The 115,343-nt window shown below is 47.7% G+C and carries 86 protein-coding genes, 34 tRNA genes, 6 rRNA genes and 1 pseudogene (2 of these 127 only partly in view); 100 read left to right on the plus strand and 27 right to left on the minus strand.

Translation table 11 applies throughout. From position 1 onward, the window contains the following. The 3 genes in view from MHH25_RS01305 to MHH25_RS01315 are tightly spaced (at most 33 nt apart) and all read right to left on the minus strand, a layout consistent with a single transcriptional unit that may run on beyond the window. Positions 1-77, minus strand: the 5' portion of a protein-coding gene (locus MHH25_RS01305; RefSeq protein WP_340018926.1) for a VanZ family protein. It extends 505 nt beyond the left edge of the window; 77 of the gene's 582 nt are visible here — the first part of the coding sequence; the start codon lies at positions 75-77; the stop codon falls past the left edge of the window. Between the two features lie 33 nt (positions 78-110). Next, positions 111-1,235 carry a DUF4179 domain-containing protein gene (locus tag MHH25_RS01310; RefSeq protein WP_340018927.1) on the minus strand — a complete coding sequence of 375 codons (1,125 nt, stop codon included), beginning with the start codon at positions 1,233-1,235 and terminating at the stop codon, positions 111-113. Next, a complete protein-coding gene (locus MHH25_RS01315) occupies positions 1,219-1,755 on the minus strand; it encodes a sigma-70 family RNA polymerase sigma factor (protein ID WP_124118256.1) in 537 nt (178 codons plus the stop codon). Before MHH25_RS01315 ends, MHH25_RS01310 begins: the two co-directional genes overlap by 17 nt. A 329-nt stretch (positions 1,756-2,084) precedes the next feature. On the opposite strand from MHH25_RS01315, the gene MHH25_RS01320 reads away from it, so the two are divergent. The 4 genes from MHH25_RS01320 to MHH25_RS01335 all read left to right on the plus strand — a co-directional run bounded on the left by MHH25_RS01320 (position 2,085) and on the right by MHH25_RS01335 (position 7,500). Then, positions 2,085-2,930, plus strand: coding sequence for a PRD domain-containing protein (locus MHH25_RS01320; RefSeq protein ID WP_235200849.1), 846 nt, complete (start codon positions 2,085-2,087; stop codon positions 2,928-2,930). A gap of 138 nt (positions 2,931-3,068) precedes the next feature. Then, entirely contained in the window at positions 3,069-4,997 is a 1,929-nt protein-coding gene (locus tag MHH25_RS01325) for a beta-glucoside-specific PTS transporter subunit IIABC (protein ID WP_340018928.1), read from the plus strand. Positions 4,998-5,076: 79 nt separating this feature from the next. Then, the gene (locus MHH25_RS01330) at positions 5,077-6,534 is read left to right on the plus strand and encodes a family 1 glycosylhydrolase (RefSeq protein ID WP_340018929.1); all 1,458 of its coding nucleotides are present in this window, start codon (positions 5,077-5,079) and stop codon (positions 6,532-6,534) included. A 6-nt stretch (positions 6,535-6,540) separates the two neighbouring features. Next, positions 6,541-7,500 carry a 2-keto-3-deoxygluconate permease gene (locus MHH25_RS01335; RefSeq protein ID WP_036616387.1) on the plus strand — a complete coding sequence of 320 codons (960 nt, stop codon included), beginning with the start codon at positions 6,541-6,543 and terminating at the stop codon, positions 7,498-7,500. Between the two features lie 104 nt (positions 7,501-7,604). On the opposite strand, the gene MHH25_RS01340 is transcribed toward MHH25_RS01335, so the two are convergent. Next, the gene (locus tag MHH25_RS01340; RefSeq protein WP_127546516.1) at positions 7,605-8,288 is read right to left on the minus strand and encodes a type 1 glutamine amidotransferase domain-containing protein; all 684 of its coding nucleotides are present in this window, start codon (positions 8,286-8,288) and stop codon (positions 7,605-7,607) included. Positions 8,289-8,672: 384 nt separating this feature from the next. On the opposite strand from MHH25_RS01340, the gene MHH25_RS01345 reads away from it, so the two are divergent. Next, positions 8,673-9,137 carry a hypothetical protein gene (locus MHH25_RS01345; RefSeq protein ID WP_340018930.1) on the plus strand — a complete coding sequence of 155 codons (465 nt, stop codon included), beginning with the start codon at positions 8,673-8,675 and terminating at the stop codon, positions 9,135-9,137. Between the two features lie 115 nt (positions 9,138-9,252). Here the strand turns inward: MHH25_RS01345 and MHH25_RS01350 are convergent, their stop codons facing one another. Continuing rightward, the gene (locus MHH25_RS01350) at positions 9,253-12,273 is read right to left on the minus strand and encodes a DEAD/DEAH box helicase (RefSeq protein WP_340020433.1); all 3,021 of its coding nucleotides are present in this window, start codon (positions 12,271-12,273) and stop codon (positions 9,253-9,255) included. A gap of 5 nt (positions 12,274-12,278) precedes the next feature. Continuing rightward, positions 12,279-14,057, minus strand: coding sequence for a hypothetical protein (locus MHH25_RS01355; RefSeq protein ID WP_340018931.1), 1,779 nt, complete (start codon positions 14,055-14,057; stop codon positions 12,279-12,281). 280 nt (positions 14,058-14,337) lie between these two features. Between MHH25_RS01355 and MHH25_RS01360 the strand changes: the two genes are divergently transcribed. Continuing rightward, a complete protein-coding gene (locus MHH25_RS01360) occupies positions 14,338-15,156 on the plus strand; it encodes an endonuclease/exonuclease/phosphatase family protein (RefSeq protein WP_211083739.1) in 819 nt (272 codons plus the stop codon). A gap of 162 nt (positions 15,157-15,318) precedes the next feature. Here MHH25_RS01360 and MHH25_RS01365 read toward each other — a convergent pair whose 3' ends face one another. Further along, entirely contained in the window at positions 15,319-16,146 is an 828-nt protein-coding gene (locus tag MHH25_RS01365) for a methyl-accepting chemotaxis protein (protein WP_017691152.1), read from the minus strand. Between the two features lie 563 nt (positions 16,147-16,709). On the opposite strand from MHH25_RS01365, the gene MHH25_RS01370 reads away from it, so the two are divergent. The 36 genes from MHH25_RS01370 to MHH25_RS01545 all read left to right on the plus strand — a co-directional run bounded on the left by MHH25_RS01370 (position 16,710) and on the right by MHH25_RS01545 (position 44,067). After that, positions 16,710-18,953 carry a glycoside hydrolase family 88 protein gene (locus MHH25_RS01370; RefSeq protein ID WP_340018932.1) on the plus strand — a complete coding sequence of 748 codons (2,244 nt, stop codon included), beginning with the start codon at positions 16,710-16,712 and terminating at the stop codon, positions 18,951-18,953. 262 nt (positions 18,954-19,215) lie between these two features. Beyond that, positions 19,216-20,556, plus strand: a complete 1,341-nt coding sequence (locus MHH25_RS01375; RefSeq protein WP_315371281.1) for an ABC transporter substrate-binding protein — start codon at positions 19,216-19,218, stop codon at positions 20,554-20,556. A gap of 47 nt (positions 20,557-20,603) precedes the next feature. After that, positions 20,604-21,554: a sugar ABC transporter permease gene (locus MHH25_RS01380; protein ID WP_036616398.1), complete on the plus strand. Its 951-nt coding sequence runs from the start codon at positions 20,604-20,606 to the stop codon at positions 21,552-21,554. Continuing rightward, on the plus strand, positions 21,551-22,399 hold the full coding sequence (locus MHH25_RS01385) for a carbohydrate ABC transporter permease (protein WP_100526499.1): 849 nt from the start codon (positions 21,551-21,553) through the stop codon (positions 22,397-22,399). Before MHH25_RS01380 ends, MHH25_RS01385 begins: the two co-directional genes overlap by 4 nt. A gap of 28 nt (positions 22,400-22,427) precedes the next feature. Next, on the plus strand, positions 22,428-24,296 hold the full coding sequence (locus tag MHH25_RS01390; RefSeq protein WP_340018933.1) for a sensor histidine kinase: 1,869 nt from the start codon (positions 22,428-22,430) through the stop codon (positions 24,294-24,296). Next, positions 24,293-25,897, plus strand: coding sequence for a response regulator (locus tag MHH25_RS01395; protein ID WP_340018934.1), 1,605 nt, complete (start codon positions 24,293-24,295; stop codon positions 25,895-25,897). The genes MHH25_RS01390 and MHH25_RS01395 overlap by 4 nt, the downstream gene beginning before the upstream one ends. A 51-nt stretch (positions 25,898-25,948) precedes the next feature. Then, complete coding sequence (locus MHH25_RS01400) at positions 25,949-26,494, plus strand: GNAT family N-acetyltransferase (RefSeq protein WP_340018935.1); 546 nt, start codon at positions 25,949-25,951, stop codon at positions 26,492-26,494. Positions 26,495-27,014: 520 nt separating this feature from the next. Beyond that, positions 27,015-28,567 (plus strand): 16S ribosomal RNA (locus tag MHH25_RS01405). A 308-nt stretch (positions 28,568-28,875) separates the two neighbouring features. Further along, positions 28,876-31,801 (plus strand): 23S ribosomal RNA (locus MHH25_RS01410). An 80-nt stretch (positions 31,802-31,881) separates the two neighbouring features. Beyond that, a 5S ribosomal RNA gene (gene rrf / locus MHH25_RS01415) occupies positions 31,882-31,998 on the plus strand. The 16S, 23S and 5S rRNA genes sit together here with 17 tRNA genes alongside, the layout of an rRNA operon. 38 nt (positions 31,999-32,036) lie before the next feature. Further along, positions 32,037-32,110, plus strand: a tRNA-Ile gene (locus MHH25_RS01420). Between the two features lie 33 nt (positions 32,111-32,143). Then, positions 32,144-32,219 (plus strand) — tRNA-Ala (locus tag MHH25_RS01425). 1 nt (position 32,220) lies between these two features. Beyond that, positions 32,221-32,296: transfer RNA gene (locus MHH25_RS01430), tRNA-Asn, on the plus strand. A 4-nt stretch (positions 32,297-32,300) separates the two neighbouring features. After that, a tRNA-Glu gene (locus MHH25_RS01435) sits at positions 32,301-32,372 on the plus strand. 6 nt (positions 32,373-32,378) lie between these two features. Then, positions 32,379-32,454: transfer RNA gene (locus tag MHH25_RS01440), tRNA-Val, on the plus strand. Positions 32,455-32,470: 16 nt separating this feature from the next. After that, a tRNA-Met gene (locus MHH25_RS01445) sits at positions 32,471-32,544 on the plus strand. A 27-nt stretch (positions 32,545-32,571) separates the two neighbouring features. Further along, a tRNA-Asp gene (locus tag MHH25_RS01450) sits at positions 32,572-32,649 on the plus strand. 17 nt (positions 32,650-32,666) lie between these two features. After that, positions 32,667-32,742: transfer RNA gene (locus tag MHH25_RS01455), tRNA-Phe, on the plus strand. A 20-nt stretch (positions 32,743-32,762) separates the two neighbouring features. Beyond that, positions 32,763-32,838, plus strand: a tRNA-Thr gene (locus MHH25_RS01460). A 9-nt stretch (positions 32,839-32,847) separates the two neighbouring features. Continuing rightward, positions 32,848-32,933: transfer RNA gene (locus MHH25_RS01465), tRNA-Tyr, on the plus strand. A 10-nt stretch (positions 32,934-32,943) separates the two neighbouring features. Next, positions 32,944-33,019 (plus strand) — tRNA-Lys (locus tag MHH25_RS01470). 6 nt (positions 33,020-33,025) lie between these two features. After that, positions 33,026-33,106: transfer RNA gene (locus MHH25_RS01475), tRNA-Leu, on the plus strand. A 10-nt stretch (positions 33,107-33,116) separates the two neighbouring features. Then, positions 33,117-33,191, plus strand: a tRNA-Gly gene (locus tag MHH25_RS01480). A gap of 7 nt (positions 33,192-33,198) precedes the next feature. After that, positions 33,199-33,275, plus strand: a tRNA-Arg gene (locus MHH25_RS01485). A gap of 17 nt (positions 33,276-33,292) precedes the next feature. Next, positions 33,293-33,371: transfer RNA gene (locus MHH25_RS01490), tRNA-Leu, on the plus strand. 7 nt (positions 33,372-33,378) lie between these two features. Continuing rightward, a tRNA-Pro gene (locus MHH25_RS01495) sits at positions 33,379-33,452 on the plus strand. Between the two features lie 10 nt (positions 33,453-33,462). Further along, a tRNA-Gly gene (locus MHH25_RS01500) sits at positions 33,463-33,533 on the plus strand. A gap of 378 nt (positions 33,534-33,911) precedes the next feature. Then, positions 33,912-35,777 carry a 3D-(3,5/4)-trihydroxycyclohexane-1,2-dione acylhydrolase (decyclizing) gene (gene iolD, locus MHH25_RS01505; protein WP_340018937.1) on the plus strand — a complete coding sequence of 622 codons (1,866 nt, stop codon included), beginning with the start codon at positions 33,912-33,914 and terminating at the stop codon, positions 35,775-35,777. A 53-nt stretch (positions 35,778-35,830) separates the two neighbouring features. After that, on the plus strand, positions 35,831-36,733 hold the full coding sequence (iolE, locus tag MHH25_RS01510) for a myo-inosose-2 dehydratase (protein ID WP_127551649.1): 903 nt from the start codon (positions 35,831-35,833) through the stop codon (positions 36,731-36,733). A 199-nt stretch (positions 36,734-36,932) separates the two neighbouring features. Then, on the plus strand, positions 36,933-37,943 hold the full coding sequence (iolC, locus tag MHH25_RS01515) for a 5-dehydro-2-deoxygluconokinase (protein WP_340018939.1): 1,011 nt from the start codon (positions 36,933-36,935) through the stop codon (positions 37,941-37,943). 98 nt (positions 37,944-38,041) lie between these two features. Continuing rightward, the gene (locus MHH25_RS01520) at positions 38,042-39,517 is read left to right on the plus strand and encodes a CoA-acylating methylmalonate-semialdehyde dehydrogenase (RefSeq protein ID WP_244661184.1); all 1,476 of its coding nucleotides are present in this window, start codon (positions 38,042-38,044) and stop codon (positions 39,515-39,517) included. 69 nt (positions 39,518-39,586) lie between these two features. Further along, complete coding sequence (gene iolG, locus MHH25_RS01525) at positions 39,587-40,639, plus strand: inositol 2-dehydrogenase (RefSeq protein WP_340018940.1); 1,053 nt, start codon at positions 39,587-39,589, stop codon at positions 40,637-40,639. 108 nt (positions 40,640-40,747) lie between these two features. Further along, complete coding sequence (iolB, locus tag MHH25_RS01530; RefSeq protein WP_340018941.1) at positions 40,748-41,554, plus strand: 5-deoxy-glucuronate isomerase; 807 nt, start codon at positions 40,748-40,750, stop codon at positions 41,552-41,554. A 129-nt stretch (positions 41,555-41,683) separates the two neighbouring features. Next, a complete protein-coding gene (locus MHH25_RS01535; RefSeq protein ID WP_036671938.1) occupies positions 41,684-42,691 on the plus strand; it encodes a LacI family DNA-binding transcriptional regulator in 1,008 nt (335 codons plus the stop codon). 342 nt (positions 42,692-43,033) lie between these two features. Continuing rightward, a complete protein-coding gene (locus MHH25_RS01540) occupies positions 43,034-43,561 on the plus strand; it encodes a hypothetical protein (protein ID WP_340018942.1) in 528 nt (175 codons plus the stop codon). Then, entirely contained in the window at positions 43,558-44,067 is a 510-nt protein-coding gene (locus MHH25_RS01545) for a GNAT family N-acetyltransferase (protein ID WP_051449808.1), read from the plus strand. Before MHH25_RS01540 ends, MHH25_RS01545 begins: the two co-directional genes overlap by 4 nt. A 148-nt stretch (positions 44,068-44,215) precedes the next feature. Here the strand turns inward: MHH25_RS01545 and MHH25_RS01550 are convergent, their stop codons facing one another. From MHH25_RS01550 to MHH25_RS01560, 3 genes are all read right to left on the minus strand, one after another. After that, positions 44,216-44,575, minus strand: a complete 360-nt coding sequence (locus MHH25_RS01550; RefSeq protein WP_036607981.1) for a hypothetical protein — start codon at positions 44,573-44,575, stop codon at positions 44,216-44,218. 261 nt (positions 44,576-44,836) lie between these two features. After that, positions 44,837-45,676 (minus strand): DUF4261 domain-containing protein, encoded by an 840-nt coding sequence (locus tag MHH25_RS01555; protein ID WP_340018945.1) that lies wholly within the window; start codon positions 45,674-45,676, stop codon positions 44,837-44,839. A gap of 76 nt (positions 45,677-45,752) precedes the next feature. Further along, positions 45,753-46,109, minus strand: coding sequence for a DUF1304 domain-containing protein (locus MHH25_RS01560; protein ID WP_036608019.1), 357 nt, complete (start codon positions 46,107-46,109; stop codon positions 45,753-45,755). Positions 46,110-46,375: 266 nt separating this feature from the next. On the opposite strand from MHH25_RS01560, the gene MHH25_RS01565 reads away from it, so the two are divergent. Next, positions 46,376-46,909, plus strand: a complete 534-nt coding sequence (locus MHH25_RS01565) for an MOSC domain-containing protein (RefSeq protein ID WP_340018947.1) — start codon at positions 46,376-46,378, stop codon at positions 46,907-46,909. A 94-nt stretch (positions 46,910-47,003) separates the two neighbouring features. On the opposite strand, the pseudogene MHH25_RS01570 reads toward MHH25_RS01565, so the two are convergent. Then, positions 47,004-47,189 (minus strand): annotated as a pseudogene (locus tag MHH25_RS01570) (WecB/TagA/CpsF family glycosyltransferase); the annotation flags it as partial. Positions 47,190-47,508: 319 nt separating this feature from the next. Between MHH25_RS01570 and MHH25_RS01575 the strand changes: the two are divergent. From MHH25_RS01575 to MHH25_RS01585, 3 genes are all read left to right on the plus strand, one after another. Continuing rightward, positions 47,509-48,261, plus strand: a complete 753-nt coding sequence (locus tag MHH25_RS01575; RefSeq protein ID WP_340018948.1) for a hypothetical protein — start codon at positions 47,509-47,511, stop codon at positions 48,259-48,261. A 478-nt stretch (positions 48,262-48,739) separates the two neighbouring features. Beyond that, the gene (locus MHH25_RS01580) at positions 48,740-49,189 is read left to right on the plus strand and encodes an SRPBCC family protein (protein ID WP_017691129.1); all 450 of its coding nucleotides are present in this window, start codon (positions 48,740-48,742) and stop codon (positions 49,187-49,189) included. Positions 49,190-49,366: 177 nt separating this feature from the next. After that, positions 49,367-50,896: a PAS domain-containing protein gene (locus tag MHH25_RS01585; protein ID WP_340018950.1), complete on the plus strand. Its 1,530-nt coding sequence runs from the start codon at positions 49,367-49,369 to the stop codon at positions 50,894-50,896. Positions 50,897-51,036: 140 nt separating this feature from the next. Here MHH25_RS01585 and pyk read toward each other — a convergent pair whose 3' ends face one another. After that, complete coding sequence (gene pyk / locus MHH25_RS01590) at positions 51,037-52,452, minus strand: pyruvate kinase (protein WP_074093123.1); 1,416 nt, start codon at positions 52,450-52,452, stop codon at positions 51,037-51,039. A 112-nt stretch (positions 52,453-52,564) separates the two neighbouring features. Between pyk and MHH25_RS01595 the strand changes: the two genes are divergently transcribed. Next, positions 52,565-53,344 (plus strand): AraC family transcriptional regulator, encoded by a 780-nt coding sequence (locus MHH25_RS01595; RefSeq protein ID WP_036607966.1) that lies wholly within the window; start codon positions 52,565-52,567, stop codon positions 53,342-53,344. A 134-nt stretch (positions 53,345-53,478) separates the two neighbouring features. Here MHH25_RS01595 and MHH25_RS01600 read toward each other — a convergent pair whose 3' ends face one another. Beyond that, entirely contained in the window at positions 53,479-54,150 is a 672-nt protein-coding gene (locus tag MHH25_RS01600) for a phosphatase PAP2 family protein (RefSeq protein ID WP_051447060.1), read from the minus strand. Positions 54,151-54,453: 303 nt separating this feature from the next. Between MHH25_RS01600 and MHH25_RS01605 the strand changes: the two genes are divergently transcribed. The 4 genes from MHH25_RS01605 to MHH25_RS01620 all read left to right on the plus strand — a co-directional run bounded on the left by MHH25_RS01605 (position 54,454) and on the right by MHH25_RS01620 (position 56,641). Beyond that, positions 54,454-55,242, plus strand: coding sequence for a CPBP family intramembrane glutamic endopeptidase (locus MHH25_RS01605; protein ID WP_340018951.1), 789 nt, complete (start codon positions 54,454-54,456; stop codon positions 55,240-55,242). A gap of 150 nt (positions 55,243-55,392) precedes the next feature. Further along, positions 55,393-55,629, plus strand: coding sequence for a hypothetical protein (locus MHH25_RS01610; RefSeq protein WP_340018952.1), 237 nt, complete (start codon positions 55,393-55,395; stop codon positions 55,627-55,629). Positions 55,630-56,024: 395 nt separating this feature from the next. Next, entirely contained in the window at positions 56,025-56,225 is a 201-nt protein-coding gene (locus MHH25_RS01615) for a cold-shock protein (protein WP_017691122.1), read from the plus strand. Between the two features lie 188 nt (positions 56,226-56,413). Next, the gene (locus tag MHH25_RS01620) at positions 56,414-56,641 is read left to right on the plus strand and encodes a cold-shock protein (protein WP_017691121.1); all 228 of its coding nucleotides are present in this window, start codon (positions 56,414-56,416) and stop codon (positions 56,639-56,641) included. A 246-nt stretch (positions 56,642-56,887) separates the two neighbouring features. Here MHH25_RS01620 and MHH25_RS01625 read toward each other — a convergent pair whose 3' ends face one another. After that, on the minus strand, positions 56,888-57,235 hold the full coding sequence (locus MHH25_RS01625; protein ID WP_074093127.1) for a hypothetical protein: 348 nt from the start codon (positions 57,233-57,235) through the stop codon (positions 56,888-56,890). Positions 57,236-57,399: 164 nt separating this feature from the next. On the opposite strand from MHH25_RS01625, the gene MHH25_RS01630 reads away from it, so the two are divergent. Next, positions 57,400-58,134, plus strand: a complete 735-nt coding sequence (locus MHH25_RS01630; protein WP_340018953.1) for a class I SAM-dependent methyltransferase — start codon at positions 57,400-57,402, stop codon at positions 58,132-58,134. A 58-nt stretch (positions 58,135-58,192) separates the two neighbouring features. Here MHH25_RS01630 and MHH25_RS01635 read toward each other — a convergent pair whose 3' ends face one another. Next, positions 58,193-58,837, minus strand: coding sequence for a GntR family transcriptional regulator (locus MHH25_RS01635; RefSeq protein ID WP_036671927.1), 645 nt, complete (start codon positions 58,835-58,837; stop codon positions 58,193-58,195). Positions 58,838-59,159: 322 nt separating this feature from the next. On the opposite strand from MHH25_RS01635, the gene MHH25_RS01640 reads away from it, so the two are divergent. The 25 genes from MHH25_RS01640 to MHH25_RS01760 all read left to right on the plus strand — a co-directional run bounded on the left by MHH25_RS01640 (position 59,160) and on the right by MHH25_RS01760 (position 71,025). Beyond that, positions 59,160-59,981, plus strand: a complete 822-nt coding sequence (locus MHH25_RS01640) for a transporter substrate-binding domain-containing protein (RefSeq protein WP_340018954.1) — start codon at positions 59,160-59,162, stop codon at positions 59,979-59,981. 23 nt (positions 59,982-60,004) lie between these two features. Next, positions 60,005-60,661: an amino acid ABC transporter permease gene (locus MHH25_RS01645; protein WP_036671925.1), complete on the plus strand. Its 657-nt coding sequence runs from the start codon at positions 60,005-60,007 to the stop codon at positions 60,659-60,661. A 141-nt stretch (positions 60,662-60,802) separates the two neighbouring features. Beyond that, complete coding sequence (locus tag MHH25_RS01650; RefSeq protein ID WP_340018955.1) at positions 60,803-62,023, plus strand: ornithine--oxo-acid transaminase; 1,221 nt, start codon at positions 60,803-60,805, stop codon at positions 62,021-62,023. Then, positions 62,013-62,978 carry an arginase gene (gene rocF / locus MHH25_RS01655; RefSeq protein WP_340018956.1) on the plus strand — a complete coding sequence of 322 codons (966 nt, stop codon included), beginning with the start codon at positions 62,013-62,015 and terminating at the stop codon, positions 62,976-62,978. The genes MHH25_RS01650 and rocF overlap by 11 nt, the downstream gene beginning before the upstream one ends. 614 nt (positions 62,979-63,592) lie before the next feature. Further along, positions 63,593-65,145, plus strand: a 16S ribosomal RNA gene (locus MHH25_RS01660). Between the two features lie 308 nt (positions 65,146-65,453). Then, positions 65,454-68,379 (plus strand): 23S ribosomal RNA (locus MHH25_RS01665). An 82-nt stretch (positions 68,380-68,461) separates the two neighbouring features. After that, positions 68,462-68,578: ribosomal RNA gene (gene rrf / locus MHH25_RS01670) — 5S ribosomal RNA — on the plus strand. Between the two features lie 59 nt (positions 68,579-68,637). After that, a tRNA-Ile gene (locus MHH25_RS01675) sits at positions 68,638-68,711 on the plus strand. A gap of 34 nt (positions 68,712-68,745) precedes the next feature. Next, positions 68,746-68,821: transfer RNA gene (locus MHH25_RS01680), tRNA-Ala, on the plus strand. Between the two features lies 1 nt (position 68,822). Then, positions 68,823-68,898, plus strand: a tRNA-Asn gene (locus MHH25_RS01685). Between the two features lie 3 nt (positions 68,899-68,901). Then, positions 68,902-68,993, plus strand: a tRNA-Ser gene (locus tag MHH25_RS01690). A 15-nt stretch (positions 68,994-69,008) separates the two neighbouring features. Next, positions 69,009-69,080 (plus strand) — tRNA-Glu (locus MHH25_RS01695). A gap of 6 nt (positions 69,081-69,086) precedes the next feature. After that, positions 69,087-69,162: transfer RNA gene (locus MHH25_RS01700), tRNA-Val, on the plus strand. Positions 69,163-69,178: 16 nt separating this feature from the next. Then, positions 69,179-69,252 (plus strand) — tRNA-Met (locus MHH25_RS01705). 27 nt (positions 69,253-69,279) lie between these two features. After that, positions 69,280-69,357: transfer RNA gene (locus tag MHH25_RS01710), tRNA-Asp, on the plus strand. A 23-nt stretch (positions 69,358-69,380) separates the two neighbouring features. Continuing rightward, positions 69,381-69,456 (plus strand) — tRNA-Thr (locus MHH25_RS01715). Between the two features lie 97 nt (positions 69,457-69,553). Beyond that, a tRNA-His gene (locus MHH25_RS01720) sits at positions 69,554-69,629 on the plus strand. A gap of 11 nt (positions 69,630-69,640) precedes the next feature. After that, positions 69,641-69,715 (plus strand) — tRNA-Gln (locus MHH25_RS01725). A gap of 9 nt (positions 69,716-69,724) precedes the next feature. Beyond that, positions 69,725-69,800, plus strand: a tRNA-Lys gene (locus MHH25_RS01730). 9 nt (positions 69,801-69,809) lie between these two features. After that, a tRNA-Leu gene (locus MHH25_RS01735) sits at positions 69,810-69,896 on the plus strand. Between the two features lie 8 nt (positions 69,897-69,904). Then, positions 69,905-69,979 (plus strand) — tRNA-Gly (locus MHH25_RS01740). A gap of 6 nt (positions 69,980-69,985) precedes the next feature. Then, positions 69,986-70,062 (plus strand) — tRNA-Arg (locus MHH25_RS01745). Positions 70,063-70,078: 16 nt separating this feature from the next. Beyond that, positions 70,079-70,152: transfer RNA gene (locus MHH25_RS01750), tRNA-Pro, on the plus strand. 12 nt (positions 70,153-70,164) lie between these two features. Further along, positions 70,165-70,235: transfer RNA gene (locus MHH25_RS01755), tRNA-Gly, on the plus strand. A 184-nt stretch (positions 70,236-70,419) separates the two neighbouring features. Next, complete coding sequence (locus tag MHH25_RS01760) at positions 70,420-71,025, plus strand: short chain dehydrogenase (protein WP_036672991.1); 606 nt, start codon at positions 70,420-70,422, stop codon at positions 71,023-71,025. A 223-nt stretch (positions 71,026-71,248) separates the two neighbouring features. Here MHH25_RS01760 and MHH25_RS01765 read toward each other — a convergent pair whose 3' ends face one another. The 4 genes from MHH25_RS01765 to MHH25_RS01780 form a co-directional block, all read right to left on the minus strand. Continuing rightward, entirely contained in the window at positions 71,249-72,298 is a 1,050-nt protein-coding gene (locus tag MHH25_RS01765; RefSeq protein WP_340018957.1) for an ABC transporter substrate-binding protein, read from the minus strand. A gap of 94 nt (positions 72,299-72,392) precedes the next feature. Continuing rightward, positions 72,393-74,075, minus strand: a complete 1,683-nt coding sequence (locus MHH25_RS01770; RefSeq protein WP_340018958.1) for an AraC family transcriptional regulator — start codon at positions 74,073-74,075, stop codon at positions 72,393-72,395. A 372-nt stretch (positions 74,076-74,447) separates the two neighbouring features. Then, positions 74,448-75,308, minus strand: a complete 861-nt coding sequence (locus tag MHH25_RS01775) for a hypothetical protein (RefSeq protein WP_036616478.1) — start codon at positions 75,306-75,308, stop codon at positions 74,448-74,450. 147 nt (positions 75,309-75,455) lie between these two features. Further along, on the minus strand, positions 75,456-76,364 hold the full coding sequence (locus MHH25_RS01780; protein ID WP_076253950.1) for a LysR family transcriptional regulator: 909 nt from the start codon (positions 76,362-76,364) through the stop codon (positions 75,456-75,458). 368 nt (positions 76,365-76,732) lie between these two features. Between MHH25_RS01780 and MHH25_RS01785 the strand changes: the two genes are divergently transcribed. The 4 genes from MHH25_RS01785 to MHH25_RS01800 all read left to right on the plus strand — a co-directional run bounded on the left by MHH25_RS01785 (position 76,733) and on the right by MHH25_RS01800 (position 82,266). Further along, a complete protein-coding gene (locus MHH25_RS01785; RefSeq protein WP_047840482.1) occupies positions 76,733-77,749 on the plus strand; it encodes an ABC transporter ATP-binding protein in 1,017 nt (338 codons plus the stop codon). A 70-nt stretch (positions 77,750-77,819) separates the two neighbouring features. After that, entirely contained in the window at positions 77,820-78,893 is a 1,074-nt protein-coding gene (locus tag MHH25_RS01790) for an ABC transporter substrate-binding protein (protein WP_036673000.1), read from the plus strand. 116 nt (positions 78,894-79,009) lie between these two features. Beyond that, complete coding sequence (locus MHH25_RS01795) at positions 79,010-80,680, plus strand: iron ABC transporter permease (RefSeq protein WP_340020434.1); 1,671 nt, start codon at positions 79,010-79,012, stop codon at positions 80,678-80,680. Beyond that, entirely contained in the window at positions 80,677-82,266 is a 1,590-nt protein-coding gene (locus MHH25_RS01800; RefSeq protein ID WP_340018959.1) for an MBL fold metallo-hydrolase, read from the plus strand. The genes MHH25_RS01795 and MHH25_RS01800 overlap by 4 nt, the downstream gene beginning before the upstream one ends. Before the next feature lie 76 nt (positions 82,267-82,342). Here the strand turns inward: MHH25_RS01800 and MHH25_RS01805 are convergent, their stop codons facing one another. Together MHH25_RS01805 and MHH25_RS01810 are read right to left on the minus strand one after the other, a co-directional pair. Next, positions 82,343-82,903, minus strand: coding sequence for a GerMN domain-containing protein (locus tag MHH25_RS01805; RefSeq protein ID WP_340018961.1), 561 nt, complete (start codon positions 82,901-82,903; stop codon positions 82,343-82,345). A gap of 34 nt (positions 82,904-82,937) precedes the next feature. Next, positions 82,938-84,350, minus strand: a complete 1,413-nt coding sequence (locus MHH25_RS01810; RefSeq protein ID WP_340018962.1) for an N-acetylmuramoyl-L-alanine amidase family protein — start codon at positions 84,348-84,350, stop codon at positions 82,938-82,940. A 282-nt stretch (positions 84,351-84,632) separates the two neighbouring features. On the opposite strand from MHH25_RS01810, the gene MHH25_RS01815 reads away from it, so the two are divergent. Together MHH25_RS01815 and MHH25_RS01820 are read left to right on the plus strand one after the other, a co-directional pair. Continuing rightward, on the plus strand, positions 84,633-85,862 hold the full coding sequence (locus MHH25_RS01815) for an anhydro-N-acetylmuramic acid kinase (RefSeq protein WP_340018963.1): 1,230 nt from the start codon (positions 84,633-84,635) through the stop codon (positions 85,860-85,862). Positions 85,863-85,987: 125 nt separating this feature from the next. After that, a complete protein-coding gene (locus MHH25_RS01820) occupies positions 85,988-86,827 on the plus strand; it encodes a MurR/RpiR family transcriptional regulator (RefSeq protein ID WP_036616797.1) in 840 nt (279 codons plus the stop codon). Positions 86,828-86,975: 148 nt separating this feature from the next. Here the strand turns inward: MHH25_RS01820 and murQ are convergent, their stop codons facing one another. Then, positions 86,976-87,881 (minus strand): N-acetylmuramic acid 6-phosphate etherase, encoded by a 906-nt coding sequence (gene murQ, locus MHH25_RS01825; protein ID WP_036673004.1) that lies wholly within the window; start codon positions 87,879-87,881, stop codon positions 86,976-86,978. A 22-nt stretch (positions 87,882-87,903) separates the two neighbouring features. Continuing rightward, a complete protein-coding gene (locus MHH25_RS01830) occupies positions 87,904-88,866 on the minus strand; it encodes a BadF/BadG/BcrA/BcrD ATPase family protein (RefSeq protein WP_340018964.1) in 963 nt (320 codons plus the stop codon). Positions 88,867-89,222: 356 nt separating this feature from the next. Between MHH25_RS01830 and MHH25_RS01835 the strand changes: the two genes are divergently transcribed. The 7 genes from MHH25_RS01835 to nagZ all read left to right on the plus strand — a co-directional run bounded on the left by MHH25_RS01835 (position 89,223) and on the right by nagZ (position 97,544). Next, positions 89,223-90,575, plus strand: coding sequence for an extracellular solute-binding protein (locus MHH25_RS01835; protein ID WP_076329881.1), 1,353 nt, complete (start codon positions 89,223-89,225; stop codon positions 90,573-90,575). A gap of 55 nt (positions 90,576-90,630) precedes the next feature. Next, entirely contained in the window at positions 90,631-91,554 is a 924-nt protein-coding gene (locus MHH25_RS01840) for a sugar ABC transporter permease (protein ID WP_036616502.1), read from the plus strand. A 64-nt stretch (positions 91,555-91,618) separates the two neighbouring features. After that, positions 91,619-92,452 carry a carbohydrate ABC transporter permease gene (locus MHH25_RS01845; RefSeq protein ID WP_017691096.1) on the plus strand — a complete coding sequence of 278 codons (834 nt, stop codon included), beginning with the start codon at positions 91,619-91,621 and terminating at the stop codon, positions 92,450-92,452. Between the two features lie 271 nt (positions 92,453-92,723). Further along, a complete protein-coding gene (gene ugpC / locus MHH25_RS01850; RefSeq protein WP_076253940.1) occupies positions 92,724-93,833 on the plus strand; it encodes a sn-glycerol-3-phosphate ABC transporter ATP-binding protein UgpC in 1,110 nt (369 codons plus the stop codon). Between the two features lie 48 nt (positions 93,834-93,881). Beyond that, the gene (locus tag MHH25_RS01855; protein ID WP_340018966.1) at positions 93,882-94,592 is read left to right on the plus strand and encodes a hypothetical protein; all 711 of its coding nucleotides are present in this window, start codon (positions 93,882-93,884) and stop codon (positions 94,590-94,592) included. Further along, positions 94,592-95,788 carry a DUF1343 domain-containing protein gene (locus MHH25_RS01860; RefSeq protein WP_340018968.1) on the plus strand — a complete coding sequence of 399 codons (1,197 nt, stop codon included), beginning with the start codon at positions 94,592-94,594 and terminating at the stop codon, positions 95,786-95,788. Before MHH25_RS01855 ends, MHH25_RS01860 begins: the two co-directional genes overlap by 1 nt. Positions 95,789-95,819: 31 nt before the next feature. Then, on the plus strand, positions 95,820-97,544 hold the full coding sequence (gene nagZ / locus MHH25_RS01865) for a beta-N-acetylhexosaminidase (RefSeq protein WP_340018969.1): 1,725 nt from the start codon (positions 95,820-95,822) through the stop codon (positions 97,542-97,544). Positions 97,545-97,705: 161 nt separating this feature from the next. On the opposite strand, the gene MHH25_RS01870 is transcribed toward nagZ, so the two are convergent. Next, positions 97,706-99,106, minus strand: a complete 1,401-nt coding sequence (locus MHH25_RS01870; protein ID WP_340018971.1) for a serine hydrolase — start codon at positions 99,104-99,106, stop codon at positions 97,706-97,708. A 267-nt stretch (positions 99,107-99,373) separates the two neighbouring features. Between MHH25_RS01870 and MHH25_RS01875 the strand changes: the two genes are divergently transcribed. From MHH25_RS01875 to MHH25_RS01885, 3 genes are all read left to right on the plus strand, one after another. Continuing rightward, positions 99,374-101,347 carry a methyl-accepting chemotaxis protein gene (locus tag MHH25_RS01875; protein WP_340018973.1) on the plus strand — a complete coding sequence of 658 codons (1,974 nt, stop codon included), beginning with the start codon at positions 99,374-99,376 and terminating at the stop codon, positions 101,345-101,347. 217 nt (positions 101,348-101,564) lie between these two features. Beyond that, positions 101,565-102,758, plus strand: coding sequence for a DUF2087 domain-containing protein (locus MHH25_RS01880; RefSeq protein ID WP_340018974.1), 1,194 nt, complete (start codon positions 101,565-101,567; stop codon positions 102,756-102,758). Positions 102,759-102,856: 98 nt separating this feature from the next. Next, positions 102,857-103,030 carry a hypothetical protein gene (locus MHH25_RS01885; RefSeq protein ID WP_176873052.1) on the plus strand — a complete coding sequence of 58 codons (174 nt, stop codon included), beginning with the start codon at positions 102,857-102,859 and terminating at the stop codon, positions 103,028-103,030. Between the two features lie 188 nt (positions 103,031-103,218). On the opposite strand, the gene MHH25_RS01890 is transcribed toward MHH25_RS01885, so the two are convergent. After that, entirely contained in the window at positions 103,219-104,715 is a 1,497-nt protein-coding gene (locus tag MHH25_RS01890) for a monooxygenase (RefSeq protein ID WP_340018976.1), read from the minus strand. 24 nt (positions 104,716-104,739) lie between these two features. Then, on the minus strand, positions 104,740-105,141 hold the full coding sequence (locus MHH25_RS01895) for a RidA family protein (protein WP_091038044.1): 402 nt from the start codon (positions 105,139-105,141) through the stop codon (positions 104,740-104,742). A 287-nt stretch (positions 105,142-105,428) separates the two neighbouring features. Between MHH25_RS01895 and MHH25_RS01900 the strand changes: the two genes are divergently transcribed. Then, a complete protein-coding gene (locus tag MHH25_RS01900; protein ID WP_235193904.1) occupies positions 105,429-105,908 on the plus strand; it encodes a MarR family transcriptional regulator in 480 nt (159 codons plus the stop codon). A 475-nt stretch (positions 105,909-106,383) separates the two neighbouring features. Here MHH25_RS01900 and MHH25_RS01905 read toward each other — a convergent pair whose 3' ends face one another. Then, complete coding sequence (locus tag MHH25_RS01905; protein ID WP_036673048.1) at positions 106,384-108,384, minus strand: methyl-accepting chemotaxis protein; 2,001 nt, start codon at positions 108,382-108,384, stop codon at positions 106,384-106,386. A 446-nt stretch (positions 108,385-108,830) separates the two neighbouring features. On the opposite strand from MHH25_RS01905, the gene MHH25_RS01910 reads away from it, so the two are divergent. The 6 genes from MHH25_RS01910 to MHH25_RS01935 form a co-directional block, all read left to right on the plus strand. Next, complete coding sequence (locus MHH25_RS01910) at positions 108,831-109,535, plus strand: AzlC family ABC transporter permease (RefSeq protein ID WP_036673217.1); 705 nt, start codon at positions 108,831-108,833, stop codon at positions 109,533-109,535. Then, positions 109,526-109,855: an AzlD domain-containing protein gene (locus tag MHH25_RS01915; RefSeq protein ID WP_036616530.1), complete on the plus strand. Its 330-nt coding sequence runs from the start codon at positions 109,526-109,528 to the stop codon at positions 109,853-109,855. Before MHH25_RS01910 ends, MHH25_RS01915 begins: the two co-directional genes overlap by 10 nt. A 133-nt stretch (positions 109,856-109,988) precedes the next feature. Next, complete coding sequence (locus tag MHH25_RS01920; protein WP_047840427.1) at positions 109,989-110,645, plus strand: SGNH/GDSL hydrolase family protein; 657 nt, start codon at positions 109,989-109,991, stop codon at positions 110,643-110,645. A gap of 300 nt (positions 110,646-110,945) precedes the next feature. Continuing rightward, positions 110,946-112,937, plus strand: a complete 1,992-nt coding sequence (locus MHH25_RS01925; protein WP_340018979.1) for a heparinase II/III family protein — start codon at positions 110,946-110,948, stop codon at positions 112,935-112,937. Beyond that, positions 112,930-114,882: a glycosyl hydrolase gene (locus MHH25_RS01930; protein ID WP_340018980.1), complete on the plus strand. Its 1,953-nt coding sequence runs from the start codon at positions 112,930-112,932 to the stop codon at positions 114,880-114,882. Before MHH25_RS01925 ends, MHH25_RS01930 begins: the two co-directional genes overlap by 8 nt. Before the next feature lie 201 nt (positions 114,883-115,083). Next, on the plus strand, positions 115,084-115,343 hold the beginning of the coding sequence (locus MHH25_RS01935) for a glycoside hydrolase family 88 protein (protein ID WP_017691075.1). It continues 877 nt past the right edge of the window; 260 of the gene's 1,137 nt are visible here — the first part of the coding sequence; the start codon lies at positions 115,084-115,086; its stop codon lies off the right edge, out of view.

Genomic DNA, 115,343 nt, shown 5'->3' on the forward strand with positions numbered 1-115,343 from the left:
AGCATGAGGGCGAGCAGGACCAGAACGAATAACGGACCAAGTACGATGAGAGATGAGATTGAATATTGGATGGACATGGAATGGCTCCTTCACAAGGAAATGAGATCAGGCTATTGAAGCTGAATCTTCATTTCCATTCCCTTGATGAATTGATTATCTTTAACCTCTTCAGCGAAGTCATCCTTGATCTCAAAAGGTTTCACTATCAGGTATTTCACATCTTTGGAAGTCGTAGCATACATGCGCTCGGATGTTATTTGGTTTCCCTCATAGATGCCCTCGCCGCTAAGTGAGGTCAGTTGCCGCCCTTGATCATCATAGACCGCAAATCCGATGTGACTCAGCTGTTCCTGCTCTTTTGACGTAAGAGTATTCTTATCATTCAAACTGATAACAGTAGTTAGGCGAGTGGTGACAGGGGTAACCTCAGCTTCCGTAACAGCGGCCGTATACAGATCGTTGGTCATGGCTGTGTTAGGCAGAACCCGATGAATGTTATCTGTTGATTTGGTAAATGGAACCGTCAGCTCGAACTCATGATCAATACCCTGCAATGTCAATTGAACTTTGGCGTCAAACTGATCCGGCCAATGTGCCGTTCCCTGATCGGAGGAAATGACCTGCTCAAAGAGCAGTGTATCTGGCTGCGTTTCTCCTACCGAACTATAGAACAGTCCACTATTCGGACGGGTCCCGTCGACTTTGAAAAAGACATTCTCAATTCCGCTGCTCAGTTTCACGATGTCCTTGCCATTGTCATATTCGCCATGATTCAGATTAGGCGCAGTGAAATGAACCAGAAACGCAGCACGTGTACCATCATATACCGCTTCAAGCACTTCGAGTTTCACATCCTGGTAAGCGACCTTGCTGTTAACAGGGGTAGTCAAGCCTTCGTTGCCCGCCGTTCGCAGACCCATATCAGCTTCTATCGAGCTGAAGAGGCTGCCCACGAGTGGAATATTGCGCAAGGAGGCAGCCATGGCCGGTGATACAAAGCCGGATGCAAATACGGTCACGCCCAACACTCCGGCTGCGATCGTCGCAGCTGCAGCCTTGTGCCATCGCTTGTTCCGGCGACTGGAGCGCAAAGTCTGTTCCGTTTTCAATGTGTCTGGCGACACCGGCAGAGATTCCAGTGTGGCATCAATCCGGTTACGAACGAGTTCAGACATCAGGGGACGCTCCTTCGCTTGGTTCTTTAATTCCTGATCGATATTAAACGGGTTTGACATGTAAGTTTACCTCCCGAAAATTTTTGAATTTCTGATATAACTCCTGCCTTGCCCGAGTAAGTCTCATTTTCACTGCACTTTCGGAAATATTGAGAGCATCGGCGACTTGACGCAGGGACAGGTCCTCAAAATAATGCAAAACGACAACAATTCGTTTCGATTCCTCCAGACGGTCTACCGCTTCTCGCATATCGACCTCATCGTAGGGACTGGAATGCTCCCGCTTTTCTGAAGGTACTTCCGCATAAGCGGTGGAGAGAGAGCGGCGGGACAGCATCGTGTTACATTCATTGATGAGGATGCGAAACAGCCAGGTTTTGAAATACCGGGGTTCCCGGAGTGTATGCACCGATTTGTATGCGTTCAGGATTGTCTCCTGAATGGCATCGGCCACGTCCTCCTCTTTTCGCAGCATGGATTTTGCCGTATTGTACAAAGAGTTTTCAATGTCTCGAATAAGCCGGATAAAGGCTTCACGATCTCCTTGGATGGCCTGGTTAACGAGATCGGTTGAACCCATGGATAACAGCTCCTTTCGTATTGGAGGGATGAAGCCAGCACTTGGCTGGTTTTTATATGAATTAGACTGGCGAGTAGGGCATATGGTCACATTTACTTTTTATAGTTTTAAAAAAGGGCGTTGTTATATCTGACGTATCGGGTCTCTGCGTTCCCTTCAATGATAAGAGAGGTTGATTTTTCCCTAAGATTGGATGATTGACTTTTTCGAAAACAGCACTATAATAAACTTATATTCATAACACGGACTGTTACTGGGGAAACCAGGCATGACCGAATTCGATTGCTTTACTGTAATCGCTTTCGGTCTTTTTTTATTTTTGTTGGGGGGTGAGAACATTGAAGGTTATCAAGAAAGTAAACAATAACGTAGCCATCGCTATTAATGAACATAACGAAGAGGTTTTTGTCGTAGGTAAAGGGGTCGGATTTCTGAAAACGCCCTATGAGCTGACGGAGACGGACTTGGTGGAAAAAATATTTGTAGCACCAAAGAACATCCGTATGTATGACCTGCTGAACAGTATTCCGATTGAGGATATTTATCTCGCGGAGGAAGTCATCAAGCTGGGCAGTCAGATCCTGAATAAAACATTTAACCCGAATCTGCTTCTCACCCTGTCCGACCATATCAGTTTTGCTTTAACCCGAACCAGAGAAGGTATCCGTATCAAAAATCCGCTGGAATGGGAAGTGCGGACACTCTATCCGGACGAGACCCGGGTGGGGGAGGCTGCGCTGAAGCTGATTCAGGAAAAAACGGATATCGCTCTGCCAACAGCCGAAACAACACTGATTGCTCTGCATTTTGTTAATGCACAGGTGGGCTCTGGAGAGATGACGGATACCACGAAGGTAACCACAGTTACGGGCGAGATCCTGTCCGTGATCAAATATGCGCTCAAAATTGACTTTCAGGAGGATTCCATCCATTTCATGCGTTTTGCCACACATATCCGGTATTTCATTCTGAGGCAGATGAGCGGTAAGTCGCTCAAGGATGAGAATGAATCGCTTTTCCTGATGGTGAAGGAGAAGTTTCCGAAAGAACTGGCTTGTGTGGAGAAGATTGCTGACTTCCTGAAAAATAATTACGGCTGGACCTGTTCGGATGATGAAAAATTATATTTGATCTTGCATATTCAACGATTGATCTCAAATGAACCAACGGAATGAACTAGTGAAGGAACTAACCGAATAATCCATATTGGACTGTTACTGATTCGATCAGGCATGACCAAGCGTAGGGAATGACGATTCCCCGGCTTGGTCATTTTTTATATATCCAATTTATTCATGTAGAGGAGAAGGGTCATGAACAACAAAGACTTGGCTAAAAACGTACTTGATCTCGTTGGCGGCGAGCAAAATATATCGGGTCTGACACACTGTGCAACCCGTTTGAGATTCGTATTAAAGGATGATAACAAAGCAGACCTCAAGGCGCTGGATCAGCTCGAAGGCGTGCTCAAGGCACAAAATTCCGGTGGACAGGTTCAGGTTGTTATCGGTGCTAAAGTAGACGCGGTATACAGTGAAGTGAAGAATCTAACTTCTGACAAGATTGGCGAGCTTACAGAGTCTACAGACAGTGGGCCGAAAAAGAGACGTAACCCCGTCAATGTAGTGCTTGAAACCATCGCAGGTATATTCACGCCTGTTCTGCCAGCACTTGTTGGTTGCGGGATGATCAAATGTCTGGCTACCGTTATAACTGCAATGGGTTACCTGGAAGGCTCCGGCTTCCTGACGATCATTAACATGATCGGGGATTGTATTTTCTACTTCATGCCATTCTTCCTGGCTGTTAGTGCAGCAAATCGTTTCAAAACCAATCCCTATTTGGCGGTAGCTCTTGCTGCGGGGCTGATGCACCCAACCATTTTGAACGCTGCGGCTCAGATTGCTGAGACGGGTGTAAACAGTATTGATTTTCTCGGCATGCCGATTCTGTTGATGAAATATTCCTCTTCCGTCATTCCAATCATTTTGGCGGTATGGATTATGAGTTATGTGTATCCGATCGTCAATCGAGTGATTCCCAAGTTTCTACAGGTCCTGCTTACCCCAATGATTGTTTTGTTCATTATGATTCCAGTGGAACTGATCGTGCTTGGCCCAGTAGGATCATATATCGGTGACTGGTTGACCAACGGCATTAACTCATTGTTCTCAACCGCAGGTGTTCTTGCAGGTGCGATTCTTGGATTTTTCAAACCGATCATGGTCATGTTTGGTATGCACTATGCCATCATGCCGATTCAGGTTCAACAAGTGGCTACCCTGGGTGCAACCGTGCTGTTACCAACGGCACTGGCAGCGAATTTGGCTCAGGCTGGAGCAGCCTTCGGTGTGTTTGTCCTAACGAAGAGTAAAACGATGAAATCAGCGGCTGCTTCGAGTGGATTCACCGCTTTGTTCGGGATTACCGAGCCAGCGATCTATGGTGTAACGCTAAAATACAAACGTCCGTTTTTCGCAGGTTGTCTGGCAGGAGGATTAGTTGGTGGATTCTACAGCTTGGTGCATACAACAGCGAATGCAATTTCACTTCCAGGTGTATTGGCAATTGGCACGTATTCCTCTGATCGTTACATGTATGTCGTTATTGGTTGTATTGCCGCAGTTGTACTCGGGTTTGTGTTCACGCTGTTGGCTGGCATCAAGGAAGATACAGATGGAAATAAATCGCAGCAACAAGCTACGAATAAAGTAAATAGCAATCAAACAGCCGTTGCCACAGAGGCAACTACAGCGTCCGTATCATCACTGACATCCACGTCTTCTGACATGCTTATCGTTAGTCCAATGACAGGGGAGATCAAACCGATCTCTGAAGTGGAGGATCAAGCGTTTGCCCAAGAATTGATGGGTAAAGGCATTGCAATCGTTCCGACAGATGGCAAGGTATATGCTCCATTTGACGGGGTAGTCGAAGCGCTTTATCGCACCAAACATGCTATCGGATTGAAAGCTGCGAATGGTGTCGAGATCCTGATTCATATCGGAGTGGATACCGTCAGTCTGAAAGGGAAATATTTTAACGCCCATATCGAACAGGGACAGACAATCACGGCTGGGGATTTATTAGTGGAGTTTGATCCAGAAGGCATTACGTCAGCAGGATATAACACGATTACATCGATTGTGGTAACCAACATGCAACAGTACGGAGATGTGCTGACTACAGCGACCAGCGGCCCGATCCGGGAGAGTGAACCTTTGATCAAGCTGATTCCGTAAGAACTGCTCATCTTTTCATTAAGCTACAAGTTACAAGCTAGATGGTCTTAATAACACGTAATAACAGGAGGAAACTAAAATGACGAAATCCAATTTTCCAAAAGATTTTTTATGGGGCGGTGCACTGTCTGCCTGTCAGGCCGAGGGAGCTTATAATGTGGACGGCAAGAGTCTGACCATCCCTGAAGTTATGAAATTTAACGAGAAGAACGACCGCAAAGTGACCAAGCAGATCAGAGTGAATTGGGAGATGATTGAAGAGGCCAGGAATGACCCGGATACAGTTAAATATCCCAAGCGCCGGGGAATTGATTTTTATCATTCTTTCCGTGAGGATATCGCCTTGTTTGCCGAGATGGGATTCAAAGTATTCCGTTATTCGATTTCATGGGCCAGAGTATTTCCAGGTGGCGACGATGCCGCTCCGAACGAAAAGGCACTAGAGTTCTATGATCAGGTTATTGATGAATGTCTTAAACACGGTATGGAGCCCCTGATCACCATCAGTCACTTTGATACGCCAATTGTACTGATGGACAAGTTCGGAGGATGGTATAACCGCAAGCTGATCGATCTGTATGTGAACTATTGTGATGTGCTGTTTAATCGCTACAAGGGCAAAGTGAAATATTGGGTGACATTCAACGAGATCAATATGAGCGTGAAAGCATCGGCCAAAACGCTGGGAATCATTGATTATGATGCTCCAAATTATGAAGAAATGCTGTTCCAGGGGCTGCATCATCAATTTGTAGCTGCGTCCAGAGCAACCAAGATGGCACATGAGATTGATCCGAATAACCAGATCGGAAGTATGGTGGCTTATTTTACAACGTATCCTTACACTTGCAAGCCGGAGGACGCACTCCAGATGCAACAGGATGATCAGATGAAAAATCAGTTCTATCTCGATGTGCTCAATAAAGGCGAGTACCCTTACTATAGTAAAACGTATTTCAAAAACAAGGAGATCCAGCTGAATATCGAGGACGGCGATCTGGATAGCATTAGTGCACACACGGCTGATTTCGTGGGGATGTCGTATTACAACTCGATGATTTCCAGCAGTGATACGGAGCAGCTCGAACTAACGGCAGGTAATGTACACAGCGTATATAAAAACCCGCATCTGCCCGCTAACGAGTGGGGGTGGCAGATTGATCCGATTGGCCTGCGGTATACGCTTAATCTCGTCTATGATCGGTATCAAAAACCTGTCTTCATTCTGGAGAATAGCTCAGGTTTCTACGATAAACTGAATGAAGACGGAACGATCAACGATCCTTACCGGATTGATTTCCTAAGCAAACATATCGAACAGATGGGACTCGCCATTGCTGATGGGGTCGAGGTGTTGGGATACACGATGTGGGGACCAATCGACATGATCAGTTCAGGGACCTCCGAGATGAGCAAACGGTACGGATTTATCTACGTCGATCAGGACGACTACGGCAATGGTACGCTGAAAAGATATCGTAAGGATTCCTTCTTCTGGTATCAGAATGTGATCCGTACCAACGGAGCAGAACTGTAACACACCATGAACATTTTGGGTCGTATCAAAAAAATACCCGGCGGCTTGCTGATTGTTCCTATGCTGGCTGCCGCGGTCATCAACACGGTGTTTCCATCATTTTTTCAGATCGGAGATCCAACAACAGCGCTATTCACATCGAAAGGTACCATGGTGCTGATCGGTATGATTTTACTGATATCAGGAACACAGCTTAACTTGTCACAGCTTCTGGTGACTTTGAAGAGAGCAGGAGTGCTCTGTATCTCCCGTATCCTCATCAGCTGCCTGTTCGGATGGGCGTTTGTACACTTTTTTGGCATAAGTGGGGTCGGAGGAGTTTCTGCGGTAGCTTTCATTGCCGTTCTGACCAGTTGTAATCCGGGATTATATCTGGCCTTGATGAACACATATGGAGATGATGTGGATCGTGCTGCGTTTGGCATTCTGAATCTGATCGCCGTACCGGTTATTCCGGTTATGATATTGAATTCGGCAAGTGGCGTCGGTATCGATTATCTCAGTGTACTTGCTACGCTAGTACCTTTCTTGATCGGGATACTACTTGGTAACCTGGATAGCAACATACAAAAGATGTTTGCTCCGGGAACACTGATTCTGCTACCTTTTCTAGGTACAAGCTTTGGGTCCAATATTGATCTGCGTATTGCATTTCAGTCCAGTCTGTCCGGCTTGCTGGTCACAGTGTTATTTTTGCTGATCTGCATGTTGCCGCTCATTGGAATCGATCGCACGATATTAAGACGGCCCGGTTACGCAGCGGCTGCGACATGTTCGGTTGCTGGATTATCCATGGTGGTGCCTTCGATGGCTGCCGGGTTCAATCCGGCGTATGCACCATATGTAGACACAGCTATCGCTCAGATTGCGTTTGCCGTGATCCTGACGTCGGTGACCGTGCCTTACATCGTGAAGCGTTTGGCTGGAGGAACAGCAACGGAAGCTTCTGCTTCGACAAATCACTAGAAAAAAACAGCATGTGTTCTGTCAGATTATGACGGATCACGTGCTGTTTTGCTTTGTACATCTATATGATCTCCTGGGGGAGGAGAGGGATCGATCGGTTTATTTTACAGACCCAGCAGTTGTTTAACACTTTCAGCTACAGCTTTGCTCGATTGCGGATTCTGTCCTGTGACCACGCGGCCATCTGTTGTGACATAGGAACTGAAGGCAGCAGCTTTATCATATTGTGCAGCGCGTTCTCTCAACGCATCTTCCAGCAGGAAAGGAACATACTCGGTTTGTTGAGCCAATGTTTCTTCTTCATTCGTGAAGCCGGAAACGGTTTTGTCGTTGATCAAAAGCAGGCCGTTGGACAGCTTCACATTCAACAGGGCTGTAACCCCGTGGCACACGCCGGATACAACGCCACCTTTTTCATAGATATCACGAGAAAGCTCTTGAAGTTCGGCATTGTCCGGGAAATCCCACATTGTACCGTGACCTCCTGTGAAGTAGATTGCATCGTAGTCACTCGCGTTTACTTCGCTAGGTTTCAACGTATTTTTCAATTGGTTCATGAACATTTCGTTCTCGAAATAGGCTTTGGTGCTCTCATCCAGAGAGTCGCCCAGACTTTTCGGATCAAGAGGTACGTTCCCGCCTTTAGGGCTAACCAGATCGATCTGAACATTGTCATTATGGTCAAACTCTTCAATAAAATGAGTTGCTTCGCTCAGCCACAAGCCAGTAGGCTCGTCCTTTGTTGCGTACTTATCTACATTTGTTAGAACAACCAGTATCTTTTTCATATTAAAACCTCCCGTAAAATATATAACATAAATTTATAATAAATATCACAAAATTAAATTGTGTAAAATATATTATTAAATATAACATAACCATTTTCTAAAGTAAAATCATGAACGTATCGTCGATCTCCAATGTGACTTTTCAAGCGTAGGAGTAAAGAACAATCTAGTCGTAGTAAATATGCCTGTAAGAATACACTTTTACTTATTATGCCCAGCTTAATTTACTCAAATTGTAAGCGGAGGTAGGCGTGTGTAAGGGGAAACGAAATTAATTCAAATTTGAAGTTAATTTGATTGTACAACTAGTTCTTTTGATTTAGAATGGCGGAAGATGCCAACAAAAAACTGGTACAAATTACATATATACTTGGAGGAACATTCATGAAACGTTCAGGCAAATTTTTCGCTTCAACAGTGGTTGCTGCTGTTGCTGCAGTATCCATCGTCTCTTCAGCTTCAGCGAGCACAGTTTCAGTCTCCAACATCTCTGGCGTAACACCTATCAACATTAGCAGTATGGATATCGAAACGGCTTTGATGATGGTTCAGAGCGAACGCGCCAAATTGCTGGATGCGCAATTGCAAACGCAAATCCAGGAAGTACAGAACCGTAATCAACAGATCGCGGAGTTGAACTCTCAATTGCAGGTAGCCCAGCAAAACGGGGATGAAGCAGCTGTTCAAAAGCTGAAAGGCCAAATTGATGCAGCAGGCAATTCCCAACAGATGGACATGCTTCGTCTGCAGTCCATGTCCAACAAGCGCAATGAAGCGTTTGATGTCATGACAAACTTTGTTAAAAAAATGCAGGATTCAAGATCTTCCATCATCGGTAACATGCGTTAAGAACGGATGATTAACTGCTGCAACAATACAAAAAGAGCGAAGTCGGAATTCAAATTCCGAAACTTCGCTCTTTTTGTGTTTCTCTTTTTTTATGATATATACCATCTAATCCAAGTTAGCCCGACCAGTCACGACGCCGAGTGAACAGATCCTGCAACTCGTCCGTCGACAATTCGGTAATCCAGTTCTCAGAGCTTGTGATGATGTTATCGCTGAGCTGCTGTTTGCTCTCCAACATCTCGTCGATCCGCTCCTCCAATGTGCCAAGAGAGATGAACTTATGCACCTGAACATCTTTGGTCTGACCCATCCGGTAAGCCCGGTCGGTGGCTTGATTCTCAACAGCAGGGTTCCACCAGCGGTCAAAATGGAACACATGATTGGCTGCGGTCAGATTCAACCCCACACCGCCTGCCTTGATGGACAGAATGAAGACGGACGGTTGCTTATCCTCAGACAATGTACGGGATTGGAATTCCTCAATCATACGATCTCGTGCCGTTTTGGAGGTACCCCCGTGCAGATACAGCACAGGCTCCTGCAACTCCTGACGCAGTACCTGTTGCAGCATCTGTCCCATACCGATATATTGGGTGAAAATCAGGCATCGCTCGCCCTCGTCCCGTAATTCGCGGACAAGTTCCATCAGTCGTTCCAGTTTTGCGGAGCGACTAATCAGCATCGCCATATCTTGCGGACTGTACAAGTCATAAGCAGATGTTAATGCGCTGTCTTCAGGCAGTTCCTCAGGCAAAGCCTCTTTGGTCAACAGCAGAGGGTGGTCACACAGTTGCTTGAGCTGGGTTAACGCCGATAGAATGGCACCTTTGCGCTTGATGCCTTCCAGCTCTTTCATTTTATCCATCAGGGCCTGCACGGACTGGTCATACAATGCACTTTGTTCGCCCGTAAGGTGAATGTAAGTCTTCATCTCATTTTTGTCCGGCAGATCAAGCTGGATATTGGGATCTTTTTTCTTACGGCGTAGCATGAATGGTTTCACCAATTGCTGCAGATCCTGCATACGCTGCTCATCTTTATCTTTTTCAATGGCACTGATGAAGCGAGTCTGGAATGCCCGGGCGTTGCCCAGATATCCTGGATTGATAAAGTCATAGATCGACCACAGCTCGGACAACCTATTCTCAATCGGCGTACCTGTCATGGCAATGCGGTGTTTCGCAGGGAAGCTGCGGACAGCCAGCGACTGTTTGGTCTGAGCATTCTTGATATTCTGTGCTTCATCGAGACAGATGCATGACCACGTATAGGTTTGTAACATCTCCTGATCCAGTGTAGCCGTAGCAAAGGACGTGATAATAATATCCACCTGCTCGGTCTGCTCCCGGAATTCTTCTCCACTTAATCGGCGTGCGCCATAATGCAGACTGACATTAATGGAGGGTGCGAAGCGGCTAATTTCCTTTTGCCAGTTGCCCAGTACGGAGGTTGGGCAGATCAGAAGAACCGGGGCTTGTCCCGGCTTACGTGGTTCATGATCCTTGATGTGTAACAGATACGTGATGAACTGAATGGTTTTCCCGAGACCCATATCATCGGCAAGACATGCCCCAAGGCCAAATCTGCGCAGGAAACCAAGCCATGCAAAACCTTCCTTCTGATACGATCGCAGCTCGGCATGAAGCCCTGTCGGAATGGGCAGGGAAGGTGCGCCGCCTTGTCCGCCCCCGAGTTGTGCAATAACCCGGTTCAGGTGCTCATTCAGTTCTACTTCCAGCCGAATGTTCTGATCATCCTGTGGTGGCTGCTCTTCCTCGGTTTGTTGTCCTTCCTTCCATTTCTGGTTGCGATATTCCCGTTGCTCATTGTGCAGCAGATGCAGGTGCAGAATATCCTGGAATGAGAGTCCCTGTTCCCGATCTACACCGCCCATGGCACGACGTATCTGTTCCAGCAGGTCGGGGTCGAGAGGAACCCATTCTCCACGGAAGCGAACCAGTCGTTCATTACGGGCAACAAGGTCGGCGAATTCATCTTCGCTGAGATCCGTGTCACCAATCGCAATTCGCCAGTCAAAATGAATAATCGAGTCCAGTCCAAAGAACGACTGTCCCCGTTCACTGCCTTCCTCCGGCTGTACCTTAGCACGCAGCTTTGGTTTCTTCTTACGGGCTGCTTCCCACCAACCAGGCAGCAGAACTTGCCAGCCCGCTGCGAGTAACCGCCCGCTATCCTGCGTCAGGAACTGCCAGGCTTCCTGATCTCCCAAAGGATCACTCAGCACATCCCGCCTACCACTAATGGAGCTTCCAAGACGCGGCAGATGTGCACGCAGCTGATCCAGCCATCCGGCCGAGCGATCCAGAATGAACGGTGTCCATACCTCTGGCCATTCCCCTTCAAGTCTGCCCCGTGAATCCAGCATGACGGGCACCAATACAGCGGCATCCAGCTTGTTCTGCAACACCAATCGCAGCCGCCAAGATGGCTCATCCTCGTCCGGCTCCTGCAATTGCAGCATGGGTCTGAATGGTGCGGCATCTGCTTTCCAGCCAATGGATACGAGCCAGGACTGAGCATCCATCCCGGCTGTCTTGGGTAGAGTGCCACGCTCTGGGAACAACTGCGGGAATTCACGCCGCAGATCCGTTGCAGCTTCTTCCGAACTGTACCAGCGCTGGAATACAAAGGCGGAATAGGCCGCCCCAAGTCCTTCGGCATAACTCTCGTCCGTTTGCTGAATCGCTTTGGTAAGCGATGCCCGATCCTGCTTTTTCAAGCTATCCGGGTCCCAGGTCCACTGAAGCTGTCCTGCACGGTATGCCTCGAAGCTAGGTACGTATTTTCGTTTCTCTATGGAGGATGCCAGTGCTGGAGCTAGTCGAATCAGATGTTCCGCTTGCTCGTCCCACTTCCATTCAATATGAAGCAGCGTATGCATCTCGGCAAAAAAGGGAATCACTTCTTCCGCAGGCAGAACAACCAGCTCAATCTCCTCAATCTGCCGAACTTCCAGTTCGGTCCCGTAGAAGGAAGGCGCATGCCAAGCGAACAATCGCTGCTTAAGCGACTGTCCCGGTACAAAGTGGTGTGTGTTGAGTGCTCCGTAAAACAAAGCATCGCCATATCCGGTTAAAGCGACGTGAACCTCAATCGTTTCAGTGTAAGGATGAATTAAGCTCATGAGATCAGTTTACCTTTCCGAAGCTCTTCCTGCAGGGCGCGCAGCCGACTGTTACGAACGGCGAGTGTGGTGATGAATTGCTCCCAGTGCGCTTCTTGCTTCATTTTTTTATAGATTTTGGACAGACGTTTCAACAGCTTCACCGCTGCTTTGTATCCGTCCCTGTTTTTGTGTCCGATATAACGCTCCACTGCCTGATGATAGAAGGGAAGCAGCAGCTCAGGTGCATCTTTTTCGATTGGTTGCAACATCGCTACGCGGAATTCGAGAGGTTCCGTTCCCGTACTCAGCTGAAAATCAATCCATCTGCGCCACTGTCCACGCGAATGCATAGCATCCTCGTAGGCGGGGCGGGAGTGGGGAAGCATACTGACAAGCGTGTCCCACATACGGTTCTCTGCATCGGGCAGATGTTGAATGGCCGTATCCCATAGATGCATGTAATCATTCAAAGGTGTATTACGCCGATTCGCCAGAAGGGGGCCAAGTTGTACCAACCAATCCCCAAGTCGCTTCCATTCAGCCGAATCTGCGAGTACATGGAGAAAATGCAACAGTTGTTCTGGCGGGAAGCCGTAGGCCGAGCTTCCATGGATGAGTCGCTGCCATGCCTGATCATCTTGCCCCAGATGGAAGTGCATCCAGCTCTGCGCGAGTATGAGTGGTAAAGGCAGTGTTACGGCTTTGCCTGGTCTATCACTACTACTTCCATTATTTTGAGCGCTACCCAAGACACTCCCACCTGACTGGGAAGGTGACGAAGCGGCGGTTATATTGCGTTCTATATCATCTAAGATGGCCTGTTCCGACACTAACATGTCCCGCGACCCTTGCAGCTCAGGTACGATCCAGTTCAACCACAGTTGTCGATAGATCGGAGTGAAGAACATCATGCTGGCTGTCTCAGGCATCATCTGTTTACGTAAATAAGCTGAGGTTTCAGACAGTCTGTTCCAAAGTTGTTCAAGCTTGTTTCCCTTTAGACCTGACAGGTCTAGTGGATGGTTAAAGATCCGTTCAATGTCTTTCTGAAGTGCATCCACCGCGAGCTGGGCAGGGTAGCTCAAGTACACGGGGGTATGAGTGATTGAATTACGAGCCGGCGGCACGCAGAATCGGATGAGGTGCAACTGCACATGTAGTTCAAAAAGTTGGTCCATTGCAGCGGACAGCCTTGGTTTAATGGCATACAGCTCGTCCGTTGCTTCCTGTACGTAGGATGTGCTTGCTGTGCCAGTACCCAGCCGTCTCAGACAGGAGTGGAATAGTTCGTGCCATTCCGAGATTTCGAGATCAGCAAGCTCTGTTGCACGTTCCTTGATCTGGCTGTATTGGTTGTCCGGAATGTCCATATCCTGTTGTTCATCGGCATCTGCATAGCTGGATATTCCTGCGGACATGGTCCCGACGGGTTTGGTCGTTTGTTTGAGTGCAGTACTGGAGTGCGCATTCACAATCGCATGCACAGGTCGCTCCAGTTGCTCGGCATAACTCATTAATACAGCCGTCATATGTTTGCATACGGAACTCACCGGGCAGGTACAATGACTTGTAGTCAGGAATTGCATGCTTAGTGTGACCTCGTACTCTTCCGATCCTTGTACAACGGCCGAGATCCCTGGTTGTTCGGAATAGGTTAATGGTCCGACACGTTTCTGTTTATAATATTGGAATCCGCGCATGATCGTCAGGTTATTAAAATGCTCTGCAACCTGCCTGATCAACTGTTGCCACTGCGCATCATCCATCCTCATGTTATTCGGTATGTTCATCATTCCATCTCCTGGGGTAAACATAGGTTCAGTAATCACCACGTCTATGACGTGATGTTGTAAATTTGTTGTATCCATCATATCAGTTATGAGCCAATCCGTGCATGGGTTATGAAGAATTTGAAGTTATTTTAGACCAACTGGAATCAGGATGAACACGTCGGTTCTGCTGGCGGACGGAATGCATGATTGCACCATATTGTGTATGCTTATGGTATGTATTCCTTTCAGGAACGATGCAGGCCGGGGAAACGGCCATATTACACACAACAGGAGAGAGCATATGAAAATACTTACGTTAAACACACACGCTTGGGCGGAAGAGGATCAACTGAACAAGATCAGTCAGCTGGCTGATTTTATTAATACACATCAATTTGATGTGATCTCCATGCAGGAGGTCAACCAATCGATGCAGGAAGTCGCGCTTTCTGAAGAAGAACTGAAGATGTATTATGCTACTGAATCCGATGCTGTGATTAAAAAAGACAACTATGCCTACGTCCTGCTTCAGCAGCTGACAGAGCAATATTACTGGACGTGGATTCCGGCTCATGTCGGGTTTCAAAAATACGATGAAGGACTGGCGATCCTTAGCCGGACGCCAATTAAGCAGGCTTTTGGGGAATACGTGTCCCACATGCGGGATTATAACAACTATCGTACACGCAAAATTGTGGGAATCCAGACGGTCGTCCAAGGTGAAGCAACCTGGTTTGTGAATGGACACTATAACTGGTGGGATGATGCGCAGGAACCTTTCAAGGGACAGTGGGAGTTGACGGAGAGCAAGCTTGCCCCCTACATGGACCAGCCGTTATATATAATGGGTGATTTCAATAATGTCGCGGAAGTGCGTGGTGAAGGCTATGATTATATGATGAGCAAAGGCTGGAATGACCTGTACACCACAGCATTGCAAAAGGATGAAGGAGCAACCGTGGTGAAGGCCATTGCCGGCTGGGCAGATAACAAACGCGATCTTCGGATCGACTATATTTTCTCCAATCGTCCGATTCAGGCTAAATCTTCTACCGTGGTCTTGAATGGTAAAAACGGACCGGTCGTGTCTGACCATTTTGGCGTCGCTGTAGAGATATAACAGCCGTGTGAGCATAAACCGTAAAGGTGATATCACCGCAAGTACGAAACAAAGCCTCCGCTGACTTCCTGTAAAGGGAAGTGGCCGGAGGCTTTTCACATTATAAATCATTTGTTATGTACATTTCATATCGTTTGTTCTTTCTGTTGTGGAACTCTATTGTTATTCGAGCGCCAGCATCTGATGTACGAACTTTTTCAGATTCGCGCTTGTCTCACTAAGCTGTTCGATACTTTCCATGAACTCGGTAACAAGCTTGGCCTGATCCACTGTTGCGGTTGTAATCTGACCGATCTCCTGCTCCATATGTTTCATGGAATCTTGCACGCTGCCTAGGGACGATTCGATATCAGCTGCTGCTTGTTTCGTATGATCCGACAGTTTACGTACTTCACTGGCCACCACACCGAATCCGGCCCCCTGATCGCCCACACGGGCTGCCTCTATCATGGCGTTTAGTCCAAGCAGATTGGTTTGTTCCGATACTTCACGAATGACGTTTGTTACTTTACTTACACTGACCGAGTTCTCTGAAGCTTTTTTGGAATTGCGCAGAATCTCTTCCGATGTCGCGGAGAGTTCCTCGGAATGTGCCGCAATCTGCTGAATGCCGCCGACGAGCGCATTAATGGTTGTTTCGTTTTCACGGATCAGCGTTTCCAGTGTCATGTGACTATCCAGTGCGTAGTTCACACCCAATATACCCACGACCTGATCGTTCTCTTTAATAGGGATTAGAATGGCATCAAAAGGTCTGCCCTGCAGATCACCAGGCATGCGTGCCACGGTACGGGAATCTCTGTTAGTCAGCATTTTGAAATGTTTATAATCATCATGCAGCTCATCCCCAACCTTCACGCCAATCTCCAGACTTTTTGCTTCGGAAAAATACAATACTTTCTCATGATCATTAATGGATATGGATATGTCGTCACGGAACATTTGGCTAACAAAAGGCATAGCATTTACCAGAGATTCAAGAGTATTCAATGTGCATCTTTCCTTCCCGATACAAAAAGTGGAATTTTTCAATCTATATAAGTTGAACTAAAGATATATTCACACGTACACTCCGATGACAGAATAACCTTCCAATCGCTGTTATCCCCAGATTTTTTTGATTCCCTTTTCTCAAGGGAAAAATCCGGTGATAAAGGCGAACGCTTCGCTTTTTCAGTTTTTTTCTGTCCTCTACGTTTCTGTGTAAATGATTAGTTCAACATATATAGTTTCTATATCGGTAACATTTTCCGTTTTTTTGAATTAATGTCCCAATGAAGGTGTAATTGGCGAAGTAAAAACCGAATTTTCTGATTTTTTGAAAGCGTAATTAAAAATCTGTAGCCACCACCGAACATGTCAGTTATACTGGGATTATTATTCGGCTATTCAGAAGATAACCAAGGGACATACCTATTTCCCGGTAAGGGGATTACCCACCTAGGTTAAGCGCTATACTTTATTACTGCATATTAGTTTAGTGCTCTAGTGTGGACGGTATGAATGCTATGATATAAGACTTTATTTCAACAGAAGAAGGATGTGTGCCATCGATGACGACCTATTTCAGTGAACCGCAGAGCATGTATTACCGATTTGGAGAAGATCAGGATCAGGTGTTGAAGGTACTGGCCGAGAGGTATATTGGAGCCAATGCGCAGGCTGATTTTGTATATCGGGTATTCCAGAAGTCTGGTATTTTGCAAAATGAAAAAGGGCTTTATGATCTGAATTTAGGTAAACGCTTTCCTGATGCGCCTAAAGACCATATATCCTACGCAGCTGCATTGGTTTGGGGGGACGAGGACCGGAATCTGGACGTGTTGGTCCGCTGTTATGGGCCTGTTCGTTTCTATTTCAATGAGCAGTTGGTCTATCGCTCTACCGTAATGGATGAGATTAGTCCAGACGCAACGGTGAAGCTCAGCATCGATATCAAGCCTGGTTGGAACACCATTTGGCTGGAGATGAAAAACACCCCTGCCGGATTTGGCTGCCAATTTGGGTCAGATGAAGGAAAAGTGCGAATTTTGAATGTATATGCTCCATTTCAGGAGAGACAGGGGCAAGCGGGGTGGGTGTTCTCCCAACCGAACCCAGCCACGAGTAAACAACCGGACCTGCTTGGAAAAGAATCAGACGTCAGCTTGAACTGGCTGCCTGAGACAGGCTGGTCTGATGAAGATAAAACCAAGCCAGCTTTCGAGCGAATATACGGAAATCTTGCTGGTAAGCATGCTTATGCTTGGACCCACCTGAACAATAACGATTCAACCGGGAATGCAGTGCGATTGTCAGGTCAATCTTCCGGTTCTCTAAGTATATGGATTAGCGGCAAGCCTGTGGCGCAAGTGAAGGAAGCGGGCCCGTTCGAGGTGGATGTACCAGCTTCTTTTGGGCGGAGTGACCTGCTTGTCCGAAGTGAATATGACGATACGGCTGGACCTTGGCATTTTAATTTGAACGCAACCGTGTCGGGTAAGCCGCTCTCACTGGAACTTCCTCAGCGTGTGCACGGAGCTAATGGAGAGTCTTGGTTATATGTTGGACCTTTTGAGTCGGAGGTTGAACCGGACTTGGCGGATCTGACTCGAACGGACCGAGTGTATCAAACGGGTCTAGAACAGACGTATTGGCGCTTAGATCGACCGGATGCTTGGATCAGACCTTATTATGAGAACGCGATGTTAAGCAACAAATGGACAGTGGGCAGTGTGACCAATTATGGTCGCTGGGATTATCCATTGGGTGTCACTGTATATGGTCTACTACGGACGGGGCGTTATTTGCAAAGACCGGACATTACACGTTATGCGGCTGAGCATGTGCAGGCATGTACCCAGATGTATGAATACTCCTTATGGGATCGGGAGCAGTATGGTTTCCCGGCAGTCAATCAACAATTGGTCATGCTGAAAATGCTGGATAACTGTGGTTCTTTTGGTTCGGCCATGCTAGAAGCGTATTCAGAGTGTCATGAACCAACGTTTCTTCCGATTGCTGAACGGATTGCAGATTTCATGCTTTCCCGCCTGGAACGGCAGGAGGATGGTGCATTTTATCGCACATGTGTAGGGGAGTATGCCGAGAATACCATGTGGGCAGATGACCTCTATATGAGCACGCCGTTTCTCGTTCGTTATGCACGGGTGACAGGCAACTCAGCCGCATTGGATGAAGCCGCCAGACAATTTTCACTGTATCGGAAGTATCTGTTTATGCCTGAGTTCAAGATCATGTCCCATGTGTATGATTTCAAATACGGACAGGCAACGCAGATTCCATGGGGACGGGGAAATGGCTGGACACTGTTTTCCTTGACAGAGGTATTGGAAGCTTTGCCAACAGAGCATCCCGAGCGCCCAGCCTTAATAGATTTCTTCAATGAGCTGTGTGAGGGGTACGCAGCGCTTCAAGGGGAAAGTGGGTTGTGGCATCAGGTGTTGAATGTTCCGCAGACGTATGAAGAAGCCTCCTGCACGGCGATGTTTGCCTATGGTTTTGCGAGAGGTGTACGCTTTGGCTGGTTCAAAGACCCTGAAGTTTACGTCACAGCTGCCGAGCGGGCTTGGAAGGGACTTATCTGCAAAGCCATTGATCGTCAAGGGAGTGTGCATGGCGTGTGTAGCGGATCACGATATGCGTTTACGGCAGAGTATTATGATCAGGACTTGCGTACCGTTACCAATGACAATCACGGAATAGGCATTATGATGCTGGCAGGAACTGAAGTAGCAAAAATGAAGAAACATCTGGCTGAACACAGGGTGTCTTCACCTGCCGTCTCACATTCCTGACAGACCGCCGAGGTCTGATTTTCATACTATCGTTTCTATACAACAGTCTTCTGCTCCACGTAATACGGTTGTATATCCGTAATCATATTTGAGACGGGATCATCACCGCCGGGAATATCATTCCTGGTGGTTTTTGATTCCTGTAACTCCTTACTTTTTTGACAGGAAAGCTTACTTTTGTTTATGTCATGTACAGTAATAGACCGATACAATAGGTTTTGTAAGCGATTCCATAAATGCAAAAAGGGGAGGAAATTCATTTATGATGATTACAAAAAAGTGGGTAACCCTGTTCTGTCTGTCCCTGTTATTGTTCGCTACAGCCTGTTCTGGAGGGGCCGCCGATACATCTTCTTCTTCTGGGGAAGCAAGTGGAAGTGAAGGAGATTCATCAGGCAAGATTGAACTGCGCATGACCTGGTGGGGATCACAGACCAGACATGATCTGACGACCAAAGTGATCCAATTGTTTGAAGAGAAACATCCGGGAATCACCATTAAACCTGAATATTCCGGTTGGGACGGTTACTTTGACAAGTTGACTACACAGGTAGCCGGTTCAAATGCACCAGATATCATCCAGATGGATTACGCCTTTTTGACTGACTTTGCCCGGCGTGGTGCCTTGCTTGACCTGACTCCGTTTGCAGAGAGCAAAGAGCTGCGGACAGAGGATCATGATCAGAGCATGATTACAGCCGGTTCGATTGACGATAAATTATATGCAATTACCCTCGGAGTTAACGCACCAGGTGTCATCTATGACGCCACCGTATTTCAGGAATTAGGTATAGAAGAACCACAAGAGAGCTGGACATGGAAGGATTTTGGGGATATTGCAACCAAGATCGCCGCAGCCAAAGGTGAGGGGTTCTATGGATCGGCAGACATTTCCGGTACAACGAACATGTTTGAAGTGTTTATTCGGCAATCCGGGAAAGGATTGTTCGACGGTGGCACAATGACAGCTACCAGCGAGGAGCTTCAACAATGGTTCGATATGTGGAGCGCACTACGCGAGAATGGTGGAGTGACTACAGCGGAGATAACGGCATCCACAACCAATGCGCTGGAGACACGACCGATCTCACTGGGCACAGCCGCCATGGACTTTGCATGGTCCAATCAATTGCTGACATTCCAGCAGGTGAACAAAAACCAGGATCATAAGCTTGGCATACAAGTGCTTCCGCATGGTGTAGGTGAAAAGCAAATCGGTGAATATCTGAAACCAGGCCAGTTCCTCTCCGGTTATGGTAAAACCAAACATCCAAAGGAAGTTGCCATGTTCATTGATTTCATGGTCAATGATCCAGAAGCAACCGCTATTCTTGGTTCTGAACGTGGGGTGCCGGTCAATTCCAGCATTCGTGAACAGATGCAGCCTACGCTGCCGGAAGCGGAGCAAACCATTTTCCAATTTATCGATACTGTATCGAAGAACTCCAGCGAGATTGACCCGCCATACCCGCAAGGATTTGCTGAAGTGGACACAAGTTTCAAGAGCGCAAGCGAGCAGATCGCCTTCGGTCAAGGTAATACTCCAGATGTCATTGCCCAGTTTATTGAAGGAGCCAAGGCTACGCTTGGATCGAGTCAATAATGATTGAAACTGTCTCACACTTCTAATTCTGCGGGGAGGTTGCGAAGATGACGACATCACAGGTCAGTCAAGCCCGAATCGAGCGTGTAACTACCCGGCGGGTAAAACGGAGATATGCGCATAATGGAGCCGCACTTCTGTTTCTCGCCCCATGGCTTGTCGGATTGTTATTCCTTACCCTAGGTCCAATGTTGGTATCGTTATACATCTCGTTCACCGATTACAGTATCCTGGCCGCCCCTTCCTGGGTCGGTCTGGATAACTACACCACGATGTTTACATCGGATAAACTGTTCACCCAGTCGCTCAAAGTCACCTTCACGTATGTCGCTGTATCCGTACCGGTAAAATTGATTTTCGCGCTGCTTGTAGCGATGTTGCTCAACAAAGGGATTCGAGGGCTCGGTATTTACCGGACGGTGTATTACATCCCGACATTGCTTGGAGGTAGCGTGGCGATTGCGATGTTGTGGCGTAAAATGCTGGGTGGGGACGGGCTACTCAATAGTGTGCTTGCCATGGTAGGCATTAAAGCGCCCGATTGGGTAGCGAATCCGAAGTATGCTCTGTACTCCATCGTGCTGTTATCCGTGTGGCAGTTCGGATCGTCGATGATTATTTTCCTGGCAGGCCTGAAGCAGATTCCACCCGAGTATGATGAAGCCTCAGCGGTAGATGGTGCAGGTCCTCTGCGGAGATTCTTCTATATAACGTTGCCGATTCTGTCACCCGTTATCTTCTTCAATCTTGTCATGCAGCTGATTACATCCTTTCAATCGTTCACGCAGGCTTTTGTTATCAGTAATGGTAGCGGAGGGCCAGTGAACTCAACCTTAATGTACTCTCTGTATCTGTACAAAAAAGGATTTTCATTCTTTCAGATGGGCTATGCTTCTGCGATGGCCTGGGTGCTGGTCATCCTGATTGGCGTATTTACATTGCTCGTATTCCGCAGTAGCAAGCTGTGGGTGCACTATGAGGATGGTGGGAAATCATGATTGGACAACGGAACTCTACAGCATGGGTCGTCAGCAAACATGTGTTGATCTCAGGCATCGCCTTTGTCATGCTCTACCCGATCCTCTGGATGCTGGGCAGCTCATTCAAACCGGGACATATGATCTTTACAGAGACCTGGTTTTGGCCACAGGAATGGAATTGGCAAAATTACATGAATGGCTGGTCGGGAATTCAGGGCAACCCGTTCGCCCGCTTTCTGACCAACTCTGTCATCCTGTCGCTTGGCGCCGTGCTGGGCAATGTCATCTCCTGCTCTATGGCTGCATATGCCTTCGCCCGACTAAATTTTCGTTTCAAAGCCATCTGTTTCGGACTGATGCTTATGACGATCATGCTGCCCCATCATGTGACGCTGATCCCGCAGTATATTCTCTTCAACCACCTGGAGTGGGTGAATACGTATCTGCCGCTTGTGGTGCCAAAATGGCTGGCGACCGACGCCTTCTTCATTTTTCTCATGGTGCAGTTCTTCCGGGGATTGCCCAAAGAGCTGGATGAGGCAGCAACCATTGATGGATGCGGTCCTGTGAAAATTTACACCAAAATCATCATTCCGCTTGCTTTTCCAGCACTGGTTACTACGATGATCTTTACGTTCTTGTGGACATGGGACGACTTCTTCAGTCAGTTGATCTACCTGAGTGACGTTAGCAAATACACCGTGCCGCTAGGTCTGCGCCTGTTCCTTGATTCCAGCTCTCAATCCGATTGGGGCCCGATGTTTGCCATGTCGGTGTTGTCGCTGGTGCCATGTTTTATCGTATTTATCGTGTGTCAAAAGTACTTCGTGGAAGGAATCGCGACCTCTGGGCTCAAAGGGTAATTCCAAGACGAAACGAGTTGATTTTTCCATGAGGAAAGGAAGATGGTCTTCATTTATTAATCAAAAGCTGCAACAAAGCAAGCTCTCCACGTTGATGGTGACTTGCTTTATTGCGTTTAATCTCCTGCTCGTCTCGGTTGTGGTCTGGCTGGCATATCAGTCTTTCTCAGCAGTCACCTTTGCCGAGATTAGCAAAGCACGCCTGGCTCTTCTGAACGAAAGCACACGTCGGGGATTTGATTTCATCACAGGGGTAACCGGAACTTCCTATGCTTTGGCAAGCAATCGGGAACTGTCCAGTCTGCTCGAAACGGCTGATACGGGCAGGCTTGCACAGATTCACCAGCGGAGAGAGGTCTCTCGAATTCTAGATCATACCATGGTCGTGAGTGAAGGCATCACTTCCATCGAACTGTATACGGATGCCTTTAATGAAGTGACAGTGACTATGGCTGATCGCATATTTCCGGTGAACACCATCGCACACGACTCTTGGTTTGCTACGCTGGAAAAGGCTGATGCGGCTTGGGTTCCGCTGCGTGAGAACGAATCTGGCCAATCCCTGGTCGGATACGCCCAACGGATTTTCGACAGTCGTGGCGGGACGGTTGCCTATGTGCTCATTCGACTGAGTAGAGCCGACATCGTACGCAGGTTTGCTGATGTACCCATGGTGCTTGATGGAAAAGTCCTGTTGGTAGATACGGCTGGTAATGTCGTAATGCAGATGGGGAGAGTTGATCCAACAGGGGAGAATGAACGAGCGGATCGAAGAAATGAAGCGAGTACAGTACAGGAAACGGGGGAAGCTGTAAATTCATCTTCTTCTATTATAGATAGTGCATGGATTCAGGAACATGTCCAGCATGGTGCAGACGGGTACGAAGTAGTTTCCGGCCAACCCGGAGGTGCTCAATTGGTGCTGTACTCCAGGCCAGCTATGCTTCAGTGGCGCCTCGTACAGACTATTCCGGTATATACACTGTTATCTCCGCTCAGACAAGCGGGCTGGCAGATCCTCGGCATCGCCGTGCTGGGACTATTATGCTCAGCTGTGCTGGCGTACCTGTTTGTAAGGCAGATCATCCGACCTTTGCGACAATTAATCAAGCGAATGAGACAACTGGAGAAAGGGGACTTCGATACCCGGGTCCAACTTTCGTTTACGGAGGAATATGCCCACTTGGCTTATGGCTTCAATCACATGGCTTCACAGCTCACGATGCTGATGGAACAGGTGAAGGATGAGAGCCGGGCTAAGCGTGAAGCCCAGACGGGCTTGCTTGAGGCCCAGATCAAACCCCATTTTCTATACAACACCCTCGACATGATCCACTGGCGCGCACTTGATTACGAAGCCAAGGATATCAGTCGCATGATTGTACAACTCAGTAAGCTGTTACGGATCGGACTGAGTGGAGGGAGACTGTTTATACGGGTTCGTGATGAGTTGGAACATGCCCGTTGCTACGTTAACATCCAGTCAGAGCGGCTACCGTTCTCCATTCAATATCAGGAGCAGATCGATCCGCATATTCGCGGTTGTTACATTCCCAAGATCATTTTGCAGCCCTTCATCGAAAATGCCGTTATGCACGGGCACCCTGAAGAAGGCACACTTCGAATTCAGGTGCATATGCACGAAGTGGTTGGCCCGCATGAGGATATCGTCATTCGTATCACGGATAATGGGCGGGGGTTGCCGGAGGGGTGGAAACTCGAAGAGACGTGTGGCATCGGCGTACGGAATGTACATCAGCGCATCCAGCTTTATTGTGGGAAGAGGTATGGTGTTCAACTGAGCGATAGAGAGTCAGGTGGAGTGGAAGTGACCATTACGCTGCCGCGTATTGAGACCGACGAGCAATTAAATCTATGGCTGGACGGTGAAAAATGATGAAGACCATTATGCTTGTTGATGACGATCCTCATATTGTAAAGGCATTAACAGATCATATCGATTGGCCTTCTCTGGGCCTCAGCATTGCAGGCACTGCTTCCAATGGCTTGGATGCGCTGGAGCTGTTTCACCGCATGCATCCAGATGTCGTTATGACTGACGTATATCTACCGGGGATGACCGGGCTTGAGATCACACAGACGTTGCGACGTGATCATCCCCACTTGCCGATCATCATTCTTAGTGGATATGACGAATTCGAGAACGCCCGGGCAGCCATGCGCTGGGGGGTGAATCACTTTTTGCTGAAGCCGGCAGAGGTTGAGGAGATTGAGTCTGTGCTGCGTGAGGTGTTACTGGAACAAGATGTGCGAGAGCGACATGAGCGACTGGAGCAGACGTACAAGCAGGAGGTCGGACGGGTACTTCCGTATTTGCGCAAACAATTTCTTCACGAACTGCTGACTACGCGATATCGGGCAGACGAGCTTCCCAAAGAACGCATGGACTATATAGGCATTCATATGTCCTCCCAGACACGCGCCATTAGTCTGCAACTGAATCGCCCCGTATTTTTGACACGAATGAAAGAACGGGATTGGCAACTTCTCCGCTATGGGGCGGCCGATATTATTCAGGAGACGGTGAAGGAGCAAGCGGCGCGCATGAATGGTCAGGTAGAGATTGTTGATTATTCGGATCAGGTATTTGTGTTGCTTCTATTAGGAGATAAAGATCATCTGGAAGAATGCCTGCCATTGGTGGAGAGGATGATCGATCAGATCTTTACGTATCTGAAAATTGAAGTGAGTGCTGGAATCGGAAGATCCAAGAGTCACCCATGTGAGGTGATAGATTCCTATCTCGAGAGCAGGGAAGCGGTGGAAAAAGCAGAGTTTCAAGGTGGAAGTCGTATCTACCACTATGAAACATCAGAGGAAACAGAACCAAGTGTGACCGATTATTCATTATTGCTTCGTCAATGGAACGAGGCTTGGGCGGATATTCGACCTGACTTGGCGGAAGAGGTATGGCATCATATTTGCCTTTTGCTGAAAGAGGGGAAATGTGTTGGGATACAGGATGTACAGGTTGTGGCGGTCAGTCTGTTTGACACGTTGATGCATAGCTGGAACCGACTTCATCCTATGTTAGCGCCGCCGTTGGCGATGAGTGATTTTTTGCGTGAAATTCAATCGAAATATGCTTTGCATGATCTGGTAAACTGGATGGATCGTATTATCTGCGACTGGCTGGAACAGATACGTAAGGAGATGGGCGAGAAGAAAAGCAATAAACTTATCGAGCAGGTGAAACAGTATGTAGAGCTTCATTACGCCGAAGAGATTAGTTTTGAAGCGATCGCCAAGGGGCTGTTTGTACATCCGAAGTATCTGAGTCAACTGTTCAAAAGGGTGACCGGTGAGAATTTCGTGAGTTATTTGAACGGGTACCGGATTCAGAGGGCGTTGGAACTGTTGCAGTCGGGACATTACATGGTATATGAGGTGAGCGAGATGACGGGGTTCCGTAATGCAACGTATTTTAGCCAGGTGTTCAAAATGCTTACGGGCAAGAGTCCGTCTGAGGTGGGGTAGAGCGATACAGGTATAGTAATTAAATAAAGTGGAAGAGGAGGTATGGTTCTTATGATGATCGATCAGCAGGAATATTACATTAAAGGCTTATCTTACTCCATTAGATCGGCAGAGGAAAAGGATGCTGAGGCCTTGTCTTCACTACGTGTACAAATCGATGGGGAAACCGAGAACATGGATCGTGAAGAGGGCGAGGCGTATATCGACGCAGCCGGGTTTAGGCGGATCATCCATTTGGACACTGAGAAGTCACGGAATCTGTTCCTTGTTGCTGTAGTAGCGGGTGAGATTGTGGGATACTCCCGATGTGAAGGTACAGAGCTGAAGCGCTTTTGCCATAAAGTTGAGTTCGGCGTGTGTGTATCCAGAGAGTTCTGGGGGCATGGGATTGGCAAGAACTTGTTAGAGAAGTCGATAGAATGGGCAGACCAGACTGGTGTAGAGAAGATGACGTTGAACGTGCTGGCATCCAATGAAAAGGCAATCAAGTTATACCAAAAGAGTGGCTTCGAGATCGAAGGTATTTTGAAAAAGGATCGTAGACACACGGATGGACAGTATCACAACACGATAGTGATGGGCATGTTCAGAGACTAATAGTATAAAAAGTGAAAAGCAGTAATGATGTTGAATGGGTCTATTCACAACCTATTATTGAGATAGATTAGACCGGTGAGTGTATATAGGATATAGTAAGAGGATATTGCCATTGGAAAAAGAGATTATGAAGAGATTGAATCAAATATATAATAAGTTTTCAGATGGGATATTTTACAAGTAGTAATTGTGTTGTGTATATGATATATTCTATTTCCGGCCAAAAAAACACGAGAAACAAAGTGCCGCAGGCAAAACAAATAAGCTTCGAAAGAAACTTGAAAAAAAGAGCTTGCTAAGTTGGTTCGGAAGTGTTATGATATAAAAGTTGCTGAGGAGAACGACGCTCGGTGACGAAAACAAGTTTGATCTTTGAAAACTGAACAACGAGTGAGTAAACATTCTGCTTGCAGAATGAACGCGAAAGTTTGAGACAAGCCTTGGCTTGGATCGACTGGAGCACAAATGAGATTTTTAATCTCGTCAGATTCAAAATGAGCTTATCGCTCTTTTCAATACTTTATTGGAGAGTTTGATCCTGGCTCAGGACGAACGCTGGCGGCATGCCTAATACATGCAAGTCGAGCGGAGTTGATAGGAAGCTTGCTTCCTTGATACTTAGCGGCGGACGGGTGAGTAACACGTAGGCAACCTGCCCTCAAGTTTGGGACAACTACCGGAAACGGTAGCTAATACCGAATAATTGTTTTCTTCGCCTGAAGGAAACTGGAAAGACGGAGCAATCTGTCACTTGGGGATGGGCCTGCGGCGCATTAGCTAGTTGGTGAGGTAACGGCTCACCAAGGCGACGATGCGTAGCCGACCTGAGAGGGTGATCGGCCACACTGGGACTGAGACACGGCCCAGACTCCTACGGGAGGCAGCAGTAGGGAATCTTCCGCAATGGGCGAAAGCCTGACGGAGCAATGCCGCGTGAGTGATGAAGGTTTTCGGATCGTAAAGCTCTGTTGCCAGGGAAGAACGCTTGGGAGAGTAACTGCTCTCAAGGTGACGGTACCTGAGAAGAAAGCCCCGGCTAACTACGTGCCAGCAGCCGCGGTAATACGTAGGGGGCAAGCGTTGTCCGGAATTATTGGGCGTAAAGCGCGCGCAGGCGGTCATTTAAGTCTGGTGTTTAATCCCGGGGCTCAACCCCGGATCGCACTGGAAACTGGGTGACTTGAGTGCAGAAGAGGAGAGTGGAATTCCACGTGTAGCGGTGAAATGCGTAGATATGTGGAGGAACACCAGTGGCGAAGGCGACTCTCTGGGCTGTAACTGACGCTGAGGCGCGAAAGCGTGGGGAGCAAACAGGATTAGATACCCTGGTAGTCCACGCCGTAAACGATGAGTGCTAGGTGTTAGGGGTTTCGATACCCTTGGTGCCGAAGTTAACACATTAAGCACTCCGCCTGGGGAGTACGGTCGCAAGACTGAAACTCAAAGGAATTGACGGGGACCCGCACAAGCAGTGGAGTATGTGGTTTAATTCGAAGCAACGCGAAGAACCTTACCAGGTCTTGACATCTGAATGACCGGTGCAGAGATGTACCTTTTCTTCGGAACATTCAAGACAGGTGGTGCATGGTTGTCGTCAGCTCGTGTCGTGAGATGTTGGGTTAAGTCCCGCAACGAGCGCAACCCTTATATTTAGTTGCCAGCACTTCGGGTGGGCACTCTAGATAGACTGCCGGTGACAAACCGGAGGAAGGTGGGGATGACGTCAAATCATCATGCCCCTTATGACCTGGGCTACACACGTACTACAATGGCCGGTACAACGGGCTGCGAAATCGCGAGATGGAGCCAATCCCAACAAAGCCGGTCTCAGTTCGGATTGCAGGCTGCAACTCGCCTGCATGAAGTCGGAATTGCTAGTAATCGCGGATCAGCATGCCGCGGTGAATACGTTCCCGGGTCTTGTACACACCGCCCGTCACACCACGAGAGTTTATAACACCCGAAGTCGGTGGGGTAACCGCAAGGAGCCAGCCGCCGAAGGTGGGATAGATGATTGGGGTGAAGTCGTAACAAGGTAGCCGTATCGGAAGGTGCGGCTGGATCACCTCCTTTCTATGGAGAATCGTTTCCTGCAACGGAAACATTCAAATATGCAGCTTAGCTGCAAAACACTCACTCGTTGTTCGGTTTTGAGAGCTCAAACTCTCAAAACAGCTTGCTTTTGCATGGAGCTTGTTCTTTGAAAACTAGATATCGAAACGAAACAAACGCGAATTAGAACATTCCTTTTTAGCTGAACTTGTGTTAAAACAAGTTTCAATAAAAACGGTAGATTGCACGTACGATGGTATCGAATGGGAGCGAATTTTGGCTTTGCGCAAGCAAAACAAGGGAAGCGAGCAGTCGAAACCGGAGCACGAGGTTAAGCTACTAAGAGCACACGGAGGATGCCTAGGCGCTAGGAGCCGATGAAGGACGTGGCGAACAACGAAACTGCCTCGGGGAGCTGTAAGCAAGCTTTGATCCGGGGGTGTCCGAATGGGGAAACCCAGCTGGGGTAATTTCCAGTTACTCACAACTGAATACATAGGTTGTGTAGAGGCATACCAGGGGAACTGAAACATCTAAGTACCCTGAGGAAGAGAAAACAATAGTGATTCCGTCAGTAGCGGCGAGCGAACGCGGAGAAGCCCAAACCAGAGAGCTTGCTCTTTGGGGTTGTGGGACGTCTCACATGGAGTTACAAAGGAACCGGTTAAGCGAAGAGGTCTGGAAAGGCCCGCCAAAGAAGGTAAAAGCCCTGTAGTTGAAAGTCTGTTCCCTCCGAGACGGATCCCGAGTAGTGCGGGGCACGTGAAACCCCGTATGAATCCGGCAGGACCATCTGCCAAGGCTAAATACTTCCTAGCGACCGATAGTGAAGCAGTACCGTGAGGGAAAGGTGAAAAGCACCCCGGAAGGGGAGTGAAATAGAACCTGAAACCGTGTGCTTACAAAAAGTCAGAGCCCGTTTTAGGGGTGATGGCGTGCCTTTTGTAGAATGAACCGGCGAGTTACGTTCCCGTGCAAGGTTAAGGTGAAGAGCCGGAGCCGCAGCGAAAGCGAGTCTGAATAGGGCGATGTAGTACGTGGACGTAGACCCGAAACCGGGTGATCTACCCCTGTCCAGGGTGAAGGTGCGGTAACACGCACTGGAGGCCCGAACCCACGCATGTTGAAAAATGCGGGGATGAGGTGGGGGTAGCGGAGAAATTCCAATCGAACTCGGAGATAGCTGGTTCTCCCCGAAATAGCTTTAGGGCTAGCCTCGGAAAACAGAGTCGTGGAGGTAGAGCACTGATTGGGTGCGGGGCCCGCAAGGGTTACCAAGCTCAGTCAAACTCCGAATGCCATAGACTTACTTCCGGGAGTCAGACAGTGAGTGCTAAGATCCATTGTCAAAAGGGAAACAGCCCAGACCATCAGCTAAGGTCCCCAAGTGTGTGTTAAGTGGGAAAGGATGTGGAGTTGCACAGACAACCAGGATGTTGGCTTAGAAGCAGCCACCATTGAAAGAGTGCGTAATAGCTCACTGGTCGAGTGACTCTGCGCCGAAAATGTAACGGGGCTAAACACACCACCGAAGCTATGGCTTGATGCTTTGCATCAGGGGTAGGGGAGCGTTGTATAAGGGTTGAAGGTGTACCGTAAGGAGCGCTGGACATTATACAAGTGAGAATGCCGGTATGAGTAACGAAAAGATCAGTGAGAATCTGATCCGCCGAAAGCCTAAGGGTTCCTGAGGAAGGCTCGTCCGCTCAGGGTAAGTCGGGACCTAAGGCGAGGCCGAAAGGCGTAGTCGAAGGACAACAGGTCGAAATTCCTGTACCACCGTAAGCCGTTATGAGCAATGGGGGGACGCAGTAGGGTAGTGACGCGGACTGATGGATGTCCGTCTAAGCAGTAAGGCTGATGTGTAGGCAAATCCGCACATTGTAAGGCTGAGCTGTGATGGGGAGCGAAAATTATAGTAGCGAAGGTCATGATCTCACACTGCCAAGAAAAGCCTCTAGCCAGGTGATGGTGCCCGTACCGCAAACCGACACAGGTAGGCGAGAAGAGTATTCTAAGGCGCGCGGAAGAACTCTCGTTAAGGAACTCGGCAAAATGACCCCGTAACTTCGGGAGAAGGGGTGCCCCGGTAGTGTGAATAGCACGAGGGGGCCGCAGTGAAAAGGCCCAAGCGACTGTTTAGCAAAAACACAGGTCTGTGCGAAGCCGTAAGGCGAAGTATACGGGCTGACGCCTGCCCGGTGCTGGAAGGTTAAGGGGAGTGGTTAGGAGCAATCCGAAGCTGTGAACCGAAGCCCCAGTAAACGGCGGCCGTAACTATAACGGTCCTAAGGTAGCGAAATTCCTTGTCAGGTAAATTCTGACCCGCACGAATGGCGTAACGACTTGGGCGCTGTCTCAACGAGAGATCCGGTGAAATTTTAATACCTGTGAAGATGCAGGTTACCCGCGACAAGACGGAAAGACCCCATGGAGCTTTACTGCAGCTTGATATTGAATTTGGGTACGATCTGTACAGGATAGGTGGGAGCCTTTGAAGCATGAGCGCCAGCTTGTGTGGAGGCAACGTTGGGATACCACCCTGATCGTATCTAGGTTCTAACCTAGTACCGTAATCCGGTGCGGGGACAGTGTCAGGTGGGCAGTTTGACTGGGGCGGTCGCCTCCTAAAGAGTAACGGAGGCGCCCAAAGGTTCCCTCAGAATGGTTGGAAATCATTCGAAGAGTGCAAAGGCATAAGGGAGCTTGACTGCGAGACCTACAAGTCGAGCAGGGACGAAAGTCGGGCTTAGTGATCCGGTGGTACCGCATGGAAGGGCCATCGCTCAACGGATAAAAGCTACCCTGGGGATAACAGGCTTATCTCCCCCAAGAGTCCACATCGACGGGGAGGTTTGGCACCTCGATGTCGGCTCATCGCATCCTGGGGCTGAAGTAGGTCCCAAGGGTTGGGCTGTTCGCCCATTAAAGCGGTACGCGAGCTGGGTTCAGAACGTCGTGAGACAGTTCGGTCCCTATCTGTCGTGGGCGTAGGAAATTTGAGAGGAGCTGTCCTTAGTACGAGAGGACCGGGATGGACGTACCGCTGGTGTACCAGTTGTTCCGCCAGGAGCACCGCTGGGTAGCTATGTACGGACGGGATAAACGCTGAAAGCATCTAAGCGTGAAGCCCCCCTCAAGATGAGATTTCCCAGTATGTAAGACCCCTTGAAGACGACGAGGTAGATAGGCTGGGGGTGGAAGTGCAGCAATGCATGGAGCTGACCAGTACTAATCGGTCGAGGGCTTATCCAATAGCAAGTTGTAATTCGCGTGTTTCGTTTCGAATCTAGTTTTCAGAGAACAACAACTCTGAATGTAAGCTAAGCTATGCGTTTGGTGGCGATGGCGGAGGGGTTCCACACGTACCCATCCCGAACACGACCGTTAAGCCCTCTAGCGCCGATGGTACTTGGACCGCAGGGTCCTGGGAGAGTAGGACGCCGCCAAGCGAAACCCCATTGGGGTATTTTTTTTCGAAAATTGATAAGGGCCCTTAGCTCAGTTGGTTAGAGCGCACCTCTGATAAGGGTGAGGCCGGTGGTTCGAGTCCACCAGGGCCCATAGCAAGACCACAACAAGAAATACAAAGTGTATGGGGCCATAGCTCAGCTGGGAGAGCGCCTGCCTTGCAAGCAGGAGGTCAGCGGTTCGATCCCGCTTGGCTCCACCATTCCCTGATAGCTCAGTTGGTAGAGCACTCGACTGTTAATCGAGTTGTCACAGGTTCGAGCCCTGTTCGGGGAGCCAGTAAGGCCCGTTGGTCAAGGGGTTAAGACACCTCCCTTTCACGGAGGTAACAGGGGTTCGAATCCCCTACGGGTCATAATATGGAGGCTTAGCTCAGCTGGGAGAGCATCTGCCTTACAAGCAGAGGGTCGGGGGTTCGATCCCCTCAGCCTCCACCATATAACTTTATAACGACGCGGGGTGGAGCAGCCCGGTAGCTCGTCGGGCTCATAACCCGAAGGCCGCAGGTTCAAATCCTGCCCCCGCAATTATACTTTCCTTTGAGAAAGTGATCTGGAACCGTGGTGTAGTTGGCCTAACATGCCTGCCTGTCACGCAGGAGATCGCGGGTTCGAATCCCGTCGGTTCCGCCATTTTTTTAATCTAGTAAGGCTCGGTAGCTCAGTCGGTAGAGCAGAGGACTGAAAATCCTCGTGTCGGCGGTTCGATTCCGTCCCGAGCCACCATTTATAACACCATGTAATACGCCGGTGTAGCTCAACTGGTAGAGCAACTGACTTGTAATCAGTAGGTTGGGGGTTCAAGTCCTCTCGCCGGCACCATGTAATCCTGGAGGATTAGCGAAGCGGCCAAACGCATCAGACTGTAAATCTGCTCCCGTACGGGTTCGGTGGTTCGAATCCATCATCCTCCACCAGTTTTTCTATGAGTCATTAGCTCAGTTGGTAGAGCACCTGACTTTTAATCAGGGTGTCGAAGGTTCGAGCCCTTCATGACTCACCATTATATGCGCGTGTGGCGGAATTGGCAGACGCACTAGACTTAGGATCTAGCGTCTTTGACGTGGGGGTTCAAGTCCCTCCACGCGCATCCTTTATTTGCGGAAGTGGCTCAGCGGTAGAGCATCGCCTTGCCAAGGCGAGGGTCGCGGGTTCGATTCCCGTCTTCCGCTCCAATATTTTGCGCCCTTAGCTCAGCTGGATAGAGCGTTTGACTACGAATCAAAAGGCCGGGAGTTCGAATCTCTCAGGGCGCGCCATTATAACTTCATATTTTGCCGGCGTGGCGGAATGGCAGACGCGCTCGACTCAAAATCGAGTGGGAAACCGTGGAGGTTCGAGTCCTCTCGCCGGTATAGATAACGGGATGTAGCTCAGCTTGGTAGAGCACCTGGTTTGGGACCAGGGGGTCGCATGTTCAAATCGTGTCATCCCGATTGTTGTTATGCGGGTGTAGTTCAATGGTAGAACTTTAGCCTTCCAAGCTAATAGCGTGGGTTCGATTCCCATCACCCGCTTTATATTGAAAAGAAAGAGATGGTACTCACCGTCTCTTTCTTTTTTTGCATTCACAGGCATATTGATCATAATTGTATGCAAAGATCACGGATTATATGGCTTTAGCGTGTATCCCATCCTCACGATATATTCCCTTCTCTTTTAAGTCTGTCCTTAGTCATTGTGGAGGTGTTCAAATAGAGAAGGTCTAACACATGTTCGAACACAAGAATATCTTTTCTTTATCACAATTTATAAGAACGCTTACAAAAATAGCTTGCGTAAATCATTAACCTGTAATACCATATCAATTAAGCGCTTAACCTTTAGGGGTAAGGCGCTTAAACTTAACGTAGATTAAGCGCTTAACCCGTAAAGGAAAGGACGGCGATCAATTCATGAATACAATTCGACTAACGATGGCTCAGGCACTGCTTCGATACCTGGATCAGCAATATATCTCGGTTGACGGGGTGGAAACCAAGTTTGTTAAGGGAATCATCGGTATTTTTGGACATGGCAATGTAACAGGCATTGGAGAAGCGCTGGAGCGCAGTCCGGGAAGCCTGACGTATATGCAAGGCAAGAACGAACAAGGTATGGTGCATACGGCAGCGGCTTATGCCAAGCAGAAGAACCGTAGACAGATCTATGCATGTACAACATCCATTGGACCTGGTGCTTTGAATATGATTACGGCGGCAGCTACTGCAACGGTGAACCGGATTCCGGTTTTATTGCTTCCAGGAGATAACTTTGCTACACGGGAACCGGACCCGGTACTTCAGCAGTTGGAAGTGAGCAGTGATTATACAATCTCAGCCACTGATCCATTCAAAGCCGTCAGCAAGTACTGGGATCGCATTGTGCGTCCCGAACAGCTGATGATTGCTGTTACACAGGCGATGCGTGTGCTAACCGATCCAGCAGAGACGGGAGCAGTAACGCTCGCATTGCCGCAGGATGTGCAGGCAGAAGCGTACGATTACCCGGAATCGTTCTTTGCCCGCAAAGTACATTATCTGGACCGTCGCCCCCCGGTACAGGCAGCCATTGAACGGGCAACGGAGCAGATTGCCCGAGGCAGAAAGCCGCTGCTCGTTGCAGGCGGCGGTGTGTTGTACTCTGAGGCGTCCGTTCAACTCGTGGAGTTCGCCGAGGCATTTGGTATTCCGATCGCCGAGACGCAGGCGGGCAAGAGCGCAGTTTCTTGGGACCACCCACTGAATGTGGGGGCCATCGGGGTTACCGGCTCTCTGGCAGCCAATAGGCTGGCGAGAGAAGCGGATGTGGTGATCGGCGTCGGTACGCGGTTCTCGGATTTCACGACGGCGTCCCGCTCTGCTTTTCAGCATCCGGAAGCTTCATTCATCAACATTAACCTGAACGGCATGGATGCCGCCAAGTTAGGCGGAGAAGCCATTCTGGCAGATGCACGCGAAGGATTGCAGGCTTTGCAGAAGGAATTGCAGGAAAGACAATACCGATGTGCATATGGCGCATCCGAAATCGCTGATCTCCGCGCTGAATGGAATGCAGAAGTGGATCGGCTGTATGCAGCTCAACATGAAGCAGGGCTGGCACAGACTACAGCAGTTGGCATCGTTAACCGGACCATTGATCCATCCTCCGTTATTGTGTGTGCGGCGGGCAGTCTGCCGGGTGATCTGCATCGTCTGTGGCGTGCGGCTGAACCAAAGACGTATCACATGGAGTATGGGTTCTCCTGTATGGGGTACGAGGTAAGTGGAGCGTTCGGAGCAGCACTTGCCGAGCCGGATCGTGAAGTGTACGCCATGGTAGGGGATGGCAGTTATCTGATGCTGCATTCGGAGTTTGTGACTAGTTTGCAGGAACAGAAGAAGATGACCGTTCTATTATTCAACAACAATGGATTCCAATGTATTCATAATTTACAGCGGGAACATGGTAGTGACGGGTTCGGCAATGAGTTCCGTTATCGGGAATCCGAGAGTGGACGACTGACCGGGGATTACATGCCAATGGACTTTGCTGCACACGCCCGAAGCATGGGAGCCAAATCCTATAGAGCGGAGACAGCAGAACAGCTGGAACAAGCACTCCGAGATGCGAAGAACGAAACAGTGAGTACGTTGATTGAGATTCCGGTCGTGCCTGGAACTAACGCAGGTGGATACGAGTCATGGTGGAATGTGGGTGTACCTGAGGTATCTGCCGAAGAAAAGGTAGTTCATGCTCATCACACCATGCAAGCCAACCGTGCCAAAGCAAGACCGATTTAATCCGGTTTAATATAGTGAACCACAATGTTGAACGACAAAGGAGACGTGGGGCAATGAGCAAGCTGCCATTCCAGCTTGGGATTCATCCGATCAATTGGGTCGGTGAAGATGTGAAGGAGCATGGTGATGCGACAACATGTGCGCAGATTCTGGATGACATTCAGCGTCTTGGGCTGACAGGTACAGAGATGGGACGTAAATATCCAACTGATCCTGCTATATTGCGTGAGGAATTGAGTAAAAGGAATATCAAGCTGGTCTCCCAGTGGAAATCGGTGCTATTCTCCGATCCGGCGTATCGTCAGTCGGAGCTGGACAGTTATCGCAGACATGCGGAATTTCTGCAATCCATGGGCAGTAAGGTGATCAGTACGGCGGAGGTAGGCGGGTCACTTCATTTTGATCCAAGACGGACACCGAATGAAAAAGAAGTGCTTAGACTCAGCGAATCTGAATGGCATATCCTCGCTGAAGGATTGAATGAAGCAGGAGCCATTGCCCGTGAACATGGGTTGAAGCTTACGTACCATCATCATGGAGGCACAGTGGTAGAGCAACCGGATGAGATTGATCGACTGATGGAGCTGACAGACCCTTCTCTCGTGTATCTGCTCTATGATACTGGTCATGCGTACTACGGCGGAGCCGATCCACTTGAACTGCTGCGCAAACATTATGATCGGATCGCCTATATCCATCTGAAAGATATCCGCCCGCATGTGCTGGATGAAGCACGCGCGGAGCAATCTGACTTTGTCGGCTGTATTCGTAGAGGAGTGTTCACTGTACCAGGCGATGGATGCATTGATTTTGCACCAATTCTACAAGAACTGATCACACGAGGGTACGATGGCTGGGCGATGCTTGAAGGAGAGCAGGACCCTGCGATTCATAACCCATATGAGTATGCGAAGCGATCTTTGAACTATATGGAGTCGTTATACCAACACAGCTGATTCGTTTAGCATTGTAGCGGTCAGAGGCCACACCTATGAAGCGAAAAAGGAAGAAGGCCAGCAAGAGTATAACGTTACGATTGGAAAATAAAACTGACTTATTCTAGCCGATTACTAATCCTCACGATTGAATGAGTAACTAGTCTAGATATCCATATAGAACATGGAAAATCCCACTACAGAAAGGGGCTCACATGCAATGACTTACGTATCCTTTCCGGTATCCAGGAAGAAGGATTTCACCGCGATTGGCCGCTTGTGTATCGACTTGAACGCCAATGAGATCAATCGCCCGATGGAAGAGACGATGACGTTCACGAAGTATGTAGGTGGCTCTCCGGCCAATATTACGATTGGCATGTCCAGACTGGGTATGAAGACGGCTTTTATCGGCAAAATCGCAGGTGACCAGATGGGCAGATTCATCCAGAGTTATTTGGAGAAGAACGGCATCGACACATCAAATGTAGTTACAGATGACACTGGAGCGGTGACAGGGCTTGCTTTTACCGAAATCAAAAGCCCAACGGATTGCAGTATCCTGATGTACCGGGACAATGTAGCGGATTTGTTATTACAGGCGCAAGAGGTACAAGAGCAGTTGATTGCTGACTCCAAAGTGCTGTTAATCTCAGGCACAGCCCTCGCGCAGAGCCCATCCCGTGAAGCCGTATTACAGGCACTAACGTATGCAAAAAAACATGGCACAGTTATTGTGTTTGATCTGGACTATCGCCCATACACATGGACATCGGACGAAGAGACAGCGGTCTATTACAACCTTGCAGCGGAGAAATGCGATATCATCCTCGGCACACGTGAAGAGTTCGACATGATGGAGACATTCGACCACAATCCGGATCATAGCGATCAAGTAACTGCACAGAAATGGTTTGATTTCTCAGCGAATATTGTAGTAATCAAACACGGGAAGGAAGGATCCATTGCTTATACGCGTGAAGGGCTTTCCCACCGTGCGGACAGCTATCCGGCAAAAGTGGTCAAAACGTTTGGCGCAGGCGATTCCTACGCAGCCGGGTTCCTGTATGGATTGATGCAGGGCTGGACGATTGAGCGCAGTATGGCCTATGGCAGTGGCGCAGCAAGTATCGTCATTTCAAGCCACAGCTGTTCGGATGCGATGCCAACAGTAGAACAGGTGAATGATTACATCGAACGTTGCAATCGGGGCGAGATTACCGTGCCTTGAAGCACCTTGCAATACTTTGAATAACACACTCATACAGATCTATAACAATGAACATGTTGAACATAAGGGATCACACATAAGTGAAGGGAGACAGGGCTATGGGAAAAGGAATTTCTGAAGCGTCTGCAACAGCGACAATGGTACAAAACTGGATCGGAGGTGCCTGGGTAACCCCAGCGTCAACTCGCACGGAGCCAGTGGTGAATCCGGCTACAGAAGAGGTTATTGCACATGTGCCACTGTCCGAACAAGCGGACGTGGATCTGGCGGTTCAGACAGCACGAGAAGCGTTCAAATCCTGGAGCAGCACACCGGTTCCGCGCCGTGCACGTATTCTGTTCCGCTACCAGCAGTTGCTGGTTGAACATTGGGAAGAGCTCGCTCGCCTGGTGACACTGGAGAACGGTAAAAGTTATGCCGAAGCGTACGGCGAGGTATTACGTGGCATTGAATGCGTCGAGTTCGCGGCAGGTGCCCCGAATCTGATGATGGGCAAACAACTGCCTGATATCGCGACAGGACTGGAGTCGGGCATGTACCGCTACCCAATCGGCGTAATTGGGGGGATTACCCCGTTCAACTTCCCGATGATGGTGCCGTGCTGGATGTTCCCACTGGCTATTGCGTGTGGTAACACCTTTGTCCTGAAGCCGTCCGAGCGCACACCGCTGCTGGCAGGCCGCCTGGCAGAGCTGTTCAAGGAAGCGGGGCTTCCTGACGGCGTGCTCAACATCGTTCACGGTGCGCATGATGTCGTGAACGGGTTGCTGGAACATAAGGATGTTCAAGCGATTTCCTTTGTCGGATCACAACCTGTAGCTGAATACGTCTACACTACTGCATCCAAGCATGGCAAACGGGTACAGGCACTGGCTGGTGCCAAAAACCACTCCATCGTTATGCCGGACGCCGATCTGGATCTAACCGTGAAAGAGATTACCAGTGCAGCCTTTGGTTCAGCAGGGGAGCGTTGCATGGCATGTGCGGTTGTTGTGGCTGTGGGTGATGTGGCTGACGAACTGGTACAAAAGCTGGTGGAAGCGGCAGACCGCATTACCATTGGTAACGGCATGGATGAGGGCGTGTTCCTCGGTCCTGTCATCCGTGGACCACATAAAGAGCGTACACTCAGTTACATTGAAGCCGGAGAGCAGGAAGGCGCGGCATTGATTCGGGATGGACGTAAGGATCAGGCGACAGGTGAATCCGGTTATTTTGTAGGGCCAACGGTATTTGACCAAGTTGATAGCAATATGAAAATTTGGCAGGATGAGATCTTTGCTCCAGTACTCTCGGTAGCAAGAGTGTCTACGCTGGAGGAAGCCGTTGAGCTGGCGAACCGTTCTGATTTTGCCAACGGGGCGTGTCTGTTCACCCGCAGCGGAGCGAGTATGCGTCAATTCCGTGAAACGATTGATGCGGGCATGTTGGGTATTAACCTGGGCGTACCTGCGCCAATGGCATTCTTCCCGTTTTCCGGTTGGAAAAAGTCCTTCTATGGTGATCTACATGCCAATGGTACGGATGGTGTTGAATTCTACACTCGCAAGAAGATGGTAACGGCGCGCTGGTAACAACCAGAGCATCACTCGGGCTAAGGGGAACGCCCAGCCCATATGGACGCACATAGGGAGGATAACGGAATGGGCAAGGACAAAGTGAGAATTGGCATCATCGGTGCTGGACGGATCGGCAAAATTCATGCAGACAATCTCCTGCGTAACCCGCATGCCGAGATTGTGGGAATCAGTGACTTATTTGCAGGTCCTGAATTGGAGGCTTGGGCCTCCAGTCGTGGCATCCCTGTTGTAACAACGAACAGCAGCGAGTTGATCTCGATGCCTAATGTAGACGCGGTGCTGATCTGTTCTTCAACCGATACACATGTGCCGCTGATCGAACAGGCCGCCCAGGCGGGCAAACATATCTTCTGCGAGAAGCCGGTCAGCATGGATCTGGCACAGACCCAAGCGGCTGTAGCGGCAGTTCAGAAGGCTGGCGTGAAGTTACAAATTGGATTTAACCGCCGCTTCGATCACAACTTCAGACGGATACGTGCGCATGTGCAGGATGGTACGATTGGTGATCCACATATTATCAAAATTACGTCTCGCGACCCGAGTCCGCCTCCTGCGGAGTATATCCGGGTGTCTGGCGGGATTTTCATGGACATGATGATCCACGATTTTGACATGGCTCGGTATCTGTCCGGGAGTGAAGTGGAAGAAGTATACGCTCAGGGTAACGTGTTGATCAATCCGGTTTTTGCGGAACATGGGGACGTGGATACAGCGATTGTAACGATGACGTTTGCCAATGGAGCGATTGGTGTCATTGATAACAGTCGTCAGGCTGTATACGGGTATGACCAGCGTGTTGAAGTATTTGGCTCGATGGGCAGCGCCGCAGCGGCGAATGATCATCCAAATACGGCTGAAATCAGTACAGCGGCCGGGCTCATGCGCGACAAACCGTTACACTTTTTCCTGGAACGCTACAATGAAGCGTATGTGCAGGAGACAGCCCTCTTTATCGATGCAATCCTCCATGATACACCGGTTATCGTAGATGGCCACGATGCAGTACAGGCAGAACGAATTGCGCTGGCAGCAAAACTGTCCATGGAGCGGGGAAGACCTGTGAAGCTGAGTGAAGTTCCTGGGATGTCACTGGAATCGCAAACAGCAACGCCATAGTAGAAGATTAAAGTCACTTTTTCTAATAGAGGGCATGAATAGTCCAGGTTTTTGTTTTTATAAGTATCAGGTTTTTGTGGATGATTACAGAAAGGAGTGGATGACAAGATGTCAGAACGTATTGTGAAACCCGTGGTCAACCCGGAGGGAGACGGTACACTTATAAACGTAACACCGGAGTCGGCGGGGTGGGAATATGTTGGTTTTCAGGTAGCGAAGCTGGCGGAGGGGGAGACGCTAACCCGTGAGAGCGGTGATCAGGAACTCTGTGTGGTGCTTCTCAGTGGTTTCGCCAATGTAAGTACCCGGGAGCACACATGGGATAATATCGGAAAAAGAATGAGTGTTTTCGAGAAAATTCCGCCGTATTCGGTCTACGTCTCAACTTCCGATCAAGTGCAGATCACAGCACGTACCGAACTGGAAATCGCTATATGTGTTGCACCCGGTAAAGGCACGTACCCGGCTCGTCTCATTGCACCCGAAGATGTAGGGGTAGAGGCACGAGGATATGGCAATCTGGAACGCCAGATTCACAACATTTTGCCGGAACAAAAGGAAGCGGACAGTCTGCTCGTTGTTGAGGTATTCACGCCAGATGGGCATTGGTCCAGTTACCCGCCACATAAGCATGATCGGGACGCACTCCCGGATGAATCTTTGCTGGAAGAAACGTATTATTTCCGTGTACAGCCTGAGCAGGGGTTTGTCATTCAGCGTATATACACGGATGATCGTTCTGTGGACGAGACGCTAGCAGTGAAAAACGGAGAAGTGGTGCTTGTTCCGGACGGATATCATCCGGTAGGCGCTCCTCCGGGGTATGAGGTCTACTATCTGAACGTGATGGCTGGACCAACCCGGACCTGGAAATTCCATAACGATCCTGACCATGAGTGGTTGATGAAAAAGTAAAGCAGTTCATGCTACGCACATTGTGCTGGCTTCAAGTTGCGTATGCAGACTTCCCCCTGCATAATGAGAAGAAGAGAACAATTATCTATGTATAACGAAATTTATATATAGCACAAATGGGGAAAAACAATGAAAGCAACCATATACGATATAGCACGCGAGGCGGGTGTATCCATTGCAACCGTCTCGCAGGTCATTAATGGCAAAGGCAAGATCAGTGAGAAGCGGCGCGCCGAGATTATGGAGATCATGGAACGCCTTCACTATCAACCCAGTGCGATCGCAGCTGCACTTACAGGGAAGCAGACGTATACATTGGGGCTGCTCGTACCGGACATCTCAAACCCTTATTTCGCAGAACTCGCCAGAGCCGTGGAGGATCGAAGCCGTCAATTGGGTTACAGCGTGGTCATCTGCAGTACGGATAATAAGGACGAGCGGGTAGAGCGTTACCTGAATCTGCTTCAGCAAAAAAGGGTCGATGGCATGATGATCGGAACCGGGATCGATAATGCCGAAATTTTGTCACCACTTTTGCAGCAGTCCATCCCTGTCGCTCTGATTGCACGTCATATGCCATCCCTGTCGGTTCATACAGTCACCATTGATGACATTCTCGGTGGAGCACTCGCAGCGGAGCATCTGCTTGAACTTGGGCACACCCGTGTAGCGGTTCTGTCGGAACCGTCCAAAGTCAGCAGCAGTCAGGAACGTGTACGTGGATTCCGTGAAACCCTGATTAAGGCAGGTCATACGCTGGAACCGAATCAGATCCGAGAATCGGCAGCTGACCTGAGCTCGGCCAAAAAAGAGGCGTTACTGCTGCTCGGTGAGAAGGATCACCCGACAGGTTTGTTCTGTTGTAATGACATTCAGGCCATCGGTGCTCTCCAGGCAGCCAAAGAGCTGGGCCTACGCGTACCAGAGGATGTGTCGATTATCGGGTTTGATAACACCATTCTGGCTTCGGTAACCAGTCCACCGCTTACGACCGTTGCCCAGCCAATTGAAGAACTGGGACATCGCGCTGTAGATCTGTTGATTGAAGAGTTAAAGGATGAACAAAAAGAACCGCAGAAGATTGTGCTGAAGCCTGAGCTGGTTATCCGAGAATCAGCAGGCCGTGTATTGGGCTGAAAACAATTAGGTTTCTGATGTAACCTGATCAGTTGTGAGGCCAAGTCTACGTGTGTCATATTCATGCTCGGGATAAGGGTTGTCGTCTTACCTGGTTATGAATAGGTAATAAAACAATATAACAAAGTTAACAAACAAGCCGCGCTCACCCTATGGGAGAACGGGCTTGTTTATTTAAATTTTCATTTAAATCTTCAATTTTAGCGTAGCCCAAAACGTCATCGTAATTGAGAGACCAGAGATAAGAAATGACATTGGAACAGAAGGGGTGAGATGTTATACTGGAATATATCAATAATTACCAATTTATATGTTTTATGTAGATCTAGAGAGGGGATTGGGATGATTAAACGAATCAAGATGATTATGGGTATCGCCATGATTATTGTTTTTTTAGCTATTGCAGTGCGTATGTATACCTCCGGTCAATACACTATGTATATCCCTAGCAAACATACGACGTTTCGAGCAGAGGTCACAGATCATATGACGATGCTGGATACATTGGATCGACTGACGATTAGGAAAATTTTCAACAATGAATCGTATAATGAAGATGATGAAATAACGATTACAGATCCCAAAGAGATTAGAGACATGCTGAAGTTATTAAAGGATGTTGAACTTAAAAGAGTACGGGAATTCGACGTTTCCGAAAGGAATCCGCACTACTATGAGTGGCGACTTACCATTAATAAAGAAGGTCGCTTTACCGATGGATTCGGATTGACGTTTTATAATGAAAAGTCCATCTCCATCTACAATGAGGCGAAAACGAGAGACCAACTTGAGGACTACGAGATTACCAACGAGATTAATCTGAATGAGATGGACCGCCTTTTTGAAAAGATGAAGGAGGAGCAAACATGACCATCATAACCAACTATTATGTACGCCCTATTGAAGAACAGGATATCCCCTTTCTGTGGGAGATGTTATACGCATCCCTGCATAGAAGAGAAGGTGATGAACCTTTTCCAATCGAAAGTATTCATACTCCCGGACTGTCCAAATACGTTGAAGACTGGGGAAGAGAAGGGGATTTCGGGTATGTTGCAGTTGACCAGCAGGGCAAGAGACTAGGTTCAATAACATTAAGATTCTATACGGATCAGAATGCGGGATACGGTTATGTGAATGCAGCTACGCCAGAGATGGGGATGGCTGTAACGGAAGATGCACGTGGAAAAGGAGTAGGTACCTTACTGCTTCAGACCGCATTAGATGAGGTTGAACGGCGGGGAATTGCAGCAGTCTCGCTCAGTGTTGACCCGGATAACCAAGCGATTCGCTTATATAAGCGGTTAGGATTTGTGGAGGAGTCCCTAAATGGTACATCAGTAACGATGGTGCGTGTAAGTAAACTTGAATCTTAAATGATGAGCGTTCGGATCACTGGCAAAACTGAGTAAACCACGTGGAACTGCAAAAGAAGAGGCGTTTCCTCATGGGAACGCCTCTTTCTGTGTGCCATGTACAGCATCGGTATCTCTCTTATTATACTAAGTCCGTAGCACTTCAATATTATTTCAACAAAAATGCCAAAGCCTCGTCATACGTTTCCCATTGGAATTCAGTCTGGTGCGCGGACTCTTTGGAGATCCGATTCAATTGCATTTTGGCGATCGCACCACCTACGGCTACACTAGCTCGTTTCATCCCCCACTGTGTCAGTAGTTTCTGGTGTTCCACAATTTTTTCTTTGGTATCCTGAGGGAAAGCCTTCATGTTCCGCATATCTACTAGCACATCAAACGAATTCCCCAATTGTTCCGCTATTCTCTGGATTTCTGTATTCGTTTGTTCGACATGTTCAGGAGAAACAATACCTTCCCAGATAATTTCAATAATAGGTTTAGTTGAATCCAAACGTCTAACAGACATGTAGGCAACTCCTCGATAATAAAATAATATGTAATATATGAGACTATAAGCCTATTAATTATACCTTTTTATAACGAGAATGAAAACTAAATTCATAATTAAGTGGTTCTTATGGACTACTTATTCCTAGTGAAGTTAAATTCAGGGATTGTTATCATATCGTCATTGGGAGGAAGGTTAAATAGCTAAAAGCCGCCCAGAGAATGAACTCCAGACGGCTTCTACAACTGTGACACGATAAAGTTAAGATAACTACTTAAATTAGAAGCCAATCTTCAAACTGTTACCTTCCGTTGCTACACCTTTGGAAAGGGAAATGCTCAGCTTTTGTTCTGCCGAGAAGCCTAGTGTTTCCCCATCATGCAGTGTGACGTCGTTCTCAACCACATACGTTGTGGTCATGAACATCATCTCAAATACATCGCTTAAGGACTCCGACGATTGCATAATCTCCATCTCTTCTTTACCAAAGTTACGTAGTCCGTAAGTGTAAGCTGAAGCGCCTTCGGCATTTTGGAATAATCCGATGAAAATCCAGAGCGAGACTGGCAACTCATCATGTTTGATCCCACGGCTGGTTTCGACATACTGACTGGCTTCAACAACAAGTGGGGCCATGTATATGGCAAGCGCGTGATCCAACTGTAACAAAGCACTCGCTGTTTGAGTGAACAGAACATGTCCTTCAATTGCATCTGTTGCGTTCAGAACAGAGACAATAATCTGAGACTGGTGCCGTGAGGTAACTTGCTCCGCTTCTCGCCAAAGGATGTTGAGTTTGGTATTCTCCTCAACTTCACGATCGGGTACAGGCGCGGCAATATGGGCACATACCACCTGCATTCCATTCACTTCGAAAAAGAGATTGCCCTCCTCTGGGCGTTCTTCAATCTCGATATCCCATTCGTTCTTCATGTTCCTGATGAAGAGGTCAAAATCACAATCGTCACGCTCCAGCAGGACAAAACCCACGATGGTTTCACTGTAATTCGTCGATTCGACAGCACCACCTGCAGGTACTTTTTCCTTTTTGCGCCGCCGAAGCTTGTCAAACAATCCCATGACATGTTCTCCTTCCAATTCCAGAACGATTCTGGTCATTGTACACTGCTATCTATTCACTACCTTACCATAAAGGAGTTAACATGAATCGAAGCAATGCACCATTCGACAGAAATTACAGGAACAGAACTAGCAACAACGCAATGATCGCAGGCAAACCTTGTTTGATAATGATCGACCGTGAAGAAGTTGCTCCTCCATAAAGAGCCGCGATAATCACACACGCCAGGAAGAAAATCTGAATATGCTGTCCAACGGCAGCATCCGGATATACGAGTCCCCAGATCAGACCTGCCGCGAGAAATCCATTGTAAAGACCTTGATTGGCCGCGAGAGATTTGGTGGATTTGGCGAATTCCGGCGTGAGATTAAAGGTTTTCATTGTGCGTGGACGAGTCCACATAAACATCTCCATCACCATGATATAGAAGTGTTCGACAGCTACAAGAGCTACAAAAATGATACTAATCAAAGGAAACACCTTGCTTTCTGATATGTAATTTATTTACTTGTCCATCCTAGTATAATTGTTTGCAACAAGAACGGAAAGAGCAAATTTAATTTGTAACAATTTAATTGCGTATTATTAAAATCATTTATCGTTTTCCAGTTGAGTTATGATGTTGAAATTAAAAAATGGTTACAAAGGTAAGCATACGCCGATTGTCGACAATCCATTCATTGGGTAATAATGAACAATAAAGAAGTAATATTGCTCAGGAAAGGGAGGAGATTACTATGGGAACAGTTCAATTCGTCATGTTGGCTGATGATCCATCCACATTTGTGACCCGAGTTGTACCTTTAATCGACATTGAGCTTGTAGGAATTCCGGGTGACCGTCATTATGGTCTGCTTCGTCCGGCGGACTCACGTCAGAAAATCTACAAGCGTGGCACACCGATTGCGAATCGCCGCCAGATCAGTATTGTGTCTGAGGAAGAATGTGCTCTTATTGCTGAGAAAATGAACATTCCTGAAGTGCGTCCAGAGTGGCTTGGTGCCAATATACTGGTTCGTGGCATTGATCGATTGACGGAACTGCCTGCTGGAACGCGGCTCCTATTTCCAAACGGGACAGGGTTAATATGCGAAGGGGAGAACCTTCCCTGTGTACATCCGGGGAAAATGATTGAACAATTCTACGAACAGGACGGTTTGCGCAAAAAGTTCGTGCCAGCCGCTCGCAAAAAACGTGGAATCGTCTGCTCGGTTGAGCGGGAAGGTGTAATCCATACGGGGGATACCATCGAAGTCATTCACCTGTCCTGATTTTCAGGACAGGTTTCTAATTGATCAGCCCTCGGCGCTCACCATGCGGATGTTTAGAGTGTAGGTACTCCTCTGGTGTACTGCTGATCTCACATTATTTAGGTTCTCTGAACAACAATGCCCGCACAGCAAAACGGGGTAAAATGAGTTGCCTGCGCCATCTCGAAGGTTGACTGAGGAGGCAATAGAGCCATTCCAGGTTAAGCTTCTGCCATATCGCAGGGGCACGTTTGGTTTTGCCAGCCACGATATCGAGACTACCTCCTACACCTATGGCTACACCCGTTCAGTCAATTGTTCGCCCCGAAAACGGGATACCATCACAATGCCAGCACCATGGTTGAAATTTCTTAAGAGAGTCTACTTGCTTAAAAATTTAAGACAAAGAAGTATACACTTAATAATTATAAGAACTTCTTCTATGTATACGCCATACGGCTCTGTTGTGGATAACTCAAAAAGAGTTGATCTGAGACATGAGATGTAAGCATAAATAGAGATTAAAATCTAATATAAAGAAAATATTAACATTTATAGGTTGAAAATTACATCTAATAAGGATATAATTGGAATATAATCAAAGAGGGGGAAAACTAAAATTGAAGAAAAAATTATCACTAATGCTTGCATCAGTCATGGCCTTATCCGTATCGTTGTATTCGTTGGCAAGTGCGTCTGAAACAGAGATAGTTCCAATGAATGCTGATAAAATTGAGAGCGGTTACGTTTACCTCAACGGAGAGCCGTTAAAAGAGAATACTACTGTTTACGCAACTGAAGAAAATCAAGAAGAACTTGTTGAAAAATATGGTCTTGAAAAGCCTTCTGAAAGCGCAAAACTTGTATCCATTCAAATTGTAAATAATGAACCTTCCTCTCGACCTGTATTGCCAAGTGAGAACGAGGATATGGTCACGCCTCAGAATATTTTGGGATATAAGGTTGTGAAAGGACCACTACAGTATATTGACGGATGGTCTGAAATAGCACGTGCTAAATATTTCTGCAGCAAGGTAGCCTCTCAGGAGTGCAAGGGCGTTACTCTTTCGGTGAGCGCAAATCAAAGTGTAGCTGTAGAAGTACAAAGCTCTCTTAGTGTGGGAATCAAAGATATAGTCGCCGCTGAGTTTGGCCGCTCTGTAACAGACAGCATAGGTGTATCCACATCTGTCCTAGTGCCAATGAATGTACCCGGAGGCAAAACAGGGATAGCTGTTGGATACCCGATCTACAAGTCGATATACTGTCAGGTCTACAGTAAAGGTATCTTTAGTGACACGTACCTGGGCGGGGCCACCTTCTTGGAACCAAGTCCCACCTCTATTGCTGTTACATCGTGGGTGCAAGGTTAAAACTATAATCTTATAAAAAAGAGGGCTTGGTCATAGCCCCGTCAAGTAGACAATAAAAAGAAGTTTTATCAAGTGGCGACTTTTTCCCCGGAATTCAATCGGGGAGAGGTCGCCCAGTTTGTTTTGGAAACGTTCCATGTTGTCATAGCGGTTCCCGCGAGGAGAACGGCTCCTTGTGAGCTTCTTCTCTTCAAATAACTTGGCATAATTCTGAGTTATATACTGAAAACCTGGTCCGAGTGGAGTAAGGAAGGTCCACACTTCAGTTTCTTCACCGTGTCTGTAACGAGTTTTAAGTCATTTTGCTCGGAGAGTTTTCACGGAACTGAAGCTCTCTCATTAAACGGTATCTGATCTTCTGGAAAAGGACTATTTTACCTGTTGTCGCGTTTTTACAATACGGCCTTTGGGGTATAACGATAGGATAGGAGTGCGAGCTTGGCAGATCGCGTATCCAATACATAAAGGGAGTGAGTCCATGGAACTGAAATATGAATTCTATATCAATGCAGGACTGGAAGAGGTGTGGAATGCTCTAATATCACCAGACGGCACACGGAATAGTTTTTTCGGCAGCGAACTTCGCACCAATTTCCAACCAGGCCAGCCGTTTGCTTATGTAGGGCCAGGTAATGATGGTGCGGAGACTGTCCATGTGTATGGAGATATATTGGAATTTGAACCGTTGTCCAGACTTAGTTATCAGGAGCATCCTGGACCGTCGTACCATGCGAATCATGCCGAGCTTCAATCCAGAGTGGTCTTCCAGTTGGAAACTGTAGGTGAGTGTACTAAGCTGACGCTGATCAATGATCAATTTACAGATAACCATCCTTCCATTGCGAATGCACAGAGCAGCTGGTGGATGATTCTAAGCAGCATCAAAACTTGGGTGGAGACGGGGAAAACACTGAATTTTGGCTGGTAGCTGGGAAGAGGTAGTCATTTAAGATTTATTTTCATAAAAAATAAAGGCAATTAATATAAGAACCAGTGCTGTTTCAGCGCTGGTTCTTGTTTTTATACAAAATTAAGACCATTGCTCTACACTTAATGTCTGATAATGTCGAAATATATATCATATGAGCTAAGAGGAGAAATGAGCATGTTTCGTAAACGTACTGAATCGACCAAACGCCTTCGTACAGATGCGCATCAGAATTTACTGGAGTATAGTCGTAAACTGGTAGCAAACGCAGAAAAGGGCAACTATGACGCAGGGATTGAAGATGGCATTGAGTTTCAGGATACTGATGAAATAGCTAGTAATATCAAAAAAGCAGTACATATGATGAAAGCTCAAAACGAAGACGTGGAAATGCGCCTTAGAATGCTGAATCAGGCAATGAATGTGGGATTATGGGAATCAAAAATTGTTGCTGGTGATCCACTGGATAACAATAATATCGTCGCATTTTCGAATGAATTCCGCCAAATGTTAGGCTTCCATAATGCCAAGGATTATCCCGATTCATTTGCAAGCTGGGCCAAATCGATATATCCGGATGACAGACCCCAACTGGTGCAGGAGATTATGAAACATGTGAATGACACAAGAGCAACAACTGCCTATAACGTCATCAGCCGTATGATTACAAAAAGTGGAGAAATCCGCTGGTTCCGATGCCTTGGACAAGTCATCCGAAATCAGGCTGGAGTTCCGGTCAAACTCCTGGGCATCATGTTTGATATTCATGAGGAGAAGAGCAAGTCTGATGAGCTGGAAGCACTCGTCACCCGATATGATCTGGTTAACCGCGCCTTGGTGGAGGCTCCGTGGGATATGACCGTTGTGGCTGGAGATGTAGTTAATCCGAACAATGAATTTTGGTGGTCACCCCAGTTCCGTAAAGAATTAGGGTTTAAAGACGAGCAGGATTTCCCGAATGTGTTCAGCAGCTGGAGCAGCCGACTTCATCCGGAAGACCATGATCGGACGATCAACGAATTTGCCAGACATATGAACGATTACAGTGGTCGTACGCCGTACGATCTGGATTATCGTTTGCAGCGTAAAGACGGGGAGTATCGGTGGTATCACGCGGGTGGGGAGACCATTAGGGATCAGGATGGAGTACCACTCCGTGTAGCTGGAACCATTCGAGATGTCACCCATGAGAAGAATAAGGAGCAGATCGTGGAAGCCATGAATCTGAAAACAAAACAATTGTCGGAGTCCATTGGCGAGATGGTACGTGGAATCAACTCGATTACCGATCAGGCACAGGATCTGGTTACTGCACAGGAGTTATCTGCTGATGCGGCTATTCAAGTGAAAAGCAGTGCAGATGATACGAAGAATATCACCGTGTTTATTCGAGAGATTGCCAGTCAGACCAATCTGCTGGGGTTGAATGCAGCAATTGAAGCTGCACGAGCGGGAGAGCTGGGACTGGGATTTGGCGTCGTTGCAGGTGAAGTGCGGAAACTGGCTGATCACAGTTCGGAGGCCACAGTAAATATCGAAGATAGCATGCAGAAGATGAAAACATTGATTGATCAGATTCTTGAACATATCGGTAATATGTCCACGTTAACGCAAAATCAGGCTGCCCTGACACAGCAGGTAAATGCTTCAATGGATGAGATCAACACCATGTCACAGGATCTGGTTAATTACTCGAGGAATCTATAATCTCGAAGCCGTTTGTTATAACATCACGATCATTGGCAACAACATCAACAAAAAACCACCGGGAAGCATTTCTGCTCCCGGTGGTTTTTTGTATTTCTATTTTATAGCTAAAATGTATAGCTTCAGTTTCAGCTATTGAATTAAACTTGTTGAACTTTGATCAGGTTTGTATTACCGGATTGACCGATTGGAACACCAGCGGACAACACAATGATGTCACCTTTTTCAATGTAACCTGTTTTAATTGCGTTACGCGTAGCCGATTCGAACATTTCATCCGTTGTTGTTACTTTGTCGCCCATAACCGGAATGACACCTGAGAGCAGGCAGATTTTCGCCAATACTTCTTCATGTTGTGTAACTGCGATGATTGGTGCTTTTGGACGATACTTGGAGATCATACGTGCTGTGAATCCACTCTCAGTCGAAGTGATGATTGCTTTTGCATTCAGTACGAGGGAAGAACTTACAGCGCCCTGACTGATAACTTCAGTAATATCAGCGATCTGTTGAGCCGATTTTTGTGCGAATTGCTCTTTGTAATCGATCATCGTTTCAGCACGGCGAGCAACAGCAGCCATCGTGCGCACGGATTGTACCGGATATTTACCAGCAGCTGATTCACCGGACAACATCACAACGTCAGCACCTTGAAGTACAGCGTTTGCCACGTCACTAACTTCGGAACGAGTAGGGCGTGGGTTCACTTGCATGGACTCCAGCATGTGTGTAGCTACGATAACCGGTTTACCAGCGCGGTTACATTTATCGATCATTTCTTTTTGCATCATTGGTACGTCTTCGATTGGCACCTCAACACCGAGATCTCCACGAGCTACCATGATACCGTCAGAAGCCAAGATGATGTCGTCCAGATTAGTCATACCTTCTTGATTCTCGATTTTAGAGATGATCTGTACGTGCTCTACACCGCGTTCTTTCAGAATGCTGCGGATTTCACGGATGTCGTCGCCTTTACGAACAAAGGATGCTGCGATAATTTCGATATCGTTTTCGATCCCAAATCCGATGTGCATAACGTCACGCTCGGTTACACCTGGCAATGTCGTTTTGATTCCTGGCAAGTTAACCCCTTTGCGTGGTTTCAGAATGCCGCCACTGATGATTTTACAATGGATATCGGATCCTTCCACAGACAGTACAGTCAGATCCACAAGGCCATCATCGATGAGGATACGATCGCCAGGTTTCACAACGAGGTTCAGTTCCGGATAGTTTACCGAGATACGCTCAGCGTCACCAAGAATTTCTTCAGTAGTCAGGATCAGCTCTTTACCAGCTTGCAGATGGCAGGATGCTTCTTTCAGTTTACCGATACGTACTTCCGGCCCTTTGATGTCCATCATGATCGGTATATAGGTGTTCAGTTCGGAAGCTGCTTTGCGGATATTGTTAATCCGTGTAACGTGATCTTCCAGTTCGCCATGAGCCATGTTCAGACGGGCAACGGTCATACCTTCCTGAATCATTACTTTTAACAATTCGATTGAGTCACAAGCAGGTCCCATGGTACAAATAATTTTTGTTTTTAACATGCTAATTTCCTCCTCATATTTAAGCTTATATGTGTATTGTAGCGTTTTCTGTCGAATCAGGGTATGAACTATAGTACAATGATTAGAGTATAGTCCGATAATGAGGTGTGTTATGGTCACTCCACTTGAAGTACGACATATTAATGGTGTCGGTTGGTACGAAGAAGCTGTGCAATCTCAAGAAACTTGGCGGCTTAGCTTGGTTACTTATGGAAAATGTGTATATTGGGTGAACGGTGATAAACAGATCATGGAAAAGGGGGAATTGCTCCTCATTCCAGGTGGTACCCCATATTACGGCAAGAGTATTCCTACAGTAACGCACACACAGATTGTAATTCAATTGCAACGCGACCATACCGAAACTCTGCCTGCACTGGAACGGTATGAGGCTTTGCGGCATAAACCTGGATGTTACGAACTGATCCATCAACGCATGAGCGCTATTTATCAACAATGGCAGGAGCGTCCGTCTTATTATGTCATGATGAGCCAAGCCTTATTGATGGAAGTGTTGATTTATATGAACAGGGAGCTTGATCGTGGAGTTATCCCGCCGGAGAGGCATAATCATGTTGAACGGATGAAGCGATATATTGAGCGGCATTATAGGGAGAAAGTGACGAAGGAAGAACTCGGGGACGAGATCAATAAAACTCCCAATTATGCTGCCGCATTATTCAAAAGCATGACAAATCAGACCATCAGTCAATATGTCCATGATCAACGGATGAAACGAGCCATATATCTGCTCACTGAGTCACAACTCTCCATCCAGGAAATTGCCGAATTTCTCGGCTACCGGGACCTGTCTTATTTTTACCGCATATTCAAACGTATAACCGGAAGTCCACCGTCTGACCTTCTTCATGAACGACCACCTATAGCGTGAAACGCGTAGTCCAACCCAAATAAAGTTCTTCTATATAAGTAGGTTTAATTAAATGAGTACAAAAAAAGAGGGCCTAGGCCCTCTTTTGCTGTATAGCAGGATCATCATCCCACCTGTTACATATATATATGTCGTTATACATGACTGCTTGGGTTAGAGGCTGTGAGTGGCTGCTTGCCTTTTTTTCGTGCCTGCCCAAGACGAAGAGCAAAGACATGTACAGTCCAATATGCTCCCTCAGCAAACAAAATGCCTCCAGCGATGTCCAGCAAGGAATGCTGTTTTACAAACACCGTTGAAGCAATAATCAACCACAGCCATACCGACCAAGAAATCCGTGCCAAAGGCTTAAAGTTCAAGTGTCTGTTGATCACAATAAACAGCAAGTAGCTGGTCAGAACGTGAACACTTGGGAAACAGTTGAAGGGCGCATCATTGGTATAGATAAACTGTACTAACACGCTGCTCAGATCAGTTCCGCCGATCTCCGGGCGCGGGACATGGGTAGGAAACACCGCAAAACAGACATTGGCAGCCATGACACCAACATTATAGGTAATCAACGTACGCCAGAATAGCGACTTGTTCGTCAGACCCAGATAGAGAAATCCAAGATACAGAATGGGCATCCAGCTAATGTACGGATAAATAAATTCTTTGAGAAAAGGAATCTGTGTGTCAATCCAAGCATAATTGTAGAAGACATCACTTCCGGTGTTGCTGCCTAGAAATACGTAAATGGAGCCTTGGAGCGGTATGCACAGAATAGCCAGTAAATGCCCCCAGCGCTGAAAGAATGCTTTCATAGTATCCCCCTGATTTCATTATGCATTGTGAGTCTATCGTTATGGGTACTTCATAGATATAAGACGCTGAAGAGTCGCCACACCCCTGCAACTTTGAACTCTTGTAATACTATAATGGACAGATAAAGGTATAAGCCATACCTGATTTTAGGGGAAAAGAAGTCAGGATAAGTCTCTTTTTTGTTACTTTTATAGTTTTATCCATAATAGGAATATTAGATATACGGATATGTGATACAACTATATTGGCATATAAGTTCTTATGACAACGGAGAACATAAATGAAACGAGGTAGGTAAATGTATGATTAATGCGCAATCCAAGCCAAAACATTCCTTTTCCAAGCGCAAACCTGTGCTCACCGTTGTGATTATTGAGCTGCTTCTTCTGTTAGCCGTATTTGCAGCAGGGGCCATTGCAACGATAAAACAACTGGACTACACTTCCCCTGTACTCATTTCTTTTACACCCATTGCCATTGTTCTGATGATCTATCTGACGTTAAGACGCAAGTGGGGAGAGACTGGCTTCCGATCTTTGCGAAGTATCCCGGCTGGCCACGCAAAGTATTATATTCCACTACTCCTTGTACTGGGTACACTTACCCTGAAAGGATTTGGGGAGCTGAGCTTGTCACGAGTAGCCTTTTTCATCTTTTTTACCTTGCTCGTAGCTTTTGTTGAGGAAACGATCTATCGGGGGCTTATTTTCAAAATATTGCTTCGAAAAAGTGCAGTGGCCGCAGTTGTGACCTCCAGCATCTTGTTTTCCATCACACATCTATTGAACGCATTGTCTGGTCAGGATACGACGGATACGATCATACAATTGATCTATGCGCTGCTCCTGGGAGCTGTACTGGCGTTATTGATGCTGAAGAACGGAAATATCGTACCGCTTATATTGTTTCATTTCATACATAATCTGATTCAATTTCTAGGGAATGATCTGGAGGACACAGGTACACTTCCTTACGATCTGTTTATACTGGCAGTACTGATTGCTTACTGTGCATGGTTAGTGTGGAGCATTCGAACAAATTCGTCTACTCCATCCAAAGGGAGTGAGCATGCGAATACGGTTGTTCATTAAGGGTATTACGGGTATTGCTTGAAAGTAGTTATCATACAGTTTCCCGTCAGCAGTTGGATCATGGTATACTTCAGTCTGGCGGGAAGACAGATATGTTCATGATACAAGGTCTGCCTATCCGTACATTAGATTTAGACAGTAGGTGATATTGTGGAGAAGACAGCACAAGGCGTAGCAGAATGGATGGTTCAGGAGATTAGATTCACAGGAACACTTCATCAGGAAGCTGCCATAGAATATGTGAAGACCCATTTTGGCGAAGAGTTTGTTTTTGTTAACGAGAACGGCAATACTTCATTGTCCAAAGAAGTGAAGAAGGCTTTCCGGAAGCTTCATCGTGGGCAGATCGCCTGGGATCGGGATGCATTTATGTGGGCATGGACATAGTGTGTTATACTGGAGTAAGAAGATTCATTGGTTGTGTTGGATATGCATGTCAGAATATTATATAAAAAATGTATAAGATGGATTAGATCTGCATATCCTTTCATAAGACCGTACATAAGCGGCCGCACACATAAGTGTGATAAACCCTGTCCCCGCGCGTGTTAATAACATGTATTTCCAAAGCTGTTTGAAAAGAAAATACAAAGATTTGCTTTTTTGCTGAATTGGAGTTATAATAAAAACAAGTTGTAGAGAGTGGAAAACCTAATTCATATATTGTAAAGGGCGATCACTTATAGGTTTATGACTGGTACCTTTTTCAATGTGTGAATTTTTATTTGCTTGCTGCAAAGAACAAAGGAACATGTTAATTTTTATTTGGAGGTGTAATTCACATGCAAAACGGAACAGTAAAATGGTTCAACGCTGATAAAGGCTTCGGTTTCATCGAAGTTGAAGGCGGAGAAGATGTATTCGTACACTTCAGCGCTATTACAGGCGACGGCTTCAAAACTCTGGACGAAGGTCAACGCGTACAATTTAAAATTGTACAAGGAAACCGTGGTCCTCAAGCAGAAGAAGTTGTAAAACTGTAATTAAAGCATAGCTGCCTTTAACATGTTAAAATGGTAAAGGCAGCTTCTTTTTTTTGATCAGTTATATAAAAGTCGACCCATTAGTTGACGAGGCAGGAGTCCGGTGGGACGTGAAACTTCCGCTAAGTGTAGGCTTCTGTGAAATAACGTCGGTTAGATGTTTTTCCATAACAAAGGGGGTAGAAGTCATGTATAATCGCAAAAAACCGTTGGAAGAGATTCCACAAGCTGATGCGGCAATCTGGGAATGTACGAGTGATACGTGCAAAGGATGGATGCGGGACAATTTTGCGTTTGATAACGTACCTACTTGTCCGATATGTGCTTCTGAGATGGTCAGCACGACTAGGATGCTACCATTGCTTGAGAATTCGAATAGTAATCTGAAAACGATGCCTAAAGGAAATCGGATTTAACATAGCTTACCCGCCTCTAACGAGGTGTTTTTTTTTAAGATTAAATAGACACCCTGTGCGAAGGTAAGGGTATTAAATATGAAGTTCCCGGCATTCGTTTTGGCGAATGCCTTTTTTTGTATCATTTTTTAACAGTAAATATAGTGTAATTGACGTGAATCGTATGAAAAAGATAAAGACCCTTTTCGCTATAAGCAAAAAGGGTCTTTGTTATGACTACAATTTTTACAACGATCAGATTGGAATTTAGATGAACAGGAACGGCAGCAGAAACAATGTTGCTACCAGAGCCAGATCGATTCCTGCTCCATAGCCGTAACCCCCACCGTATCCTCCGTAACCATATCGACCGTAGGCCGAAGATTTAACTTTTTTTGTTGCAACAGCGTTTTTCTTGCTGCTTTTTACCAGCTGCTGTTTGGATTTGACTGAGCACAGCCGTGGTCCCTCGAAACACCCGTTCAAATAAATTTTGCCATCACGACATTGACTAAGCGTACCATACATATGCTTACCGTCGTTCATAACGAGACAAACGGAACGTCCAACGTGCGGAGAAACCGTTTCTTCACATACCCGATTAATTCTGTACATGCAAATCCTCCTCATTAGATGCGGTTGCCGCTTGAATTCAACGGTTTGTATATCATAGTAAAAAGAAGACCAATTGGTATGGACGAGTACCCGGAAAATCGAATGGGGAGGAGCCGTTTTTGAATCTACTCCATACACTGGGAGAAGTGAGGAGGGGATGTCGCGTGGATTATCATGACATGCTGGCTCGGTTAGGGGAGGGAAGTGCCCATCCTGGAGGATTTTTGGCAACACTGAAGTTGCTGGATGGCTTATCTCTGCCAGTGAGTAATCATATTCTTGAGATAGGGTGCGGCACTGGGAGGACTGCGTGTTACCTGGCTAAAAGTGGATATCGGGTAACGGCGATTGATCTTCATCGCAATATGCTGGATAAGGCAGTTCGGCGAGCGAGACGAGAACGGGTGGATGTTCAATTTGTTCAGGCTGATGTAACATCGTTACCTTTTCCGGAAAATCATTTTGATGTGGTATTCGTGGAGTCGGTCACGATCTTCACCCCATGGCGGAGTGCACTTGCTGAGTATAGAAGAGTGTTGAAGCCTGGTGGACTTTTGGTGGATCGGGAGATGGTTCTATCAGGCCAGAAGACCGAATTGATGTGTCGCAGATTAAAGAAATTTTACGGTATACGAACCCTGGTAACGGCCACAGCATGGAGAAAACGCCTCAAGCAGTGTGGTTTCACCAAAGTAGAGGTCAAAGAACATTCGCGATCCATGGCAAAATGGAGCGTTGATCATGATCCACATCGCGAGATCGATATGAATTGGTTTGAGGATGAACGTATGCAGCGAATGAGTCAAACCAATGATCGTTTGCTCGCGAAATACGGCAAAAAGTTGGGATATGCTGTTTTTGCGGCTAGGGCACCGTTGGAGGTCAAAAAGGAAAAATAGGAAAAAGACAACTCACACAATCGTGTGGGTTGCCTTTGGTTTGTTCCGACAGAACGTACTACAACATATCGTTGTCGATAATCCGCCAGTGGTGTTTGAGCAGGGCTTCCAGTTGGTTCTTATCTTTGGCTCGAAAAGCACTTAAAATTTGCCGGTGCTCTTCATTAACTTCGAGCAGTACCTCAGATAGCTTTGGTTTATTATCACTAACATAAGATTGCCGGATGAAACTGTTCTTCAATGTGTTTAACATCTCAATGACTGTTGCATTACCACATCGCTGGATGTAGAGATTATGGAACTGATATTGGTTTTTGTTGTAGGCAGCAAGATCAAGCTGGCTGATATCTTCGTCCATTCGAACAACCAGAGTTTCCATCTCCAAAAGTTCAGATGGTCTGAGATGGTCTGCTGCAAGTGTGGCAGCAAGTGCCTCCAGCACACCGATCGCTTGGGAGAACTCCAGTTTTTTGCCTGCATCAAAAGGAGTGACAATAAATCCCCTGCGTGGGATGTATTGCAGCAGATTGTCTGAAGCCAGCTGGAAAAGCGCCTCCCGAGTAGGTGTGCGACTGATGTCCAGCTTTTTGCATATCTCGGCCTCGTTGATCTTCTGGTTGGGAAGTAACGTCCCGTCTTGAATCTTCTGGGCAATGTAATCGTATACGTGATCTTTCAAGGACCGGTATTTGGGTACCTCCATACCGAATCCTCCTTTCTATGTATAGTGAATAAATAGATGGGTGTGAGGCCGTACTGTACGCGCCGTTCAGGAGTTTCAAGTTTTTATCATCTTAACACCGAGGGGGAAGTTGGGCAAGCAAACTTCATGTTTCAGCCGATGTAAATGCCATGTTATATATAGCACATTTTATGGAATTAAAGCGTATAAATGTTTAAATAATGATTGTGATAAACCAAATTATTTGTTAGTATTACTTACATATAAGTCCATATATTGTCTTATGTATATTGTATACAAATCATTCTGTTACTCATTCAAAAAAAGAATAGGGGTATGATGTGTGAAAAAAGTGCTTTTGCCAATGATGCTGTTGTTAGTGGTTGTATTCATGTCCGCATGTGGGCATGAAAAAACGACAGAGACCGGATCAGACGCTACTTCGTCTTCGGGCAGTAGCTCTGCGGAAAAGGAAGTCATTGTACTTGGAACCAGTGCGGACTATGCACCCTATGAATTTCATAAGAAAATCGATGGTAAAGATACCATTGTAGGTTTTGACATCGAGATTGCCAAAGCAATTGCGGCTGATCTGGGAGCCGAGCTGAAGATTGAGGACATGGACTTTGATGGCCTTCTTATGGCCCTCGGTACAGATAAGGTTGATTTTGTGATATCAGGCTTAACCCCTACCGAAGAACGAAAGAAGAATGTTGATTTTACGGATATCTACTATTATGCAGAGCAGGCTGTACTTGTTAGAGAAGGGGAAGATACCGCATTAAAGTCCATAGATGATCTATCAGGCAAACAGGTTGGCGTGCAAAAGAGTTCCATTCAGGAAGGGATTGCTCAGGAAATAGAGGGAGCAAAGCTCACTTCTCTGGCCAAAATACCTGAGCTGATTCTGGAGTTGCAGACGGGGCGTGTAGACGCACTCATCTTGGAGAAGCCGGTGGCTGAACAGTATGTGAAGAACCAAGAGGGGCTTGTTGTTGCAGGTGTGAAGATTGAACAGGCTGAAGACGAGGGTGGTTCGGCCATCGCGGTGAAGAAAGGTAATCAGAAGCTGCTGGATCAGATCAACACTACATTGGAAAAGCTCAAAACAAACGGAGATATTGAACGGTTCGTCGTTGAAGCAAATGAGATGCTCGGCGAATAAACCGGACGAGTGAGGGATATGCCGTGAATTTAGATTTTTCCTTTCTATTAGAACATTGGCAGGATTATGCACGAAGTGCGTGGGTCACGCTTGAACTTTCCTTCTTCGGTGTATTGTTTGGTACGTTGCTGGGTGTAATCATGGCGCTAATGCGAATATCCCGAATATGGCCAATTAAATTTGTGGCATCCGCGTATATTGAACTCATTCGAGGAACGCCAATGCTCGTACAGATTCTTATTATTCATTATGGTCTGACGGTTGTAGGTGTGAACTTACCGGCATTTATGTCGGGGGTGGTAGCTCTGACGATGAATAGCTCGGCCTATATGGCAGAGGTGTTCAGGGCCGGGATTCAAGCGATTGATAAAGGACAGACTGAAGCTTCGCGCTCCCTTGGTATGACAAATGGTATGACACTTCGTTATATTATACTGCCGCAGGCTTTTCGTAACATGCTTCCAGCCATCGGTAATGAATTCATTATTATCATTAAAGATTCTTCGCTTGTCTCCATGATCGGCATAGCCGAGATTATATACACGGCCAGAACGATTCAGGGTGTTACGTTCCAGCCGCTTGCTCCGCTGCTTGTTGCCGCCGGCCTCTATTTTATAATCACATTTACACTGGCTAATTTACTCTCTTGGTTGGAACGTAGACTGTCTACCTCTCGCTAACTATGGATAAAGAATTTGATTCGAGAAAGGCTTGGAGTAGGCTGGAGTGGAAAAAGAGAGATGTAGTCGTAAATGGCGATGGCATCGCATACATTGTTATTGTATTTTGTATACAATATTTTGGAAAGGTGTTGGGTGTGTATGTCAGATTCCAAAATGTTAATTGATTGGTCAGAGCATTATGCTGCACCTAATTATCATCCGCTCCCTATTGTTATTGAACAGGCGGAAGGGGTATGGGTGGAAGACCCTGAAGGCCGCCGTTATATGGATATGTTAAGTGCATACTCTGCATTGAATCATGGTCATAGACATCCTTTGATCATACAGGCGCTCAAGGATCAGGCAGATCAGGTTACGCTGACATCACGGGCATTCCACAGCAGCTCAGCTTCTGTTTTTTATCAGAAACTCTCACAATTCACGGGGAAATCGAAGATTCTCGCCATGAATACAGGAGCGGAAGCGGTAGAGACTGCGGTGAAGGCGGTACGTAGATGGGCTTATCGTTGCAAAGGTGTACCGGAAAATCAAGCCGAGATTATCGTATGCTCTGGTAACTTTCACGGAAGAACTCTGACAGTTACGTCCTTTTCTTCTTCAGCGGAGTATAAAAAGGATTTTGGACCGTTCACACCTGGATTCCGGATTATTCCCTATGGAGATATAGAAGCGCTGAAAAAGGCCATTACGCCAAATACGGCTGGTTTTCTTATAGAGCCTATTCAGGGCGAAGCTGGAATCGTTATCCCGCCTGATGGATATTTGGCAGAAGCTTTTGCTCTGTGTAAGCGCCAGCAGGTGTTGACTGTATCTGATGAGATCCAGACCGGATTTGGCAGAACAGGTCGCCGTTTTGCCTCCGACTGGGAAGGGGTTGAACCAGACATCTGGGTTATGGGCAAAGCGCTGGGGGGAGGAGTCATGCCCATCTCGGCTATCGCTGCTGATGCGCAGATACTTGATTTGTTTGAGCCGGGGTCTCATGGTTCTACGTTTGGGGGTAACCCACTCGCTTGCGCCGTGGCTATAGCAGCTCTGAAAGTTCTTGAAGATGAGAAGCTTGCGGAGCGATCGGAGCGTCTGGGGAACTATTTTATGAAAAGACTTCGAGATATTCGCAGTTCAGCCATACGGGACATTCGGGGGAAAGGCTTATTTATAGGTGTTGAATTGCATGAACCAGCCCGTCCTTATTGTGAGCGGTTGATGTCTACTGGACTGCTGTGTAAAGAAACACATGAGACAACCATTCGATTTGCCCCACCACTGACGATTAAAGAGTCCGAGATTGACTGGGCACTGGAGAGAATTGAGCAGGTGTTGATCACCAATGAGGGAGCTGACCTACATGAAAAATGATGATGATGTACATGGTGGAATAAAAGATACTTCTATTAATACAAGTCAAACATCTGTGCGGCGTAATATTGCTATCATTAAGGTTCCTTTTGGACTCGGTGGAGCAAGAGGTGGAGCAGAGTTGGGGCCAGATGAATTGATTACAGCTGGACTGAAGCGGGAGATTGCGAGTCTTGGGCTAGTGCTTTCCAAAGAAGTGCGGGTAGATTGTCCTTCTGAACCTGCTGCCCCTATTGAGCGAAATCGTGTAAAACACTTAAATGAGGTACGTCAGGTCAGTGAGAAGGTGTGTAGTGAAGTATCAGGTGCAGTAGAGGAGGGGGCTTTTCCACTTGTGCTTGGGGGAGATCATAGTGTAGCGATTGGTACTTTTGCCGGGCTAACAGCACATTATTCGAATTTGGGTGTGATCTGGTTTGATGCGCATGCAGACTTGAATACGGAAGAACGCAGCTTGTCCGGTAATATGCATGGGATGAGTGTGGCTGCATCCTTGGGGCATACTGCATTCAATCTGTCGCACATTGCTGGAGCAGGCGCGTTTATTGATCCGTCCAACTTGGTCTATATTGGTCTGCGTGATCTGGATGAGTATGAGAAAGAGCAGATTAAGGGAATGGGAATCCGAGCATTTACGATGCATGATATTGACCGGATGGGAATAAAGCAAGTTATTGAGGAAGCAATAGCTACAGCGGGAAAAGGGACAGATGGTATTCATGTCAGCTTCGACATGGATTGTCTGGATCCGCGGGAGGCTCCGGGTGTGGGCACCCCAGTACCTGGTGGTCTGAATTACCGAGAGGCACATTATGCATTGGAGATACTTGCTTCCACAAATCAAGTTACGTCGATGGAACTGGTTGAGGTGAATCCGTTGTTTGATCACAATAGACATACGGCAAGGCTTGGTGTGGAACTGATCGCTTCCTTACTTGGTAAGCGCATATTGTAAGCACTGAGAAGTGAAACGGAATGTGTAAGCTGTGCCCAAGGAATATACTTTCTTATCTATTATAGAAGGAAAGAAAACTGAGATCTCCGAAAACTAGGGCTAGTCACAATCAATTGTTCACTGCAATCGCAGTGGAAGTGGCTTCCCTGGTTATGTTTAATGGATATGTATATTAGAAGCGCTGTAATAAGGATGCTGAGAGTTATTTGTATGTACAGGAGCGTCAGATTACATATTGTGCTGAGATATGAGTTGATTATCATTATTAAAAAAAAACTTGCAATTGAAATCTGTACATGATATATTCTAATTCCGGCCAAGAAAACACGAGATACACGGTGGGGCAAGCGATTGAAATAAGCTTCGAAAGAAACTTAAAAAAAGAGCTTGCAAAGTTGGTTCGGACATGATATTATATAAGAGTTGCTGAAGAGAACAACATTCGGTAACGAAACAAGTTTGATCTTTGAAAACTGAACAACGAGTGAGTAAACATTCTGCTTGCAGAATGAACGCAAAAGTTTGAGACAAGCCTTGGCTTGAATCGACTGGAGCACAAATGAGATTTTTAATCTCGTCAGATTCAAAATGAGCTTATCGCTCTTTTCAATACTTTATTGGAGAGTTTGATCCTGGCTCAGGACGAACGCTGGCGGCATGCCTAATACATGCAAGTCGAGCGGACTATCAGAGAAGCTTGCTTCTCTGATAGTTAGCGGCGGACGGGTGAGTAACACGTAGGCAACCTGCCCTCAAGTTTGGGACAACTACCGGAAACGGTAGCTAATACCGAATAATTATTTCCTTCGCCTGAAGGAAACTGGAAAGACGGAGCAATCTGTCACTTGGGGATGGGCCTGCGGCGCATTAGCTAGTTGGTGAGGTAACGGCTCACCAAGGCGACGATGCGTAGCCGACCTGAGAGGGTGATCGGCCACACTGGGACTGAGACACGGCCCAGACTCCTACGGGAGGCAGCAGTAGGGAATCTTCCGCAATGGGCGAAAGCCTGACGGAGCAATGCCGCGTGAGTGATGAAGGTTTTCGGATCGTAAAGCTCTGTTGCCAGGGAAGAACGCTTGGGAGAGTAACTGCTCTCAAGGTGACGGTACCTGAGAAGAAAGCCCCGGCTAACTACGTGCCAGCAGCCGCGGTAATACGTAGGGGGCAAGCGTTGTCCGGAATTATTGGGCGTAAAGCGCGCGCAGGCGGTCATTTAAGTCTGGTGTTTAATCCCGGGGCTCAACCCCGGATCGCACTGGAAACTGGGTGACTTGAGTGCAGAAGAGGAGAGTGGAATTCCACGTGTAGCGGTGAAATGCGTAGATATGTGGAGGAACACCAGTGGCGAAGGCGACTCTCTGGGCTGTAACTGACGCTGAGGCGCGAAAGCGTGGGGAGCAAACAGGATTAGATACCCTGGTAGTCCACGCCGTAAACGATGAGTGCTAGGTGTTAGGGGTTTCGATACCCTTGGTGCCGAAGTTAACACATTAAGCACTCCGCCTGGGGAGTACGGTCGCAAGACTGAAACTCAAAGGAATTGACGGGGACCCGCACAAGCAGTGGAGTATGTGGTTTAATTCGAAGCAACGCGAAGAACCTTACCAGGTCTTGACATCTGAATGACCGGTGCAGAGATGTACCTTTTCTTCGGAACATTCAAGACAGGTGGTGCATGGTTGTCGTCAGCTCGTGTCGTGAGATGTTGGGTTAAGTCCCGCAACGAGCGCAACCCTTATATTTAGTTGCCAGCACTTCGGGTGGGCACTCTAGATAGACTGCCGGTGACAAACCGGAGGAAGGTGGGGATGACGTCAAATCATCATGCCCCTTATGACCTGGGCTACACACGTACTACAATGGCCGGTACAACGGGCTGCGAAATCGCGAGATGGAGCCAATCCCAACAAAGCCGGTCTCAGTTCGGATTGCAGGCTGCAACTCGCCTGCATGAAGTCGGAATTGCTAGTAATCGCGGATCAGCATGCCGCGGTGAATACGTTCCCGGGTCTTGTACACACCGCCCGTCACACCACGAGAGTTTATAACACCCGAAGTCGGTGGGGTAACCGCAAGGAGCCAGCCGCCGAAGGTGGGATAGATGATTGGGGTGAAGTCGTAACAAGGTAGCCGTATCGGAAGGTGCGGCTGGATCACCTCCTTTCTATGGAGAATCGTTTCCTGCAACGGAAACATTCAAAACTGCAGCTTAGCTGCAAAACACTCACTCGTTGTTCGGTTTTGAGAGCTCAAACTCTCAAAACAGCTTGCTTTTGCATGGAGCTTGTTCTTTGAAAACTAGATATCGAAACGAAACAAACGCGAATTAGAACATTCCTTTAAGCTGATCTTGTGTAAACAAGTGAAGTGTTTTTATAAGGTAGATTGCACGTACGATGGTATCGAATGGGAGCGACTTTTGGCTTTGCGCAAGCAAACCAAGGGAAGCGAGCAGTCGAAACCGGAGCACGAGGTTAAGCTACTAAGAGCACACGGAGGATGCCTAGGCGCTAGGAGCCGATGAAGGACGTGGCGAACAACGAAACTGCCTCGGGGAGCTGTAAGCAAGCTTTGATCCGGGGGTGTCCGAATGGGGAAACCCAGCTGGGGTAATTTCCAGTTACTCACAACTGAATACATAGGTTGTGTAGAGGCATACCAGGGGAACTGAAACATCTAAGTACCCTGAGGAAGAGAAAACAATAGTGATTCCGTCAGTAGCGGCGAGCGAACGCGGAGAAGCCCAAACCAAAGAGCTTGCTCTTTGGGGTTGTGGGACGTCTCACATGGAGTTACAAAGGAACCGGTTAAGCGAAGAGGTCTGGAAAGGCCCGCCAAAGAAGGTAAAAGCCCTGTAGTTGAAAGTTGGTTCCCTCCGAGACGGATCCCGAGTAGTGCGGGGCACGTGAAACCCCGTATGAATCCGGCAGGACCATCTGCCAAGGCTAAATACTTCCTAGCGACCGATAGTGAAGCAGTACCGTGAGGGAAAGGTGAAAAGCACCCCGGAAGGGGAGTGAAATAGAACCTGAAACCGTGTGCTTACAAAAAGTCAGAGCCCGTTTTAGGGGTGATGGCGTGCCTTTTGTAGAATGAACCGGCGAGTTACGTTCCCGTGCAAGGTTAAGGTGAAGAGCCGGAGCCGCAGCGAAAGCGAGTCTGAATAGGGCGACTTAGTACGTGGACGTAGACCCGAAACCGGGTGATCTACCCCTGTCCAGGGTGAAGGTGCGGTAACACGCACTGGAGGCCCGAACCCACGCATGTTGAAAAATGCGGGGATGAGGTGGGGGTAGCGGAGAAATTCCAATCGAACTCGGAGATAGCTGGTTCTCCCCGAAATAGCTTTAGGGCTAGCCTCGGAAAACAGAGTCGTGGAGGTAGAGCACTGATTGGGTGCGGGGCCCGCAAGGGTTACCAAGCTCAGTCAAACTCCGAATGCCATAGACTTACTTCCGGGAGTCAGACAGTGAGTGCTAAGATCCATTGTCAAAAGGGAAACAGCCCAGACCATCAGCTAAGGTCCCCAAGTGTGTGTTAAGTGGGAAAGGATGTGGAGTTGCACAGACAACCAGGATGTTGGCTTAGAAGCAGCCACCATTGAAAGAGTGCGTAATAGCTCACTGGTCGAGTGACTCTGCGCCGAAAATGTAACGGGGCTAAACACACCACCGAAGCTATGGCTTGATGCTTTGCATCAGGGGTAGGGGAGCGTTGTATAAGGGTTGAAGGTGTACCGTAAGGAGCGCTGGACATTATACAAGTGAGAATGCCGGTATGAGTAACGAAAAGATCAGTGAGAATCTGATCCGCCGAAAGCCTAAGGGTTCCTGAGGAAGGCTCGTCCGCTCAGGGTAAGTCGGGACCTAAGGCGAGGCCGAAAGGCGTAGTCGAAGGACAACAGGTCGAAATTCCTGTACCACCGTAAGCCGTTATGAGCAATGGGGGGACGCAGTAGGGTAGTGACGCGGACTGATGGATGTCCGTCTAAGCAGTAAGGCTGATGTGTAGGCAAATCCGCACATTGTAAGGCTGAGCTGTGATGGGGAGCGAAAATTATAGTAGCGAAGGTCATGATCTCACACTGCCAAGAAAAGCCTCTAGCCAGGTGATGGTGCCCGTACCGCAAACCGACACAGGTAGGCGAGAAGAGTATTCTAAGGCGCGCGGAAGAACTCTCGTTAAGGAACTCGGCAAAATGACCCCGTAACTTCGGGAGAAGGGGTGCCCCGGTAGTGTGAATAGCACGAGGGGGCCGCAGTGAAAAGGCCCAAGCGACTGTTTAGCAAAAACACAGGTCTGTGCGAAGCCGTAAGGCGAAGTATACGGGCTGACGCCTGCCCGGTGCTGGAAGGTTAAGGGGAGTGGTTAGGAGCAATCCGAAGCTGTGAACCGAAGCCCCAGTAAACGGCGGCCGTAACTATAACGGTCCTAAGGTAGCGAAATTCCTTGTCAGGTAAATTCTGACCCGCACGAATGGCGTAACGACTTGGGCGCTGTCTCAACGAGAGATCCGGTGAAATTTTAATACCTGTGAAGATGCAGGTTACCCGCGACAAGACGGAAAGACCCCATGGAGCTTTACTGCAGCTTGATATTGAATTTGGGTACGATCTGTACAGGATAGGTGGGAGCCTTTGAAACGTGAGCGCCAGCTTGCGTGGAGGCAACGTTGGGATACCACCCTGATCGTATCTAGGTTCTAACCTGGTACCGTAATCCGGTGCGGGGACAGTGTCAGGTGGGCAGTTTGACTGGGGCGGTCGCCTCCTAAAGAGTAACGGAGGCGCCCAAAGGTTCCCTCAGAATGGTTGGAAATCATTCGAAGAGTGCAAAGGCATAAGGGAGCTTGACTGCGAGACCTACAAGTCGAGCAGGGACGAAAGTCGGGCTTAGTGATCCGGTGGTACCGCATGGAAGGGCCATCGCTCAACGGATAAAAGCTACCCTGGGGATAACAGGCTTATCTCCCCCAAGAGTCCACATCGACGGGGAGGTTTGGCACCTCGATGTCGGCTCATCGCATCCTGGGGCTGAAGTAGGTCCCAAGGGTTGGGCTGTTCGCCCATTAAAGCGGTACGCGAGCTGGGTTCAGAACGTCGTGAGACAGTTCGGTCCCTATCTGTCGTGGGCGTAGGAAATTTGAGAGGAGCTGTCCTTAGTACGAGAGGACCGGGATGGACGTACCGCTGGTGTACCAGTTGTTCCGCCAGGAGCACCGCTGGGTAGCTATGTACGGACGGGATAAACGCTGAAAGCATCTAAGCGTGAAGCCCCCCTCAAGATGAGATTTCCCAGTATGTAAGACCCCTTGAAGACGACGAGGTAGATAGGCTGGGGGTGGAAGTGCAGCAATGCATGGAGCTGACCAGTACTAATCGGTCGAGGGCTTATCCAATTAGCAAGTTGTAATTCGCGTGTTTCGTTTCGAATCTAGTTTTCAGAGAACAACAACTCTGAAATGTAAGCTAAGCTATGCGTTTGGTGGCGATGGCGGAGGGGTTCCACACGTACCCATCCCGAACACGACCGTTAAGCCCTCTAGCGCCGATGGTACTTGGACCGCAGGGTCCTGGGAGAGTAGGACGCCGCCAAGCGATTTCCCTTTGGGGTATTTTTTTTGCCCCCCTTGCCAAGGAATAAGGGATATATATTAGGGCCCTTAGCTCAGTTGGTTAGAGCGCACCTCTGATAAGGGTGAGGCCGGTGGTTCGAGTCCACCAGGGCCCATAGCAAGACCACAACAAGAAATACACCAGAGTATGGGGCCATAGCTCAGCTGGGAGAGCGCCTGCCTTGCAAGCAGGAGGTCAGCGGTTCGATCCCGCTTGGCTCCACCATTCCCTGATAGCTCAGTTGGTAGAGCACTCGACTGTTAATCGAGTTGTCACAGGTTCGAGCCCTGTTCGGGGAGCCATATGGAGAGGTGTCCGAGCTGGCCGAAGGAGCACGATTGGAAATCGTGTAGGCGTCACAAGCGTCTCGAGGGTTCGAATCCCTCTCTCTCCGCCAGATATTTTTTAGCAAGGCCCGTTGGTCAAGGGGTTAAGACACCTCCCTTTCACGGAGGTAACAGGGGTTCGAATCCCCTACGGGTCATATTATGGAGGCTTAGCTCAGCTGGGAGAGCATCTGCCTTACAAGCAGAGGGTCGGGGGTTCGATCCCCTCAGCCTCCACCATATAACTTTATAACGACGCGGGGTGGAGCAGCCCGGTAGCTCGTCGGGCTCATAACCCGAAGGCCGCAGGTTCAAATCCTGCCCCCGCAATTATACTTTCCTTTGAGAAAGTGATCTGGAACCGTGGTGTAGTTGGCCTAACATGCCTGCCTGTCACGCAGGAGATCGCGGGTTCGAATCCCGTCGGTTCCGCCATTTTTTAATTAAATATACACCGTGCCGGTGTAGCTCAACTGGTAGAGCAACTGACTTGTAATCAGTAGGTTGGGGGTTCAAGTCCTCTCGCCGGCACCATTTTTAGTATTTACATATGAATTTGTGATAGAATGTATATTACAAGTAAAATTGTTAATACTAAGATTCTCTTAGTGGATGAATGGCTTACTCTATGGCGGTCGTGGCGAAGTGGTTAACGCACCGGTTTGTGGATCCGGCATTCGGGGGTTCAATTCCCCTCGATCGCCCCATGATTTTTTAATGGGGATTAGCCAAGCGGTAAGGCAACGGACTTTGACTCCGTCATGCATAGGTTCAAATCCTATATCCCCAGCCATTTCATTACGAGTCATTAGCTCAGTTGGTAGAGCACCTGACTTTTAATCAGGGTGTCGAAGGTTCGAGCCCTTCATGACTCACCATTATATTTTGCGGTCGTGGCGGAATTGGCAGACGCGCACGGTTCAGGTCCGTGTGGGCTAACCCCCGTGGAGGTTCGAGTCCTCTCGACCGCACCATATGTTTTGCGGAAGTGGCTCAGCGGTAGAGCATCGCCTTGCCAAGGCGAGGGTCGCGGGTTCGATTCCCGTCTTCCGCTCCAATATTTGCGCCCTTAGCTCAGCTGGATAGAGCGTTTGACTACGAATCAAAAGGCCGGGAGTTCGAATCTCTCAGGGCGCGCCATTATTCTCATAAGTATCGGGATGTAGCTCAGCTTGGTAGAGCACCTGGTTTGGGACCAGGGGGTCGCATGTTCAAATCGTGTCATCCCGATTTTTTTTATTTGCGGGTGTAGTTCAATGGTAGAACTTTAGCCTTCCAAGCTAATAGCGTGGGTTCGATTCCCATCACCCGCTTCCTAGTAACATATAGAAGAGCCTTTGCTTATAGCAAAGGCTTTTTTTGTGTTAAAAAGAATAAGTGTAATTTATTTAAAATAGGGTCAATTGTCATTTGATTAAGGATGGAATCTTTGTTTAAATAAATAGAACAATTCGTATCTGATTAACCGTATTTGTTTATAAAGGAGGACAAACAGTAATGAAAAGAGCTCTGGTCATTGGTGGAAACGGAACATTAGGTAAAGCCGTTGTTGCGAAACTGAAAGATTATTCCGTTGAGGTTATTACAGCAGGTAGACAATCCGGGGATGTTCAGGTGGATATGACGTCGACAGAGAGTATTACTACCCTCTTCGAAACGGTGAGAAATATTGATTACGTCATTGTGGCGGCGGGCCAGACCCATTATGCGAAACTCGAAGAACTGACACCTGAGAACAATATGATTAGTGTGCAGGGTAAACTGCTTGGACAGGTCAATATCGTATTGATTGGACAGCACTATATTAACGACAAGGGGAGTTTCACGCTGGTCAGTGGCATTATACAAGACCACCCTATTGAGCAAGGTGCATCAAGTGCTATGGTCAATGGGGCTATTGATTCGTTTGCCAAAGCGGCAGCGTTTGAGTTACCAAGAGGCATTCGTTTGAATTCGGTTAGTCCTAATCTGTTTGTAGAGTCTGCGGAAAAATATAAGGATTTCTTTATTGGATTTAATCCTGTACCTGTAGAGAAAGTGGCTAATACGTTTATCCAGAGTGCACTTGGGATTGAAACAGCCCAAAATTTCAAAATATATTAAAAGCCGGAAAGTTATATATGATTTTGATGATTACCTATCCCTAATTAATTGCAGGATGAGAAAGGTGTACATGAAATACATTTAGCTGTTAAGCATGTAGAATGATTTTTCATGAAACAGAACTGAATGAGGCCATTTGAAATATTAAAACAAAAGGAGATCCACCGAAAATCCGGTGAATCTCCTTTTGTTTGTTGTGGATGAAACAGAGGTATATTGACTATTATGGAGCAGGTAGCCCAAGAACTTCGAGCATTTCATTACGTTTGAGCGATTCGGCAATGGGGCCGTCAATGAGCCATTTCTTAGCATTGAGGACATAGACATGACCATTTTGGACAGCGGGTAGGCTTTTCCATACTTGGAGTTGCTGGATTTCATTGAGTTCATCTTTTGTTTTTTGCAACGCTTCAGCTGACCCATCTGAGCTAATGGACACGATAAACAGATAGTCTGCTTTGATTTCAGGCAAAAGTTCTACCGAGATACTGGCATTCATCCGATCCGGGTTCTCTGCCTCGAGTTTGGTAACGAGAGCATCGGGAGTGAATCCAACCTCATAACCCGCTCCTACATAACTGGAAGCTGGGAATGGCGTGGATGGAATGGAAGAGAAGAACAAACGCATATCCTTCTCTTCCAGGCGCAGGAATGCAGCTGTAGGTTTGGTCTTGGTGATATCGGCTGCAACCTTCTGAGATTCAGTTACTTGGTCTTTATTTTTTTGTAAAAGCTGTTCAGCCCGCTCTTCAATATCTAGCGCAGTAGCTACCTGCACGATAGATTCCTGCCAATTACGGCGATCATAAGTGATCGTAGGCGCGATCTTCTCGAGTTGTTCGAGAATTTTGGCATCCAAACTGGCATTGGCAATAATGAGGTCCGGATTGGCGCTGACTACAGCTTCAAAATTGAAACTTTCATTGATGGGTTCGACATCCACGCCTTGAGCTTCAAGTTGCTCATTCAGGTAATCTTGCCGACCAATAGGTGTAGCAAGTACCAGTGGTACCTCCAAGGAGAGGAGAATGTCCTCCATATTAATGGACACAATCCGTTCGGGATGTGCCGGGATTTCTTTGCTGCCACTGGCGCTCTCCACAGTCTTAGTAGCTGATTCAGTGGATGAGTCGCCATCTGTCCCCGCAGCTGATTTTACGCCATCTGCAGATGGCTGCGAAGTGCTTGCAGGTGTCTGTCCACACGCAACAAGTAACATCGCGAGTATGAACAGGATCCCCGTTATTTTGACATATTGCTGTTTGTACATCATAATCCCCCTGTGTTTCTAATGATATTGATTCTCAGTACACTATATATTGTAGCGGTCTCATGTTGGGGGAGACATAGCCTTCTGTGCTATCCGGTCATGGATTAATGTGCTGAGTCCCACCAAAAAGTTTCAGGGTTTCATCGATGATCTGATCATGGGCATATGGTGAATAATCCAACCAAGGCATTTCATCAAGCAGATATACATGTTGGTTCTGCACAGGCATCAAATCTTGCCATAGCTGAGTATGTTGTAGTTTATGCCAACGTTGCTGGGATTCTGAGTCCTGGTCCACAATCAGTAACATGCGATCTCCAACCATTTGAGGCAACTCCTGGTCATCCAATGCACGATAGACTTGCCCTGGAAGCAGATCATGTGAAGGCGCCACGCCCAGGTCGTTATATAGAACAGCGCCCCCATTGCGTCGCCCGTAGATTAACAGATGACCCATCATGATATGAATAATGGAGACCGTATCCTTACCGATTAAATGAGTAAGCTGCTCTTTGGCTTGGATTACCTTGTCATCGTACTGCTCCAACCATTGCTGAGCATCTTGTTGCTGTCCCACAATGGAGGCAACTTGTATGAAGTGTTCCCGCCAGCTCAATCCTTTCCATGGGATAACGATGGTAGGCGCAATTCGCTGCAGCGTTCTTTTTAACGTATGGGCTTCGTACTCATTACAGAGTATGAGGTCAGGGCTCGCTTGCATCAACAACTCAACGTTGGTTTGCCAGATATGAGGATTCATTCGTTTGCTACGCCCCAGATGATAAGGGATATTGGAGAAAAAAAGATTCCTGTGTTGATCTCGTCGGTTATCGATCAATGCCGCATGGGGGATGATCTGTAATGCCAGCAGATGGCCAGTGGTTCCGAAGGAGAGAGCGGCAATTTTACTGCGTTTCTGTCGTTGATAGGTAGAGGGAGACACGCCAACATATTTTTTGAATTTGCGACTAAAGTAAAACTCGTCCTGAAAACCAACCTGTGAGGCGATATGTTTGATGGTTTGGCCGGGGATGAGCAGCATCTCTTTGGCCCGGTCCATGCGGATGCTATTCACGTATTCCATGGGACTGATGCCAGTGCTGTTTTTGAATACCCGCGAATAGTGCCACACACTCATGCCTGCCACTCCGGCAAGAACTTCACGAGAAAGATGCTCAGCATATCCAAGCTCAATAAGTTCAAGCGTTTGATCCAAAGCAGAGGTGTGTTCGGAATCTCCTATTGCACTTTCTTTGGGAGGAGCATACACATGGGTTAACAATTCATGCATCAAAGTCTGAATACGAAATGGACGATTTTCTTGAGGTACAGAGATGCATTCATGGAGCTGTGAGGCAATTCTAGTACATTCCTGAAAAAGTTCATGCGGTAACTCATCGGCATAAGCCGAACGAAGTAACCCTTTTTGGTATACCTCCATTACAGTAGATCCGGAAGTAGCTTTATTGATGTCGGAGAGAGGCTTCAACATATCAAAATATATCGCGATGCCCTGTAAAGGATGAACCTCATCCGTTGTATATTCTATCGCTGTTCCTGGCAGGATCAGATACATCTTGCCGAGTGTGGCATGATTCAGCCTGTGCCCAATACGAATATCAGCTTCACCACCAGTACAGATGAGCAGAAGATGTGAGTCCGCTAATACGAATGGGGCAAGAAAAGACGCTTGATCGAGAACTTCGGATGTCTTGAATCTTGCATATAGGTCACGGGTATGGTCACCGTTAGATATCAGTGGAAAGACTTGCAAAGTCACCAGAATCCCTCCTTAACTTACGATAGTAACATTACATATGATGTATTTGAGAATAATTATCAATTATCGCATATTGTCATACAAATAAGTAGTCCATATGATAATATGAAAATGAAATAGCGAAATCTGATCATTGAACCGCGTAACTTTCCACTATAAATTGAATTGATATAGGTTACCGAGTTGTAGAATAGCCAATACATAGTGTCCATCATCCAAACTGTTAAGCGAATAACCAGTAAAATCTCAACTGATGTTAATCGTAGAATTACTTAAATAACAGATCATTTAATTCACTACGCAAAAAAAGACAAGCCCTCTCCTACGGTGTCCGCAGGAAGAGGAGCTTGTCTTTTTAATTAGAGCTAGCGATTAGTATCTTTCCAGAATCGTCTGTGTTTTCAAGCCATCAGCCGGAATCAGCCAGTTGTTGTTCTCCAGCAACTGCAACAGTTGGGTACGCAGTCCGGATACGGCTACAGTATCATCGGTTTTGAAAGAAACCTCTACGATATTCTCAATACCTGTACCTGCTGCGTCACGGATCGGCCATACTTCGAGTGTAAGCTCTTGACCACTCCATGTACCTTCATATCGTTGGAATGTGATTGGACCATATGCACGGGATTGAGTCAATTGCTGCTTGCCCCAGTTGGAGGCAGACCAGTTTTTCAATTTGCCCGGAAGCTTGTCCAGTAACATGTTCAAGGCTTCTTGCTGCGAGGGAAGTTGGACTCCTGTCGCTTTGGTATCGACTTTTTTGGTGTTGGAGAAGCTCAGCGTCTGTTTGCCGTATCCCCAATCAATCTCAGCCTCGTAGTTATCATCTGATTTGTCAAATCCCTCTTGGTTAGCCAGAGTCAGCGCTGCGTTGATATCGCCATTGATCACAGGGTAGCGTTTTTTATAAGTCAATTCGTAGTTATTTTTATCATCCTTTTTGCGAAAACGTACGTTCCATCCTTGTTGATCCAATCCGAGAGCATTGGTGTCGAAGTACTCTACGTTAATGTTTCTTGGCGTGGAATTCAGGCCGAGTGTCTGAATCACTTCACTGCGTGGTGTCCCATCTGTATTCAATACAAGTTCCGGCTTGGCCAGAAACTTTACTTCATAAGCAGGAACGGCATTGGCAGCAGCTGAAGCCTGGGGTGCTCCCAGAAATGTCATTCCACTTCCCAATGTTACGATGCTCAACATCAATGAGGCGGTTACCTTTTTCCACTTTTTCAAAACCAATCACTCTCCTAATCTGGATTAACGTACAGATCCCACTTTATCGCCCGAATATATGAAAGCGATTAAAGGGAAGCGCACATTGCGTTAACCCTGCATAGATTTGATGAATGGCAAACGATAGTTTATAGCGGATCAGGGCAATCAGCCATGGAAAATGGGGAAGCCGTGACTCACCTCTCGCAGCACTTCTTTGAAGCGGTTTACCTGAACGGAAGGGTGGCGATCCTTGTTATGTACAGTATAGATATGGCGCGGTGCCTGCTCTCCCGGAATTGGAAGAACTTGAATGAGCCCGTGCTGTTCCTCCCACTGTACCGCCATCCGAGACATGAATGAGACATGCCCCCCGATTAACACGAGCTGTTTGATCGCTTCCAGGGAATCCATCTCCACGGTACTCCGCAAACGAATATCATGTTGCGCAAGCCATTGATTGGTTAGCCGCCGTGTACTGGATTCATTGCCATGTAAGGCAAAAGGAATCTGCGCGATATGATCAGGTGTTAATGCATCCTTCTGGGCCAACCCATGTTGCGGGGAACAGATTAATACCAGGTCGTCTTCACATAACGTCTCTGCTTGCAGGGCAGGGCCAACAAATGGCTCGGAAGAGATCACCCCCAGATCAATCTGATGCCGAATCAGCATCTCGCGAATAACAGGTGACGGTTTGACGGATAAGACGATACGAATGCCCGGGAATTCTTGAGAAAAGGTATTGAGTATGGTGGGCAGCAAATATGTAGCCGGTACATAGCTTGCTCCAATGTGCAGGGTGCCCCGATAGAGACTGTCATATTCCTTCACTACCCGCCTTGCCTCTTGGGTCAGAGCATTGATTTTGACGGAATAATGGAGCAGAGCTTGTCCGGCCTCCGTTAGAAAAGTCTTTCCACTACGCGATTCGAATAATCGCACGCCCATCTCTTCCTCCAATGACTTCATATGAAATGTAACGGTAGGTTGCTTGATCCCCAGTAACTCGGCCACGCTTGTCATGTGATGATGTTTGTCGATCAGTTCAACAATTTGTAATTTGATCAGATTCAATGTCCCGACACTCCTCTCACTTCTACTAGCCCCAATATATAAGATGATCTAATGTTTTTCATAAAGACGGAGAGTACAGAACCAATCTGAAGAAGCGAAGCGTTCGCCTTTATCCCCGGATTTCTCCCTTCATAAAGGGAATATAAGAAATCTGGGGATAACAGCGATCGGAAGATGGTGCTGTAATCGAAGCGACAACATGAAAATTAATTTAGTTCACCTACTATAGATTTAATCTATGAACATCAACAGAATTCATCTAAAAAGTTAATTCCAATTTTACATACAAGACATACAACTCGCGAAAGCGGACGTTAGACTGAGAACAGTGCAAGAGATCAAGTAACAGAAGACAGGCAGGGATGCTTATGAAATTAGAGATGACAGGAATTCAAAAATCATTTAATCAAACACCCGCACTGCTGCCGACAGATCTAACGCTAGAACATGGAAAGTTCACGACCCTGCTCGGCCCATCGGGCTGTGGCAAAACAACACTGCTTCGCATGTTGGCCGGGCTGGAACAGCCGGACGCGGGGGAGATTCGGGCAGATGGTCAGTGTATCTACTCTGCGGCGAAGCGGATTGACATACCAACACACAAGCGTAATCTGGGCATGGTGTTTCAGGATTTTGCATTATGGCCGCATATGACCGTATACGAAAATGTAGCGTTTGGCCTGAAGGCCGGAAAACAGAAATCTGATCTGCGGCAAAAGGTGAACGAAGCGCTTGGTATGGTTCGCCTGCAAGGCATGGAAGACCGATATCCTCATCAGCTGTCTGGTGGACAGCAGCAACGGGTTGCTTTTGCCAGAGCCGTAGCGGTCAGACCCGGTGTGATCCTGTTCGATGAACCACTGAGTGCACTGGATGCTGTACTCCGGGAAGAGATGCGGATTGAGATGATGTCACTGGTTCGGGACATGGGATTGACTGCGCTGTACGTCACACATGATCAGATCGAGGCGATGTCGATGTCGGATGAGATTGTGGTGATGCAGAAGGGTCGAATATTGCAAAAAGGAAGCCCGGAAACGATCTACTCGGCGCCAAGTGATCCGTATGTCGCTTCGTTTATCGGAAAGTCCAACTGGCTCACGCCTAATCAATCGATGGTGCGTCCAGAGCATGTCACCTGGAACAAAACAGGTCATGACGATCTGTGTTATCCGGGGACGGTACTTAGTGTCAGCTATGTAGGTGAACGTTATGAAGTACGAGTGCAGATGGAAGGGCTTGGCGTATGGACAGCCTATATGAACCAAAGGGTGCGCGTAGGGGAGCGTGTGCAGCTCTATGTAACCCCTGAACGGATATGCCGAATGGACGGTTATGACCACCCGAGTATGAAGCAGAACGAAGCGATCGCAGTGGCATATTAGATTGTTGAACAAGCACGCAGTTGGAAGCAGAAGTACACATTTTATAAGAAACCAGGGGAGATGGACGAATATGTTGGGTATGAAAACACGTAAAAAGAGCGCAATGCTGTTATTAACAGCGGTAATGAGTATCAGTTTGTTCGGATGTAGCACAGGGAACTCCACCACAGGCAACGCAGCACAACCCGCAGGTGAAGGAAACACAGCAGCAGCGGCAGAAACAACGAAACCGGCTGGTGGCAAGTTGGTCTTGTACAGTGCTGGCCCACAGAAGCTGGCGGATAACATCGTGAGCGGATTTACAGACAAAACAGGGATCGAAGTTGAGATGTTTCAGGGAACGACAGGAAAAATTCTGGCTCGTATGGAAGCTGAGAAATCCAATCCGGTTGCAGACGTTGTGATCCTGGCCTCTTTACCTTCAGCACAGGCTCTGAAAGCCGATGGACTGACTATGCCATACCCTGAAGCAGCCAATGCAGACAAGTTGAACAAGGACTGGTCGGATGCAGAGGGCAACTATTTTAGCAGCAGTGCTTCCGCACTGGGCATTGTGTATAACACCAAACTGGTATCTACACCACCAACAAGTTGGGCAGAGCTGGCTACGCCTGCGTGGAAAGATGCAGTAAACATTCCCGACCCTACATTATCAGGTTCAGCACTCGACTTCATCACAGGATACCTGAGTGCGAATGGTGAAAAAGGATGGGATCTGTTGAGCGCCTATAAAGCCAATGGTGTAGCGATGGCAGGCGCCAATCAGGAAGCACTTGATCCGGTCATTACGGGTGCCAAAAGCATCGTAGCGGCAGGTGTGGACTACATGGCGTATTCCTCCAAAGCAAAAGGCGAACCACTGGATATCGTATATCCTGAGGAAGGCACGGTAATCAGCCCAAGACCGGCAGCGATTCTGAAATCCAGTCCCAATGTAGAGAATGCCAAAGCGTTCATTGACTACCTGTTGTCCGATGAAGCTCAGAAGCTCGTTGCAGATGCCTATCTGATTCCGGGCCGCGAAGACATTGAAGCGACTAACCGTGCCAATGTGAAGGATATTCCACAGCTTAAAGTGGACTGGAACTGGATGAGCGAACATGGCGAAGAGACAGCGGCGCGTTTTTCCGAGACTTTTAAGTAAGTACTTTTGCATATGCAAAATACCGAAAGAAGAACAAGGATAGAGACAACTAGGCAAAAGGAATACCTGCTGTCTGTGGAAAGTCATGTGAGGTGAACGTAGTGAAACCTGTTGTAATGGACAACAACCGAATTTTTCGGAGAGTGGGCGTGATTCTGGCCCTCTTTCTGCTGACCATAAGTATTGGCGTGCCGCTCTTGCTCATCTTCTGGCAAAGTGTGTATCCGGACGGGCAGTGGGATTGGATGGCTCCGATTCGCACGATTACCGGTCATCATCTATCAGGTGTATTGCTGAACTCCGTCTGGCTTGGCATATGCGTTGTAGCGGTAACCACGCTGCTGGCGCTGCCGCTGGCTTGGATGATGGCGAAGACCCGAATGGGCGAGCATCGCTGGGTCGATGTAATCCTGATGATTCCGTTCATGACTCCGCCGTATATCGGATCGATGGGCTGGATTCTGTTTATGCAAAAAGGGGGATATCTGCAGCAATGGGTGCCCTCATCTGCGGGCTGGAGTGAGCTGTTCTTCAGCTTCTGGGGCATGGTGCTCATCATGAGCTTGCACCTGTTCCCGTTCCTGTATCTGCTGCTTCGAGATGCGTTGATCCGCATCGGTGGCAATCTCGAAGAAGCGGGAGCTGTGCACGGTGCACGTGCAGGATACCGTTTCAGACGTATTATTTTACCCTTATTGTTGTCGTCCTACGGCATGGGGATCATGCTGGTCTTTGTCAAAACGATTGCGGAATTCGGAACTCCGGCAACCTTCGGGCGCAAGATTGGCTATTATGTCATGACCTCCGAGATCCATAAGTACATCTCCAGTTGGCCGATTGACTTCGGCAAGGCGACTTCGCTGGCATCGGTGCTGTTGTCCGTCTGTCTGGTGATGTGGTATATGCAGTCTGCCATGAGTCGAAAGTTCACGTATCGTCTGGTCGGTGGCAAAGGGCAACGTTCGAAGCGATATTCTCTTCGTGGCGGAGCAGGATGGTTATGCGGGGTGTATCTTGCGATTCTGTTGATCCTGTCGATAGGTATCCCGTATTTCTCCATCATTGCCGCTTCGACCATGAAGTTACGGGGATCGGGAATTGCATTTGATAATCTGACCTTGGATCATTACAAAGAGCTGTTATCTTGGGGATCGGTGAGCATGAAGGCCATCGGGAACAGTCTCGGTCTATCCCTTGCGGCTTCAACGGTCGCTGTTATTATCGGAACTGGATTTGCGCTGGCGATCGGCAGATCATCTTCATTCATGCAGCGTGTGATTGACTTGTTCAGTCTGTTGCCTAATACGGTGCCCGGCATCGTGATGGTCGTGGGTCTGATTCTCTTCTGGAACTCACCTTGGATGCCAGTCACGTTGTATAACACCTACGGCATGGTTGTGCTCACGTACGTTGTGCTCTTCTTGCCTTACACCGTGCAGTATGTAAAATCGAGCTTTACCCAGATTGATGGAACATTGTTCCAGGCTGGGCAAGTATTTAGCGGAAAGCCGCTGTATATTCTGCGGCGAATCCTGATCCCGCTGATCCTGCCCGGCATGTTGGCCGGCTGGATGATGACCTTTACGATTGCTACCCGGGAGCTGGTAGGTTCGTTATTGATTCTTCCGCCGTCGATGCAGACGTCGGCTACGTATATTTTTGCCCAGTTTGAACAAGGTCAGGTGTCGTTGGGAATGGCAATGGCTGTTGTGACTGTAGGCATGACGGTGCTGATGCTGCTTGGAATTGAACTGCTGAATTCAAAGAGAAAGTGGAATGCATCATGATCAAACTGAACGTATGGGGCGGTGCAGGGGAACACGGACGTTCCGCCTATCTCCTGAGCGGGAGCCAGTTCCACCTTTTGCTGGATTGTGGTGTGAAAAAAGAAGGCACGGGCGAGTATCCGATGATTGACCCGGAGATTGTCCCGCAACTGGATGCGGTCCTGTTGTCCCACGCCCATGAGGACCATTCGGTCGCTATCCCTTTACTGTATAAGTTGGGCTACCAGGGTGAAGTGTGGACGACGAGGGAGACGAGGGCGCAGCTGCGTACGTATTTTGCCAACTGGCGTAGGTTTGTAGAGCGTGTAGGGGAAGAACTTCCTTATGATGAAGCAGATGAGCAAGCTATTCGTTATCGGTATCTGGAGGACGAGGTTGTATCCCAAACCTGGTTCGAACCCATTCCTGGAGTAAAAGTGATATGGGGCCGGAGTGGACATCTGGCTGGATCGGTGTGGTTTGGGGTTGAAATGGAAGGCAAGCGGATTTTTTATTCCGGGGACTACACGTCAGAATCGATGCTTTTACAGGAGGATTGTCCAGCGGAGGCGTTCTTACGGGAAAACATGATTCGTGAAGATACGTTGTTCGATACTCCGAGCAGTGAACAGTGGGGCGCGGAGGAACTAATCGTTATAAACAGTAGGCAAAAGGCTGGAGAACTCATAACGTCACCAGATCAGAAATCTGTTGCATCAGAGACATCGTCAAGCACACTCGTATCCATGGAGATACCCATGAAGCAGAGAAATTTCACATCCAATGGAGCAGATGGAGCAGTCAGAGCAGGCAGAGCAAACGTAGCAGACGCTGCGCCAATATCTTCCGTCGGGCTGGTAGATCTGGCGATCGTTGATGCGGCCTACGGTACGGACCAGGATACACAGGCCGACAAACTGGAACAGCTTGAACGAGCCATTCGCCAGACGATTGCTCAAGGTGGAAAGGTGCTCTTACCTATGCCTGTCGTAGGGCGTGGACAGGAGATCATACTGTGGGCACAGCAACAATTCCCGGCTATTCCAATCGTAGTGGAACAAGGGCTGGTGGACGGTATGAAGCAGCTTATGCATGTTCCGTATTGGTTGAGGGAGAAGGGAGAGCATGTCATCGGAAGTTCGTTGAAGGACGAAATCGATTGCTTTCTGACCGGACGAGGATGGCATCTACCTACAACCACCCAAGAGCGGGAACAACTGTTGGAACATCATGCTGCTTCGCTATGGTTCATTCCGGACGGCATGATGCAGTCCTCGCTTGCTCGTTGGTACTATAGTCAATTATCGGAAAGGAAGGAGAATCTGATTCTGCTCACTGGGCATGTTGCTCATGGTACATTTGCTGATAAGTTGCTACGGGTTCCTGACAAGTATGGCGTGTGTGATGTGCGGAAAATACGTTATAAAGTACATCAGGGCTGGAAGGATGTTGAACGGATGCTGCATCAGGTTCCAGCAAGGCATACGGTCCTTGTGCATGCTGACCGGGGAGAGACGGACCGATTAAAAGAAGGTTTGCTCAGAAATAGCCCGTCACCGAGAACAGTGATACATTCACTGTCTGCTGGTGACGAGCTATATGTGTGAATTGTGCATGAATCGAATTGATGCGTCAGATTGGAACGTCCCTGGGGACGTTCTTTTTCCATTGTTGTCTGATCATTTAGGGTTCGCGATGAATGGGGTGTTCCAGTTCGGCATGACCCATCAAACTATCAACGGCTTCACCATCCACCAGTATATCTAGACTCTTCACTTCATCAAATTGAAACATCGTTGTTGTTAAAGCTTCCAATGCGAGCAATTCTCCACTGGTACCGAGGTTGGCTTCAGCGGGGATATGAACATCCAAAGTCACCGTACCCTCAGCATATTGGACAGAGAGCAATTCCACCTGCTCCCAGAGGGAAACAAGCTCTGAATCGGTGTTCGTTTGCAACGCTGCAAATGTTTTTTCATATTTTTCGGAGTCATCCTTGTACTCAATTTCCTGCTCTGTTTTCTCTAGCTCAAGTACCTGAGAGTCTGCCAAATATACATCGACGACTTGTGTATTCATTGTGCCCAGATCCACCTCCGTTTCGGATGGGTTTGGTGCCTGCACCTGTCCTCCCTGAACAGCAGGTTCATTCGAACCGGATTGGCTCACTGGCTTCTGGGCACATCCAACTCCGATAAGGATCAAGCATGATAATATAAGTGCACAACCTAGCTTCTTATTCAAAGAATCACTTCCTTCATCTGATTTATTTGATGATTTATAGGCCCAAATACTCCTTGATTCCATCGGCTATCGCTTGAGCGGCTTTCATCTGAACAACTTCGGACGACATCAGTTCTTCATCGAGCACATTACTCAAGAATCCCACTTCCAAAAGCACTGCAGGCATGGTCGTGTCTCGGATTACTTCCAAGTTGCCATTTTTCACACCACGATCTCTGAGACCCATGGCTTTCACCAAACGTTGATGAATGATAGTGGCTAATTCCTTACTATTACTGCGTTGATAATAATATGTCTCTGTACCTGTGGCTTGGGGGGCGGACTTCACGCTATTGCCATGGATAGATACAAATACATCCGCATTTAATTGATTGGCGAGTTGAACACGCTCAGGGCGGGTCGGATAGGTATCACCTTCACGAGTCATCACCAATTCGATATTAGGTTCATTGAGCAGCAGGGCTTGTACTTTGTGAGCTAATGCCAAATTGTATTCCTTTTCGGGTTTGTTCGTGATGCTGATCGTCCCTGGATCACTGCCACCGTGTCCTGGATCGATGACCACAACCTTGCGTCCTGAGTCGCCTACTGGAGTGACTGGAGCAGGTGTGACATTGTCACCCGCAACATTCAGATCAATAATCAGTTTGTCGGCAATCACGTTCTGGTTGTACTGGACATTCTTCACATTATTCAATTCTACGACAATGCGAACTTGTGCCGGTTCTCGTTTGAATAGTGAATATCTCACTTCCGTCACATTGGGATAACCGCTCACATCCAACTTGCCATTGAGTCCTTGATCCAGCGGCTGGGAGATATCACCAAAGGTGGCTCCGGGCAAGTCCACAACCAGACGATCAGGGTACTTGAGGGTCGTTACTATTGGCTGAACGGTCCCATCGGTGGATAAAACGAGCTGATTATTGGCAAATTGGATATCGGTAACCTGAGCGGTAGAGCTTGAATCCCCTTTTCCAGGACTATTTCCTGGTTCAATAGCAGGTTCCTTACTGGTGTTTGTTAAGTATACGATCTTATCTTGATTGTTCCATCTCACCTTAAGCCCCATCTGTTCACTAACAAATCGAATGGGAACCACCAGCGTTTTATTCAAAATCTGCGGTGCTGTGTTCAAAGTGACTTGTTTGTCAGCAACCATGGCTTGCTTTTGATCGACGGTTAGGGAAATCGTCTGTTGATCTTGCTGAATTTTTACAGTGCGTGCTTGTTGGTTCCAATCGACTTTGAATTTCAAATTTTCGGCAACGACACGAATCGGGATCATCACGTTTTTATTGATAATCGTCACCTGTACATCACTTGGGAGGACTAATTCCTCTCCATCCATAAAGATTTTCGACGTGCTTGCAGCGGCATTTCCCTGATTAGGGAGCAAAACGAGTAAGAATAGACTCAAAAACAGTAGTAAAATGGTTTTCTTCATTATGCACCTCGACTAATATTAGATCATTTTCTTAATTCCAAAATATCCCTACATAATATAAACGGTAAAAATGTAAAAATGTTTCTCTTCTGATATCTAATTATCAATTGATGGAAGAAAACATGATGTGTGATCGCAAATGGGATGAATATTTCTCTTTATATTTTTAATGATGTAATTAAATTTCATATAATGTTTGACTTGTGAAATTTAATATCATATACTGGGTGAAATTATGGCAGGATGACGTGTTCATCGGGTCTTGCAGGAGGTTGGAAGTGGATGGATACAGGCAGCTATCCGATGTGGGAGAAGTATCGTTTGAAGCAGGAGCATCTGGTCATCGGACTAATGTCAGGAACGTCACTTGATGGAACTGACGCGGCACTGGTGCGTATTCAAACCGATATGAGCGGGGCATTACAGCAGATAGAGCTGGTTGATTTCGTCTGTGTGCCGTATTCGAATGGATTGAGAGACGTACTGATCCGGTTATGTTCACCGGGGACGGCGCGTGTCGACGAGCTGACAGCCGCGCACTTTGGTGTATCGGAGTGGTATGCGCATAGCGTTACGGAACTGATGCAGTCTGCCGGTATCTCAACGCAGCAGGTGGAAATGATTAGCATGCATGGACAGACGGTATGGCATGCTCCTGTAGCATCTGCATTTCCAGGGCCAACGGGAGCAAGTATTGATGTGGTATCGACATTGCAGATCGGTGAATGTGCTGTCGTTCGAGAACGGACAGGACTTCCAGTGATTGGCAACCTGCGGGCAAGGGATATGGCCGCTGGTGGGGAAGGTGCCCCGCTTACGCCTTATGCGGATGCTCTGATGTTCCGTAGCCCGACGGAAGGACGGCTGGTGCAGAATATCGGTGGCATTGGCAATGTGACGGTGCTTCCCTCCGAGTCTTCTACCGAAGGTATTTCGGCATTTGATACGGGACCAGGGAATATGGTGATGGACGCCATTGTGCGGCAGGCAACGGATGGGCGGCAGCATTATGATCCGAATGGAAGTATTGCCGCACAGGGAAAGGTCGATCAGGGTCTGGTAGACCTGTGTTTGGAGGATGAGTATTTCAAAAGACTTCCACCGAAAAGTACCGGGCGAGAAGTATATGGAGCCGCGTATGCAGTGAGACTGATGGAGATGGCCGCAAAGCGTTCCTTATCTCTTGAAGATACGCTGGCTACTGCCACCTGTCTGACCGTGGAAACCATCGTGCGTGCAGTGAAGGATTTTATCCTGCCCAAGGTGAAAATATCGGCCATGCTCGCGTGCGGTGGTGGCACTTCCAATGCCACGTTAATGGAGATGATCCGTCAGAGACTACCGAAGGATATCCGTTTGGAACGAACGGCAGATTATGGTATACCCGATGATGCTCGGGAAGCCATTGGATTTGCTTTACTTGGCCATGAGGCACTTATGGGAAGAACCAATACACTCCCGGCAGTAACCGGCGCGAAACACGCCGTAATCTCGGGCAATCTCACACTTTAGTGAGACCTGAATTTAATATGAGTTCAGTTATGGAAGGGCGAGGAATTCGATTAGACGCGAGTGGAATTATAAGATAAAATGCTTGTACATGAATGCAGTACGGAAAGGAGGAGCGAATGGAAGGCATGAAAGGTGGACTTGTGCGTTTACGCGCATTAATGGATGACTTGACCCCGTCCGAACGGAAGATCGGAGCTTATATTCTCGATCACCCACAAGAAACTGTTCAATCCTCGGTGGCCCAGTTGTCTGAACGGAGTGGAGGCAGCCCAGCTGCCATTATCCGTCTCTGTAAATCACTGGGTGTAACGGGTTTTCAGGAGCTGAAGCTGAAGATTGCCGGAGATTTGCAGACGAGTGAGCCATATCAATATACGGAGATTCGTCCCCAGGACTCCATGGAGAGCATTATTCAGCATGTGTCCGCAAACAATATTCAGTCGGTGAAGGATACGGTTCATATTCTGGACCCACGTCTGGTAGAAAAAGCCGTGGACGTGCTTCATCAGGCAAACCGAATCTTTTTCTATGGAGTAGGGGCCTCCAACCTGATTGCGCTGGATGCACATTACAAGTTCATGCGAATCAATCGCACAAGCTTTTCGTTCGCCGATCCGCATATGCAGATTTCGTCCGCAACGACGCTTCGTGAGGATGATGCGGTGGTATGTATCTCGTATTCAGGGGAGACTTCGAACGTAATCTCCTGTCTCAAGCATGCTCATGATGGTGGTGCAGCGACAATCAGCATTACCAAGTGGGGCAGCAATACACTCAGTAGTATGGCGGATGTACCTCTGATGATTACTTCTACCGAAAGTGATATTCGGAGCGGAGCAACTTCGTCACGGATTGCACAGCTGAACGTGATCGATATTTTGTATCTGGCGATTGCCAGTCGGGATTACAACCAGTCGGTGGAATATTTGGAGAAGAGCCGACAGGCTATTCTGGAGCACAAGTGAAGTAAAACCATATGAATCCCTTTCTGTTTATGCAGGAGGGGATTTTTTGACGGATTATATCCGCTTTTAGAATAAAAAAATAAAAAAAAGAGCCCGGACTAATGTCGGGCTCCTCTCTTTCAACCTCTAATAATACCCCCTGTACGGCTCAGGAAGGCCCCGCAATGGCGCTACGGACAAAACCGTCAGCCAGATCAAGCCTGTGCTGAGCTTCTGTTACGTCCACGCCTGCCATCAGCATGACGATTGCCGTTTTTACATGACCGTCTGCACCGGTAAAAGCCTCTTCAATATCCGCTTCATTCGCTCCGGTTGCCAGATGTATCATGCGTTTGGCCCGATGGACAAGCTTTTCGTTCGAAGGGTTCAGATCAACCATGAAATTACGGTAAACCTTGCCCAGACGAATCATGGCGGTAGTGGTGAGCATGTTCAGAATCATTTTCTGGGCGCTGCCTGCCTTCATACGTGTTGAACCCATGACAACCTCTGGGCCGACAACAGCCTCAATGCTCACATCAGCCAACAGGGTCATCGGCGTGCCTGCATTATTGCTCAGGCTGATCACCGTAGCCCCGATCTCCTTGGCGTGCCTCATCGCACCCAGCACATACGGCGTTCGTCCACTGGCTGCAATGCCAACCACAACATCGTTTTTGTCTAAGCCATGTTCATCAAGGTCGGCAGCTCCCAACTCCTCATTATCTTCAGCACCTTCAACCGGGTCCTTCACTGCCCGGAATCCCCCTGCAATAATACCCTGCACCATGGATGGCGGGGTTCCGTAGGTAGGCGGGCATTCCGAAGCGTCAAGTATTCCTAATCGTCCACTGGTACCTGCGCCTACATAAAAAAGCCTGCCGCCAGACTGAAATGCCTCCAAGATCCGATCCGCAGCTTGAGCAATGACCGGAATGAGGGGCTGAATGAGCTCCGCAATCCGTTGATCTTCCTTATTAATGAGCTCCATAATTTCTGCCGAAGGCAATTCATCTATATGATCCGTTAGTGGATTGGGTTGTTCTGTTAGTAGTGAATTCAGCATGTGATTCATCCGTATGGCCTCCTTCTCTCTTTTAAAATGATTCATTCAGGGAACGGCGTTGTCTTGCCAGTTGTGCTGCGCCAACCGCTGGAGCGGGGGCATCTTCACGATATACAAAGTCCAACTCTCCATAATATTCAGATAACTTGTGAATAAATGTATTTCGGAAAAGTACAGCGTATCGAAACAGTGATCCGGACAGGACAACCGGAGTGGATGCAAATTCGGGATGACGGGCAACCAGCGCCTTGGCGGTATCCGCCAATTGTGAGGCTTCGTCGATGATCAGTGCCCGGGCGACCTCATCTCCGAGTTCAGCTGCTCCTATAGCTAAGCGGGCGATGGATGCGGTCTCGGTTTTGCCCCAATCCGTCTGATACACTCGCGTCTTTAACTCCGATATATCCCGAAGGTTCAGATTCTTTAGAAGAAGCGGGGTTAAACAGGTTGGAGGAAGAACACCGTCATAACTCTGCATAACCACTTGGAGTGCACGTTGCCCAATACGATAGCCGCTCCCCTCATCTCCGAGCAGATGACCCCAGCCTCCTGCACGGTATCGCTCGCCTTCCCGCGTAAATCCGTACACGATGGACCCTGTTCCAGAGATGCATAATACACCGTGCGTATGTCCGAGAGAGGCCATCAGAGCAATCTCTCCTTCGGATACAACCCAGACTGGACAACCTTCTGATGCCTGTTGATTACGACTCTTCATATAGTTATTTACTGCTTTGGCTACAAGTTGCCGTTCTTGGATCGTATCTACACCTGACATACCAAGGCATATACCCTCACAATTTGTCGATAAATCACTTATTAGATTAAATAGCTGTTCCAGCACTCGTTGCAGTTCGGAAATGGCCTGTTCAGTGGATACGCTGTGAGGATTCGTGGGACCGCCGCTGAGTCGGGCGAGAATTTCACCAGATTCAGAAATGATTGCTGCATCAGTATTGGTACCGCCTCCATCTATGCCTACATATACTCGCAAAGTGGCTCACCTCGCTTGCTTGGGTTTTCTTTTTACATAGTATAGTTGCATGAAAAGAAAAAGTAAAATTAAATTTTATAATAAAAAATAATGTTGAATTTTTATTTTACAACTCATATAATGAATTCAATCTACAATTTTGGAAGGAATTAATACTGTTAATGTCAATTAAGTTGACGTTAATATTGCATTTAAGAGATTTAGCCTGCGACTGGCAGGCCCAATCTACAGGGGAGGTGCTTTTCCTTACTGCCGCGTGTATAGGTGGATTGCGTTTGAAGGCCGAACGATCACAAAGGGGTAGCATGGTTAGGCAATGAAAGAATCGGATGATGACATGCAAAGGAGATGAAGGGATGAAAAAGAAGGGTCTGGTATGGGCAATGTTGTTGATGATGGTCTGGGTTACAGCCTGTGGGAATAGCGGAGGTGCTGCTTCGGATGACCCGAATGCCGATGATACGGTAACGGTATGGACCTATCCTGTACATGGCACATATGAAGATGAACTGAAGGATCTAATCTCTGATTTCAATAAAGAACACCCGAACATTACCGTGAAGACGGAAATTCTTTCCTGGGCGGAAGGGCCCAAAAAATTCGATGTCGCTCTGAACGCAGGTAACCCGCCGGATCTTTATTTTCATAGCGTAGACGGCACATATGTGAATACGGGATTGGCACTTGAGCTGGACAGCTACCTGACACCTGAGATCAAGGACGACTACCTGCCAGGTACGCTGGATTTAGGCCAGATTCAGGGGAAACAGTATGGACTGCCTTTGTATCAATTCCAATGGGCTTGGGGTGGCAACAAACGCATTCTGGAGGAAGCAGGCATTGATTGGAAGTCCATTCAACAAAATGGCTGGACCTGGTCCGAATTCAACGATGCTGCTGCCAAGCTGACCAAAACGCTGGATGGCGGGGCCAAGCAATATGCACTGGTTACCGATGGAACCTCGCTTGACTTCATTGAAATGCTGTCTCGTAACAACGGGATGATCGATGTTCTTGATAAAGACGGCACGTTCCAATGGAATGATGGTCGCATTCTGGATACCCTCTCTTTTATCAAAAACCTGATGGATCAAGGGTATATGCCGAAGGAAACGGCGGCTCTCGCTCCAGCGAAACGGACGGATATGTTCTACGCGGGGGAAACGGCGATCATCTCTAAAGCGATTCCTTATTATGATGTGATGATTCAGAACCGCAACAAGGACATCGATGATGGCAAGGTGCAGGGAGAGAAGATTGATTTTGTCCTGTTGCCTGTACCACATAATGATGATCAACCTGCGGCCACAACGATGGGCGGCGAAGGGTATGTAGCCTTCAAACAGAAAAAGGACAAGGGCGAACAGCATGCTAAAAATACGTTCCTGGTGATGGAGGCGCTTAGTGGTGCCAAAGCAGGGAACTCGGCCAATGAACTGGCGCTTCCATTCGTAAGACAGTCCCAGGTGGATCTGTTTAAAGGAAAAGAGCTTGGTCAACCGGATAATCTGGCTGCTGCAAAAGTCATGGCAGAAAATATCGCCATGCCGGTTGTACTTGAACTGGATATCGACAAAGCATCTCAGCAAAAACAATTCAAGGAACAGGTTGTGAAGCCTAATATTCAGGCGCTGTTCTCGGGTGAAAAATCACCGGAGCAGATCGCAGAAGACTTCAAGAGCAGAGGCCAGCAGATGTTTGGACAATAACTCGGACAATCAAACATAACGTAAAACCACACTGATTAGGAGAGGAGGATTCGCTATGCAGACCGCCCTTGCGCCAAAATCGTCAGTGCCCCGGACTTCCCGGGTTGCCCGGTTTTGGCGAGACTACGGGTGGGCGTATTTGTTTATTTTGGCGCCTGTCCTGCTGTTTCTCATTTTCACACTGTATCCCGTTCTGACGGCTCTTGTGATGAGCTTCCAGAAATACAATATTATGAACTCGACGTGGGTTGGATTGGATAACTACGAGCGTTTGGTGAAGGATGAGACATTCTGGAAGTCGATTAAAAATACAGTCATCTTCACCGTAGGCACAGTCCCGGTCAATATTCTCATTACATTTGTACTGTCCTATTTCATCTATCAAATGAAAAGCAAATGGCAGACATTTTTCAAAGCTACCATGTATCTGCCTGCGGTAGCCTCCGGGGTGACCATCTCCATTGTATGGCTGGCGATCTTTGACCCGACGGATTCAGGACTGCTTAACCGTTTCCTCGGTCTGTTCGGCCTGGATCCGGTGATCTGGCTGGGCCAGTCGGGAACGGCACTCTTTTCCCTCATTCTGATGAACTGGCTTGGATCGCACGGAGCGGGCATTATTCTGTATCTGGCAGCCATGGGTGGTATTCCGAAATCGCTGTACGAAGCGGCGGATATTGATCATGCCAGCGGCTGGACCCAGTTCAGCAAGATTACATGGCCGCTGCTCAAACCAACGACGCTGTATCTGCTCGTCACGGGTGTCATTACATCCTTCCAGGTGTTTATCTCGGTATATCTGATGACACAGGGTGGACCAAACTTTGCGACAACTACAATCGCTTATCTGATCTATGAGACGGCATTCAAGTTCTATGAATTTGGATTGGCTTCGGCCCAGTCGTTTGTATTGGCGATTATCATCATTGTCATCTCCGTCATTCAGTTCAAATATTTCTCCAGCGATATTGAGTATTAGAGGTAGTTCAAAACACGAACTATTAGAGCACGTTGCATTAAGCATCCGGGGGTGAATGAAATCCATGAAATCAACACAGAAAAAGATCCTGCTCGTTGTTGCATCCATTCTGCTGGTGGTCTGGGCGCTGGTGACGGTCATTCCGATGTATTGGATGCTCGTTGGTTCGGTGCAAGATAGTGCAATGTCGGCTTCGTTTAAACCACAGATGATTCCGGAGCAGTTATCGTTATCACCATATGAGCGCTTTTTTGCCAAAACTGATGCCTGGCGCTGGCTGTACAATTCGCTGCTTATCTCGATCATTCTGACCGTAACAAATGTATTCTTCGCCTCCCTGGCGGGATATGCGTTTGCCAAACTGAAGTTTCCGGGTAGTCAGGCGGTATTCTGGACTTTGCTTGGGACCATGATGATCCCGGCACAGGTGACGCTGATTCCTTTGTACATTCTGATGGTCAACGTGTTTGATCTAGGGGATACGTATACGGCCATTATTCTGCCTGCTGCCGTTAGCGTAGGGAACATATTCCTAATGAAACAGTTCATGTCCACGCTGCCCACATCGCTGATTCATGCGGCACGTATCGATGCATGCAGTGAGTTCGGCATCTTCTGGAAAGTCATTCTGCCGATGGCAAAGCCGGGAATCGCGGTGCTGGCCATATTCACGTTTGTGGCTTCGTGGAATGAATTCTTCTGGCCGTTCCTCATTACCAATTCCAACGAGATGCGTACCATTCAGGTGGGGTTGGCCTCGTTTGTATTTGCCGAATCAACGGACTTTGGCGCGATGATGGCAGGGGCAACAATAGGTGCGCTGCCAATGATCATTCTGTTTTTCTCACTGCAACGTTATTTCCTGCAGGGCATTACGATCGGTGCAGTTAAAGGTTAATTCCAATATATGTTCAACTAAACATTTACACTATAACGGAGAGGACAGAAATAACCTGAAGAAGCGAAAGCGTTCGCCTAAAAGCTTTCTGAAAGAAAGCTACATCGGAAGCTTAAGCTATCACCGGATTTCCCCTTTTATAAAGGAATCAAAGAAATCTGGGGATAACAGCGATCGGAAGGTTGTTCTGTCATCGGAGTGCCAGTGTAAGGATTCGTTAGTTGAACTTATATAGTTCAGGACAAGCGACAACGTAAAGGGGGATCTACCTATGGCACGCGTGGAGTTTCGCCAAGTGCGCAAAGAATTCAAAGACGATCATAAAGGAACGTTCACGGCTGTGGCCGGCTCGGACTTTGTTATAGAAGATAAGGAATTCGTAGTGTTTGTGGGTCCTTCGGGCTGTGGCAAGACAACGTCACTGCGGATGATTGCCGGACTTGAAAAGCAAACAAGCGGTGATATTGTGATCGGTGACCGGCTAGTTAACGATCTGCATCCGAAGGATCGCGATATCGCGATGGTGTTTCAGGATTATGCACTCTATCCGCATATGACCATCCGCGAGAATCTTTCCTTTGGCCTGAAAAACCTGAAAAAGCCAAAGTCCTACATTGATGAACAGGTGCAGAATGCGGCCTCCATTCTGGGACTAGAAGCGATGCTGGAGCGCAAACCACGCGAGCTGTCTGGTGGTCAGCGCCAGCGTGTTGCGGTGGGACGGGCGATCGTCCGTGATCCGCAGGTGTTTTTATTCGATGAACCACTGTCCAATCTGGATGCCAAGTTGCGGGTACAGATGCGGGTGGAGTTGGGTGAGCTGCATAAACGTCTCGGTGCCACGATTGTGTACGTGACGCATGATCAGGTAGAAGCCATGACACTTGGGGAACGCATCGTGGTCATGAATCATGGAGATATTCAGCAGGTGGCTTCACCGAAAGAATTGTATGCGAGTCCGCGGAATATGTTTGTTGCCGGATTTATCGGTTCCCCGGCGATGAACTTCATCGATGCCCGGATTGAAGGCACGCAGGTTGTCGTGGACGGTGCATCATTCACCTTGCCAGAAGATGTACTCGCTCGTCTTCAGAGTCATCAAGGCAAGCCGGTGATTATGGGTCTGCGTCCAGAGCATATTTTTGGTGATGATGTCGCTCCGAATATCCCGACAGACCATATGCTGCAGGCACGAGTTCAGGTTGTAGAACATCTGGGCTCCGAGAATTTGGTATATTTCCATTCCGGTGCCCGTACTGTTACGGCCAAGGTTCACCCGGAAACACATGCTTATGTAGGTATGGACAAAAATTTTGTGCTGGACCTGCGTAAGGCGCACTTTTTCGATCCAGAGACGGAGCTTGCGATAGGACGTGAGTAAGAGACGATGCCTGGTGAAGAAGGAACGGTGAGAAAGGGGAGAATAAAAATGCGTAAGCTGAGTGAAGTATTGATTAAGTCGGGCGCGGAAATCTATCGGGATATTATTTCGGTGGCCTTGTACAGTGTCGTTAGTTCCATCGTATTGGTTCCCATTCTGATGTTTGCTCCGCTGCCGATCGCTATACTGCTTCTGGCTTTGATGTATATGCCCATCCTGTTCGGTGTTTGTTATGCCGTACATCACAGATTGGAACGTAAGGAACGGCGCAATGGACTTAAGGATATCTGGGTCGGAACATTGAAGGGAATAATCCCGGGAGGCTCGGTGGGTGTGCTTTTCGCAGTGCTTGGCTTCATTCTATGGTCAACTTGGTGGTATTACGGTGGACAGGGTGGAATTACAGGTACAGCAGTGGGTGTATTCCAGACGTTCTTTGTTCTCATGGCGCTGATGTCACAGTTCTATACCTGGCAGCTTTTTTTACAAAAAAACATGGGCATCGTTCAGGCGATGGGGGAAAGTGTAAAGCTGTTCTTCCGTCACCCTGGGTACACGATGGGCGCTTGTTTTCAGGCCATGTGCCTGACGGCTCTGCTGATGCTGACTGTCGTTGGTTTCGGAGCGCTGTTTGGAGGTATGTTTGCCATCTATCAGCATAAGGTTGCTCTTAATGTGTTGGAGCCTGAAGAAGAGCCTGTCGTAACAGGTGGTAATGATCACCAGCATACAGGCTGGGTCAGCCAGGGGAATGTGTGATGGGTCAGTTGAATGGGACCGAGCAGATCCCGGCTGTAAAAGCGGGAGTTGATCTTCTGTCCAGAGGGTTATCGCATCCATGGATAACGGGTAATCGAATCGGTCTAATTACAAACCCGACTGGTATTACAGCGGATTTTGTATCGACAATAGATGTGTGCGCCGGACTGGCTAATACCGAGCTTACAGCGCTCTATGCCTGTGAGCACGGACTGTCTGGAGAGCTTCAGGCGGGTGTCAGATTCGGAGACATGTTTCATCCACGTCTGGACATTCCGGTGTTCAGCCTGTATGGAGATTACAAGAAACCTACACCTGCAATGCTGGCTGGAGTGGATACGGTGCTGTTCGACATTCAGGATGTGGGCATCCGTTATTACACGTATGCCTCAACCTTGTTCCATATGATGGATGCCTGTGCTGGAGCAGGCAAACGTATACTGATTCTGGACCGTCCCAATCCGCTCGGTGGAAACGTTGTGGAAGGCGGTGTGTTGAACGCGGGGTATGAATCACTCGTTGGCGCTTGGCGTGTACCTGTACGTACCGGATTGACGGTAGGTGAACTCGCACTGATGGTCAACAGCGAGATGGATGTACCTTGCGAATTGGACGTGGTTGCCATGGAAGGATGGCAGCGCTCCATGGAGTTTGCGGATTGTGGTCTTCCCTGGATGTTACCCTCTCCCAATATGCCCACGCTGGACAGTGTGCGGGTATATGCGGGTACGTGCCTGTTCGAAGGCACTAATGTATCGGAGGGAAGGGGCACAACCCGCCCATTCGAGTGGATAGGGGCACCCTGGGTTGACGGTGAACGTTTGGCGGAACGATTTCGGGAATACAAGCTGGAAGGTGTGCATGTGCATCCAGTTTACATGTCGCCAACATTCTCCAAACATGCAGGTGAGCTGTGTGGTGGTGTAAGGATTTTTGTAACGGACAGCCGGAAATTTCGGGCGGTAGAGACAGGGTTAGTGCTTTTGCATGAACTGGTGTCACTCTATCCGGAGCAATTCTGCTGGCTGGAGCCGCCAGAGCCAGGTTCAAGGTACTTTATCGACCTGCTGGCAGGGGGGAAGGAAGTCAGGGAAACGATTCATGACCGCGCGGAATTCGTTCGTTTAATGGATGCGTGGAATGTACAGGCAGCGGAATGGAAGGAGCGGCGAAAGCCGTTTTTGTTATATCAATGAATGGATGTTTGCTATCGAAGGGAGGCATGAAATGAGTGGGCCAAAAGAGTTATACCAGTCGAAGCTGAAACAGATGACCTTGCGTGAGAAAATCGGGCAAATGCTTCTTTGCGGCTTTCATGGCACTGAAGCTGCTGGCGATGTGGAATCCTTTCTCCGAATGTATCCAATCGGTGGCGTAATCTATTTTGCTCGCAACGTTGAGTCGCCAGAGCAGGTAGAGCGGTTATCGTCAGGGTTACAGCAGATTGCCAAAAGCAGCGGTAATGTGCCGCTCTGGATATCCATTGATCAGGAGGGCGGCATGGTTGCACGAATTACCGAAGGAATCGCCTTGATGCCTGGACCAATGGCCATTGCCGCTGCCGGTTCCATTGACGATGCATATCAGGCGGCATATATCAGTGGGTTGGAGCTGAAGGCCATGGGCATTAACATGAACTTTGCTCCGGTATTGGATGTGAACAATAACGCGGCCAATCCGGTCATCGGAGTGCGATCATTCGGCGAATCTCCACAATCGGTTGCAGAATATGGGGCCAGAACCATTGCGGGAATACAGGACGCTGGAATTGCAGCGACAGCCAAGCACTTCCCGGGGCATGGGGATACGGATACCGATTCCCATCTGGACCTCCCGATCATCACTCATGATCGTGAACGGGTAGAGCGCCTGGAGTTGATTCCATTCCGAGCCGCTATCGCCGAAGGTGTCGATGCCATGATGTCGGCGCATATTTATTTCCCTGCGCTGGAGCCAGAGCGTCTGCCCATAACGCTATCACAAACCGTATTAAGCGGTCTGCTTCGCCAGGAACTGGGTTATGAGGGCATGATCGTGACAGATTGCATGGAGATGGATGCTATTGCCGTTAACTATGGCACTGTCGATGCAGCCGTAATGGCGGTAGAGGCCGGGGCAGATCTGGTGTTAATTAGCCATACGGCTAAGCTTCAGGCAGAGGCATTTGAAGCATTGTTAGCAGCTGTGAGGAGCGGGCGGATTAGCGAGAGACGTATTGATGAGTCGGTGAATCGCTTGCTGATGTACAAGGCGAAGCGTGGTTTACTGGAGAGTGGAATGGGCGGTGCAGGTGATGAGGAAGTGTATGGCGTAGTATCGAATGCATCATTGCCAAAGGCATCAAACGCTCCTGCTCTATCCAGTTGGTCGGAGCGCAACAATTCTTTACACCAAGAGGTTGCCCGCCGTATTAGCGAGAACAGTATCACACTGGTGCGCGATCAGCTGAATATGCTGCCTTTGAAGCCGGAACGCACGCTGGTCATAACGGTTGCCACGTCCGTGACGACAATTGCCGACGAACAGTTGACTCAGACGTTCACCTTGGGTTTAGCCTTATCCATTTATGGTCTGGATGTTGTCGATCTGACGGTCACGCCCGAGGAAGTTGCCATTCGTTCCGCCCGTCTGCTTCAGGCAGCGGAAGCAGATGACATTCGGCAGATTGTGGTGGGAACCTACAATGCGGGAAGTCCCTCCGGCGATCCACAGTGCAGGCTGATTGGTTGGATACAGCAATTGGGCAAACCGCTGGCTGTTGTGGCATTGCGAAGCCCCTATGATCTGCTGGCGCTCCCGGATGCCGAGGTCTATGTAGCGGCTTACGAGAGCCGGCCACTTGCCATGGATAGCGTCGCTCAGGCGCTGATGGGGCGCATTCCTTTTGCGGGGAAACTTCCTGTAACATTAAAGCAAACAGATGATGAAGAGCGGATGTCTCCTAGGCATTAATAAGAATATGAGTAAATCTACCTTTTGCAGGATGAAGAAGAGATGGATTGTGGGTTGAGCGAAACGGAAGTGTGAGTCGTTAAAATGAGAACATATACAACACAAAGAGACGATCCTTTAAAGGACCGTCTCTTTGCTCATTATAAGCTATTAATTATAGATTATTGCAATTGCAGTGCTTTGGCTGTCTGTGCCTCAACTTCATCCAAAAGTGAAGTCATGTCCATACCTGCGTGGTTGCCAAGCAGGATAATGGTGATATCATCGGACAGATTACGTGAAAAGGCTGTGGCAAACCCGCCACCACTACCGTTGTGGAAGACGGTACGGTTTGCGCCATTCTCTTTGAGAATCCAGGCGTAGCCATAGTTTTTATCAGAATAAGGCTCATACATCTGTTCAATCGTATCCTGGCTTAGAATCTTGTCCGTATACAGCGCACGATCCCATTTCAGCATATCGTCCACCGTGGAATAGATGGTTCCTGATCCGGATTGAGACACATAGTAAGGCGCAGTTACCCATGCGTTATCTTCTTGAACAAAACCACTAATCGTGTGCACTTTACGGGAGGCCTCTCCCGAATTCTTCATACCAAGTGGTTTCAGTATCGTTTGTTGCACGTAGTCGGCATAACTCATGCCAGAGACCTGTTCAACGACGTATGCAAGTAAAACATACCCGCTGTTGCTGTACAGATAGGCACTTCCTGGTTCAAACTTCAGCGTTTTGTGGCGAATCTCCTCTACAGTCTCTTCCATAGAAGTTCCTTCACCCCGACCAAATGCAGATGGCAGACCTGAAGTCTGGGATAACAGCATATGCAGCGTGATCTGATCTCCCTTTGGTATACCAGAGATATACTTGGAGATTGGATCTTGCACTTTAATCTTACCATCCTCCACGAGACTCAGAATGGACGCGGCCGTGAAGGATTTGCTCAGCGATGCGATTCGGGTCTTTTGATCCGGTCGATTCAGCGTCTGTTCATCGGCAAGTCCGTAGCCTTGCTTTAGAAGTACTTCACCATCGCGGGCGATCAGAGCCATACCTGGATAGTTGATCTCGCGCAGATATGTATCCACGCTGGCAACCTCGCTGTTCAGCAGGCTGACTTGATCAGTGACCATACTTACACTCATCTGCCCCGTGGCTGTGCGTTGGACCTTGATGTCTGCCTTGATTGCATTAGCCATGGCCCGGACAGGTACCATCAACGTACCGTTAACGGTACGTGAATTCACACCTGTAGCCAGATCGACCTGGTTTACCCTAATGGAGTTGCTGCCAGCCTGAAGGATCAGCTTGTCTCTGCCAACGGTAATGGTAGCCGTCTTGGTGCGATTATCCCATTTCAACGTGCCTTTAACCGATGTGACCACATCCCGCAGTGGAACAAACGTTGAACCTTTGATGATAAGTGGTGCGTTCTTCCAGGATTGTTGCTCACCATTCACTTCAATGTGAACTGCTTGCGTCGCCTGCGCCACGGATGCCGTAATACCAGCTTGTCCCAGAATCGGGCCTGCACACAGGATGAGCGCTAACAGAATGCGGAACATGGATGAATATACAGTGGAAACATGTTGCCTTTCATTTGCCTTGCGTAAGATTTGAATCCTCTCCTTCCAATCGTTTCATGAATAGCCAGCTTATGAGCATTGTAAACGATCTCGCGTAGAGGGTCAAAACGATTAAGCGGATATAATCCATATCATCTGATCAGATCATTTAAATTAAATTTGTACTAATTTAGTATCTATACATAATATTTTTACAGCAATTGTCCGATAAAAGGATGGGTGGAGATTATGATGGGGGATAGTTTAATGAAGAAAAGGATTCGAAATTGGTTTACTTTAACCGTAAAAAAACGCCTGATTGCTGCATTGCTCCTGTTCCTGATAGTACCGAGCATTACCGTGGGATGGTTGTCTTATCAAAAAGCTGCTGACCAGGTTAAAATGGAGATTATTCGTTCCGCACAGGCCAAAACAGAAATGCTTAGTCTGCAGATAAATCAAATGCTGGATATGGAGAAGGATAACGCAGCGCAGATGGCTGCGGGTATTACTTCAAACGATATTATTAATAAATCCCCTGCACTGCAAAGGCAGATGGATCGGATGTCTCAGAATCATAAGGAACTGGGTGTACTCACCGCAGGTGCGGAAGATGGCAGCTGGATGAAATCTCCTGATCCCGGGGAACAGATCTATGATCCACGTGAACGTTCATGGTATACGATGGGCATGTCCCAGGACGAACCTGTAATCTCGGATACGTTCCAGTCGGTCACGACAGGTGAATGGGTTGTAACGGCAGCTGCCAAGCTGGCTGATGGCAAAGGGGTATTCGGGGCCAATGTCAGTCTCAATCATCTGAAAGAATCCGTTGATCAGATACGTATTGGTAAAGAAGGAAAACTGTACATGCTGGATAACGGGGGTAAATTCCTGTTCCACTACAATATTGAATCCGGTACACAGTCGGATGAAAGCTACATTAATGAGATGTATACGAAGGAAAGTGGAACGGTGAAGTATACATATGATGGTCACGAAGTGGAAGCTGTGTATTTCACCAATCCGGTGACAGGTTGGAAAATTGTTGGCGAGATGGTTCCTTCCGAAGCAAGTGAAGCCGTAATGCCTATTTTGATCCGTGCAATTACAATTGTGGCATCTGCATTGGTTATCGGGTTGATTCTGCTTATATTCATTATCCGCAGTATTCACCGGCCATTGCTGCAATTAACGCAGGCAGCATCCAAAGTAAGCGCCGGGGATCTCACCGTTCGGGTTGGTTTGCAGCGCAAGGATGAGTTCGGACAGCTTGGAGATAGCTTTGATACGATGACGACTTCCCTGCGTAGTGTGCTTGGAGAGGTGCATGATACGTCCAGCCAGTTGGCAGCATCTTCTGAAGAGCTAATGGCAAGTTCGGAACAGACATCCAAAGCCACAGAACAAGTGGCTGAACTGATGCAGGATGCAGCTGCGGGAACGACTTTGCAGAACAATAGTCTTGCTGCTACAGGTCAACTCGTGGGCGAAATGTCCATTGGAGTCAAAGAGATCTCATCAAGTGCTGAAGATACCGCTCGTATCGCTCTGGATGCATCCACTAAGTCGGAAGCAGGTATGGTTACAGTAGAAGAAGCGGTTACCCATATTCAGCAGGTGAATGATGAGAGCAAAGCCATGTCTGTGGTCATTGAGGATCTGCGCGCGAAAAATGAAGAGATTCTTGTGATTGTGGCCGAGATTACGGCCATTGCCAAGCAGACGAACATTCTTGCATTGAATGCATCCATTGAAGCTTCAAGAGCTGGCGAGCAAGGGCGCGGATTCGCGGTTGTAGCCAACGAAGTGAAGACACTGGCTCACAGTTCAGGCGCTTCAGCCGAGCGGATTAATGAGCTTATGCATGAGATGCAGGAGAAAACCAATGCGGTGCAATCCACTTTTGCCCGTACGGGAGAAGGTATGGTGAAGAGTTCGCAGATGGTTACAGAAGCAGGCGAAGCATTCAATAACATTCGTACTGCGGTACAGTTGGTGGCTGCACAAGCTGGAGAAGTATCCACGGCTTCCCGTCAAATTGATGGGGGCATGAGTCATATCAACAAGGCAGTAAGTGATACAATGGTTCTGTCGGACAGAATTGCCTCTGGAACGGAAGATGGATCAGCGGCGGCTCAAGAGCAGTTGGCTACAATGGAAGAGGTTGCAGCTTCTTCGGCAGCATTGTCACGTATGGCTGAAGATCTGCAAAGCATGATTGAACGGTTTAAGTTGTAACAGGGATTGAAATGAGACTGCAGGGTTGCGACCCTGCGGTCTTTTTTCTGTTGAACAAGGGGCATCCGTTATGTCTTTAAACACAGCATTCTTTTCCGTTATATTGACATATAACAAACAAAAATATATTATATCTATAAATAAACAAACATAATTATAAAATATTTGATTAATATACGGTTGGAATGACCATACAATGATAAAAAGGAGCTTTTACATGAAATCATCGGAATCCTGGTTGCAAACAACTTCATTGGAAGAGATCAAGCGTGGTTATATGGAGGAGGGTCCCGCCTATATATGTGTCTGCTGCGGATACAGGACGGAATCGGGGATTATCTATCCTGAAGAAGGAGTGCTCTATGAGGCAGCCCGTTATATGCGAGTGCATATTGAGAAGGTTCATGGATCGGTATTTGAATATTTGCTGGAGCTGGATAAAAGCGTAACCGGATTGTCTGATGTCCAGCGGGGCTTGTTGTCACAATTCTATGAAGGCAAGAAGGATGCTGAAGTACAGAAGACCCTTGGCATCGGGAGTGCTTCCACGATCCGGAATCATCGGTTTGTATTAAAGGAGAAGGAACGGCAGGCCAAGATATTTCTGGCATTAATGGAGCTTCTCAAGAGTAAAGATACCCAAGCCCCGGCTGAATGGGTGTCGCCGGTGACAAGACATGGGCATACGATCCATCCGAACTCATTTGATATTACAGAACAGGATCGGGAGAAGGTGTTAAACAAGTATTTTCCAGAGGGTACTGGCGGTCGGCTGACGACATTTCATATGCAGCAAAAGCATAAATATATTGTGCTCATCGAAATTGCCAAACGATTCGAGACAGAGCGCAAATATTCCGAGAAACAGGTCAATGAGCTTCTGAAGGAAGTTCATGATGATTACGTGGAAATACGGAGGTATCTCGTCGACTATGGTTTGCTGGAACGTGAGCCAGACGGCAGTCAGTATTGGTTGGGAAGCCACACAGATCAACAGAGCGCCAAAGTTGGAAAACAGGAGCGCAAAGAAAAGGGGGAGCAGGAGAAGATGAATCGTCGCAAAGAATTGCAGGAACAGGCCAAAGAAGTTAAAACGGAAGCGGGCGTCTACCAAATTCGGAATGAACGTAACGGTAAAGTTTATATCGACAGCACACTGAACCTGAAAACCATTAACGGACAACGGTTTATGTTACAGATGGGTAGCCATCTGAATCGAAGATTGCAGGCTGAATGGAATGAATATGGAGAGAATGCTTTTGTGATCGAGGTGCTGGAGACATTGAAACAAGATGATAACCCGTATTACGATCCCAAAGATGCACTCGCCAAATGTCTGAACCGCTGGTTTGAACAGTTAGAGCCCTACGGAGATCAAGGATATCACGGAGATAAAAAGCCATCGGTTTAACCCGTTATTCCGGACCAAACCCCTCTTATTCAAGCGAATGCATAGAATTGCTTAATTTTCTCAGGCTTCAGGGATCATCATGAGTTCGAATAATTCTATTGTGCAGTTGGGCAGCTGTAGAGGCTGTAATCGGAGGTATTGTTGTAGAAAGCATCTCGCTAGCATCCGTTGGTTTGCTTGGTGGAGCTTTGGTTGCCATTGGACTGATCCCGGCTATTATTTCATTGTCCCTGCGTCGCCGATCTGCAGCTGCGGAACGAAATGGAGCGTAAAGTACCTTCTTTCTCAGAAATGAAAATACCGCCTGAGCGTTGTTGAATAACGCTTGAGCGGTATTTTCATACTCATGGAGAACATTGCATTGCGTTTTTTTAAGTGCAGCATACCGTGATAGTTCATTCAGACGCCCCAAATACAAGTTCACCCTATGGGAAGTCAGTTGTGCACCTCGAACGAATGACTACACGGTAATGTCTCCGCACCAGCGAGTGATTCCTTCATTTATGGTTTGCATTGGATTTGGATCGGATAGAAGAATCGCCCAGGCAATATGCCCATCCGGCCGAATAAGCGCCGTGTGGACGTCGTTCCAATCCGCGTCAGCCTCAGCCAAAGAGGCATGTACAACTTGAAGGTTGTTATACGATTCCCATTGACCGCTATTCTGTTCATTAGAATGGAAATGCAGCAGAAGAAAAGTACCTTTGTGTAGTAACGGATAGGCGTTGATCAATTGCCCGTCTTTCAGCTTTAAGCTTAGATCCTTAAAACGTTTCCCATTTAAAGGATGGGGAGGTGCTTCGGCGTCTGGAGCATAATGTACATCCATTGCGGAAACTTGTGCGGCGATTTGATAATTTGCCTCCGGTATTTGAATCAGTTTAGCTAACATGCTTCGAAGTTCCGTGATAGGGGGAGTCACGTCCAGAAGCAAGGTTTGGACCTCGGTATTCCGGAGCAAGGCCGTATTCCATGGAAAGCGTTCGGCATGATAACTGTTCAATAGCCAGTCCGGAGCCCAGCCTTTGATTGCTCCTGCAAGCTTCCAGCCTAAGTTCATCGCTTCTTGTAAGCCAACGTTCATTCCCTGTCCACCAGCGGGAAAATGAATGTGCGCCGAATCTCCCGCCAAGAACAATCGACCATTCCGATATCGTCCCGCTTGCCGCGTCGCATTTCCGAAACGGGACATCCATTTCACATCGTTCAATCCCAGGTCGCTTCCGGTCGTACGGATGAGCGATGAACGAAACTCTTCCAATGTAACGGGCTCATCCTTAGAGATGTTACTTCTCTCCATATCGATCATCAAGACCCGATACATATGATCATTGATCGGCATGATGCTGACCAATCCTTTTTCTGTAATCCGGGATATGACACTCATAGGAGCCAAATCAGATAGAATGGCATCCCCCAGAATTGCCGTGAAGGTCGCATCTGTACCTTCAAATGATATATTTGCATGCTTGCGAACCAAACTTCTGGCTCCGTCTGTACCTACCACATAAGCTGATCTTAACGTTGTTTCTCCATGAGGTCCTGCGATCTTAACGTCAACCCCATCCTCATCCTGGTGTACAGATAGAGCCTCAACCTCTCTCCAGACCTCTGCGCCAAGGCTAAGCGCCCATTCCTCCAACACCTTCTCCGTCTCACTCTGCGGTAAAAATAGAGTGTGATTGGAAGAAGAATCCAAAACGTTGAAATCCAAAGGAGTTTCTAATCCGGCGAAATGTCCTCTTGAAAGTAAGCGGCCTTGACTGATTAATTGTGATTTCACTCCACGCATATCTAATATTTCAAGAGTTCGAGGATGTACGGTAAGCGCGCGTGAATAAGGGGTTGTCTCTTTTAATCGCTCAATGACGCAGACCTTTACACCGGCTAATGCCAATTCCCCAGCCAGCATCATGCCGACAGGTCCGCCACCAATCAGGATGACTTCATATTTCATATCAAAACCCTCTTTTCTTATACATTATGGGAAAATCACGATAGCGTCTATTTCGATAAGCCATTCAGGATCGGCTAGTGCTTGAACGCCTATATACGTACTTGCTGTCTTCGGCCAGTTAGGGCCAAACACATGAAATCCTGCCTCAAAAATAATCGAAATCAATTCCGGGTTGTGGTTTACAACAAAAATATTCATTTTTACAATGTACAAGGGATCCGCTCGCACGGCTTCCAATGCATACTTAAGGTTGGTGAACACTTGAATCGCTTGTGCGTAATAGTCCCCTGAACCGACCAACAATCCTGTTTCATCTACAGAAACCTGACCTGAGATGAAAGCCAATTTGGAGGCAGTAGTCACCACGACATGAGAAATTACAGATGTAACCTTATCCGTCAAGGTCTTCGGATTTACGACTTCCATAGGCAGGTATGCTCCATTTCCATATTTTATAAATTTCCTCTTGAAAAGTGGACAAGTATTTCCGTCAAACCTCCTTCATCAATTATTGTTTCGTTAGAACCTTTTTTATTGCCTGTTAAAACAAGTGTAATGAAAATTATATATAATTTTAGTTTCATACGAAACAATATAACTTTACTTGGTTTCTATTTACCATGTCAACCCCAATCCCAATATGGGTATGCCCATATGTTTCTCAGAGAACAATCTATGATATAATAAAACAAATAAGTCGAGGAGCCAGCATAATGATGGATACTGCCAGTAAAAACAAAACGGCCATTCATGAATTTTTCGTTCAGTTTCTTGAGCAAAAAGAGCAATATGAAACCCGAATAACTGCCTCATACCTGGAGGATATCCGGAAGCATATTGAATCAGAATTCAGCTTGAATATGACGGAACTGCACACCATTGCGTGCATCGGAGAGCAGGAGCCGATCAATCTCACTTCCATCGCGGAGAGAATCAATTTAAGTAAAGGAAATACCTCCAAGATCGCAAATAAATTACTAAAGGCAGGTTGGGTGCGAAAATCCCAGTTCAACGACAACAAAAAGGAAGTGTATTTTCGGCTAACGCCTATCGGCAAAAAGCTATTTGCTGCTCATGATGAGCTTCATACGAAGGAAAAGCAAAGAATGTACGAATTTTTGGAAAGATATAACGAAAGCGAGCTCGAATTTATTAAACGGCTGTTTGGAGATATGGTGGACTTCTATCGGTAACGTACCCAATAAATTGTTGTACATAGGTTAGACATCAATAACAATTGGGGATACAGTTCAAGTGGGAGGCTGCTTATAATTAATTCATCGGGCGGTCTATTAAAGTGAAGAACTGACAGAAAACAAGACATGCACAAAGTATGCAGAAAACAAAGGAACCGAGGGCAAGAATATTACACGCTTAACCTCGTCCGCAAAATGCAATATTTTAGCCAAGTATTGATCTCAAGTTGAAACACGTTGGTGAACACATCGATGATGCTCATCAGGAAGAAGAAGAGTCCTTCGCCTTCGATCCAGCCATATTTCACGTCCTATCATTACCAAAATCCCCTCTGCCAACGTGATGGCAAAGGGGATTTTGATGTTACAGACTATTTATTAAATAAGTTGGACTAATCTTCTGTACGAAAGCAGCGATTGGAAGGTTATTCTGTCATCGTAGTGTTAGTGTAAACAATCTTTAGTTCAACGACTACAGCTTGAATTGTTCAACCAGCTTCTGCAGCTTGTGAGCCAGATGGGCAAGGGAATCAGCAGAGGATGATATCTCCTGCATGGAAGCCACTTGCTCCTCCGTAGCAGCAGAGATGTTCTCCGTTCCATCGGCATTGGTTTCCGATATGGCGTGGATCTGATCAATGGATTGCACCACTTCGGCTGTACTTGCAGACATCTGTTGTGAGGCGGCTGCAATGTTCTCAAGCTGATGATTGACGACCCCAACAGCCTCACTAATCTGGGCAAAAGCTTCATCTGCAAACTGAACGGCACGAATGCCGTTGCTTACATCCTGTTGCCCGATCTGTACATTGTGATTGGCCATTGAAATCTCCTGTTGAATCGCTCCGACCATCTCTACAATCTTCTGGCCGGACAGGCTCGATTGTTCCGCCAGCTTGCGGACTTCGCTGGCAACAACGGAGAAGCCGCGTCCATGCTCACCTGCACGTGCTGCTTCAATAGAAGCATTGAGAGCAAGCAAATTGGTTTGTGTAGCGATATCTGTAATGACAGATACCATCTCACCAATGGATGTGGAATGCTGTCCAAGTCGTCCAGCAGTATCTGCCATACCTTGCACAAAGCGACTGACGGAACTCATCTCGGATACGGCCGTCTGCATGGTTGCATTCCCTTTATCCGCGAGCTCACTTGCTTGCATGGCAGCTTCGGATACTTGCTGTGTGCTGTTCGTTACCTGTCCCACACCTCCAGCAAGTTCATTCATCTGCAGTGCCGTATGTTTCAGGTTGCTTGTTTGTTTCTCAAGTCCAGCTGCGGATTCTTCCGTGATCAGGGCGACTTGCTCTGTTGCTTTGGTTGTCTCCGATGAGTTGACTGCCAATTGTGTGGATGAGGCGGTTAACTCGTCAGCTGTGTGTCGCACGTCCTGGATAACGGTTCGCAAGGATTCGCTCATCTTATTGAAGCTGGTGCTCAGCTTGCCGAATTCATCCTGTCCCAATACAGCAACCTCGATGGTCAGATTACCATTACTAATTTCGTCAGATGCCTTCACCAAGCGGTTCAGTGGTTTGGTGATTGATTGCACAATCCAGAAAATAATGATGGAGCTTACCGCAATTGCAATCGCGACAACAATAAGTGTGGTATATAGGATCGGACGGACAGAAGCCGTCACTTCCCCACTGTCAATGACACCAACCACGGTCCAGCCCGTCGTTTCATTGGTGGAGAAAAAGGCGTGTTCCTGGTTTCCATTTAGTGTATAGGTCAGACTTCCGTTTTTCTGTGCAAAAATATCTTTATAGGGTGCCATGGTTCCTTCGGTCCCCGGTTTTTCGGTAGGATGTACAATGATTTTATTGGCATTATCAATGATATAGATATAACCCTTCTCGCCAATCTTCGTGGAGTTAACCGTCTTCGAGAGGGCTTCAAGCGACAGGCTGACAGAGACGACACCATGGCCATCCGCTGAGGTCTGAGCTACTGAAGCAACAACATTGCCGGTATTGCTTGATAAGTAGGGGGTGATTACGGTAGGGACATCTTTGTTCTGCGTAGCAGCCTGATACCACGGGCGTTCGCGCGGGTCATATCCTTCTTTGTTCACCGCAGTTACAGGGGAGTTAATATACACGCCCTGATCGGTACCGATGGAGGCAAGTTCTACGTCATCATGCGTTTCCTTGTACGCGTCGAGCAAGGTACGGATGGTATCTGTTTCGTCACCCTGATTGGGTCCGACATTGCCTGCATCCAGCTGACTTGCCAGGAAATCAACATTTTTGCGTGTTGCACCAATGATCTGGTCAATAGTTTGGTTGAGCACAGTAACACTGCTGATCGCGTTCTCATACATTTTCTCTTCAACCTTGGCATCAGCTGTTTGGAACGAGATAATGCCCAGACTAATGGTTGGAATGAGCAATACAATGGCAAATGACAAAATCAGTTTCTCTCTCATCTGCATTGTTCTTTTGACCCCTTGTTTACGAATTTTTTTCATACACATTCCCCCTCTGTGTAACCCATCCCCATGTCTAGTGGACAAGCCCATCTGGTAAAAGATATTTCATTCCATCCTTTCCAGAAGTTTCTGGTGCTATCGTATGACAAATTTCGCGTTTATTCAACATAATTTATGAGTTTCGCGAAAATATTTTTCGGTTTTGTAGGTATTTAGGATTACATCTGTTCTATAAAAAGTAATCTGTCTCTCCCTTAGTGCACATCTTGTGGTATATTTCTGAATTAATGTGAAGTGAATTCTGCAAAATGTGAAATCCATAAGACATGTAACTGGTCATGTTGAATACACAAAGAAGTTGTTTTCATGAAGAGTGGACCTGGATGGATCTATATCCATATATATCGGTTTATGGGGAATGAAATTGGAGAGGGGGTGTAAGGCAGTTGGACCAAAGTACACTACAGATATCTGGACAGGAGAACATGGAAGAGGTCCAGGATCAAGCTACATTCATGCAGGGGGTCAAAGATTGTATCCCAACCCTGCTTGGTTATTTGAGTATTGGCTTTGCGGCGGGTGTTATTGAAATGACCGCGGGTCTGAGTCTGGCGGAAACGGCACTGCTCAGCCTGATTTTATATGCAGGATCGGCTCAGTTCATTGCAGCGGGCATGCTCGCATCGAATGGATCAGCAATAGCCATCATGTTCACCATATTTTTTGTGAATCTTCGCCATTTGTTGCTCAGTGCAGCTGTATCACCGTATTTTCGGCATCTGACCCCGCTTAAAAATATGTGGATTGGTTCACTGCTTACCGATGAGTCTTTCGGCGTTGCGATGACACGTGCAATTGGCAGAGAAAGGCTCAGTGAACGCTGGATGCACGGTCTGAATATTACCGCATATCTGAACTGGTTCGTGGCTAATATGGCGGGAGCGTACTTTGGACGCTGGATCACTAACCCGGAACGACTGGGTCTGGATTATGCCCTGCCAGCGATGTTTATTGGACTGGTTGTACTCCAGTTGGTGCATCGCAAAAACAAAAAAATACACATTAATGTGGCTATTATCGCCGTGGTCTGTGTAATCTTCGCCAGCATGGCTTCACTTGGCAGCATGAGTGTCATTGTGGCTGCGGTCATTGCGGCAACGATGGGAGTGTTCATGGAACGATGGAAGTAAGATGGGATGTATTCTGGATTATTATGGGTTCGGCACTGTTAACCTTTATCCCGCGTGTACTGCCACTGATGCTGTTCAGCAAGATACAGATTCCGATGTGGTTGTTACGCTGGCTGGAGTATGTACCCGTAGCGGTCATGGCAGCGCTGATTGGTCAGGAACTGTTCATGTCGGGCAACCAGTTAGTGCCGATTACGCACAATGCAGCTCTGTGGGCCTCCCTGCCTACGATTGCAGTAGCCATCTGGACACGCAGTCTGCTGGGAACCGTAATGGTCGGTATTGTGGCTATGATGATACTGCGATATTGGATCGGATAATTGCTAGGAGAGTCATATGATGGCGACCCTCAGTGATGAAAACGCTATTTTCTATTGTGACCGAAAGGGATAAAATGGAGACTGAGGTATTCAGTGTTTCCATTTTACACAAGAGGAAGGAACGATTTCAATCATGAGTACAAGTCCATCCGTTATATTGTTTCAGGGAGACTCGATTACAGATGGGGGAAGATCACGCAATGATGATCCGAATCATTTTCTCGGCCATGGGTATGCGTATCTGATCTCCAGCAAACTGGGTATGGAACTGGCGGGTAAGCAAAAGACCTTCTATAACAGAGGCATCAGCGGGGATCGGGCATCCGATCTGTACGCACGCTGGAATGAGGATACCATTAGTCTAAAACCGGACCTGATCAGCATCCTGATTGGGGTTAATGATGCCTGGCGCACGATGAATGGTGAACCTAGCGGGGTAACGGATCGTTTCGGACGGGCGTATCGCCATTTGCTCGAAGAAACTCGGGAAGTGATGCCAGATACGGGGCTGATTTTGATGGAGCCGTTTATTCTGAGAACCGGAGCGACTGCGGAGAAATGGGAAGCCTGGGAAGAGTATGTCGGTCAATATCAGAAACTGGCCCAAGGTCTTGCTGAAGAATTTGGAGCTGTGTGGGTGCCATTGCAGCAGACGTTTAATGACGCTCTGAAACAGGCGGATGCAGCGTACTGGTTATGGGATGGCGTACACCCAACCGCAGCAGGTCATGAGCTGATTGCACGCCAATGGTTGTCTGTTGTACAGAATTCTTCGCTTGCGATTGTGTAATAACAACAGCGGACAGCTACGATATGGGCAGCATTATAGGTATTCAGGATTAATTGAGGATGAGGATATAAGATAGTTAAGAATATGAGATAACCATAAAAAGCCTGTGGTGACAGGCAGAATGCAACGGAGAACCTGACGAAGGTTCTTCGTTTTTTTGGTTAGGAAGGAGAAGGAAGTAACGTCGTGGAAAGGGTTCTGATGGATAATTCTTCAAAAATGCTATCATATCCGGTAAAATGAAATCGATTACATTATAATATGGGCATGACAATCCATTAACGAAGAGTGGTGAATCCAATGGAAGATTCCATTCACGAAGTCGAAAATGAAAATATAAACCAACGTGGTACTGAGAGCAGAGCATTGAGTTCCTTAAGTGCCGACAGACTCTTGGAGAAGTTATCCCGGCCTGAATTGGCTACGTTATACACAGACTTGAAGGCTTACGGTGAACGTGCCTTGAAAGAACCCATGCCTTCCTTGTCGTTCCGTCTATATCGACAGTTCAGCGATAGGGGTGAGCGAAAAGCCTATGAGGAGGCTTATTTCGATCGAAGGGGCAGACTTGCTGCTACGGCGATGCTCGCCTTGGACAAGGCTAGGCCGGATGCACTGCAAGCGCTGGAAGAAATGTTGTGGGACGTGTGTGGTGAGTATACGTGGTGTTTACCCGCGCATCTGGGTACGGGAGAGGTCAACCAGGTGAATGGGAACATCGATCTGTTCGCTGCAGAGACGGTACATATGCTGGCCGAGATTGTGACCATTCACGCCGAGCGGCTGGATCGCCTTGTCATAGAACGGATCAGGTCTGAAGCAGAACGGCGAATCTTCACTCCGCTTTACCGGGAGCAACGGAAGTTCCACTGGCAGACAGCGGATCACAACTGGTCGGCGGTCTGTGGTGGGTGCTGTGGCATGGCCGCATTGTTGCTGCTCGAGGATGAGTCCACACTACAGGAATCGATCCCCCATACGGTCAGCTGTATGAACGCATTCTTGAGCGGATATGGCGAGGATGGCGGCTGTGCCGAAGGCATTGGATATTGGGTATATGGATTTGGTTATTTCACCTATTATGCCGAGATGCTTCGTGAGTACAGTGAGGGCGAACTAGATCTGCTGACGGGTTCCAAAATAACAGCTATCTCAGCCTTCCCGCTGCGAGTTCATCTGTCGGGCGGCACATATGTGAATTATTCGGACAGTGCCGAGCAGGAAGAGATCCCTTCCGGATTGCTTTCCCTGCTCGCATCCCGATTTGGGTTGCAGGTGGATTTGCCGCTTCATATCCCACTGCTTACTGATGATTCCTGTCATCGCTGGGCTCATCTGTTGCGGAACGTGATGTGGAGCGATCCGCCAGTGTACGGTGATGAAGGTGCCTCTGGGCAGGCTGAACGAGGATTTATTTTTCAAAATCTGGGATGGATGATTGCAAAAGGATCGTTCGATTCTCCGGATACAAAACATGCGAACGGCGCACCCCTTCATGTGGCTATTTCCATTAAAGGCGGGCATAACGATGAACCTCACAACCATAATGATCTGGGGCAGTTCATTATCCATTGCGGTGGTGAGAATATTCTGTGTGATCCAGGAGCAGGGTTGTACAGCCAAGCGTATTTTGCACCAGGCAGAGAGCAGCTGTTCCACATCTCATCATCCGGGCATAACGTTCCGCTCATTGAAGGCCAGGAGCAATGCTCCGGTCGGCAAGCGCAAGCTCATGTGTTAGAGGTAAAGCTGGCAGAGGGTGGCTGTGAGCTGAATGCAACAATGGATCTAACATCCGCATACTCTGGGGCAGCTTCACTGGCTCGTTATACGCGCCAATTTCATTGGAAGATGGCTTCTGACGGGAGCGGGAATGGAGCGGAATTGCGTCTCATTGACCGTTTTCAATGGAAGAGCAGGGTGGTGTCTTCGGCAGAACGATTCTCTTCGGTGGATGATTCAGATGCAGGATGTTCGAGCGTAGTGGAGCGCTGGATGAGCAGAGTACAACCTGAGGTGGTGAAGAGTGGTAATCTTCGCTGGCAAGGTGCACATGGGGCGATCCATATGACGTATGATGCGAACCAGTGGAAAATTCTTACGGAGAAACTGGACACAGTTGATCATGACAATGTTCCAGTCACATTCTATCGGACGTCACTATCATGGACAGGTGCAATTGATGAGACGGATGTTCGGACAGAACGCCCTAATCCGCTTGAAACGGTATGTGAGGTACGCTTCATCATTGAACCGAAAATGGGAGAAACCGAGGTGAGCATGCGTGAGTAAATATACATCTGCGTCCACGTATCCATGGAAAGACGAACTCGAACATTACCGTACATTGGCAGAACAAGCGGGCCCCCCTCCGGCAGACGGCTGGAATAGAGAGCGCAAGTTGGTACTTGTTGAAAGTGTTGTTCGCGCTTACACACCATATCAGGACAGCCAGGGGGCAATTATCGACCCGTTCTCGGGTGTGGAGAGATATTATTCTACACCGGCCTATGCGATGGCTGCGGCAGTTCTGGTTGATGCAGGGCGTACAGATTTGCTCCAATCCGCAGCAATAGCCCTGTCACAGAGCATTGATGCCCTGGTCAAAGGTAGCGCACCTGACAATCACCCTGATTTTTTTCCGGTGCTCATGATGAGAGCATATATGTTGTTGAAGTCACATCTGCCGGAACAAGCGAAGATCTGGGCTGAGGCACTCAAGACAATCAGTCCTGAACAAGATTATGTATTTACGATGAGCAAGATGAACAATCCCAATCGCATGATTAACTGGAACGCCATTATGATCTCTGGCGAATATCTGCGGTGGCATGAACAGCTGGCGAATGAGGGTACTGCGTGGATGGATCGATATCTGGAAGCCTATCATCTACCCCGGTTTACGGCCCTTGGCTTGTATCAGGATGGACCGATGGATCGTCCAAATTGTCCATTTTCCTATGATATTGCCACCCGTTATCACCTTGGGGTGATGCTTGAAGCTGGTTACGAGGGAAAGACTGCGGATACGTTACGTGAGCAGCTGCGCCATGGTGCCTTCAGCTCGTTACTGACGCTCTCGCCGCTAGGTGAGATTCCACCGCGTGGTCGCAGCTCCCAGCATCAGTGGAATGAAGCGGCGGCGGCTTATGTATGTTCTACACATGCAACGCAGGCTCTGGAGGCGGGTGATCCGGTGATGGCGGGTGCTTTTGCACGTGCGGCCAATCGGTGTTTTGCTGCTGTGGAGCGCTGGAAGATGGATGATGGACGCTTGAAAATTGTACGCAATGAATACAAGCCAGAAGATCGGCATGGGTATGAAATCTATACCAACCATACCTGTTACAATCTGTGGACGGCAGCAGCGCTGGCTCACGCTTGTCTCAGTGATCCGGGAGACGATGTGAGCGAAGTGTACCTTCCTTCCGAGTTAGGCAGCAGGGTTTTGCAGACCGATGGGTGGTTTGAAACTGTGATTGCTTCCATACCTGGTCAGCAACTGGTATTACACACGGCGATGAATGATCCGTATACGATCCCTGGTTTGGTACGGATTCAGCAGATGGGGTTACCTGGTCTGATTGGTCCGTCCGCCGCCAGCCATGTGCAGGCCGGATTTACGGAATTTGCCGATGGGGAGGTCCGACCGCTCAGCTACTGCCCTGCCTGGAAGACACCAGATGGGGTATGGCACAGTCTTGCAGAGGGGATTCCATCCGGTGGTACATATGATCGTGACGTTGGATTAGACCCTGCACAGGGAGGAGGTTCCGTTGTGTACGAGAAGGTGGACCATAATACGCCGAATCAAGTGGAGCAACATCTGGTGGAAAGAGCGTCAGAAGATGGCGGCGAGCATCGGGTTAATTCTTTTGCCGTGACATGGGTCGGTCCATTACCCGGAATTGAATCATTGCGTACCCATTATGTGCAACAGGCGGATGGGCTGACCATAACGTATGAGTTCGAAGGTGAGATTGCGGCGGCAGGTGCACTCATTCCATTGATGTTCCATGATGGTCGCGAACAGGCGGTAATTACCCATACGGATCATAACGTACGAACGGAGTATCGGGGGGCCTATGTAGAATCTACAGCGCTGGATCAGGAAGCCATAATTTATCTGGTGGAGCAAGCCGTGGCTTCACGTAATGGGTTACTGAAGGAAGCCCGGATTGAAGTGAACGGAGCACGTAGGTTGTCATTTGCGATCCGATTGGGCGAGTTTAACTGAAGGGTGTTCAGGTTGAGGATCATTAGATCTCCAAACATCTCAAAACAGCTCGAAGCATAGTTGAAAGTGTTATTCGTGGATGATTAGTGATATTTATCGGATAGCTATTGCAGTTACGGCATACGACGCTATAGATAAGTTGAGGATGAGCTGGAGGATCAAGCTTAGATGTCTGGTATTGAATCGAGGAGGGATATGTTCATGAACACATCAACGTCGGTAAAATGGCTCGAGGAAGCGTGGCAACAGGGAGCTGCCAAGACGATTCGGAATGCAAAGCGGATTAAGGATACATTTCCGCACATTGCCCCGCAGGGGACGTATGACCGGAATGATCCGGAATGGTGGACAGCGGGTTTCTGGCCTGGATTGTTATGGCTGGTCTATGAGGATGCTCCGGAAAGTGAAGCGGTCGCTCCGCTACATCGCATTGCCGAAAGCTGTGAGCGGCAACTGGAAGG

It is taken from the genome of Paenibacillus sp. FSL H3-0457, from assembly GCF_037981725.1.
GTDB lineage: Bacteria > Bacillota > Bacilli > Paenibacillales > Paenibacillaceae > Paenibacillus > Paenibacillus amylolyticus.

Excerpts from the sequence above, each read along its gene's own strand:
- MHH25_RS01310 (WP_340018927.1), bottom strand. The coding sequence starts at position 1,235 with ATGTCAAACCCGTTTAATATCGATCAGGAATTAAAGAACCAAGCGAAG.
- MHH25_RS01315 (WP_124118256.1), bottom strand. The coding sequence starts at position 1,755 with ATGGGTTCAACCGATCTCGTTAACCAGGCCATCCAAGGAGATCGTGAA.
- MHH25_RS01325 (WP_340018928.1), top strand. The coding sequence starts at position 3,069 with ATGAACAACAAAGACTTGGCTAAAAACGTACTTGATCTCGTTGGCGGC.
- MHH25_RS01330 (WP_340018929.1), top strand. The coding sequence starts at position 5,077 with ATGACGAAATCCAATTTTCCAAAAGATTTTTTATGGGGCGGTGCACTG.
- MHH25_RS01335 (WP_036616387.1), top strand. The coding sequence starts at position 6,541 with ATGAACATTTTGGGTCGTATCAAAAAAATACCCGGCGGCTTGCTGATT.
- MHH25_RS01340 (WP_127546516.1), bottom strand. The coding sequence starts at position 8,288 with ATGAAAAAGATACTGGTTGTTCTAACAAATGTAGATAAGTACGCAACA.
- MHH25_RS01345 (WP_340018930.1), top strand. The coding sequence starts at position 8,673 with ATGAAACGTTCAGGCAAATTTTTCGCTTCAACAGTGGTTGCTGCTGTT.
- MHH25_RS01355 (WP_340018931.1), bottom strand. The coding sequence starts at position 14,057 with ATGATGAACATACCGAATAACATGAGGATGGATGATGCGCAGTGGCAA.
- MHH25_RS01360 (WP_211083739.1), top strand. The coding sequence starts at position 14,338 with ATGAAAATACTTACGTTAAACACACACGCTTGGGCGGAAGAGGATCAA.
- MHH25_RS01370 (WP_340018932.1), top strand. The coding sequence starts at position 16,710 with ATGACGACCTATTTCAGTGAACCGCAGAGCATGTATTACCGATTTGGA.
- MHH25_RS01375 (WP_315371281.1), top strand. The coding sequence starts at position 19,216 with ATGATGATTACAAAAAAGTGGGTAACCCTGTTCTGTCTGTCCCTGTTA.
- MHH25_RS01380 (WP_036616398.1), top strand. The coding sequence starts at position 20,604 with ATGACGACATCACAGGTCAGTCAAGCCCGAATCGAGCGTGTAACTACC.
- MHH25_RS01385 (WP_100526499.1), top strand. The coding sequence starts at position 21,551 with ATGATTGGACAACGGAACTCTACAGCATGGGTCGTCAGCAAACATGTG.
- MHH25_RS01390 (WP_340018933.1), top strand. The coding sequence starts at position 22,428 with ATGAGGAAAGGAAGATGGTCTTCATTTATTAATCAAAAGCTGCAACAA.
- MHH25_RS01395 (WP_340018934.1), top strand. The coding sequence starts at position 24,293 with ATGATGAAGACCATTATGCTTGTTGATGACGATCCTCATATTGTAAAG.
- MHH25_RS01400 (WP_340018935.1), top strand. The coding sequence starts at position 25,949 with ATGATGATCGATCAGCAGGAATATTACATTAAAGGCTTATCTTACTCC.
- iolD (WP_340018937.1), top strand. The coding sequence starts at position 33,912 with ATGAATACAATTCGACTAACGATGGCTCAGGCACTGCTTCGATACCTG.
- iolE (WP_127551649.1), top strand. The coding sequence starts at position 35,831 with ATGAGCAAGCTGCCATTCCAGCTTGGGATTCATCCGATCAATTGGGTC.
- iolC (WP_340018939.1), top strand. The coding sequence starts at position 36,933 with ATGACTTACGTATCCTTTCCGGTATCCAGGAAGAAGGATTTCACCGCG.
- MHH25_RS01520 (WP_244661184.1), top strand. The coding sequence starts at position 38,042 with ATGGGAAAAGGAATTTCTGAAGCGTCTGCAACAGCGACAATGGTACAA.
- iolG (WP_340018940.1), top strand. The coding sequence starts at position 39,587 with ATGGGCAAGGACAAAGTGAGAATTGGCATCATCGGTGCTGGACGGATC.
- iolB (WP_340018941.1), top strand. The coding sequence starts at position 40,748 with ATGTCAGAACGTATTGTGAAACCCGTGGTCAACCCGGAGGGAGACGGT.
- MHH25_RS01535 (WP_036671938.1), top strand. The coding sequence starts at position 41,684 with ATGAAAGCAACCATATACGATATAGCACGCGAGGCGGGTGTATCCATT.
- MHH25_RS01540 (WP_340018942.1), top strand. The coding sequence starts at position 43,034 with ATGATTAAACGAATCAAGATGATTATGGGTATCGCCATGATTATTGTT.
- MHH25_RS01545 (WP_051449808.1), top strand. The coding sequence starts at position 43,558 with ATGACCATCATAACCAACTATTATGTACGCCCTATTGAAGAACAGGAT.
- MHH25_RS01550 (WP_036607981.1), bottom strand. The coding sequence starts at position 44,575 with ATGTCTGTTAGACGTTTGGATTCAACTAAACCTATTATTGAAATTATC.
- MHH25_RS01555 (WP_340018945.1), bottom strand. The coding sequence starts at position 45,676 with ATGACCAGAATCGTTCTGGAATTGGAAGGAGAACATGTCATGGGATTG.
- MHH25_RS01565 (WP_340018947.1), top strand. The coding sequence starts at position 46,376 with ATGGGAACAGTTCAATTCGTCATGTTGGCTGATGATCCATCCACATTT.
- MHH25_RS01580 (WP_017691129.1), top strand. The coding sequence starts at position 48,740 with ATGGAACTGAAATATGAATTCTATATCAATGCAGGACTGGAAGAGGTG.
- MHH25_RS01585 (WP_340018950.1), top strand. The coding sequence starts at position 49,367 with ATGTTTCGTAAACGTACTGAATCGACCAAACGCCTTCGTACAGATGCG.
- pyk (WP_074093123.1), bottom strand. The coding sequence starts at position 52,452 with ATGTTAAAAACAAAAATTATTTGTACCATGGGACCTGCTTGTGACTCA.
- MHH25_RS01595 (WP_036607966.1), top strand. The coding sequence starts at position 52,565 with ATGGTCACTCCACTTGAAGTACGACATATTAATGGTGTCGGTTGGTAC.
- MHH25_RS01600 (WP_051447060.1), bottom strand. The coding sequence starts at position 54,150 with ATGAAAGCATTCTTTCAGCGCTGGGGGCATTTACTGGCTATTCTGTGC.
- MHH25_RS01605 (WP_340018951.1), top strand. The coding sequence starts at position 54,454 with ATGATTAATGCGCAATCCAAGCCAAAACATTCCTTTTCCAAGCGCAAA.
- MHH25_RS01615 (WP_017691122.1), top strand. The coding sequence starts at position 56,025 with ATGCAAAACGGAACAGTAAAATGGTTCAACGCTGATAAAGGCTTCGGT.
- MHH25_RS01620 (WP_017691121.1), top strand. The coding sequence starts at position 56,414 with ATGTATAATCGCAAAAAACCGTTGGAAGAGATTCCACAAGCTGATGCG.
- MHH25_RS01625 (WP_074093127.1), bottom strand. The coding sequence starts at position 57,235 with ATGTACAGAATTAATCGGGTATGTGAAGAAACGGTTTCTCCGCACGTT.
- MHH25_RS01635 (WP_036671927.1), bottom strand. The coding sequence starts at position 58,837 with ATGGAGGTACCCAAATACCGGTCCTTGAAAGATCACGTATACGATTAC.
- MHH25_RS01650 (WP_340018955.1), top strand. The coding sequence starts at position 60,803 with ATGTCAGATTCCAAAATGTTAATTGATTGGTCAGAGCATTATGCTGCA.
- rocF (WP_340018956.1), top strand. The coding sequence starts at position 62,013 with ATGAAAAATGATGATGATGTACATGGTGGAATAAAAGATACTTCTATT.
- MHH25_RS01760 (WP_036672991.1), top strand. The coding sequence starts at position 70,420 with ATGAAAAGAGCTCTGGTCATTGGTGGAAACGGAACATTAGGTAAAGCC.
- MHH25_RS01765 (WP_340018957.1), bottom strand. The coding sequence starts at position 72,298 with ATGATGTACAAACAGCAATATGTCAAAATAACGGGGATCCTGTTCATA.
- MHH25_RS01785 (WP_047840482.1), top strand. The coding sequence starts at position 76,733 with ATGAAATTAGAGATGACAGGAATTCAAAAATCATTTAATCAAACACCC.
- MHH25_RS01790 (WP_036673000.1), top strand. The coding sequence starts at position 77,820 with ATGTTGGGTATGAAAACACGTAAAAAGAGCGCAATGCTGTTATTAACA.
- MHH25_RS01795 (WP_340020434.1), top strand. The coding sequence starts at position 79,010 with ATGGACAACAACCGAATTTTTCGGAGAGTGGGCGTGATTCTGGCCCTC.
- MHH25_RS01800 (WP_340018959.1), top strand. The coding sequence starts at position 80,677 with ATGATCAAACTGAACGTATGGGGCGGTGCAGGGGAACACGGACGTTCC.
- MHH25_RS01810 (WP_340018962.1), bottom strand. The coding sequence starts at position 84,350 with ATGAAGAAAACCATTTTACTACTGTTTTTGAGTCTATTCTTACTCGTT.
- MHH25_RS01815 (WP_340018963.1), top strand. The coding sequence starts at position 84,633 with ATGGATACAGGCAGCTATCCGATGTGGGAGAAGTATCGTTTGAAGCAG.
- MHH25_RS01820 (WP_036616797.1), top strand. The coding sequence starts at position 85,988 with ATGAAAGGTGGACTTGTGCGTTTACGCGCATTAATGGATGACTTGACC.
- murQ (WP_036673004.1), bottom strand. The coding sequence starts at position 87,881 with ATGAATCACATGCTGAATTCACTACTAACAGAACAACCCAATCCACTA.
- MHH25_RS01835 (WP_076329881.1), top strand. The coding sequence starts at position 89,223 with ATGAAAAAGAAGGGTCTGGTATGGGCAATGTTGTTGATGATGGTCTGG.
- MHH25_RS01840 (WP_036616502.1), top strand. The coding sequence starts at position 90,631 with ATGCAGACCGCCCTTGCGCCAAAATCGTCAGTGCCCCGGACTTCCCGG.
- MHH25_RS01845 (WP_017691096.1), top strand. The coding sequence starts at position 91,619 with ATGAAATCAACACAGAAAAAGATCCTGCTCGTTGTTGCATCCATTCTG.
- ugpC (WP_076253940.1), top strand. The coding sequence starts at position 92,724 with ATGGCACGCGTGGAGTTTCGCCAAGTGCGCAAAGAATTCAAAGACGAT.
- MHH25_RS01855 (WP_340018966.1), top strand. The coding sequence starts at position 93,882 with ATGCGTAAGCTGAGTGAAGTATTGATTAAGTCGGGCGCGGAAATCTAT.
- MHH25_RS01860 (WP_340018968.1), top strand. The coding sequence starts at position 94,592 with ATGGGTCAGTTGAATGGGACCGAGCAGATCCCGGCTGTAAAAGCGGGA.
- nagZ (WP_340018969.1), top strand. The coding sequence starts at position 95,820 with ATGAGTGGGCCAAAAGAGTTATACCAGTCGAAGCTGAAACAGATGACC.
- MHH25_RS01870 (WP_340018971.1), bottom strand. The coding sequence starts at position 99,106 with ATGTTCCGCATTCTGTTAGCGCTCATCCTGTGTGCAGGCCCGATTCTG.
- MHH25_RS01875 (WP_340018973.1), top strand. The coding sequence starts at position 99,374 with ATGAAGAAAAGGATTCGAAATTGGTTTACTTTAACCGTAAAAAAACGC.
- MHH25_RS01880 (WP_340018974.1), top strand. The coding sequence starts at position 101,565 with ATGAAATCATCGGAATCCTGGTTGCAAACAACTTCATTGGAAGAGATC.
- MHH25_RS01890 (WP_340018976.1), bottom strand. The coding sequence starts at position 104,715 with ATGAAATATGAAGTCATCCTGATTGGTGGCGGACCTGTCGGCATGATG.
- MHH25_RS01895 (WP_091038044.1), bottom strand. The coding sequence starts at position 105,141 with ATGGAAGTCGTAAATCCGAAGACCTTGACGGATAAGGTTACATCTGTA.
- MHH25_RS01900 (WP_235193904.1), top strand. The coding sequence starts at position 105,429 with ATGATGGATACTGCCAGTAAAAACAAAACGGCCATTCATGAATTTTTC.
- MHH25_RS01905 (WP_036673048.1), bottom strand. The coding sequence starts at position 108,384 with ATGAAAAAAATTCGTAAACAAGGGGTCAAAAGAACAATGCAGATGAGA.
- MHH25_RS01910 (WP_036673217.1), top strand. The coding sequence starts at position 108,831 with ATGGAAGAGGTCCAGGATCAAGCTACATTCATGCAGGGGGTCAAAGAT.
- MHH25_RS01915 (WP_036616530.1), top strand. The coding sequence starts at position 109,526 with ATGGAAGTAAGATGGGATGTATTCTGGATTATTATGGGTTCGGCACTG.
- MHH25_RS01920 (WP_047840427.1), top strand. The coding sequence starts at position 109,989 with ATGAGTACAAGTCCATCCGTTATATTGTTTCAGGGAGACTCGATTACA.
- MHH25_RS01925 (WP_340018979.1), top strand. The coding sequence starts at position 110,946 with ATGGAAGATTCCATTCACGAAGTCGAAAATGAAAATATAAACCAACGT.